Source organism: Nonomuraea sp. NPDC004186, from assembly GCF_053603495.1.
In genome coordinates, this window is the sequence record NZ_JBSGFQ010000044.1 from 1 (window position 1) to 97,496 (window position 97,496).

The window sequence follows — 97,496 nt, forward strand, 5'->3', positions numbered from 1 at the left end:
CCCCAGCGTCGACGCCCGCACCTACGGCATCCGCATGCACGTACGCTCCAACCGCTCCCGCAGCCGCCCGCCCTGCTCTACCGGATCAGTAAGGGATGCCGCTCTCGCGGGCCTTCTTGTCCACGATGTCCTCTTCAGGCCAGCCCGTGCCCGTGTCGGGGTGGTGGTTGTCGGCACTGAGGAACGGGATGCGGTGCTGCAACGTCGCCCCCACCTTCGACTTGGCCACCCCGGCCAGCCTCGACGCCTGCGCGCCCACCACCCCGGCGACCTCCTGCACCCTGGGGCTGTCGGCGACGCGCTGGGCCGTCCTCTTGATCTGTTCGTACCGCTCGCGCCCGGCCCGGCTGCCCAGCACGTAGCCGATCGCCAGACCCACAGCGAATGTCACTCGATAACGCATTTTGCACCTCCGCTGTCTCCGGGCCTACCCCGCTTACGATGCGACACGCACTCCAGGAGTGCGCTAATCTATTCCTGCGCACGACGGAGGGGCCGACAGCCCCGAGGAAATGCGCAGACGCACGATCCCGCGTAGCTCAACGGCAGAGCAGCCGGCTGTTAACCGGCAGGTTATAGGTTCGAGTCCTATCGCGGGAGCTGCGGTCAACTAAGAGGTTGGCAGTTCAGGCCCTCTCACCGGCAACAGGTGGGAGGGCCTGAGTCGTTCCGGGAGCCACTCGGGGAGCCACTACCCGGTTTGATCACCGTTGCCGAAGACGGCATCCATGGTTTCAGCTCCATGCACGATGACAGGCCTGATCTGGTGCCGGTAGACGGTCTGCGTGGTGGTGGGCGTCGAATGCCCGACGAGATCGGCGATACGTTCCACCGAGACATCCCCGTCGCTCAAGATCGAGACGAAGGAATGCCTCAGTTCCCGTACCTTCCAGCGGTTCCCGATGCCGGCCTTCTTTGTGATCACTCGCAGGCCGCGCAGTACGCGCATCGGGTCGAGCAGGGTTCCGTCATCGCGTGTGAAGACGAGATCATGCTCCTGCCACGCCTCGCCGGCGAGCAGCTTCTGAGCGGTCTGGCGTGCTCGGTGCCGTTTGAGTTCGTCGACCACGAGGGCAGGAAGAGCGAGCGCCCGACGTGACTTCTTGGTCTTGGTGTCGCCGCCGACTCGATCGGCGCGCAGGACCGAAATGGACGGTGGCTTCCCGCGCAGATTCACGGCCTCCCAGAGGAGCTTGCGAGCTTCCTCGGGCCGGATTCCGGTGAGGAGTGAGGTGATGACGTACGCGCCGAACTTTTCACCCTCACAGGCTTTGAGGACCGCGACGGCCTGGTCCAGCGTGAGGGACCTGCTCGGCCGTCCTTCTTGTCCGTGTGGTGTCTCGCACAGGGCCGAGACGTTGCGGCCGACGAGTTCACGCTTCTCCGCCATACGGATGGCCCGGGTCAGAAGGTTGTGAATCTGGATGATCGTCTTGGTGGCGAGAGTCTCGGCGAGTTCGTCGAGCCAGAGATCAACATGTTCGGCTCGAAGATCCTTGAGCCGATAGTTACCGATCTTCGGTTTGATCTGATTCTCGGCCATTGACCGAGCATGCGTGATGGTGCCGAGGCTGCGGGCTTTGAGCCCGTGCGTGAGGAAGTCCTCAACAGCGTCACTCACGCGGTAGTTCGCCTTGGTCTTGATCCCTTTCTCGGCCTCTTCGCGGAGCTTCTTGACCTTGGGAGTCAGCAGCTTGATCGCCTGTTCCCGCTGTTCGTCGACCGGACGATCTTGCCACTTGCGGGGCAGAACAACCGATGCCTTGCGACGGACGCGACGGCCGGCGCCGTCGAACCCGAGAGACACGGCCGCGATCCAGGCGTTCTTGCTCGCGTCGAAGTAGATCGAGAAATCGAGGTCCTCTGTGCTCATGCCGCCCTCCCTTCGAGGCGAGCGACGTACTCAGAGAGTGCGGCTACCGGGATACGTCGACAGCCATCGATCTTCACTGAGCGGATCTCTCTGCTCCGGAGTAATGCATAGACCTTCGTTCGACTGATCCGAAGCTGGGTTGCCGCCTCTTCGGGCTTGTAGAGCAGCGGCAGAACCGTTGAGTCGGGCATGTAGGGCTCCGTTCGCGTTCTGAGGGTTGGTCAGGCTGCGAGCGGTGTGGACGAGCTCTGTTCCCAGGCGTGGTGGGCGAGTTCTTCGCGTCCTGCTCGGGTGCGTTCGCGGGCTTGTGCCGCTGCCGTGTTGGCGAGGAGTTGGTCACCGGTGCTGTGCCAGCCGGTGCCTGCGTAGGTGAGGAAACCGATGATGAGGGTGGTTTCCTCGGTTTTGGTGTCAAGGTCTGCTTGACGCTGGAATGGCGCTGTTTGGGGGTGTCCCTCTGGCCTAGGGTGACCGTCGTTGAGGGCCTGTGCGCGTCTGTAGGCGGCTCGTTCTTCGCGGATGGAGCCGAAGGTGATCGAGTAGCGGCGGGCTTTGGTGAGGAAGTGTCCGCCGAAGCCGAGCATATGGGCCCACCTGCGTAATCCGGCCCATTCGGGTGTTTGGCCGAGGGTCCAGGCGGCGGCGATGAGGCGTTCGGGGTGGGTGCCTTGGGGGTTGGCGTACAAGTCGATGGTGTCGGGGGTGAGCCTCCGGGAGGTGTGGCCGGTGGCTTCGGTGCCTTTGGTGGAGTACTTGGCGAGGTAGGCGGCGACGGCCTGGTCGTCGAGGGCGTCGCCGGAGGCCGACAGGGTGATGGGCCGGATCTCATGTTGGTCGCCCCAGGCGATGCGCCAGCCGTCGAGGCAGGTGGGGTGGGGGTCGGTGGTGTAGGCGATGGTGGTGGCGGCCAGGGTGACGGCGGCGATGACGTCGTCGGCGGTGATGCCGTCCGGGGGCGCAAGGATGGCGTCGGGCATGTCGGGGTCGATGCCGTCCAAGCGGAGCAGGATGTGGAAGTGGACCGCGCCGCGTGCTTGGTATTCGGCGACTTTGCCGTGGGAGAGCCGGATTTTGGGCAGGCCGCGTTGCCGAGTGAGCTGGTTGAGGTGGCGTTCGGCGTGTTGCTTGGTACGGCGCCAGAGTTCTCCGGAGCTGTTGTTCCAAACCACGTGGTGGGCGTGGTCGTAACAGTCGGCGCACAGTGGCCGACCGAGCTGCCCGTCACCAGCTGCGTGACGCTGCCAGCAGGCCAGCGGGGTGCCATGGGGGCAGGTCGGCGCGTCGCGCCGGGCGTGACAGGGAGCAGGCCGGCAGGTGCAGCGGGCCTTGTCCCGGCAGGCACAGCGGCGTACGTCGCGGCTGTGGACGAGACCGAAGGAGGGGGCGGTGAGAGTGGCGAAGACGGCCGGGTGGGTGCGGACGCTGTCGGGGATGGTCTTGCCGCCGACGAGTCCGGCACGTACGAGGTGGTAGGCGTCGTGTTGGTAGGTGGTGGCGCAGGCGGGGCAGACGGTGTGGCGTCGGTTGCCGCAGGCTTTGTAGATGACGCCGTCGGGCAGGGTCGAGGTGTGCCGGTGGGTGAAGATCTCGCCGGTGCTCGCGTCGACGGTGGCTAGGTGGCCGTGCAGGCGGATCGGGTTGGTGCAGGCGGCAGCTGATTCGACGTGGCGGAGCCAGGCGGGGTAGTCGGGGCGTGCGGCGCGTTGCAGGGCGGTGCGGATCTGCTGACTGGGTTCGTGCGCGAAAGGGCTGGACAAGTGGGTTTCGGTGTTCGCCCCCACGCCCGGGGCTGGGGAAACGGTCCCGGGGGTGAGAGCCAGCGCCGAAGCGGTGTCGAGCTGGGTGGGCATGGGTTAGTGCTGTCCTTCCAGGGCGGGAGTGGGCAGTTGGAGAACCGGCAGGACCGGCAGGGCCGGGGGCTGCTCCTGGAGGGTGCGGTGATCGGTGGGCGCGTGGTCCTGGCGCTCATGGCCGAGGGGCGTTACCGCAGGTTCAGGCGTGGTTTCCGGGTCAGGTTCGGGTGCGATGGCCTCTTGGGGTGTCACCGGTTCGGTGGTGGGGGTACGTGAGAGCACCAGCTTGGTAAGGGCGAGGAATGCCAGTGCGGGGATGGCGGCGATCAGCCAGCCGGTGGGGTGGGGTTTGGCGACGGCGATCTGTGCCGCGACGGACAGGATGGCCGAGGCGATGAGAACGGCCATCGGATAGGCGATGGGTTGGCCGTTGCGCTTGCGGCGTCGGACTTCCAGGCCGGAGGCGGTGGGGGTGAGTTCGGAGATGACGGCGTTGGCCCAGCCGAACCATTCGCCGGTTCCTTCGGGGCTGTTGGCCATGGTCCAGTCGTGGACATGGGTGAAGGAGGCTGCTCCGGCCATGAGGCCGACCAGGAGCAGGATGAGGAGCTGAACGCCGGATTCGATGCGTTCGGCGCGGTTAAACGGTGAGGGCATGGTGTTCCCCCTGGGCGTCGCAAGTGAGTGGGGCGAGGGGTTGGCGGCAGTCGCCGCAGGTGAAGGAGGCTGTGGTGAGCAGGTCTGCGGCGACAGTGATGATCCGGTTGCATGCGCAGGTGGCGGCCACGAGGTTGATCGCGTAGGGCGTGGTGGTGTCGGCCGGTGCCGGATGGTCGTGGTCTGCCAGTTCCCAGCCGGTAACGCGTGGGGTGACTCCGCATAAGGGGCAGGATCGTGAGGCTCCGCCCCGGTTCTTCAGGGAGCGTTCGAGGTTGCGTCCGCCGTTCCAGACGCGGGCAACGGCGAAGTCGATGCCTGCGGCGGTGATGACTTGCAGCAGACGGGCGCCGGTGCCGTTGCGGTGCTGGCGCAGTCGCCGGGTCAGGTCTCCGGGCGTCCAGCCGATGTAGTGGCGAGCATGCTTGTAGGGCCGGTCGAAGTGCAGCAGGTAAACGGTCCCGTTGGAGCTCATGTGCTCTCACCGCCCCAGCGTTGTTGGGCGGCCTGGCGGGTGATGCCGAGGGGGCGGGCGATGTCGGCCCAGGAGTAGCCGTACTCGGCTCGCAACTGGATGACGGCCTGGGCGATGGCGTGGTCGAGCTCGGCTACGACGCCAGACAGATCGGCGAGGGCTTCGATGTCGCCGTCGGCGATGCGCTTGCTGTAGGCGCGGATGATCCGCTTGAGGAAAGCGGCGTAGTCGGGATTTTCGATCGAGCGGCTCATGATGCGCTCCGCTCGTTTCGACGGGCGCGGCGAGCGCTCAGGGCTTTGCCGAGGGCGTCGAGCTGCTTGTCGGTGGCCTTGCGCTTGGGCAGCACGCGGGCGATGTCGTAGAGGTAGGCGACGCGGCCGCCTTGGCGCCACAGGATCTGGGCGACGGGGGCTTGTCCGCCGGGCCGCAGGCCCAGGGCGGCGAGTTGCCGTCGGGTCTTGAGGTTCTTGGGAGCCCACTTCCAGGGGTAGGTGGGCAGGCCGTGTTCGCTACCGGTGGGGTCGTAGAAGACGACACGGGTACCGGGGGTAGCGTTGAGCCGGTCGAGTTGCGGTATCCGGGCAGCCAAAGCGCCGCTAGTGTGCATGGTGTGTTCTGCTCCTTTGCTTGATCGCTGGGAGTTGGAATGGGAAAGGCGGGGGCCGGAGATCTTTGGCGAGAGGTCCGGCCCTCGCTTGCGTGTTCAGTCAGTGCCGTCAGGCAGGGTGATGGGGTCGCCGCAGCAGGCGCAGTGCCAGCCGTCGGCGGCCAGGTAGGTGGAGCGGCACTCTCCGTCGCACAGGACGAATTCAGCGGTGCCGTGGCTGTCGGTGCCGAGGGTGAGCTGCGGGGAGCCGCAGGCGGGGCAGACCAGGGCCCAGGAGATCAGGCACATGGCGAGCACGTCGGCGCAGGCGGGGCAGTAGCAGCGCGAGTTCTCGCGTCTGCCGATGGACCAGCCGGACGGTGTCGCGTTCAGGATGGGGATCATGTTGGGGCATTCGTTGTCGCACTGGACCATCCAGTTGCGGAGGTCGGGGCTGCCGTTGGGGTGGTAGGCCTTGTGGATCACAGCGGCCTCCAGTGGGGGTCGTCGTAGGCGGAGGCCGGAACGGTCATCGCGGTCATGTCTTCGCCGGTGTCGATGTCGTTCTTGAGCCAGAACATGGGCAGACGCCAGGTGTAGGGGCGGCTGAGTTCGTCGTACCAGCGGATGTGACCGATGATCTGCGGGCTTTCCAGCCAGGTGATCGCGGCGATGGAGTCAGCGGTCATTGATGTACACCTCCTGGCACCAGGTGCATTCCAGGGCGCTCTCGCGGCCTCGGTCGGTGGTGATGGTGATCTCGACGAAGGTGTCATTGCTGCACTCGACGCAGCACAGGGCGAGCACCTCCAGGTCCTGGGGTGGCTGGTCGGGCCAGGGCACCTCACTCAGGGCCGGGACCGTGTCATGGTCGTGGGGCATGGTGGTTCTCCGTTCAGGCAGCCAGGGGCACGGGGGCCGGATCGCCGTTGCGGCGGATCCAGGTGACGTAGTCGACGAGCTGGTGGATCTGCTCGTCGGTGAGATAGGCGGCTTTGACCAGATGGGGGATGCCGCCTTCGGCGATGAGGTAGAAGACGCCGGGTGTGCTCGGGCTGATGGCTTGGGCGTTGAACCCGGCCGAAGCCCAGCCGTGGCCGAGGATGATGTCGGAGCTGTTGGGGGTGGTGCAGCGGAAGGCTGCCCGGTAGCCGAACAGGTCGCGTAGCGAGGTGGGGATGATGTCCACGCTGGGGCGTTGGGTGGCGGCGATGACCGGCATGGCGCAGGCACGGCCTCGTGCGACCAGGTCGCGGACGAGGGCGATGAACTCTTTCTGCTGCTCAGGTGTGCCGGTGGTGGCGGTGTAATAGGCGAGTTCGTCGATGAAGACGCCGATAACTTTGATGAGGTCGCGCGGTAGGAACTTGCGGCGGCCGTGTGCAACCAGCCAGGAGTAGCGTCGGTCCATCACCTTTTGCAGGCGTCGCAGGACGCGAAGGCCCTTGTCGATGTCAGGGCCGACGAACACGCCGCCGGCTGCTTCGGCGGCTTCCATCCACATCCCCAGTTCGACCCATTTGGGGTCCAGCAGGACCGGGGTGAAGTCGTGGCACATGAAGGCGTGCCCGACGAGGTTTTGGATCAGTACGGACTTGCCACCGCCGGGTTCTCCGGCGTCCAGCAGGTTGTGATACACGAGGTCGAGGTAGACCGGGGTGCCGAATTCATCGATCCCGATGAACACCGGGTCGAACATGGACATGGTCGGCGCTACCGGGATCGTGACCGGGAGTTCGGGAAGAGCCGCGCGCATGGCAGCGTCACCTCTTACGTGTCTGAAGGCGTGTGAGAGGTGCTACCGGGAGGAGCAAACGAGGTTCTCCCGGTAGCGGACGACGCGTCAGATCCAGTCGAGGTCGGAGTTGTCCGTGGCCGTCTTGGCGGGAGTGCCGGTGACGGCCGGGGGTCGGCCGTTCTTCTTGGCCGGACGCTCGGTGGGGTCGGTGTCGTCGATTTCCGGCACGTCAGCGAGATCGAGCTGCGCCGGAACGGTTGCGACCGGCCGGGGGATGGCCGGGACGTCGGTCGGCAGGTCCTCGGTGAGGGGGGAGCCGACCAGGCCGCCGAGGACATCGCGGCGTTTGATGTCCAGGTAGATAGCGGCGGAGTTGGAGGAACGAGCCTTGGTCACCGTGACCGAGGCGGCCCAGCAGGCGACGGCGATCTTGTCGAGCTGGGGTTCGATCTGTTCCAGCGATAGGCCGGGACGCAGCCAGACCCAGACGCGTTCCCCGACCGGGATGGGCTTGGCCATGCCGATGAAGGGCAGGTGGCCGTGCCGGTCGGCGGGGAGGAAGGAGTTGAAGCAGGTGCGCAGGCGGTGCCGGACGATGAGGCACCACAGCAGCGCCAGCATGTAGCGGCGCAGAACCGGGATGAGACCGATGGGTGCGATGATGCTCGCGTAAACGACGCCCGTGATGATCGGATTGGTCCGGTCCTGGAGGTACACCCAACCGCCGATCAGCAGCATGGTGAGGGCGATTTCCGGGAGCCACCACCAGATGGCGCGCAGGACGGGCCAGATAGCAATGATGCAGGCGGTGAGGCCGCCGACGAGGGTGCCGGCCACCAGGCCGAGGGGCACGGCGGCGAGCGGGTGCAGGTATTTGGTGGAGATCACGGCGGTGAAGGGGCCGACGATGGCCATCACGACGTAGAAGGTGATCTTTGCTGTGCGCAGGTAGCTGTACTGCACGTTGGTCTGAATCACCGTGACGGCGCTACCGCGACGGCCGATGCCGCCGCTGTTGTTGTGACGCGTCCCGAAGGTACGCTTGGACATGGCTCTCCTCCTCATGGCGAGGGTGGGGGATTGAGAGCGGGGCCGGATCTGGGCAGATTGGCGGCCCCGCCTCGTAATTTCCGAAGCTGATGATGTAGAGCTGCGGTTAGCCGAGCAGCTCAATCAGCAGGGCTGTGTGTGCGGCGAATACCGTGCCGCCGTAGCACCCGTCGAGATCGTCGGTCAGTTCGGTGTAGGTGTCGGCCGAAATCCAGGCCGCTCTACGGGCGTCGTCAGCGCCGACGACGCGGGGAAGGTCCGTTGGGTCCGCGACGCTCAATCGAGCGATGGCGGGCACGGTGACCATCCATGCCTCGTCACTGGCCCGAGGGTCGGGCACATACCGTGCAGGCATGGCCTGCCAGTCCACGTCATCGAGGACGAGACCGGTTTCTTCCAGCAGTTCACGAACTGCTGCCGATGCCGAAGCCTCTCCGAGTTCTACGTAACCGCCGGGCAGGGCCCAGCCGTGTCCGTCGGAGCGCTCGACCATCACCAGCCAGCGATGGCCTTGGCTGTCCGTGGCCATCACCACAGCGTCGGCGGCGAGTTGCTCGCCCCAGTGGCCGAGTTCGTTGCGACCGTACCGGATGCCGGTACTTTCACAGGGATTGACGGGTCGACCGTTGATCACCTCGAACGGAATGGCGGCTTGCGCCTGCGTTGTCGTCCAGTCGATCTCGCTGGGGTTGGTTCGAGGGTCGGCCCATCCTTCGCGCACACCTTTGGTGAACACGTCGGGGTGTGTGTAGGTGATTGCAGGACTCTTCGTCGTCGTGGTCATCGGTCACATCTCGATGTGCAGGTCGCCGACGATGGTGTGGGCCTGGATCCCGACCCGGCCGCTGCCGGACTGGATGTTGGTGACCTGGTCAGAGTCGCTGCTCCGCTTGGGAGCCGCCTTCGCGCCCTTACCGGCGCCCTTGCTCGGGGGACTAACTTCGCCCACCTGGAGAGGGGTAAAGCCCTCGCTTGCGATGTTGATCTTGCGCTTCCGTGTCATGATCTGTTGCCTCTCTGCTGAGGGCCAGGCACGCCCTTGTGGCTTGTGGTTGGTTGGCGTGCCTGGGACATGCGCCTGAACATGCACAGCCTGTTGATTGGGCGTGACACAGCGGAATCGTCTCCGGGCGGCGTCACGTACGGGAAACTTCGGGGATTGCGGTCTACTTGCTGGCCGGAACACCAGCGGGCTTGATGTCAGCCGCGCGGAAGGCCACGCCGTTACGACCGTTGGTCGCCCAAGGCAGTGCCTCCAGCTTGGACAGGGCGACCTGAGAACCAACGGTCACCGTAGGCCTTTCCCCGGCCGTGGTGATGTTGATCATCTCGCCGCCCGTCTCGTCCAGCGCCATGACCTGCGTGACCCACATCGGTCGGCCGGTCTCCCGCTCGGACTTCTGACGCCCGTTCTGGTCGGACTTCTCGACCGCTTCCTTCGTCACCATGAACGACTTGCCGGTGACGTCGATGAAGAGCTTCACAAAGCTCACCTCCGAATCGAGGGCCGCACCCCTGTGGTGCGAACTCCCTTGCGAGCTCCATGGGACTGCCGTTACACGTAGACTGAAAGCGGTTGTCCGATGCCTAGTGTTGCCTACCCCTTGGAGACAATTGAGGCAACAGCAAAGCTGCACGTAGGGTGGTGAGTATGGCGATCTTCGGCGACAAGCTTAGGCAACTCCGCCTTGAGCGCGACCTCTCTCTATCTCGCTTTGCTGCATTGGTGAGCTATGACAAGGGATACCTTTCTCGACTGGAGACGGGCAAGAAAGCGCCGTCCGAAGAGGTAGCCCGTGCATGCGATGTCGCGCTAAACGCACGCGGAGATCTCATCGCCGCAGCTCACGCTGATATTGCGGCAAACAGAGACCTCCGCCCCTGGCAGGCGGCTGAACTGATCAGCCGAATTCAAAAGTCGGACACTGACGCTGTAACCCTCGAAGCGCTCCAATCAACAGTGTTCGAACTGGGCTGCGAGTATGCCTATCGCGATGCTGACAGCCTGCGGAACGAAGCGCATGACTGGCTTCGTCGGATCGCTAACATGCTGCGCAAGCCGCTTGGGCTGAAAGCACATACCGAGCTGCTCACTGCAACAGGCTGGCTAGCTCTCCTCGTGGGATGTCTGGAATACGACATGGGGCTTAGAACGGCTGCTGAAGTGACTCGGGCAGCTGCTCACAAGCTCGGAGAAGAGGCGGGAAACACAGAGATCATTGGCTGGTCTCACGAAATGTCGGCATGGTTCGCACTTACCCAGGGCCGCTACCGGGATGTTATCGCCCCCGCGTGTGCAGCACAGGACGCCAGCCGGAATCACTCTGTTGTCGTTCAACTCATCGCGCAAGAAGCTAAAGCCCTCGCACGTGTCGGAGACTCTCACAAGCTACGTGAGACTCTCGAACGCGGTCGTGCCGTGCTCGACGGATTCCCCATCCCCGAGCGCACCGACAATCATTTCATCGTAGATCCCGCCAAGTGGGACTTCTACGCCATGGATGCTTATCGGCTAGCAGGCGAAGACTCTCTCGCAGCCATGCATGCAAACGAAGTACTGGCCAGCTCAGTAGCACCCGATGGAACTATCCGCGCTCCAATGCGTATGGCTGAAGCCAAGCTCACTCTAGGTGTAGCAGCTGCACGAAACGGGAACCTGGAAGAAGCCATCTCGCTGGGACGGGAAGCAACGGAGTCGAGCAGAAAATCCATTCCTTCTCTTCTCATGGTTGCTGGGGAACTAGACGCTGTACTTGAGCAGCGCTTCCCGGACGAACCTGAGACCGAAGAGTTTCGTGAGCTGCTGCGTTCCCTCCGCTAAGCTCTCGCCCCAACTCTCTCATCCGGCCACAGGGCTGAAGCGTTCTCGGCTGATGAGACGCGTGTGAGCAGGAAGTCCTAACAGAATGATCTCTCAGGGTGTCACGACGATATGGTGTGCCGATGGGAGACATCTAAGCTGTCGATGACAGAAGAAGACCGGAATCCCGACGATTTCAACTCCAGTACGACTGTTTGCGCTCAATGAATGGCTACGCGGCTAGTGGCCAGATCTGGATCGCACGCTCACTCTCGATGAATTTGAGCTCGCGTTCCTCCGACTCACTCAGCGCCAATACGTCATAGATCTCACCCACAGGAAACTCTCGTATAGTCTCCGCCAGAACGTGCCCGCGCGACAATTCGCCATCGGGATAGACAAGGAGCAAATCCACATCTGAGGGGAACGCTTTATCTCCGGTCGATGACCCGAATAGGTAAAGCATAACGCCAGCGAATTCAGCGACGTGTTCCTCAACGCCGCTTAGGAGGCTCATAATTACGGAGTTGGTCTCCGTCATAGTTCAGTGCTCCCATCAGTTCGCTGATCTTGTAGATCGGCACCTGCGCATCACGAGCGTGCGAGTAAGCGGCCGTCGTTGCGCTCCCGTTGGGATTCGCATTCAGAATGATATCTGCGTCCGGGTGTCGACTGATGGCGCGCACGGCTGCTTCTTCGCTAAATTCGTACTCGTACTCGATGGCAATGACGACATCACTGAGTGCACCTTCTCGCCGAAGGCGGAGGGAGCTCTCACAAATCATGTCATACTCGACGACTCGCGAATGCTGTTCTAGGCGCTCACGGTTGTAGCTGACATTTTTATCCAAGAATGGACGTGGATCTGTCTCATGCATGAATGTGTAGAGCTCTTTGACCGTGAGGATCGTTGAACCATTTGTCATAGCGAGTTCTCGAGCGTCCCAGTCATAATGCCCAGACTTAGAAATGAGCACGATTGCTGTAGGCAGCACCTTGGCTAGCACCACTCCGACAAGGTTCTTATCGATCCGGCGATCGCCCAACGGTGCTACCGTAATCGGAGCGACCTTCTTCCGCTCAATTCTGACTAGGCCGTCAGTCAAAGTCGTTGCACTGGTCACCTCTGAGTGTTTGTTAATCGTTGAAGCGAACCACATAGATCGAAAATCAGGACTGGGCATACTCGTCCTCAGTAAACAAGTTCTCTGCAGCTGCCGGGAAACGTCGAGCCGGAGCTGTAACAGCTTGACCTCGATGCTTCTCGGCAAGGTCACGGGTATGTAGCCGCAAGAGCTCGGCGGTCCCCCGATCTCTATCGGTTGTGAGTCGTTCGTTGACTCTAACTATTGCAACGACAAGCTCGTTCCCCGGCACAATATCTTCAAGAACATGCCGACTCCATCTCTCCGCTTCTTCGACAGAGGAGATCGAACCGTCATTGACGTCTGGTCCATAATTGCTAAATATCAGATGGTTCCGTTCGAGGATTGCCTTCACTGCGCTACGCGCATCTGATCTTGTCTCGAATACTGGTGTCCCGCCGACCAGTGCGACCGCAGCAGCGCGCGACCGCTTTCTAGACAACAAAACCTCTACAGGAAAGCTGTCCGGAACCTTGTCAACCTGCGTGTGACATGTTGGGCACAACAGGACAATATTTGCAGGGTCACTTCGTTCTTCGTCAGATACCGTCTGATCTGCACGAGGTCCAGAGTCCGAGTGCGCAACCACGTGGGCCCGCTCCGCGATCGAGATCGACCGAGAACTGTCGGCTATGTCCACAAAGAGTCGAGCACTGCAGAGTAGGCACGTACCAGCAGACTCCGCGAATAGTCGACGGTCCTGGTCCTGAGTGAGTTTCGGGCGACCATTGTTACAAGCCACTCCAGCCCCGCTTTCGGCAACTGTCGATATCATACAGCCGAGATCGGGCGGGAGTGGCGTGACCGCTATGACAAGTGTTCCAGCTTGGGATGCGTCCTGTGAGAACTTTCTTCTCATACTTAAAGCGGCCCTGACCGGGCCGCACGCGCCGCCGACTCGGCGCGGGCCGGGCTCTTCCGCTTATGCTCACGCGCCCGTCCCGCAACACGCCGGTCGGCAGGCGCGGACGATAGGACAGGGCCGCACAGTCGAGGAGCGCACGGCTCAGGTCACGGGACCGAGCTCATCAGCGCAGGCGCGCGCGAGCACGGGGCCGGCCTTGCTGCATGCCTCCGGCGGGGGCGCTCCGGCTCCGGGCAGCCAAGATCGTTGCGGGCATGTCTGAACGGGTTGCCGTGGAAGCCTGCCCGCCTGCCGCCGTCCCAGGGCAAGCCCTAGCAGACCAGCCGCGGGGCCGCCTTCGCTCTATCACGGCCTTAGCACCGGGCGCGCGGCTGGGGCAGCCCCGCGGCTGGCCCGCTACCCCTTCGGGTGGGGACGACGGCAGACGGGCAGGCCCAAGAGGGGTCGTACGCTTGTAAGTGACCTTCAGTGTCAACGACGTCTTGATGTTCAGACGCTGTCCCTAAAGCAGTGAAACAACGTGAGTGTCATGCGTCAGCGGCTAACCTGCCGATCCGCTGTATCGCCTGCAACAAGCTGAAATCATCGTTCGGATCTCTCCACCGGACAATTTCAAGGCGCGCTGAACCCTCTTTTCCTATGAGTTCCACAGCTGTATCTAACAAGTTTGATCGGGGTATCTCCTGTGTGACGATGATGAGCCCTGTAAAATTATCAAGATGGCGAGTGGCATTCACGTACATGCTCTGCATATGCGCTACATTACGGGCAGAATCAAGTAAAGATATCAGTTCAACGGCAATTGCTCGATCGTTAACGGTCACAACGAAATCGTATACCCGCCGACCTGCCACGTAGCGAGCTATCAATTGCGCTCCAGGGGGGAGCACTCTTTGTAGGGCATTGGTTATTTGGCGCTCATACTCAGAATCGGGTATCCGATCCGCTACTCTTTTTTTCAGGGACTGCGTTATTTCCGGATAGCCAGCGTGATTCCAGGTAATTCTAAGATCTGGTGGCCTCTCTACTTCTCCGGAACGAGCCCATTCCCAGCCTAATCGAGCACCTTCTCGTAAAACAGCCTCGATCGCATTTCGTCGCACAGTTTCCACCATTTGGCTTTGTTTTCCTAGGTCCGAAAGAGGATAGTTCTTATCATCTCCCGAACTATCGGGCGAATCCTCGCTGGGGTGCGATTCTGACTCGTCAATGACGGCATCAGTAATGCTGCTTTCAATGGCATCAATGGTCGCGTCTGCTCGCTGCAGAACTTCTTCTGTAGGCCCAAACTCTACCTCTGCGCCCGCTGCGCCTACCCTGGAGATCCGACGCACTAACTCCTTTAGAGGTGTTCTGAATACAATGGTCATTACGGTAATCACAAAAGGCCAAATGATGACTTTTAGATATTCGAGGGTCAGCGTCCAGTTCATGTTGACCATTGTGGTTGCCATCCAGTGCGATTGGGGCTGGAACGTAAATTTATGACGGATTGTCCTTTTTGTCTCGTTTGGTCAAAGGCTGATGTGCAGTGGCAGACCGCATCCCAGCTTCCTGTGATTGGTTGAGAGACCGAAAGGGAGCCATGAAGGGAGCCACGCGAGATGAACCGATGCGATCGGAACTGAACTCCTTGAGATGCACTGCCCCGGGCCTGAATCAGCTGGAATGGATCAAAACGACAAGAGCCAGGTTCGAGTCCTATCGCGGGAGCTTCGATTGCACAACGCAGGCCCTCTTCCTTGATCAAGGACGAGGGCCTGAGTCGTTCCGGGAGCCACTCCTGGTCTGGCGTCGACAGACGGTCTACGAGGTCGGCGAGGGCTCCACCGAGCCCTCGCCGTCACTCAAGATCGAGACGAAGGAGCGTCGATGTTCCCGATGTCGTCCGAGCTCATCGACTGCATTGAGGGCGACCCTGGATCAGGTCAGGTGTCCACTCATAGCTCATAGCGGTACCAACGCCGCGGATCCCCGTTCTCGTACAGCCACAGCGTCCCATCTCTGCCGATCTTCCCCCGTGCCCAGCCGGTCGGGTGCCGGTCGTCCGGCAGCAGCAGGCGCTCACGGCCCGTCTTGGTGATGGCCCCGGCCTGTTGGCGGGCCCTGCGGATCTCCCAGCGGAAGCCGCCACCCGCTCGGCGCTGATCGAGGAAGCCGAGCTCGGTGCCTGAGACGGCCAAGCCGTGGCCCCGTGTGATGGAGTTCGGTGTGATGTTCCGGACGCCGCCAGCGTCGATCTCGATCAGTGGGAAGTCGGTGTAGGGGCACGCATGGACCAGGTCACGGCCGACGTTCAGCGCATAGCAGTCGCACCAGACAACGTCTGGAGTGTGGGACGGCGCCATCCAGGGCGGTCCGCCGTCGCTGTCCCAGCGTGCCAAACCGATCATTAAACCGTAGGAGCGGGTGCCGTCGGGGTTGGGGAACCAGTAGTTCGACTCGTCGAAGTAGCTGATCCAGATGTTGCCCTGGGCATCCGTCATGAGCTGCTCGATGCCGTCACCGGCGTAGAAGGCCGAGCAGGTCTGCCCGTTTCCGTCGATCACCCGGACGTTGTCGGTGAGGTGAAGTCGGCCCTCGGGAACCGGCTCCCAGTAGTGCTCACGGTCGATGCCCACAGGCTCACAGCGGCCGGCGGCCAGCACGATGCCATCGGCGAGGGTGTCGATGTGGGTGAACCACAGGTCGAGATCCGTCAGCGGAATCTCACTGATCTCGGCTCCGTCGCAGATGACGGCCGTCGCGTCATAGCGCGGAGGCGGCCGTAGGCCGGAGAAGCGCGGGATGGGGGTGAAGTCTTGGGCGGGGTCGGCGACCAGGGCGGCCAGTCGGCCACGATGGTCAATGGTCGAGGCCAGGACCTCATAACGGGCGTAGCGATCGGGAAGGGTCGCATGCAGCCCAAGCCGGCGGTCAGCGACCATAAGCCTTTCTCGTTGTCATCCATCGATGATCGCATACAAAAGGCAGGACGGGATGCTGCTCCGTCTCCCGGATGATGAGTATGAAGTCGCCGGCGCTCTGGGCGGCCGACATGTTCGTATTCGATCACGTTCCGGCCGCCGTGGCGGAGTTATGACCGGCTGAAGGCCGAGATCCTCGCCGAGGCGTAGGGACGGGCGATTTCCTGGCCGGGTCACGTCCAGCGGGATCCTGTCACCCGACCAGCTCAAAGGCCGTTTCCGAGGCGAAGGTGGTCAGGAGGGGCGTTTGGCGAGGATGCCGGTCAGCGCCCAGCCGAGGCCGACGATGACGCCGCCGACGATGGCGACGACGCCGACCCCGCCGGTCTGGAGCAGCGCGAGCAGGGCGATCACCAGCCCGTAGATCACGGTCAGGGCGAGCATCAGGCGGGGATATGTCTTCTGGGTCATATGCACACGATCGCGTGGCGCAGGACAGGGGTCTGTCCCCCGATCGGTGGACATGCTCCCGGTAAAATGCCGATCATGGGCAGTCCCGTGGACGCGCGGGCGGAGAACGCCTGGTTGCGTTCCTATCCCTTCTGGGACGCGTACTTCGCGATCGTGCTGATCGCGACCATCATCACCATCGTGGTGGACGACGGGGCGCCGGTCGCCATCATCCTGCTGCTCCTGATCGCCATCTCGTACGCGCTGTGGGGCCGCAAGGCCGTGCGGGCGCCGGTCGCGCCCACCAAGGAGGGCTGGTGGCACGCCGCCGCGATGCTCGTCCTGTTCACCGCGGCCAACCTGCTCGCGTCGCAGTCCGCCGTCGCGCTGTCGGCGTTGATCCCCATGACGTTCATGGCGCTGCGGCGGGCGCGGGCCGTGGCCGTGACGGTGGCCATGTTCACCGGACCCGCGATCCAGCTCATGGCGGAGAACGGCTCGCACCCGCTGCTGATCGCGGTGGCGATCGTTCTCGGACTGTCGGCCAGTACGCTGCTGGGGGTGTTCATCGACCGGCTCGGGCGGCAGAACACCGAGCGGGCCCGGCTGATCGCGGAGCTCGACCGCACCCGGGAGGAGCTGGCCGAGGTGAGCAAGGAGGCCGGGATGCTGGCCGAACGCGAGCGGCTGGCCGGTGACATCCACGACACGCTGGCCCAGGGGTTCGCGAGCATCATGATGCTGCTGCAGGCCGCGGGGGACGGGCACGACCCGTATGTGCGGCGCGCCATGGAGACGGCCAAGGAGAACCTGTCCGAGACCCGCGCGCTCATCGCCGCCCTGGCGCCGCCCGCGCTGGAGGGAGCCTCGCTGGAGGAGGCGCTGGGGCGGCTGGCCAAGGGGTTCGAGCTGCCCGTGGAGGTGAGCGTCGCCGGGACCGCCGACGCACCCGCCCTCGTGGCGGAGACGCTGGTGCGGGCCGCCCAGGAAGGGCTGGCCAACGTACGCAAGCACGCCCGCGCCCGCTCCGTACGGCTGGCCCTCGAACACGTGCCGGGCCCGGCCGTACGGATGTCGATCTCCGACGACGGGCGCGGCTTCGCCCCCTCGACCGGCGCCGACGGGTACGGCCTGCGCGCGATGCGCAACCGGGTGACCCGGCTCGGCGGCACCGTCCGGATCACCGGCTCGCCCGGCCAGGGGACCACGCTCGTGGTGGAGCTGCCATGCTCAGGGTGATGATCGTCGACGACCATCCGATCGTCCGTGAAGGGCTGCGCGGGATGCTGCAGGCCGAGCCGGACCTGGAGGTGGTCGGCGAGGCCGGGTCGGGGGACGAGGCCGTGGTCGTCGTCCCCCGGCTGCGGCCCGACGTGATCCTCATGGACCTGCGCATGCCGGGCGGTGACGGGGTCAGCGCCATCGAACGGCTGGGGCCCGGCCACCGGGTCATCGTGCTGACGACGTACGAGGACGACGGGGAGATCCTTCGGGCCGTCTCCGCGGGCGCGGCCGGATACCTGCTGAAGGACGTGTCACGGGCGGACCTGGCGTCGGCCGTGCGGGCGGCGGCGGGCGGCCGGACGGTGCTCTCGCCGTCGGTCGCCGCGCGGCTGGCCGGGCGGCGGCCCGCCGTGCCCGTGCTGTCGGAACGGGAGCGAGAGGTCCTGGAGCTGGTGGGCCAGGGGCTCACGAACGGGGAGATCGGCCGGCGGCTGTTCATCGGGGAGGCGACGGTCAAGACGTACCTGCTGCGGGTGTACGGCAAGCTGGGCGTCTCCGACCGCACCTCGGCCGTCCTGGCCGCCCTGGACCTCGGCCTCGTCCACCGCCACCCCTGAGCCCGTCCCCAGGCTGTTGGCTCCTTCCGGCCCCGACGGCCCCTCGCCTCCGGCCGGGAGGTGACTGCCTGCGCGTCGGCCTCGGGTGGGGCGTGCCTCCCCCCCCTTTCCTCGAAGGACCGCAACCATGGATGGTGGGGCGTCCGACGCTGTATTCGGTGGCCAGGTCGGCCAGGGACGCCTCGCCTGCGCCGGCCGGGTGTTCCGGTTGAGGATCGCCTCCCGTGCGAGATGCGTCCGTGGGTGCTACCGCAGTTGGTCGCGGCGGCGGGTCAGGGAGGCGGTCTCGGCGGTGTTGCCGGCCAGTTCGATGGCTTTGTCGTAGGCCGCGCGCGACTCCCGGCCGCGGCCCAGCCGGCGCAGCAGGTCGGCGCGGGTGGCGTGGTAGGCGTGATAGCCGGCCAACCTGGGCTCAAGACGGTCGACGGCCGACAGCGCCACCTCCGGCCCGTCGAGCTCGGCCACGGCGATGGCCCGGTTGAGGGCGATGATCGGCGAGGGGTCGAGGCGGACGAGCTGGTCATAGAGGGCGAGGACCTGCGACCAGTCGGTGTCGCGCATGTCGCGGGCGGAGGTGTGCACGGCGTTGATCGCCGCGAGGATCTGGTAGCGACCCGGAGCCACCCCGGCGGCGGCAGCGGCGAGGCGCTCGCGCACCAGCCGGTGACCCTCGGCGATCAGCGCCGCGTCCCAGGCCCCTCGGTCCTGCTCGCCGAGGGCCACCAGTTCGCCGCCGGACGAGACCCGGGCGGGGCGGCGGGCCTCGGTGAGGAGCATCAGCGCCAGCAGTCCGGCCACTTCACCGTCGTCCGGCAGGAGCGCACGGATCAGGCGGGTGAGCCGGATCGCCTCGGCGGTCAGCTCGTGCCGTACGGGGTCGGTGTCGGGGCTGGTGGCCAGGTAGCCCTCGTTGAAGACGAGGTAGAGGACGGCGAGGACGCCGGAGACGCGCGCCGGGAGGTCCTCCGCGGACGGCACCCGATAGGGGATGCGCGCCGCCTTGATCTTGGCCTTCGCGCGGGTGATCCGCTGCCCCATGGCGCTCTCGGCCACCAGGAAGGCGCGGGCGATCTCGGGCATGGTCAGGCCGGCGACCATGCGCAGCGTCAGCGCCACGCGGGTCTCCATCGCCAGCGCCGGGTGACAGCAGGTGAAGATCAGCCGGAGCCGGTCGTCGTCGATGACGCCGACAGGCTCGGGCCGGTCGTCGTCGTACACCATCTGAGCCTCCTTGTGCTTGTCGTCGCGTTTGTTCTCGCGCCGGATCCGGTCGATGGCCTTGCGGTTGGCGGTGGTGGTCAGCCAGGCGCCGGGGTTGGGGGGCACGCCGTCGGCCGGCCACCGCTGGACGGCGGTCGCGAACGCCTCGGCGGCCGCCTCCTCGGCGATGTCGAGGTCGCCGAAGCGCCTGGTCAGGGAGGCGACCACCCGGGCCCACTCCTCATGGTGAGCCTGGGTGATCGCCTCGCGGACGTCGATCCTGTTCACTGGAACGGCCGCACCTCGACCTTGCGGTTGCAGGCCTTCGACCCCTCGGCTGCCAGCTTGAGCGCCACGTCGAGGTCGGGGGCCTCGATGATCCAGAAGCCGGCGAGGTACTCCTTGGACTCCAGAAAGGGCCCGTCGGTGACCATCGCCTCCCCACCCCGGTTGTCGATGACGGTGGCCGTGTCGGGCGAGGCGAGGCCGCCGGCGAAGACCCAGTGGCCGTCGGTCTGGAGCCGGTCGTTGAACACGTCGATCGCAGCGTCCTCGTCCGGGGTGGCGGGGCCGGCCTGGTCGTGGATCACGGAAATCAGGTACTGCATCTGAGGATCATCTCCTGTGGTGTCAAGACAGTGCCGGTCAGGGACTTCAGACGCTTGCATACTGCGGGCGCCCGGCGGGCCGGTAGACCTGGGTCGTCACGCCCTTGGAGTCGCCCCGCGATTCGACCAGGTCGAGCGCACGATCCGGGCCGGTCTCCGGGAACAATCGCGTGGCCGCCGCGAGGTCACCGCGGAGAACGGTCGTGTCCTCCCAGCGCGGCGCGGCGAGCGTGGGCGCGCTCGAATCCGTTCCTGCGGTCCTCATCCGACGCACCGCCGTTTCCCTGCACGTCACGGTCGTCAGCTTCATGATCGCGGTTCCTTCCACCTCGGCGCCGCCCCCTTGCGGGCGGCCTCACCCCTGCTACGAACACCACCGCCCCGATCCGACACCGCCTCCCGGATTTCGTTGAAGAACTTTCAGCGATCCGACAGCGCGGCCGCGCTCCACTTCCTCGACCTCGGATGAGGCGTACCTGAAGATCACTTCGGGTGCCTTAAGCCCTCCTTCAGGTGCGCCGCGCCACCCTCGGGCTGTCTCATCGAATCGGGGAAGGAGACCCCAATGTTCAAGCGACGCGCCGCCGTCGTCCTCACCGCCGTCACCCTCGGGCTCGCCGGCATGGCCGGGTCCGCGCTGGCCGACGACGGTCCGATCGAGGTGCGCGGCGAAGGGCTGGTCAGGGTCCACGGCGAGCCGGACCTCCCGGCCGGCCCGCTCACGTGCTGGCTGACCGACGGCAAGGTCGTCAAGTTCTCCAAGGCCCGGGTGGCCGAGCTCGTGGACGAGGAGTACATCGAGCCGGCCCAGCCCGTGACCGTGGACGGCGTGACGACCCTGCCCGCGGACCGGCTGTCGATCAGCGTCCCGGCCGGGGAGCTGCCGTACAAGGTCAAGGCAGGCAAGCGCTGGCACCGCAGCCGCGTCATCCACCTCACGTGCGTGTGGAGGGACTACGCGGGCCGTTAGTCGCTGAGTGCGCCCCGGAGCCTTCCGGGGCGCACTCATTTCATGGTTTGGCGGGACAAAGCTGAGAGCGGCTGGTAAGGATGGGTTACCGGTCCTCTGGGCCGGTAGCCGCGGGCAGGTCGACGGGGGCGAGGAGAGGGCGCCGCCACCAGGACGTGTCGCCGACCCGGAATCGGCGGGGCGATCCGATGACGGAGAAGTGCTGATTGCCGCGTGCGTACCTGGATTACGAGCCTGCGCCCCTTCGATGCTCTGAGCGTGCAGGCAGTGCTTGAGCGAACCACCGACTTCCGCGAGGCGGAGCGTTTCATCAGGCTCTTCCACGCTGAGAACCCCCAGGCCGGAGGCCTGCACGCCCGGCTGCGCGACGTCTCCAGAGACGTGGCCCGCCACGGGACCTACACCCACACGTACGAGGAGCTGGAGTTCGGTGCCCGGGTGGCCTGGCGCAACAGCAACCGGTGCATCGGACGGCTCTACTGGCGTTCGCTGAAGGTGCGCGACCGCAGGCAGGTGACCACGGCCGAGGGGGTCGCCCTGGAGTGCGTCGAGCACCTGCGGGTGGCCACCGGGAACGGCAGGATCAGGCCCACGGTGACCGTCCTGCCGCCCGACACCCCGGCGCTGCCCGGCCCCCGGATCCTGAACGACCAGCTCATCCGGTACGCGGGCCACCGCACCCGGGGAGGCCGCATCGTGGGGGACCCGCACAACGCGGAGCTCACGGACCTGGCCAAGGCGCTGGGCTGGCAGGGCAGGTCCGGGCGGTTCGACGTGCTGCCGGTGATCATCCAGCCGAGCCTGGGCGATCCGTTGCTGTGCAACCTGCCGGGTGACGTCGTGCTGGAGGTGCCGCTGGTGCATCCGGAGTATCAGTGGTTCGAGGAGTTGGGCCTGCGTTGGCATGCCGTTCCGGCTATTTCCGATATGTGTCTGGAGATCGGCGGCATCTGCTACCCGTGCGCGCCCTTCAACGGCTGGTACATGGGCACCGAGATCGGCGCCCGCAACTTCGCGGACGCCGACAGGTACGACCAGCTCAAGGTCGTCGCGCAGCGGCTCGGGCTGGACACCTCGACCGAGCGGACCCTGTGGCGGGACCACGCGCTGGTGGAGCTGAACGTGGCGGTGCTGCACTCGTTCGAGCGGGAGGGGGTCACGATGACCGATCACCACACCGAGTCGCGCCGGTTCCTCACCCACCTGTCGCGCGAGGAGAAGGCCGGGCGCGTCTGCCCGGCGGACTGGTCGTGGATCGTGCCCCCGATGTCGGGCAGCGTCACCCCCGTCTTCCACCGCTACTACGACACCAGCGTCCTGAGCCCCGCCTTCGTCCATCACCGCCAGCCGCCGTCCTTGCCTTCCCGGCCTAGAACATGGTTCGGTTAGGGCATGGCAGAACTCGTGCTCTCATCCCTCGACCAGGGCGTACTCACACTGACCTTCAACCGTCCCGACACCCTCAACGCGTGGACGGACGCCCTGGGGCGGCGCTACTTCGACCTGCTGGCGGAGGCCGAGCAGGACCCGGAGGTGCGGGCCGTCGTGGTCACGGGCGCGGGCAAGGGGTTCTGCTCGGGGGCGGACTTCAAGGCATTGGCGGCGATCCAGAACGGCACCTACGACGTGGAGCCCGACCCGCGGCCCAACACGTTCCCGACCACGATCGGCAAGCCGATCGTCGCCGCCGTCAACGGGGCCTGCGCGGGGCTGGGCATGGTGCACGCGCTCGTCTGCGACCTCGTCTTCACGGCCGCGGACGCCAAGTGGACCACGGCGTTCCCGCGCCGGGGGCTGATCGCGGAGTACGGGCTGTCGTGGGTGCTGCCCAGGCTCATGGGGCAGCAGCGGGCCATGGACGTCCTGCTGTCGGGGCGGGTGTTCACCGGGGCCGAGGCGTACGAGCTCGGGCTGGTCAACCGGGTCGTGCCGGGGGAGGGCCTGCTCTCCGAGGCGCAGGCGTACGCCCGGGAGCTCGCGGCCTACAGCTCGCCGGCGTCCATGGCGGTGATCAAGCGGCAGGTGTGGCACGACTGGGACGCCACCCTGGAGGACTCCGCCAAGGCGGCCGTGCGGGAGATGATGGCCTCCTTCGACCGCCCCGACTTCGCGGAGGGCGTCGCCAGTTTCCTGGAGCGACGCCCGCCGAACTTCCCGCCCCTTTAAGGGGGCAGGGTAAGGGGGCAGGGTAGGCGGCTCAGGCCAGGCGGTGGGCGCCGCGGGCCGGGGTGGCGGGCAGGAAGCGCGGAGGCTGGAAGCCGTGCTCCGCGTACGCGGCGGTCACCGACTCCTCGACACTGGACAGGCGCTCCACCGGCACCAGGGCGATGGCGGAGCCGCCGAAGCCGCCGCCCGTCATCCGGGCGCCCCGCGCCCCGCCCTTGATGGCGGCCTCGACCGCGACGTCCAGCTCCGGCGAGGAGACCTCGTACTGGTCCCGGAGCGACAGGTGCGAGGCGTTGAGGAGGGCGCCGATCTCGGTGACGGCGCCCGCGCGCAGGAGGCCGATGAGGGCCTCGACGCGGTGGTTCTCGGTGACGATGTGCATCGTGCGCTTGCGCTCGTCACCCTGGAGCTGATCGAGGGCGGCCGCCAGGTCCGTGACGTCGCGCAGGGCCGGGACGCCGAGCTTGCGGGCCGCCGACTCGCACTCGGCGCGGCGCTTGGCGTACTCGCCGCCGGCGTGCTCGTGGTGGACCTGCGTGTCGATGATCAGCATGCTCAGCCCGTGGGCGGCCAGGTCGAGCGGGATGTTGCGGGAGCCGAGCGAGCGGCAGTCGAGGAACAGCGCGTGGCCCTCCTCGCACAGCGCCGAGGCGGCCTGGTCGAGGATGCCGCAGGGCATGCCGACGAAGTCGTTCTCGGCCTTCTGGCTGAGCAGGGCGATCTCCATGGGCGTCATGCCCAGGTCGTGCAGGTCGTTGAGCGCGGAGGCGACGGCCACCTCGAGGGCGGCGCTGGAGCTGAGGCCGGCGCCCGGCGGGACGTCGCCGTCGATCGCGATGTCCGCGCCCCGCACGCGGTCGCCCAGCATGGCGAAGACGCCGACGACGTAGCGCGTCCAGCCCGCAGACTGGTCGTGACTGGGAATCGTGACGGGCTCGCCGGGAGCCTGGAGGGAGAGGAGCCGGATGGTGCCGTCCGTACGCGGCGTGATCGCGGCCGTGACGCCCCACGGCACTGCGAAGGGGAGGACGAAGCCGTCGTTGTAGTCGGTGTGCTCGCCGATCAGGTTGACCCGGCCGGGCGCACGCCAGACGGTCTGGGGGGACGCGCCATAGGCGGCACGGAAAGCTTCAACAACGCTCATAATCGAACACTCCTCAACAAAGGCTCGACCGTAGACTAGCGCCATGGAAGAGCTCCTGGATCCCGGGCTCGGCCGGGTCCGGTTGTTCCTGATGCACGACGACAACAAACCCCGCAAACTCCGGTACAACCTGGGCCATTCCCGCCTGCTGACCTTCGGCGGCGCGTACTCCAACCACATCAGGGCCGTGGCCGAGGCGGGGCGGCGGCACGGGATCGAGACCATCGGGGTCATCCGGGGCGAGGAGCGCCTGCCGCTGAACCCCTCGCTCGCCCACGCGAGGGCGTGCGGGATGATCCTGACCTACCTCGACCGGGCCTCCTACCGGCTCAAGCACACCGAGGGCGTGCTGGCGGGGCTGCGGGCGCGCTGGGGCGACGACGTGGCGATCCTGCCCGAGGGCGGGAGCAACGCGGCCGCCGTGCGCGGGTGCGCCGAGCTGCCGGGGGAGATCTCCGCGGAGTACGACGTCATATGCTGCCCGGTCGGCACCGGCGGGACGCTGGCCGGGATCTCGGCGGGGCTGCCGGAGGGGAAGCGGGCGATCGGGTTCGCGGTGCTGAAGGGGGCGGGCTTCCTCGCGGGCGAGGTGGCCAGGCTGCAGCGGGAGGCGTACGGGCGCACCTGGGCGAACTGGGAGCTCAACCTGGACTACCACTTCGGCGGCTACGCCAAGTCGACCCCCACTTTGGACGCATTTATCGGGAAATATCGTGTTGAAGGCATCTATGTGGCGAAGATGCTCTACGGGATCCTCGACCTCGCCCGGCAGGGCGCCTTCCCCGACGGCACCCGCATCGTCGCCGTGATCACCGGTCAGCCCTCCACACCCGTCTCGGCGTGAGCCGCCCCCACCGGCTTCGACTCGGGTGACCCCCGCTGCCGGAGGTAGATCGAGAGCACCACCATCGACAGCACCGCGAGCAGCTCCGACTGCCAGTTCTGCAGGGTCCGGTCCCAGAACTCGGGCGCGGTCACGTACGACCACCACGAGACCGGGTCGCGCAGGTCGCCGAGCCGATCCGAGTTGTACGCCGCCTGCCCCGTCACCGACTGCGCCAGCCACGACAGGACGAAGATGGTCCCCATCACCAGCCCCAGCGAGTTGCTGTAGACCCACAGCCTGAGCCCGCCGGCCCTGGCCCACCGGGGAGAGCGCGGGCCGGCATGTGCCCCGATCCGCTGCTCCTCCTCGGACTCCGTCCCCACCTTCTCCATCGTCTTGGACTCGGGCGACCCCTTCTGCACGAGCCAGACGGTCAGCATGATGTACAGCAGGAACTGCAGGTACTCCGACTGCCAGTTCTCCGAGACGTCCACCGCGAACGGGGACGACGTCACGTACTGCGCGAACGAGACCGGCTCCGCCCCCTCGACCCGCTGCAGGTCGTTGTACTGCAGCATCCCGGCCACGGCCTGTCCGCCCAGCGAGAGCAGGAACATGGCGAGGAAGACCAGCGCCAGCGAGTTCTCCTTGACCCACCTCATAGCCGCGAGAGCCCCACGACGAAGAAGAACGCCAGGCCGACCACGATGATCAGCATGGTGATCGTGAACATCGCCCGCATCAGTCCTCCACCTCGCAGTCGTAGGGGAGGTCGCGCACCGGCTCGCACCCGGCGGCCGTGACCCGCCAGCCGTCGGTGAAGCGGTGCAGGAAGAGCGTGTCGCCGGCCAGCCGCACCTGGGCGGCGTCGCCCCACACGCTGACCGACGTGACGGACCCGCCCGGCCCCAGCTTCGCCTCGCGCAGCGCCTCGGCGCAGGTCTGGCCGGGATCGGGGAGCTTCTCGGCGGTCTTGCGGGTGAGCATCGCGCACGCGGCGTCCTCGTGATGCGCGGAGAGGGCCGCGTGGAAGCGCTCGGCCGCCCGCGCCGGAGCGCCCGTGTCAGGGGCGCAGCCTGCGGCGACCAGCGCGAGCGCCGGCCAGATGAGCAGGTTCCTCATGGACCTCCGCTACCCGCGGATCATCCGCGCATGCTAGCCCCCGAGCTGATCGAGGACCGGTGCGACCAGCGCGTTGAGCTCGCGGGTCAGCACCACCACCGCCCGGTGCGCGCGCTGCTCGACCTCGTCGTGCGGCCCCTCGGGCTCGGGCGGCAGGTCGTCCAGGGGCACGGGCACCTCCAGGAGCAGCGAGGTCCGCAGGAACGGGTGCCGGGCCAGGTCCTGCTGGGTCGGCTCGACGTACTGGCCGAAGGTCTCCTGCCAGCCCAGCCACCCCCGGTCGCGCCACCAGGCCCGCGAGCGGGTCAGCTCCTCGGGCAGCGGCGAGACGACCCTGACCCGCGCGTAGAGCGAGCCGTCCCAGGTGTTGCGGTGGCAGGTGGCGTCGAGCACGCGCCGGTCCCACCGTACGTAACCGGGGGTCAGCGCCGGCGGCGTGGCCAGCCGCCACGCGGCGCACGCGAACCTGACGGGGGCGATGTCACCCCATTCAAACTCTTCCAGATTCTTGCGAACGTGTACGGCATAGCGCCCGTCACGGTCTCTGTCGAACTCTTGATCGATCCAGAACGCCTTGCCCATGAGGACTACGCTACGGCCTCCCCCGCCCGGCGGGGGCTCCATAAGCACGCGCCATCTCCACAAATGGCCTGTGACGGACGTGACACATGTGTAGCTTTTTCACATTGTTGGATGACTTTGGAGTGAGCAATGGCGTCAGAACAGCTCGACGCGGCCATGGGCCACTGGAAAGCGGGAGACCTCGACCAGGCCGCCGCGCTGTTCAGGCAGATCGCGGCCACAGGGGACCCGGAAGCCTCCCACCTGCTGGCGGGCCTGCTGCAGGAGCAGGGGGACCTCGACGGCGCCGAGGCGGCGCACAGATCGGTGATCCAGTCGGGCGACCCGGTGTTCGGGCAGCGCTCGGCCATCGCCATGGGCATGATGCTGGTCGCGGCCAAGGAGTGGCCGGCGGCGCACCGGGTGCTGACGATCGCGTCCGACGGGGCCGACTTCGAGGTGGCCGCGCTCGCCGACACGGCGATGGTGCTGGTGCTCACGCAGCTGGGCGACGTGGAGGGCGCGCAGGAGGCGCTGGAGCGGGCCCGCAGGTGTGACAGCCCGGCGGTGGCCGAGCTGGCCGCGCGGCTGGAGCTGCCCGAGTTCCACTTCCAGGACCCGGCCTCGGCCCGCGAGCTGTATGAGGAGGCGGAGGACGAGGATGACTTCCGGGCGCTGCTGACCTGCGGCGACCCCGACGTGGTGTCGCTGTCGGCGTTCCGGCTGTACCAGATCTACGCCGAGGAGGAGGAGTTCGAGCAGGCCAGGCAGGTGTGCGAGCACGCCATCGCCGTCGGGCACCCCGACCACCTGGCCATGGCGCACAAGCTGCTCGGCGCGGTGCTGGTGGACCTGGGCGAGTACGCCGAGTCCGCCGCCGCCTACCGCGTGGCCGCCGAGGACCCGAGGCCCGACATCCGGCTGCCGTCGCTGATCGAGCTGGCCAAGGTGACCGCGTCGCTGGGCGACGTGGAGGAGACCAAGGCGATCTTCCGCCGCGTGATCGCCAGCGGGCAGCGCGAGTACGTCGTGCAGGCCCAGGCATGCCTGGCCCAGATGCACGTCGAGGCGGGCGAGACGGCCGAGGCGCTGGCCGCGCTGCGCGCGGTGCTGGAGGCGGGCGAGGACGAGTGGGCGTCGATCTGCGTCACGCTGCTCGGCCTGCTGCTCGACCAGCATCCCGAGGTGTACGACGAGGCCATGGAGCTGGCGCGGTTCGCGTCCGGGCACGACGACCCCGACGCCGCGTTCAAGGCCACGCTGCTCCTCGAGCACGCCGCCAGGCAGCAGCCGCTGGCCGACCCCGTCGAGGAGCAGGCGCTCCAGGACACCGACGAGGGGCTGGCCCGCCTGCAGGCCGGTGACGTGGCCGGGGCCAGGCTGCTGCTGCGCGGGGCCGCCGACTCGGGCGCGGCCACGCAGTCGCTCAGGGCCATGGCGACGCTGGCCCAGCTGGAGATCGGCGAGGGCGACCGGGAGCAGGCCGACGAGCTGCTCGCGTACGTGGCCGAGGGCGACGACGTGCTCCAGGGCTTCAGCGCGGTCTTCCTGCTGCACCTGCTGCGCGAGTCGGGCGAGGAGGCGCACCCCGTGCTGGGCGCGATGCTCGACCACCAGCGACTGGGCAGGGAGGAGGGGCTGGTCCGCTACCGCGCGGCCATGGACCATCCCGATCCCGCCGTCGCGGCGATCGGCGCCGCCGTGTTCGCCCAGGTGCTGGCCTCGATCGGGTACGACCTGTCGGACGCGGCCAAGCTGTTCGAGTCGGCGGCCGAGAGCGGGGACCCGCTGGCGCTGTCGTACACGGCGGTGATCTGCAAGGAGGTGCTGTCCGACGAGGAGGCCTCGCTCGACCTGCTGCGCCGGGCCACGGCGGAGGGGCATCCGGTGCTGGCGCCGTGGGTGGGGTACGCGCTGGGCGGGCTCGTCACGGAGCACGACCTGGGCGAGGCGCGGGCCGCGTACACGACGGCCATGGACGGCGGTAACCGCGGGCTGCGGATCGAGGCGGCCGCCTCGCTGTTCACGGTGCTGGAGCGGCAGGGCGACCTGCTGGCCGTCTGCCGGCTGCACGAGAGGCAGATCGAGGAGGAGACCTCCGCGGACGACCGCTCGCGCAGCGCCTGGCTGCTCGGGCTGCACCGGGTGCGGGTCGACGACCTTGCCGCCGCGCGGGCGGCCTTCGACCTGGCGACGGGGGAGCCGAAGGAGATGGGGCGCTTTGCCCGGTTCCTGCTCGACCGGGACCTCGACGCCGCCGCCGAGGCGCTGGCGGAGATCGACGACGAGGGCAACGCGTTCCTGGTGAGCATGCTGGCCATGGAGAGCGCGCACGCCTGGCAGCGGCGCGGCGAGATCGCCGCCGCCGACGCGGCGCTCTCGCTGGTGCTGGCCGCCGGGCACCCCAACTACCGGCAGGAGGCGGGCTGCTACCTCGGCGCGCTGCGGAACGAGGCGGGGGACAAGCGCGGGGCTCTGGAGGCGTGGGAGCAGGTCGCGGAGGGCGACAACGAGCGCCTGGCCGCCATCACGCTGCGCGACATCGGGCAGGTGCGGCAGGAGCTCGGGCTGCTGGTCGAGGCGGCCGCCGCCTACCGGGGAGCGCTCGGGGAGCTGAGCGAGGCGCGCAGGAAGGACGCGACCGTGCGGCTCGCCGAGGTGCTCGTGGCGAGCGGGGCGGCGCAGGAGGCCGGTGAGCTGATGACGGAGGAGTTCGGCGCGGCCGGGCGGCTCAAGTTCGCCGTCGTTCTCCGCGACCACGGCGACCTGAGCGCCGCCCTGTCCCTCCTGACGCCCGGCTCGGGCGATACGCTCGAGGAACAGGTGCTCGGGGAGCTGCTGGCCAGGACGGGCGACGTGCTGGGGGCGCGGGAGGCGTTCGAGCGGGCCGTGGCCGCCGACCCCGAGTCCGCGTCCGGTGCGCTGGTGTGGGCGGGCCGGACGCTGGCCGAAGCGGGCGACGACGAGTACGCCCGCTCCGCCTACGAACGGGTCGTCGCCCTGGACGACGACGAATGGTTCACGGCCGTCGCGCGCGTCCGGCTCGGCACGGCCTCGGCCAAGGAACGCGGATGGGTGCTGGCCGACGACGGCGACCGGGAGGGGGCGGTCGCGGCGCTGACCGAGTTCGCCGGGTCGGAGCTGATGGCCGAGGCGCTGCTCGCGCTCGAAGAGGACGACGCGAAGGCCGTACGCCGGCTGGTGGCCGCGGCGGACCCGCAGGATCGGCGGGAACCCCTCGCCGAGACCCTTGAGCGGGCCCGCGGGCTGGACGACGAGAACGCGGCCGCGGCGCTCTGCCGGGTGGTCGTCGAGCTGGGCGAGCCCGACCTCGCCGCGCAGGCCGCGGTGGACCTCGGCGTGGTCCTCGCCGAGCGCGGCCAGCACTGCCGGGCCGAGCTGAGCACCCTGCCCGCCACCGGACACCCGCGCACGGCCGAGATGGCCTGGCGCAACATCGCCATCCTCCGCCACCGCCGCGGCGACCTCGACGGGGCGATCGAGGCGGCCCGCGCCGCGATGCCCGCCACCGCCGTCGTGCTGGCCGACCTCCTCAACGCGCGGGGCGACGCCGAGGGCGTACGCGAGGCGCTGACCGCCGGTGCGGCGGCCGGGGACCTCGAGAGCGAGCGCCACCTGATCGCCCACCTGCTCCTCATGGAGGACCACGACGCGGTGGTGGAGGAGGCCGAGCGGGCCGTCGGCACCGGCGACCCCGAGACCGTGTCGATGGGCTACTGGGCATGGGGCGACGCGTACAAGGCGCGGGACGACCTGGAGAACGCGGCCCTCATGTACCGGCGGGGCGTGGAGACCGGCTTCCCCGGCACCTCGGCCGGCATCCGCGTGGACCTCGCCAAGGCCCTGCGCGGGCTGGGCGACACGGCCGGCGCCGTCCGGGAGGTGCGGCTGGCCATGGAGTCCGGCGCGCCCGACGCGGTGGACCGGGGCGGCGTGCAGCTCGGTATCTGGCTGTACGAGGAGGACGACCACATGGGCGCCGCCCAGGCGTTCGCCGCCGCCGCGGGCGCCGGCTCCGAGGTGGCGGCGGGCAACCTGCGGGTGCTCGCCCACCAGGCGTCCGACCGCGGCGAGCACGACCTGGCCGTGCGGATCCTCCGGCTGATGGGCGACGAGGCCGCCGCCGTGGCGCGCGAGCTCGGCGAGCGGTGTGAGGACCCGGCCGCCGTACGGGCGTACTTCGAGCTGGCCGGGCGGGGGGCGTTCACCGAGCTGGACGTCGCCGACCGGCTGGCCGAGCTGGGCGAGCACGCCGAGGCCCGGGCGATCTACGAACGGCTCAGCCGGGACGACGACGCGGACGTACGGTTCGTCGCCGGCGGCAGGCTGCTCGAACTGCTCGACGACGAGGGGGACACCGAGGCGTTCTTCGACGTCGCGCAGCGGGCGGCGGCCGACGCCGACAGCCCCATCCGCGGGGTGTTCGGGAGCCTGCTCGGCATGCTGCAGGGCAACCGCGGGGAGACCGAGGCGTCCCTGGACACGTTGCGGGCGGCCGCCGCCGGGGGCGAGCCCATCGCGCTGGCCACGCTGGCGCAGACGCTGGTCGGGGCCGGGCTGGTGGACGAGGGGCGGGAGGCGTACCTGCGGGTGCTCGACGCCGGCGACGCCGACCTCGCGGCCCGGGCGACGATCGCGCTGGGGCAGACGTACCACGAGGAGGACGAGGAGCGGGCCCGGCAGTGGTACCTGCGGGGCGTCGAGGAGGCCGAGGGGCACTTCAGCGCGCTCGCGGCGATGTACCTGGGCGCACTGGCCAAGCGGAACCGGGACTTCCCCGAGGCGCTCACCTGGTACCAGCGGGTCATCGACGCGGGGGACGCCGAGTCGGGGCTGGCCGCGGCGCACCTCGGCGAGCTGTGCTACTGGCTCGGCGACCACGACGGCGCCCTGCGCTACTACGAGCTCACGCTGGGGCTGACCGAGCAGGCCGACCTGGTGGCCGAGGCCGCCTGCCGGATGGGGGAGATCAGGTACGCGCGGGGTGACATGGAGCTGGCCCGGCGGCTGCTGCGGACGGCGGTGGAGACCGGCGACCCGTCCTTCGTCCCCACGGCTTCGTCGCTGCTGGCCAAGATCGGGTAAGCCAGGTCAGGCGTGCCCGAGGCCCGCCGGCAGCAGGGCGCGGAGCGTGGCCTGGACGGACTCCAGGTCCACCGCCTCGGGAGCGACCCGCCACTGGGCGTGGACGCCGATGACGGCCCCCACCAGCAGGACCGCGAACGCCTCCGGGTCGGTGCCCGGGGGCAGCGCGTCCGCCGGTATCCGGGCCAGCACCCCCTGCCGGAGTGCCGCGTGGAGCCGGGCGTAGTGCTCGCGGATCGGTGAGCCGACCTCCACGGCCTCGGCGAGCAGGGTGATGAACAGCCGCGTGGCGGGCCGGCGGATGAAGCCCATGACCTGGTCGAGCGGATCACCGGCGGGCGCGGGGAAGCCGCTCGGCACGGCCTGGACCTGGTCGTCGACCACCGCTTCCAGCAGGCCGAGCTTGTTGCCGAAGTGCCAGGGGATGGAGCCGCGGCTGATGCCGGCCTTGTCGGCGATGTCGATGAAGCTCGTCTGCCGGTATCCCTTCTCGGCGAAGAGCTCGGCCGCGGCCGTCACCAGCAGCCGGCGGCTCTCCTGAGCGCTCTCGATGCGTCGCGTGGCCATGCGGCCATCTAACCAGGCATGCCGGATGACAGAGCATATGCCGGGCGATATAGCCTGTGTTGGCCAACATAGAAGGGTGTCACGATGGACTCCAAGAAGCGGCTGCTCCGCTGGGCGAGCGGGATCATGCTGGTGCTGGGCGCGGGGCACCTGTCCCTGCTGGCGCTCTTCGCCTGGGGCGACGTCGCCGGCTGGGCGGATCGGGGGCTGTGGGCGGCCGTCCCGCTCGAATTCACGGGCGGCGCCCAGACGGTGGAGTCCCTGCAGAACAAGCTCGTCTTCTGGGCCGGTCCGGGGGGCTTCGCCGTCCCCTTGTTCCTCCTGGGGTGCCTGATCTGGCACCTGGCCGGACGAGGGGTGGCGGTGCCCGCCGGACTCGGCTGGGGTGTCGCGGCGTGGTGTGCGCTGGGCGGCGTCCTGCTCGTGCCGTCCCCGTTCTTCGCCGGGACGGTCTCCGGGGCGCTCATCATCGTGGCGGCCCGGGACCGCCCTGGTCCTAGTTCAGGCGGGTGACCCGGCCCAGGGCCGGGGCCTGCAGCGGGCTCTTCGCCCGGATGTAGGACTCGAACGCCTCGATGTCGCGCACCTTCTCCACCCGGTCGGTGCCCTCGGTCAGCACCGAGAAGCCGTCGCCGCCGTTCGCGATGAAGGAGTTGGCGGTCAGGCGGTACTTCGCGGCCGGGTCGACGACGGTCCCGTTGAGCTTGACGGTGGCCGGGTCGATCCGGTCGCAGGCGGGCTTGGCGTTGTCGTAGGTGTACGTGAGCCCCTGGGAGACGCCGAGCACGCGCGCGGTGCCCTGGCCGCACCACTGCTGCTCCAGCAGCCGCTCCAGCTGGGCGCCGGTGAGCGTCATGGTGACGAGCATGTTGCTGAACGGCTGCACGCGCAGCGCCTTGCCGTGCGTCACCAGGTTCGACATCTCGTTGCCGGTGGGGTTGACGATCAGGTCGCCGCCGATGCCGCCGCCGTAGGGCGGCTGGATCCCGATCTGGGCGCCGCCGTTCTCCGGGGCCGAGGTGGCGAAGAGCCGGGCGTCGGCCAGGGCGTGGCCGACGGTGGACTCACCGGCGGCGTTGCGCTGGGCGGTGAGGTCGCGGGCGAGCAGGCCGACCGGCCGGTCCAGCAGCTTCTGCCCCTGCTCGTCGGTCCTGCGGCGCAGGGCGGCGATCTGGCCGTCCGGCTTGACGTCGTGGGTGACGGTGAGGTTCTCGGCCTTGGAGGCGGTCGGGTTGCCGGTCGCCCGGTCCACGGTGAGGGAGATCCTGGTGAGCTCGCGCGTGTGGCCCGAGGTCTGGGTGACCGGGATGCCGTTGATCACGCAGTTGTACGCGTTGTGCGTGTGCCCCGAGATCACCGCGTCCACCTCGGGATCGAACCGCTGCACGATGTCCTTGATCGGCCCGGCCAGGTTGTTGCACTGGTTGGGCAGGCCGCCGCCGGTCTGGCCGCCGCCCTGGTGGATCAGGACCACGATGGTCCGCACACCCTTGGCCTTGAGCTCGGCCGCGTACGTGTTGACCGCCTCGGCCTCGTCGCGTCCCTCCAGCGGCGCGGTGGGGCCGGGGGCCTCGTTCAGCGTGTTCTTGTAGCTGACGCCGATGATGCCGACCTTGACGCCCTTGACCTCCTTCACGATGTAGGGGGTCATCGCGGGCTTGCCGGTGGTGGTGTCGACGATGTTGGCGCCCAGGTACGGGAAGTCGGCGCCCTTGAAGCCCGGGAGCGCGCACCCTTCGATCGGGTGGCAGCCGCCGTCCTCCATCCGGCGGAACTCGGTCAGGCCCTCGTCGAACTCGTGGTTGCCGACGCTGGAGGCGTCCAGGCGCATCAGGTTGAGCGCCTGGATGCCCGGCTCGTCGTGCAGGGCGGTGGCGTTCATGGTGCTGGAGGAGATGTTGTCGCCGGCCGCGAGCCGCAGCGTGCCGTGGGGGTTGTCGCGCTGGAGCCGGTCCATGTGGGCGGCCAGGTACTCGGCGCCGCCCGCCGGGACCGGGCCGGACGGCGTCATGGCGAAGCTGGTCGGGAAGCCGGAGTGGAAGTCGTTGAAGGCCAGTAACTGGATGTCCACCGCGTCGGCGCGGGTGGGCAGCAGGCCGGCGCTCCCGAGCACCAGCGCCAGGAGGAAGTTCCGCATGGCCTCGAAAGTGACATACTCCCAACAGATCACACAAGGGGGAAATTTTCTAACATCGTCTGTTGAATGTGAACTATTGACATACATGTAGGAAAGCGGGAGGGTTCCTCCCATGTCACCGATCCTGGCCAGAATCCGGGGGGTCGAGCCCACCCTCACCGCGACCCACCGGCGCATCGCCGAGACGATCCTGGCGGACCCCGCCGCCGTGGCCGCCTCGACCATCGGTGAGCTGGCGGAGCGGTGCGGCACCTCACTCACCACCGTCACCCGCTTCTGCCGCGAGCTGGGCCTGGCCGGCTACCCCGAGCTCAGGCTGGCGCTGGCGGCCGAGCTCGGCCGCAACGACGCCACCCCGCGCGAGCAGAGCCTGATCGCCTTCTCGCCGGACGACCCCGCGAGCCTGGTGCTGCGCAGCCTGCTGGCCAGCGACATGCGCGCGATGGAGGAGACGGCGGCCCAGCTCGACCTCGAGGCGGTGGACCGGGCGGCCTCCGCCCTGGTGCGCGCCAGGTTCATCGACTTCTTCGCGGTCGCCGGCAGCGCCGGCGTGGCCATGGACCTGCACCTGCGGCTGCACGCCATCGGCCGGCCGGGTGCGCTGTGGACCGACGTGCACAACGCCGTCTGCAGCGCCAACGCGCGCGACGGCCACGACGTGGCGCTCGGCATCTCCCACTCGGGCACCACGGCCGAGGTCGTCGAGCCGCTGACCATCGCCAAAGAACGTGGCGCCACCACGATCGCGGTCACCAACTTCCCCCGCAGCCCGCTGGCCGAGGCCGCCGACATCGTCCTCACCACCGCCGCGCAGGACACCCCCTTCCGCGCCGGCGGGGTGGCCGCCCGCCACACCCAGATGCTCGTCCTGGACTGCCTCTACATCGGCGTCGTCCAACGCACCCATCAGACCAGCAACCAGCTGCTGACCGCCGCCACCGACGCGGTCGCCAAGCACCGCCTGCCCCCACGCTAGGAGCCACCCATGCGCCTCGCCGCCGCTGTCGCGCTGGCGACAGCCCTCACCGCCTGTGCCCCTTCGACCACCACCAGTGCCGGCGAGGGCAAGGTCACCCTCTCGGTCTGGGGGTGGGGTCCCGAGGCCAACTACGACAAGATGTTCGCCGAGTACGAGAAGCTCAACCCCGGCGTCGACGTCGACGCGCGCTCCTTCACCACCGCCACCGAGTACGACACGATCCTGTCCACCGGCCTGGCCGGCGACAGCGGCCCCGACCTGGCCTGGCTGCGCGCCGGAGCCCAGCTGCAGCCGCTGGTCGAGGCCGGCCGGCTGCTCCCGCTCGACGCCAAGGACGTGCCCGGCCTGGCGAGCTACGACGAGGGCGTCCTGCGCGCCGCCAAGGGCGACAAGGACGGCAAGGTGTACGGCGTCCCGTTCGCCGTGCAGACCCTGCAGGTGATCTACAACAAGAAGATCTTCGCCGACAACGGCGTCACCCCGCCCAAGACGTACGACGAGATGATCTCCTCCGCCGAGAAGCTCAAGGCCAAGGGCATCATCCCGTTCGCCTTCGGCGGCAAGGACGACTGGATGCTGCCGATCGTGGCGAGCATCTTCGGCACCGCCCAGTGGGGCGGCGACGAGTTCCTCGCCGACGTCAAGGCCAAGCGGAAGAAGTTCGCCGACCCGCGCTTCGTCGAGGGCATCGAGCAGCTCGGCAAGCTCAAGCCGTACTTCCCCGAGAACGCCGCCGGCGTCTCCTACACCGACGCGCAGATCCTGTTCTCCTCCGGCAAGGCGGCCATGTTCCCCGGCGGCCTGTGGGAGCTGAACTTCTTCAACGAGAACGCCAAGGACGTCGATCTCGGCGTCTTCACGCCGCCCTCGCCGGAGGGCCAGGGCCTCATGCCCGGGTTCACCGACGGCTCCTACGGCATCAACGTCAAGACCAGGCACAAGGCCGAGGCGCTGAAGTTCGCCGCCTGGCTGGCCTCCAAGGACTACGGCCAGCTCTACACCGACACCCTGCGCATCTTCTCCGCCGTCCCCGGCGTCACGCCCAAGGACCCCCTGCTCGGCGAGGTCGCCACCACCTTCAAGCAGCACGGCGCGGCCTACTTCATGAACGAGTTCGCCTACGGCAACCCCTCCTCGGCCGCCGTGTTCTCCAAGGCGCTGCAGGAGATGCTGCTGGGCCGGATCACCGCCAAGGAAGCGGCGGAGCGGCTCGACAAGAGCGTGTCCACATGGCTCTAGGCACGCGGCGGGGGCGGGGATCGTCGTACCTGTTCCTGATCCCCGCCTTCCTCCTCTACTCGGCCTTCGTGGTCTACCCGCTGTTCACCGGCCTGACCTACAGCTTCTTCTCCTGGAAGGGCACGCTGCGCGGCGGCTTCGCCGGGGTGGACAACTACGCCGGCCTGCTGTCGGGCACCTTCCTCGACCAGCTGCTGCCGGCGCTGGGGCACAACTTCCTGCTCTTCGCGGGCACCATGCTGGTGCAGAACACGCTGGGCCTGGCCTTCGCGCTCGCGCTGTCCCGAGTACGGCGCGGCAAGCGGGCCCTGCAGACCATGTTCGCCCTGCCGTACCTGGTCAACCCCCTGGTCATCGGCTACCTGTGGACCCTGCTGCTCAGCCCCGCCTTCGGCCCGGTCAACGCGTTCCTCAAGCCGCTCGGCCTGGCGATGCCGTGGCTGGGCGACCCGGACACCGCGTTGCCGACCGTCATCATGATCACCACCTGGCAGTGGGTGGGCTTTCCGATGCTGCTGTTCAGCGCCGCCCTCGGCGGCATCCCCCAGGAGTACGGCGAGGCCGCCAGGACCGACGGCGCGGGCTCCTGGCAGGTGTTCTGGCGCATCACGCTGCCGCTGCTCAAGCCGGCCATGGCCACCGTCACGATCCTCAGCTTCATCGGCAGCATGGGCACCTTCGCCCTGGTCTACGCGCTCGGCGGCTCCAACGGCGCCCCGGCGGGCGCGACGGACGTGCTCGGACTGCTGTTCTACCGGACCGCCTTCGCCTCGGGCGACGTCAACGCGCTGGGCACCTCCTCGGCGCTGGCGGTCTTCATGTTCACCTTCATCTTCGGCTCGACGCTGCTGCTCGAGCGGGTCCTGAGGAGGAAGGCATGAGGGCGCTGGCGATCAAGATCCTGCTCTGGGGCTACGCCGCCTTCTCCATGGCGCCCCTGCTCGTCATGGTGCTCAGCTCGTTCCGGCCCACCAGCGAGATCTTCGACCAGCCGCTCGGCCGGCCCACCGGGTTCGGCAACTACGTCAAGGCGTGGACGGAGGCGTCCTTCTCCACGTACGTGGTCAACTCGGCGGTCGTCGTGGTCTGCGCGGTGCTGCTGGGCGCCGGGGTCTCGCTGCTGGCCGCGTACCCGCTGGGCCGCAGGGAGTTCCGCGGCCGCGGCATGTTCGCCGCCTATTTCATCTCCGGCATGACGCTGCCCGCCCACCTGGGCGTGCTGCCGCTGTTCTACCTGCTGGAGAGCATGGGGCTGGTGGACTCGCTGGCCGGGCTGGTGCTGGTCTACGCGGCCGGGTCGGTCCCGTTCAACGTCTTCGTGCTGACCGCCTTCTTCCGCCAGCTGCCGTACGAGCTGGACGAGGCCGCGTCCCTGGACGGCGCCGGCCCGTTCGCGACCTTCTGGCACGTGATGCTGCCGCTGGTCCGGCCCGCGCTCGCGACGGTGGTGGTCTTCCAGTTCGTGCCGATCTGGAATGACTTCTTCTACCCCCTGGTCCTGATGCGGGACGAGAGCAAGCTGACCCTGCCGGTCGGCCTCACCCACTTCTTCGGCCAGTTCCAGAACGACTGGGGGACGCTCTTCGCCGGCCTGGTGATGACGACGATCCCGCTGGTCGTGCTCTTCGTCCTGGCCACGCGCCAGATCGTCGCCGGGCTGACCGCCGGCATGAACCGTTGAGGAAACAATCCATGGATCTTGTGATGGCCTTCGCCGACGAGGCGCGCTCCCGCCTGGACCGGCTGCTGACCGGCCAGCTGCCCGCCATCCGGCGGTCGGGGGCGCTGATCGCCGAGGCCGTGCGCGCCGGCGGCGTCGTGCACGCGTACGGGACGGGCCACTCGGAGGCGGTGGCGCTGGAGGTGGCGGGCCGGGCGGGCGGTCTCATCCCGACCAACCGGCTCACCCTGCGCGACCCGGTGGTGCTGGGCTCGGCAGACCCCGGCGAGTTCGACCCGCTGGCCGAGCGCGATCCGCGCACCGCGCACCAGGTGCTGGCCCTGCACACGATCGAGAAGTCCGACGTCTTCGTCATCGCCTCGAACTCGGGCGGCAACGGCTCGACCGTGGAGATGGCCCGGCTGGTCAAGGAGCGCGGCCTGCCGCTGATCGCGATCACCTCCCTGGCCCACTCCGGCGCCATCACCTCGCGCCACCCGTCGGGGGAGCGGCTGTTCGAGCTGGCGGACATCGTGATCGACAACCTGGCGCCGTACGGCGACGCCGTCCTGCCGACCGAGCACGGCCCGGTCTGCGGCATCTCCTCGATCACCTCGGCGCTGGTCGTGCAGCTGATGATCGCCGAGGCGATCGGCCTGCTCCAGGCGGATGGAACGGTCCCGCCGGTCTACCTGTCGGCCAACATCCCCGGCGCCGACGCGCACAACGACGCCCTCGTGGCCCGCTACGCCGGGCGGATCAGGACGGGAGCGCTGTGAACCTGACGATCGCCGCCTTCTGGCCGCCGCCGCCCCACGAGACGACGGCCGCCCGCTACCGGGAGATCGCCGACGCCGGCATCGACCTGGTCATCACCGGCAACTACCTCAACGACCGCGTCATCCTGCGGCACGCGCTGGCCTGCGCCGAGGAGGCGGGGCTCGGCGTGCTGGTCGCCTCGGACCCGCGCGTGGACGTGCTCATGCGCGACCTGGACGTGGACCCCGCGCCGCTGATCGGCCGGGTGGTCGAGGACTACCGCCCGTTCCGCTCCTTCCGAGGCGTCAGCCTCATGGACGAGCCGCACGCCGAGCAGTTCGCCAGGGTGGCGGCCGGGGTCGCCGCCGTGCGCGCGGCCGGCGCCTTCGCCTACGCCAACCTCCTCCCGAGCCACGCCACCGGCCCCTACGACGCGTACGTGGGGGAGTTCGCCAGGATCGTCCGCCCCGACGTGCTCTCCTTCGACCGCTACCCGTTCCTGGCCGACGGCTTCGACGAGGGCTACCTCGCTGACCTGGCGACCGTGCGCGAGCACGCGCGCCGGGCAGGGCTGCCCGCCTGGATGTACGTGCAGACGCTGGCCTACGACGGGCACCGCGAGCCGACGGCCGCCGAGCTGGCCTGGCAGGTCAACACCGCGCTCGCCTACGGCTACACCGGCATCCAGTACTTCACCTACTGGACGCCCGACCCGGCGCGCGGCGAGGGCTTCCGGCCGGCGCTCATCGACGGGGACGGCGTGCCGACCGAGCGCTACGGCACGGTGCGCGACCTCAACACCCGCTGGCTGCGCCCGGTGGCGGCGGAGCTGTCCGGCTGGACGTCGGCCGACCACGACCACGACGGCGACGTCCTGGTGGGCCACTACGGCGAGGGCCTGCGGTTCGTCTGCAACGCCCGTCACGACGAGCCGGCCGAGGTCACGCTCGACGGGATCACCGAGGCCTTCGACCCGGCGACCGGCGCCTACGAGGCGTGCGGCACGGCCTTCACCCTCGCGCCCGGCGCGGCGAGACTGGTCCGATGATGGTCTTCGCCGGCGTCGACGCCGGCGGCACCACCACCCGGGCCGCCCTCCACGCGGCGGACGGGACCAGGCTCGGATACGGCACCGCCGGCCCCGGCAACCCGGCCGCGCACGGCGGCCCGGCGGCCGGGGCGGCGATCGAGCAGGCCCTGCGCCGCGCGCTCGACGGCCTGGACCCGTCGCTGGTGGCCGCCTCGGTGGCGGGGGTGGCGGGCGCGGACGACGGCTTCACCGAGGTGCTGCGGCGCGTCTGGACCGCGTGCGGCATCGCCTCCCCGCCCAGACCGGCGAGTGACGTGGACGTCGCCTACGCGGCAGGCACCCCGGCGCCGTCCGGCACGCTGCTGCTGGCCGGGACGGGGGCGGCGGCCGCCCGCTTCTCCGGTCGCGCGGTGGCGGCCGTCGCCGACGGGCTCGGGTGGCTGCTCGGCGACGAGGGCGGAGGCTTCTGGATCGGCCGGGCCGGGGTGCGCGCGGCCGTCCGCGCGCTCGATCGCGGCCTGCCGGGCGGGCCGCTGGTGGAGCTGGTCGGCGCGCACTTCGGCGCGACGGGGGAGCCGCGGCGGCGCGCCGACCGCATCGTGCGGCTGGCGCAGGCCGACCGCATGCTGGTGGGGGCCGCGGCGCCGCTCGTGGCCGAGGCGGCGGCGGCCGGGGACGAGCGCGCGGCGCAGATCGTCGGCGAGGCCGCGCGGCGGCTGGCGGCGACGGCGGGCCGCGTGCACGGGGAGGGTCCGATCGTGCTGGCGGGCGGCGTGCTGGCCGCCGACGGCCCGGTACGCACGGCGGTCATGGCGCTGCTGGCCGGGCGGGAGGTGGTCACCGCGCGGGACGGCGCGGCGGGGGCGAGCTGGCTGGCCGCGCTCGACCGGCTGGGCGACCTCGGCGCGCACGCGCGCTTCACCACTCTCGACCACCCTTGAGTGAACTTGTCATTAATTTAATGACCGATTAGTCTCATCTGGTCAAACAAATGAGGTGAGACGGATGGTCAAGGTAGGGCGGCCACCGCAGGACCCGGCCCGGCAGATGGAGCGGGCCCACCGGATCCTCGACGCCGCCGCCGATCTGGTCCTGCGCTGGGGCTACGGCAAGACCACGATCGACGACGTGGCCAAGCGGGCAGGCGTCGCCAAGGGCACCATTTACCTGCACTGGAAGACGCGCGACGAGCTCTTCGCCGCGTTGCTGCGCCGCGAGCGGGTGCTCATGCTGGCCGAGGTCCGCCAGGGCACGCCGGCCACGCTGGGCGAGCTGTACGGCGGGTACGCCCGCGTGCTGCTGCGCAGGCCGCTGCTCCAGGCGCTCATGCGGGGCGACTCGGACCTGCTGGGCAAGTTCACCCGCCAGAAGCAGCAGGCGGGCCAGTCGCCGACGATGGGCCTGCCCCTGGAGGCGTACGTGGCGGAGCTGGTCAAGCTGGGCGCGGTGCGCGAGGAGCCGGGCGACCACGCCATGGTGGCCAACGCCGTCCTGTACGGGTTCCTGTTCGTGCCGGACGGCCTGCGCATGGAGGCGGAGGAGTCCGCCGACCGGATCGCGTTCCTGGTGGCCGACACCATCGACCGGGCCATGAGCACGGGCCGCACCCTGTCCGGCGACGACGCGGACGCCGTCGCGCGGGCCACCCTCGACTTCCTCGCCGCCGCGCAGGAGATCGCCGAGCAGCGGCTGGCAGCCTCCATGGGCGGGTCGCAAAAGGCGCAAAGGAGCGTGTGACGTGAAGACCGTACTCCCTCTCGACGACGCGGCGGCCGACCTCGCGACCGTCGGCGGCAAAGGCGCGTCGCTGGCCAGGCTGACCAGGGCGGGGCTGCCCGTTCCCGCCGGATTCCACATCACGACCGAGGCCTACCGGGCGTTCGTGTCGGCCTTCCGCGACGAGATCCCGCACGCGGAGGACCCGCGGACGCTGTTCGCCGAGCACGACATGCCCGCCGGGCTTGCCGCGGAGATCCGCCGGGCGTACGAGGCGCTCGGCGACGACGTGCCGGTGGCCGTGCGCTCGTCCGCCACCGCCGAAGACCTGCCGGACATGTCGTTCGCCGGCCAGCAGGACACCTACCTCAACATCAGGGGCGACGCCCTGCTCGACGCTGTCAGGCGCTGCTGGGCCTCGCTGTGGAATCCGCGCGCCGTCGCCTACCGCGACCAGAACGGCGTCCCCCACGACGACGTGGCGCTGGCCGTGGTGGTCCAGGAGCTGGTGGACGCGGACGCGGCCGGCATCATGTTCACCGCGAACCCGGTCAGCGGCGCCCGCGACGAGACCGTCGTCAACGCCTCCTGGGGGCTCGGCGAGGCGGTCGTCGGCGGCCAGGTCACCCCTGACACGGTCGTCGTGTCCGGCGGCGCCGTGACGCAGGAGCAGGTGAGCGACAAGACGGTCATGACCGTCCGCACCCCCGACGGCACCCGCGAGCAGCCCGTCCCGGAGGACCTGCGGCGCGCGGCCGTGCTCGACGCCGCGCAGGCCGTGGAGCTGGCCGCGATCGGCGCGCGCATCCAGAGCCTGTACGGCACGCCGATGGACGTCGAGTGGGCCAGGCGCGACGGGAGGTTCGCCATCGTCCAGGCCCGCCCGATCACCGGCCTCAAGCCGCAGGTCGAGGAGTGGAACGACAGTCTCAAGGGCGAATACCTGTGGACCGGCGGCAACCTGGGCGAGGCCATCCCCGACGTGATGACGCCCATGACGTGGTCGTTCGTGCGGCTGTTCATCCACGAGGCCATGTCGGCCTCGGCCCTGCCGGGCTTCGACATGGTCGGCAACATCGGCGGCCGCTTCTACATGAACCTGAGCGTCGTCCACTCCATCGCCGGAGCCCTGGGCATGCGCGGCAGGCTGAGCACGGTCGACCAGATCTTCGGCAAGCTGCCGCCGGGGCTCGGCGTGCCGATGGTGCCGGTGTCGCGCTGGGAGATCATCAAGCGGGTCCTGCCCATGGCGGTCGGCGTCCGGCGCCGCGTGCGTACCAACCTCAAGGGCATGCGCGCGTTCCTGGACACCTCGCAGCGGCGCTGCGAGGAGCTGCGTGCCACGATCGCCGCCACCGGGTCGGGCCCCGAGCTGGCCGAGCTGTGGGAACGCGAGATCAAGCCTCACATGGTCACCTCCTGCCGCATGCTGGAGGCCGCCGGCCGCCAGGGCGGCGCCACCCTGGTCTGGACCCGCGACCGGCTGCGCAAGATGATGGGCGAGGTCGACGCCGAGGCCATGCTGACCGGCGTCAACACCGATGGCGAGCTGGCCAGCCTGGGGCCGGTGATGGGCCTGTCCAGGCTGGCGCGCGGGGAGATCACCAGGGACGAGTTCGCCCGCGGGTACGGGCATCGCGGCCCCCACGAGTTCGAGGTGTCGATCCCGCGGCCCGGCGAGGACGACGCCTGGATCGACGCCCAGCTCGCGGGCCTGCGCGACCTGCGGGCCGACACCGAGGCGCTGCTCGCGCGGCAGCGGAAGGCCAGGGAGGAGGCGTGGGCGCGCTTCGCCGGGCGCTATCCGCGCCAGGAGGCCAGGATGCGCGCCAGGGTCCAGCGGTGGAACGCCGTCGTGCGGGACCGCGAGTCCGCGCGCTCGGAGAACATGCGGGCGTTCTGGGTGCTGCGGGCCTTCGCCGTACGGGCCGGGGAGCTGTCGGGCCGGGGCGACGACGTGTTCTTCCTCTACCTCGACGAGCTGCTGGCCCTGCTTCGGGGTGACCCGGCCGCGCTGGAGCGGGTGCCGGTGCGGCGGGCCACCTACGAGCGGTACGCGGCCCTGCCGCTCTACCCCGCGCTGATCGTCGGCCACTTCGACCCCGTGCGCTGGGCCGCCGACCCCGCCCGGCGGGTCGACGTCTACGACGCGCGCGGCACGGTCGTGCCGGTGAGCGACACCGTGCAGGGCTTCCCCGGCGCTCCCGGCATCGTCGAGGGCGTCGCCCGGGTGATCTCGGGGCCCGAGGAGGGCGACCGGCTCAAGCCGGGCGAGATCCTCGTCACGACGCTCACGAACGTGGGCTGGACCCCGATGTTCCCCCGCGCGGCGGCCGTGGTGACCGACATGGGCGCGCCGCTGTCGCACGCCTCGATCGTGGCGCGCGAGCTGGGCATCCCCGCCGTGGTCGGCACCGGCAACGCCACCATGCGGGTGCGCGACGGCGACCGGATCAGGGTGGACGGCGAGCGGGGCACGGTCGAGTTGCTGGCGTGAAAAGTCTCCGCCAAGTCGATCGCTTCAACGGGTGGCATGGGATGACCTTGGTGCCCATGATCGAATGGTGGACTCCGCAGGACGTGTACGAGCTCGAGGCGCGCTGCGCCCGATTCCGCATTGCCAAGCTGGCGCTCGATCGGGGCCCCATGGAAGTGGGCAGGGCGGAAATGGACAGGGAGGATGAGGCCGATCCGGCGGCGTGACTTCGCCGAGCTGCCCCCGTCGCTCGTGGCCGAGGTGGAGCGCAGGCTGGGCGCCGTGCGCGGCTTCGAGGAGCGGCGGGGCGGCTTCTCGGACGGCGTGCTCGGCGTGGCCGCGCTCGCCGGCGGGGAACGCGTGTTCGTCAAGGCCGTCCCGGCGGACGGCGGGGACGCGGCCGGCTACCGGGAGGAGGCCGCCGTCAGCGCGGCGCTGCCTCCCGGGGTGCCCGCGCCGCGCCTGCTGTTCGCGGACGAAAGGGACGGCTGGCTGCTGATCTGCTCCGAACTGGCGCCCGGGCGGGTGCCGCACGAGCCGTGGCGCCCCGAGGAGCTGGCGGCGGCGCTGGACCTGCTCACGGTCTGCGCCAGGGAGCTGACCCCGGCGCCGGTGGACGGCCTCCCGACCGTCGCCGCGCGCATGAAGGGCCGCTGCGAGCTGTGGCAGGACCCGGGCACCGCCCGGCTCGGCGCGTGGGAACGCGGCCACCTGGTCAGGCTGGCGGAGGTCGAGCGGGAATGGGAGTCGCTGGTCACCGGCGACACGATGCTCCACTTCGATCCGCGGTTCGACAACATCCTCATCGACGAGCGCGGCACGGCCCGGCTCGTGGACTGGGGGCGGGCGTGCGTGGGCCCGGACTGGGTGGACCTCGTCTGCCTGCTGCTGGAGTCCGAGCTCGGGGATCCCGACCCGGAGGAGGTCTTCGCCGGGCACCCGCTCGGGCGGCGGGCGGCACCAGAGGGCGTGGACGCCCTGCTGGTGACGCTCCTGGGCTACTGGACGCGTACCGCGGTGCTTCCCGGACCGGCGCACGCGCCGCACCTGCGGGAGCGGCGCGAGCACTCCCGCCGCGCCACCCTCGCCTGGCTCGGCGCCCGCTGGGCGTGAAGGGGCCCGCTGCGCGTGAAGGGGCCCGCTGCGCGTGAAGGGGCCCGCTAGCCGCCGACGTGGATGCCGGGCCGGTTGGCGGGCTCGGGCTCGCTCTTGCGCAGGATCTCGCGTACGACCGGCGCCGTGTCGCCGCGGCCGAGGATGAGATAGCGGAACAGGTGCACCAGCGGCGAGCCCTCCGCCCACGCGAAGTAGCAGTGCGGCCGCACGCCCCCGGCGTCGCGGAGCGCGAGCAGGACGGCGGCGATGGCGTTGGGCGCGGCCGGGCTCTCCGCGCGCAGGATGCGGTACTTGTCCACCTCCACGCCGCGCACGTGGAGCACGTCGCTGAAGCCGGACGGGTCGATGACGTCGATCTCCAGGAACATGATGTCCGCCCGGCCCGGGACCGGGTTGACCCCGCGCTGCTCGGCCTCCTTCTCGGCGTACTCGGCCGCGTCACCCGCCTGGCGGCGGTTGGCGATGATGTTGAGCGCGCCGTCGTAGTCGAGCGAGTCGGCGATGAACCGCCGCGCCGCCTCGTCGAACTCGATCCGGTCGGCCCGCAGCTCGGTCGTCCGCGAGACGCGCGAGACCAGCGAGATGGCGATGATGCCCAGGATGAACAGCGCGGAGATGGCGATGCCGTCGGGCTTCTCCCGGATGTTCTCCACCAGCGCGTACACCAGCACCAGGGTGAGCACCGAGAAGCCGGCCGTGGCGGCCCGCTGGCGGCGGCGGATGGCCGAGATCGTCACGGCGACCGCGCCGGAGACCATCATGGCCAGGATGCCCGTGGCGTACGCGCCGGCCTGGGCGTCCACGTCGGCGTCGAAGGCGATGGTGAGCACCACGCAGATGCCCGTGTAGACCAGCACCACGGGCCGCACGGCGCGGCCCCAGTCCGGCGCCATGCCGTACGAGGGCAGGTAGCGCGGCACGATGTTGATCAGGCCGGCCATCGCGGAGGCGCCGGCGAACCACAGGATGAGGATCGTGCTGATGTCGTAGACCGTGCCGAACATCTCGCCGAGCCGCTCGTGCGCCAGGTACGCCAGCGCCCTGCCGTTGGCCTCGCCGCCGGGCCGGAACTTCTCGGCCGGGATGAGCACCGTCGTCACGAAGCTGGTCGCGATCAGGTAGACGCTCATGATGAGCGCGGCGCAGGTGAGCAGCTTGCGCGTGTTGGCGACGCGGGACTCCAGCTGCTCCTCGGCGGTCTTGCCGGCGGCGGCCACCAGCGGCATCATGCTGACGCCCGTCTCGAACCCCGAAAGGCCCAGCACGAGCAGCGGGAAGGCCAGGACGGCCGGTCCGATGAGGCCGCCGAAGCCGCCCGTGCCGCTGGTCAGCGCGTCGGTCCAGCGGGAGAGCGCGTCCGGCGAGGTGAAGACGTCGCCCAGGCCGACGGCGACGACGACCGCGTTCAGCACCAGGAAGATCGCGACCAGCGGGATGGCCACGCCGACCGCCTCGCTGAACCCGAGCAGGAACACCCCGCCCAGCACCAGCAGCAGCACCGAGGTCAGCAGGACCTCGTGGCCGTGCAGGAAGCTCGGGAAGAACGGGTTCTCCACGACGTGCACGGACGCGTCGGCCGCGGACAGCGTGATCGTGATGATCCACGACGTGGCCACGAACCCCAGCAGCACCAGCACGAACAGCTTGCCCCGCCAGAACGGCAGCAGCCGCTCCAGCATCGCCACCGAGCCCTGCCCGTGCGGGCTCTCCCGGGCCACCCGCCGGTACATCGGCAGCATGCCGAGCAGCGTCAGCGCCACGATGAGCAGCGTGGCCAGCGGCGATAAGGCGCCGGCCGCCAGCGCGGCGATGGCGGGCAGGTAGGCCAGCGTGGAGAAGTAGTCGACGCCGGTCAGGCACATGACCTTCCACCAGGCCTGCGGCTCGGCGTGCGCCTCGGTCGTCTCCGGGCCGGTCGGCTGCACGCGAAGCTGCAGCACCCAGCGCGCCAGACCGTTGGACGGGGGCGCTGGAGGGGTCGGGCTGTCGACGACCGCGGGGATCGTACGCCCACCGGTACCGCTCACCGGATCTTCCTCTCATCGAGAACGGAAACCACCCTAGGGGGTCCGGCACGCTACCACGCGGCTGGTCCGGCGAATCTCCCCGCACCCTCCCGATCGCCACCTACCCGGACAACCGGCCCGGCGGGTCTAGGCGCCGTCCTTGTCGGAGTCGGCGGAGAAGACGATGGCCCCGAGGTAGCCGTCGTCCTCCTGAGTGATCTTCATGAGCATGCTGTCGTCGTAGATGTTGTCGTTGCCGTTGAACGTGTCGCGCCCCGTGTGCTCCGAGTACGGCGACTTCGCCATGACCGCGCTGTTGAGCTTCTCGTCGAACATCATCTGCGTGGTCAGCACGCGCTGGTTGCTGAAGTGGACCATGGCGTGGATGTGGATCGTGCGTCCCCGGTACCAGCCCGGCCAGATCGTGGTGAACTCCACGATGCCGTCGGCGTTGGTGACCTGCGCGCCGCGGAGGTAGCGCTTGTCGTCGGTGGGCGTCAGATCCGCCATGTCGCCCCCACCGTTACCGGACCCGCCACCGGGACCGCCACTGGGACCGCCACTCGGCGGGGCGCCGGTGGGCGCGCCGCTCGGGGGATTGCCTCCGCCGGGCGGGTTGCCGCCGCCCCCGCCGGTCGAGGCCGCCTCGGCCCCCGAGTAGAGCCCGGCCGCGTCGCAGTGCCAGATCTCCACGACCGCGTTGCCCAGCGGCTTGCACGTCTCGCTGTCCTGCACCTTGACGGCCACCCGCAGCCGCACGCCCTGCTTGTCCTCGCGGATGTCGCTGCGGATCTTGTCGGCGTCGAAGTAGTAGGGGCCCTGCGTCGTCGTGCTGGTCAGCTTGCAGGTGCCGGCCCCGTCGAACAGCGAGGTGAGGTCCTTGGCCGTGGTGGCGGCCGGCGTCACGCTCGCGCCCGTGGACGTCGTGACGGTCGCCGTGCCCTCGGCGCTCGAACAGGCCGCCAGCAGGCTGCCGAGCCCGAGCGAGCTGATGCCGGCGAACAGCCGCCTCCGGCTGACGCGCTGACCTTCGTGATCGTGTCCCACTATGGTGTCCTTGTCCGGGATGCTGTGGTGTTCCGGACCTCACCGTAGGACGGGACCTCTTGGGACCTCCTTTACCGCGGATGAAGTTCTCATGAGTCGGGAACGGGGTCAGCCGCCGTCCGTATCGGAGTCGGCGGACAGGATGATCGTGCCCAGGTAGCCGTCGCCGTCCTCGATGACCTGCAGCATCATGCCGTCCCGGAAGATGTTGTCGGCGCTGTTGAAGGTGTCGCGCCCGGTGTGCGCCGCGTAGGGCGGCATCGCCAGCACCTTGGCGTTGAGCGCGTCGTCGAACATGATCTGCGTGTTCAGCACGCGCCGGTCGCTGAAGTGGACCATGGTGTGGATGTGGACCGTCCGGCCCGGGTACCAGCCCGGCCAGATGGTCGTGAACTCCACGATGCCGTCGGCGTTGGTGACCTGCGCGCCCCGCAGGTAGCGGTAGTCGTCCGAGGGCTTCATGTCGCTCATGAAGGCCACGTCGGTGAAGCCGCCCGGGGGAGGGCCGCTGGCGGCGTCGTCCTTCGACTCCTTCTCCGCCCCCGAGTAGACCCCCGCGGCGTCGCAGTGCCAGATCTCCACGACGGCGTTGCCCATGGCCGAGCACGTCTCGCTGTCCTGCACCCTGATGCCCATCCGCAGCCGCACGCCCGGCTTGTTCTCCCGGATGTCGCTGCGGATCTTGTCGGCGTCGAAGTAGTAGGGGCCCTGCGTCGCCGTCGGGGTCAGCTTGCACACCCGCGAGCCGGCGAGCAGCGAGGCGAGATCCCCGGTCGCCGTCCTCGACGCCGCCCCGGCCCGGGCGCCGGGCGCCGACAGTACGGCGCCGAGCCCGAGCGAGCTGATGCCGGTGATCAGCCGCCGCCGGCTGACCCGCTGACCTTCGTGATCGTGTCCCACTGGAGTTCCTTCTGGCGTTCCTGCACTCAGACGAACTTCTCACGGGAGGGCGGTCTTTCAGCGGAGGCGCGTCCTGCGCTCGATGACAGTCGAGTCGAAAACCTTTTCTGTGTTATGAAACTGTAACCAGGCGGCTCGCGAGCTGATCAGCGACCGTCGGGCCAGATAGGACCAGTTGGAAGGCCATGCACACAGTTGCAGTGGCCGATTGACAGCCCCCGTCGGGTCGTTCTACTTTCCCGAAAACCTTTTAGGTTCACCGCTTCGATCCCTGTCCGTGATGTTAGCGCTAACAAAAGCAATCGCTAGATTGTAAGGGGCGAACACATGAGACGACGCTGGGCAGCGGCCCTCACCGCGGCACTCGTGCTCATCCTCGGCAACGCGACGCCCGCGTACGCGGGCGCGCCGATCACCACCTCGATCTACACGGCCGACCCGGCCGCGCTGGTCGTGGGCGACACCCTGTACCTCTACACCGGCCACGACGAGGCCCCCGCGGGCGGCACGAACTTCGTCATGCGCGACTGGCACGTCTTCACCTCGACCGACGCCGCCAACTTCACCGACCAGGGCGCCAAGCTCTCGATCTCGAACTTCTCCTGGGCGGGCGCCGACGCCTGGGCGGGCGAGGTCGAGCGCGGCGCCGACGGCAAGTACTACTGGTACGTCCCCGTCAACGGCAACGGCGCCGGCTGGATGGACATCGGTGTGGCCGTCGGCGACAGCCCGCTCGGCCCGTTCCGCGACGCCAAGGGCGGCCCGCTGATCAGCGACAGCACCCCCAACTCCTCGCCGCTCAACATCGACCCCACCGTCTTCACCGACGACGACGGCCAGGTCTACATGTACTGGGGCTCCTACTACGGCCTGCGCGCCGCCAAGCTCAACGCCAACATGACCTCGCTCAACGGCTCGGTCGTCACCCCGAGCGGCGTGTCGAACTTCTGGGAGGCCCCCTGGATGTTCAAGCGCAACGGCGTCTACTACCTCGCCTACGCGGCCAACGACTCGGCCTGCTCCGCGCCGGGTTACGCCTGCATCAGGTACGCCACCGCCGGCAACCCGCTCGGCCCCTGGACGCACCGCGGCGTCGTGCTCGACCAGGTCAGCTCGACCACCAACCACCCGGCGATCATCGAGTACAAGGGCCAGTGGTACATGGTCTACCACAACGCCGCCGCCCCGGGCGGAGGCAACTTCCGCCGCTCGGTGACCATCGACAAGCTCTACTTCAACGCCGACGGCACCATGCAGAAGGTCGTCCAGACCAGCGGCGGCCCCACCACCCCGGGCAACCTGGCGACCAGCGCCACCCCGTACACCTCGTACGTCTCGTCCTGGGAGACGCTCGGGGCGATCAATGACGGCTACACCCCGGCGAACTCGGCCGACCACAGCCACGGCGCCTACGGCAACTGGGACCACCAGGGCACCGAGTGGATCGAGTACCGCTGGCCCAGCGCCCAGAACATCTCCAAGATCCAGACCTACTGGTTCGACGACGACCTGGGCATCGACCTGCCGGCCTCCTGCCAGGTGCAGTACTGGAACGGCAGCGCCTACGTCAACGTGCCCGGCCAGTCGTCCTGCGGCGTGGCGGGCAACACCTTCAACACCACGACGTTCACCTCGGTCAACACAACCCGGTTGCGGCTGAACATCACCTCCAAGTCCGGCTTCTCGACCGGTGTGCTCGAATGGAGGGCCTTCTCATGAGGCGCGCCCTATTAGCCCTGCTGCTGGTGGCGGGATTGGTCGTCGCCGGTGCGCCGGCGCACGCGGACCAGACCATCGGCTATCCGACCTTCAGCGGCCCGGCCGTCCCCGCTCCGCCGGGGTCGTACACGACCGGCAACACGATGCAGGCCATCTACGACGCCGAGAGCTCCGGCACCGACTTCTGGATGGACCGGCTGCTGGCACGCTCGGGCAACGACCCGGCCGGCACGTGGCTCATGACGCGCGGCCGGGCGCTGTTCATGAAGACCCACACGCCCGGCACGCTCGGCTTCGCCGGGCAGGTGGCGTACTGGGAGAGCATCAACAACAACAACGCCTTCACCGTCGCCGTCACCCCCGGCACGTTCACCGAGCAGGTGAACTCGCGCTGGCAGGCGCCCAGCTACTGGAAGAGCCGGCACACCAGCGGCTCGATCACGATCGACCAGACGAAGTTCATCACCGACAACAACGTGGCGGTGGCCAACCTGGCCATCACCAACGGCGGCTCCGCCTCGACGACGCTGCAGCTGCGGGCCACCTCGCCGTATGCCACCTCCGGCAGCGGCAGCGAGCTGACCGGCCAGGTGAACGCCTACAACAACCTCACCACCCTCTATCCGAGGCTGACCGGTGACGGGTTCACCGTCTCCAGCGGCGGGCTGAACAGGTCCGTCACGATCGCCGCCGGGGCGACGACGACCGTCAAGGTCGTCATGGGCTTCGTCACCAACGAGATCCCGGCCTCGCGCACCGACTACGACGCCTACGCCGGCTACACGCCCGCCACCGCGTTCGCCACGCACGTGCGCGCCTACAACAAGTGGTGGGCCGACAACATCCCCTACATCGACGTCCCCGAGCCCGGCATCAAGAAGAACATCTACTACCGCTGGTGGCTGATGCGCTTCAACAACCTGGACGCGGACATCCCCGGACAGACCTTCCAGTTCCCCACCTCCGTCGAGGGCGCGCTGGGCTACAACAACGCGATCGCGCTGACCCAGCCCATGCACATCGACGACCTCAAGTACCTGCGTAACCCGATCTACTCGTACGGCGACTGGCTGAGCGTCGGGCAGATCTCCAAGAACGGCCGCTTCCTGGACAACCCCGGCGACCCGGAGAACTGGTCGAACAGCTACACGCAGTACATCGGCGAGGCGGCCTGGAAGAGCTACCAGATCCACGGCGGCCAGCCCGCCATCGCCGCGAACCTGGCCCGCTACGCCGAGCAGGACGTCAAGGGCCAGCTCTCCTACTACGACCACGACAACAACAAGCTCATCGAGTACGACTGGGGCGCCCTGACCGGCAACGACGCCGACGCCGTGTCCTTCCACTGGAAGCCGGGCAACATGGACCGCGCCGAGTCCGCCTACCAGTACAGCGGGGCGCTGGCCGCCGCGCAGGCGTACGACGCGATCGGCAACACGGCCAAGGCCAACGAGATGCGCACGCTGGCCACGCAGATCCAGAACGCCATCGTCAACGTGCTGTGGAACCCGAGCAGGCAGCTCTTCGAGCACCGGCTGAAGTCCACCAACGAATGGGTGCCGTGGAAGGAGATCAACAACTACTACCCGTTCGCCGTCGGCGCGATCCCCAACACCTCCACCTACAAGCAGGCCCTGCGCCTGTTCGACGACCCGGCGCAGTACCCGATCTTCCCCTTCTACACCGCCAACCAGGCTGACAAGGCGGCCTCGGGCACCGGCAGCAACAACTTCTCCACGATCAACTCCACGGTGCAGTTCCGCCTGCTCTCCTCGGTGCTGCGGAACTACCCCAACGAGTGGATCGACCCGACCTGGTACAAGAAGCTGCTCTACTGGAACGCCTGGGCGCAGTACATCAACGGCAACACCCAGTGGCCGGACGCCAACGAGTTCTGGGCCGACTGGAACGGCTCGTCCATCACCTACCGCTCGTGGATCCACCACAACATCCTGGGCAGCAGCAACTGGACCGTGGTCGAGGACGTCGCCGGCCTGCGGCCGCGCAACGACGCCAAGGTGGAGCTCTCGCCGATCAACATCGGCTGGACCCACTTCACCGTCAACAACCTGCGCTACCGCAACGCCGACCTGACCATCGTCTGGGACGACCCGTCCGACGGCGTCGTGCGCTACCCCGGCGTGCCCGAGGGCTACTCGATCTACATCAACGGCAACCGGGCGGCCACGGTGTCGTCGCTGGTGCCGTTCACGTGGGACCCGGCCACCGGTGACGTCACCACCAGCGGGTCCGTCACCTACCACGTGGCGGTGCCCGGGCTGCAGGCGCCCGCGCAGGTCACCCAGAACAGCGCCCGCATGGTCGACATGCTGGCCAAGGCCGGCGTCGACCTGACCGCCAACCTCACCAACCTCGCCGCCGGCGCCACCGCCACGGCCTCCACCACGGCCTCGGGCAGCACCACCGCGGGCGCGGTGGACGGCTTCCCGATCAACGAGCCGTTCTGGGGCGGCACGACCGCCGGGCAGGACTGGTACGAGCTGAACTTCGGCTCCGCCAAGACGGTCAACGAGGTGCGGCTCTACTTCAAGGACAGCCGCCCGGCCAGCGCCACCTACCGGGCGCCGGCGTCGTACGACATCCAGTATTACAACGGCAGCGCCTGGGTGAGCGTGCCCGGCCAGGCCAAGACACCGTCCGCGCCGCGGGCCAACTACAACGTGGTGCAGTTCTCCGCGGTCAGCACGCAGCGCCTGCGGGTGCTGGCCACGGCCGCCTCCGGGGCCAGGACGGGGCTCACCGAGATCAAGGTGTTCAACCGGGGCGGGACGCAGCAGCCGAATCCCACCAACCTGGCGTCGTCGGCCACGCCGTCGGCGTCGAACACCTCGTCGTGGGAGAGCGTGGCCGCGATCAACGACGGGATCGACCCGCCGTCGTCCAACGACACCGTCAACCCGCGCTGGGGCTGCTGGCCGGAGACCGGCCAGCAGTGGGTGGACCTGACCTGGGGCTCGGCCCAGAACCTGAACCGGGCCGAGGTGTACTTCTTCGACGACGACGAGGGGATCGACATGCCCGCGTCGTGGAAGCTGCAGTACTGGAACGGCAGCGCGTACGTGGACGTGCCGGGCGCCTCGGCGTACACGCTGACCAAGAACGCCTACAACAGCGTCACCTTCAACGCCACGAGCACGACCCGCCTGCGGGTCCTGCTCACCGGTAACGGCAGTAACTCCGTGGGCCTCCTGGAGGTCAAGGCCTACGGTCCGTGACGTCGCGGTGGGGGCGCGCCTCCGCGCGCCCCCACCTGGTCAGCGCTGCCTGGCCGGGCGGATGATCATCTCGTTCACGTCCACCTCCGCAGGCTGGCCGATCGCGTACGCGATGGCGTCGGCGATGGCCTCCGGCGGGATCGAAGCCGCCCTGTATGCGCGCATCGCCTCTTGCGCGCCCGGCTCGGTGATCGTGTCGGCCAGCTCCGACTCCACGACGCCCGGGGAGACCGTGGTGACCCGGATGCTCGGGTCCAGCTCCTGGCGCAGCCCCTCGGTGATCGCCCAGGCGGCGTACTTGGTGGCGCAGTAGACCGCGGCCGTCGGCACCACCCCGTGCGCGCCGATCGAGGCGACGGTGACGAAGTGACCGCCGCCCTGCCGCTGGAAGTGGGGCAGCGCCGCGGCGATGCCGTGCAGCAGGCCGCGCACGTTCACGTCGATCATGCGCTCCCACTCGTCCACCAGGAGCGAGTCCAGCCGGGACAGCGGCATTACCCCCGCGTTGTTGACGATCACGTCCACCCGGCCGTGCTGCTTCGCGGCCGTGTCGACGAACCTCGTGACGTCCGCGCGGTCCGTCACGTCGAGACGGCGCACCTCCACGCTGCCGCCCTCGTTCCTGATGCTCTCGGCGACGGCGGCCAGCCGGTCCTCGCGGCGGGCGCCGATGACCAGGTGGTGGCCCTCGCGGGCGAGGCGCATCGCGGTGGCCTGGCCGATGCCGCTGCTGGCGCCGGTGACCAGGACGATCTTCGTCATATCAGTCAGTTCCCTTGGTAGTCGGTGCTGAGCGTGACGTGACGCCACGCCTCGAATCCGGTCCTGAGCGTGTCGAGCCGCGCGGAGGCGATCTCGTACGCGGCCCGGCCGAGCAGCAGGCGCAGCGGCGGCTCGGCCGCCCCGACCGCGGTGATGATCGCCTCGGCCGCGCGCACCGGATCGCCGGGCTGGTGGCCGTAGGTGGCCAGGGTGGAGGCGCGGCGCGTGCCCGCGGTCTCCGCGTAGTCGTCGATGCGGACGGGAGACTGCCGCATGGAGGGGCCGGACCAGTTCGTACGGAACGCCGCGGGCTCGACGATCGTGACCTTGATGCCCAGCGGCGCGACCTCCGCCGCCAGCGACTCCGACAGGCCTTCCACGGCGAACTTCGTCGCGTGGTAGTAACCGGTCGCCCCGAACGCGGCCAGCCCGCCGAGCGAGGAGACGTTGACGACGTGGCCGCTCCCGCGGGCGCGCATGCCCGGCAGGACGGCCTTGGTGACGTCGACCAGCCCGAACACGTTCGCGTCGAACAGCGCCCGGACCTCGTCGTCCCGGCCCTCCTCGACGGCGGCCAGGTAACCGTACCCGGCGTTGTTGACCAGGACGTCGATGCGGCCGAAGGCGGACTCCGCCCGCTCGACCGCCGCCGCGATCTGGGCCTTGTCGGTGACGTCGAGCGGCAGGGCCACGGCCCGGTCGCCGTGCTCGGCGACGAGGTCGGCCACCTGCCGGGGGTCGCGGGCGGTGACGGCCGCGCGGCCGCCGCTTTCCAATACGGCGGTGGCCAGCGCGCGGCCCAGGCCGGTGGAACAGCCGGTGATGAACCAGACGGACATGGTGGTATATCTCCAGGTAAATAGGCATGGCGAAATAGCGCCCCGGCCGGGGCGCGGTCGGTGAAGGGTTGTTCAGCCGGCGGTCAGGGAGCCCAGCAGGGACAGCGACTCTTCCGACGGGCTGCCCGGGTCGGCCTGATAGACGACGAGCTGCTGCCCGGGAGCGCTGTTCACGGTCAGCGACTCGTAGTGCAGGGTCAGTTCGCCCACCAAGGGGTGGCGGAAGCGCTTGGTTTCGTGGGTCTTCTGGCGGATGTCGTGGCGGGCCCACAGCCTGCGGAAGGCCTCGCTCTTGACCGACAGCTCGCCGACCACCTCGATCAGCAGCGGGTCGTCCTGGTCGGCGCCCGCGCCGGCGCGGAGCCCGGCGACCGTGTTGACCGCCACCCGGTCCCAGCCGGGATAGAACTCCCGCGCGTCCGGGTCGAGGAACACCAGCCGGACCAGGTCCCCGCTGTAGGCGTGGCCGTCGAACAAGGCTCTGCCGAGCGCGTTGGCGGCCAGCACGTTCAGGCAGCGGCCCAGGACCACCGCGGGGGTGTGCGGCCAGCCCTCCATCATGCGCAGCAGGTTCGGGCTGACCCGCTCCCGCCTGGCCGACGCCCGCCTGCGCCGGACCGGTTGGGCCAGCCGGTGCAGGTGCGCGACGGCGTCCTCCTCCAGGGCCAGCGCGTGGGCGAGCGCGTCGACCACCTGGGCGGAGGGGTGGCGCTCGCGGCCCTGCTCCAGCCGTACGTAGTAGTCGGTGCTCACGCCCGCGAGCCGGGCGACCTCCTCGCGGCGCAGCCCCGCCACGCGGCGCCGGGTCGTGACCGGCACGCCGGCCTCCTCCGGGTGGAGCAGCTCGCGGCGGGCCCGCAGGAACTGGCCGAGTGGGTTCTCCCTGTCCATGTCTTCGAGGCTAGGCGAGGCCCGGGGGTGCCAGGGGGGCTGAAGGTGGCCGCGCCACTCCCACCTTCGGCCCCGTCACCTGATCGGGCTCGGGCCGCCTCAGCGCAGGCGGCCCGCTCCGGCCCTGGCCGGGACGAGGGCGCGCAGCGCCTGCGGCGGGTGGACGCGGGTGAACAGCGCCGGGGTCCAGCCGGCGTCCGAGCCGATGGCCGTGCCGTGCGCGGCGTTGAACGCGGCCACCACGTCGGCCGGTGCGCCGTCCACCAGGCTGCCCTTCGCGGTGATCGCGGTGCCGTTGACCACCGACAGGGAGCCGCCGGTGGTGCCGGTGGTGGCCGCCCAGCCGTCGTCGCGGGGGAGCACTTCGCGGCCGGGCTCGCGCGGGACGGGGCGGTGGCGGCGGACCGGGTTCCAGCCGTCGGCGCCCGCCAGGTACCGCTCCGGGGTGAAGGCGGCGGCCTGGTCGGACGTGAGCTGCGGCCGGTCGTCGTTGACGGTGGCGCCGGGCCCGTGGTTGCGGTACTCGGACAGGCGGGCGTCCCGCCAGCTCAAGCCGGACATGTCGGTCCAGGGGGCGTCCTTGATCCGCTGGCCCAGCCACGACTCGCGCACCAGCACCTGGCCCCGGGCCGTGGTGGAGCCGCCGGCCGGCCACGGGCGGCCCAGATGGAAGGTGCGGGCGGGCGCGTCGCTGGTGAGGTGGCTGCGGTAGATCAGGAAGCCGTACGGGTTGCTCAGCTCGGTGCTGGCGGCGGTGACGTAGCCGTTGTTGTCCGCGCTGCCGCGCGTCCTGCCCTTGATCAGGCAGCGGTCGAAGACGGCGGTGGCGCGGCCGAAGACGAAGTCGACGTCGCCCTCGACGCTGCCGGTAGGTGCCCTTGCGGACCAGGATGGTGACCGGACGGGTGTTGCCGGCGGGGACGGCGTCGACCGCGGCCTGCACGGTCCTGTGGTCGCCCGAGCCGTCCGCCGCGACCACGATGGCGGCGGGCGCCGGGGCCGCTGTCACAGGAGGCAGGGCGAGCAGGGGGAGAAGTAACAGGAAGCGCATGAGGCGACCTCGCCGATAGGGCGCGGCAAGCGGTTGCATGAAACGCTGACCCAGCCGCCTCACTCCGTCAATGCCCTGCAGTGAAACTGCACCACGCTGCAACAAGCGATTGCAAGATTATGGGTGATCTTGACCATGGGAGCGCGCCGATCTACAGTCCGCCTGATATTTATCGGCGCTTCGCTGAAACTTTCATCGGGAGCATCGTGCGCACCCTTCGAGCCCTGGTGGCCGCCGCCCTGTTATGCCTCGTTCCCGCGCTCTCCGCGCACGCGGCGGCGGACCTCGCCTACGACTTCGAGAACGGCACCACCCAGGGATGGGGGCCACGGGGCGATGGCGTCTCCGTCACGGTGACGCCGGACGCCGCCCACGGGGGCACGAGCAGCCTCCTGACCGCCGGCCGGATCGCCACGTGGCACGGCGCGTCCATCGCCGCGCCGTTCGTCCGGGGTGTCGGCTACACCGTGACCGCGTACGCGCGGCAGGTGAGCGGCCGGCCCGCCGCCACGATCGCGCTGACCGTCCAGCGCACCCCGACCGGGGGCAGCACCACGTACGAGCGGGTCGCGGCGGCCACCGTGACCGACGGCGGGTGGACGCGGCTGTCGGGCAACTACCTGTTCACCGCCGAGTCCGCCGACGTGCAGCTCTACGCCGAGAGCTCCGACGCCACCGGCGAGTTCTACCTGGACGACATCGTCGTCACCCCGCTGGGCGACCCCACGCGCGAGCCCGTCAGCAGCGACTTCGAGGACGGCACCGCGCAGGACTGGGCGCCCAGGGCCGCCGCCACCCTCCTGCCGAGCGCGGAGGCCGCCCACGCGGGCAGCCGCTCGCTGGCCGTGAGCGGCCGCTCTGCCTCCTGGGACGGTCCCGCCCTCAACGTGTTCGGCCGGATGGCCAAGGGCGACAAATACGCCCTGTCGGTGTGGGTGCGGCTCGGACCGGAGGCCACGGCGGGCCGGCTCGGCCTGTCGATCGAGCGCAGGACCGGCGGCACCCCCAGCTACGAGCGCGTCGTCTCGCCGAAGGACGTGCCGGCGGGGGAGTGGGTGCAGCTGTCCGGCACGTACACGCTCGCGTACGACGTCGACTTCCTCAGCGTCTATGTCGAGTCCGACACCGGCACGTTCCCCTTCTACCTGGACGACTTCTCCATGAAGTACATCCAGCCCAAGCCGATCCAGACCGACATCCCCGCGCTCAAGGACAAGGTGCCGTTCGTCATGGGCTCGGCGCTCACCAGGCCCGACGCGCTCGGCGTACACGGCGAGCTGCTGTCCAGGCACTTCAGCGGCGTCACCCCCGGCAACGAGCTCAAATGGGACGCCACCGAGCCCCGTGAGGGTGAGTTCACCTTCGCCGACGGCGACTTCCTGGTGGACTTCGCCACCCGGCACGGCATGACGATCCGCGGCCACACGCTCGCCTGGCACAGCCAGACCCCCGACTGGGTCTTCCAGAACGCCGACAAGGAGCTGCTGCTCAAGCGCCTGGAGACGCACGTGCGCACGCTCGTGACCAGGTACAAGGGCAAGATCGCGGCCTGGGACGTGGTCAACGAGGTCGTGGACGAGAACCAGCCCGACGGCCTGCGCCGCTCCAAGTGGTACGAGATCGCCGGCCTCGACTTCATCCGCACCGCCTTCCGCATCGCCCACGAGGCCGACCCGGACGCCAAGCTCTTCATCAACGACTACAACACCGAGTTCCCGCGCAAACGCGAGGCCCTGTACGCGCTGGTCAAGCGGCTCAAGGCGGAAGGGGTGCCGATCGACGGCGTCGGCCACCAGCTCCACCTGAACATCGAGCACCCGCCCGCCTCCTCCGTCGAGGCCACGATCGAGCGCTTCGCCACGCTGGGGGTGGACCAGCAGATCACCGAGCTGGACGTCAGCGTCTACACGGACTTCGTGTCGTCGTACGACACGATCCCGCCCGAGCTGCTCGTCCAGCAGGGCCACCGCTACAAGGAGCTGTTCGACGTCTTCCGGCGGCAGGCCGCCAAGCTCAGCTCCGTGACCGTCTGGGGCGAGTCCGACGACGTGAGCTGGCTGCGGTCGTGGCCGATCCCGCGGCTGAACGCGCCGCTGCTGTTCGACGACGACCTGCAGGCCAAGCCCGCCTACTGGGGCGTCGTGGACCCGTCGCGGCTGGCCCCGCCGGTGCGCCGGCTGGAGGCGCCCGCCGGGACGCCCAAGGTGGACGGCAGGCGGGACCTCGAGTGGGACCTGCTGCCGGACTCGCCGATCGCGCGGGTGGGCGACGTGTCGGCCGGGTTCCAGGCGCGCTCGTCGGGCAAGGGGCTGTACGTGCTCGCCGAGGTCACGGATCCGACGGCGGGCAAGGACGATCGGGTGACGTTCACGGTCGACGGCACCTCGTACGTCGTCAAACGAACCGGGGGCTCGTACGTCGCGAAGGGGACCGGCACCCCGCACGTCGTCCAGGGGACCGACACCCCGCACGCCGTCGAGCGGACCGGCACCTCGTACGCCGTCGGATGGACCGGCGGCCCCGAGGCGGCGGTGCGGCCGACCCCGACCGGCTACCGCGTCGAGGCCCTGATCGCGACCGGCACCAACACGGACGTGACCGTGAGCGACTCCGCCGGCGCGAGCACCTCCTGGACGGGGAAGGTGACCGCCGCACCTGCGGTCAAGCTCACCTCCGCCGCCCACCGCACGCCCGTGCTCGACGGCGCCGTGGACCGGGCCTGGTCGGCCGCGCCGGAGATCCGCACCGCGACCTGGATCCAGGGCACGTCCGGCGCGACCGCCAAGGTGCGCTCGCTGTGGAGCGGATCCACGCTGTACGTGCTCGCCCAGGTCGCCGATCCGACACTGAGCGAAGAGTCCCCGAACTCGTGGGAGCAGGACTCCGTCGAGATCTTCGTGGACCCGGGCAACGGCAAGACCAAGGGCTACGAGGACGACGACGGCCAGTACCGGATCAGCTTCTCGGGCCGGATCACGGTCGGCGGGACGTTCGACGCGGGCGGGGTGAAGGACCACGTGAAGGCGGTGACCAGGACGGTGCCCGGCGGGTACGTCGTCGAGGCGGCCATCGAGCTGCCCACGATCACACTCGCACCGGGGACGCTGCTGGGCTTCGACGCCCAGGTCAACGACGCCACGGGCACCGCCCGTACCAGCGCCGTGACCTGGAACGACAACACCGGCCGAAGCTACCTGGACACCAGCCACTGGGGCGTCCTCCGGCTCACCCAGGGGTAGGTGGCGCCACCCTCCCGTCGCCTGGTTACCGGGGTGGGCCTGCCGATGCCCACCCCGGACTGTGAAATAACCCCAGAGTTGACCGTTGCGTAGTCGAGAGGGGCCATATTCGTCTGGCGCAGATGGCGAAAACGAGCAGGCCGGAGCCGGCGCCAATGGTGGCGCGGAATCTTCGCGTGGCGCGGGCCCCGGGTCAGAAGCCAGGCTTTCTCCGGACGGAATGCTTTCCGCCCGGAGAACAGCGCACGCTACGCCTAAGGAATGCGTACGCCTAGGAAATTCATCCGCGAACCGTGACGCGGTCCCCCTTGGGAGCGCTGATCGGCGAGTGGTCGGCGAAGTACGACGCCAGCGCACCCCGGTCGTCAGGCCCGCTGTGCGCCACGCTGTTGTTGGGCCACTTCCACTGCGGGAACCCCTCCCAGCCGCCGGCCAGGATGTAGTTCGCGGCGACCTTGATCACCTGAGTATCGGTCACCGGCGCGCCGTTCAGCGTGATCTCCGTGATCTCTCCGTTCGCCAGGCTGTAGCGCAGCCCGGCGGACGGGGTCAGCACACCCCGCTCCTTGCTCGCGTGCCCCAGCAGCCACTTGAGCTGGGAGCCGCTCATGGACCAGGTGTCGACGTGGAGCCCGTTCGGCTGCGTGGCGTACAGCTGCCCGTACGTGACGGGACCCTTCTTGATCTCGGCGTTCGGCGAGCGGACCGCGTACTTGCTGACCAGGGCGATCTGCGCGCCGGACACGGGCTGGACCGATTCGAGCATGGCGTCGGCCACCAGCTCGGCCAGTGGGCCGCTGCCCCAGCTGTCGCGCTTGATGTCGCCGGCGGCGTCGCCGATCTGAGTGCTCGCCTTCGGCCCGGCGCACTCGAAGTAGTAGATGATGTTGGTCTTGAGCCTGCTGGCCTGGTTGAACTCGATCTGCACCGAGTACGTGGTCGACTCCTGGTCCCAGTTCAGCGTCTCAAGCACGGCGTTGTAGACGGGGCCGTGTTCGGCCGGCACGTTGAGCGTCTTCCAGTCCTTGGCGCCGACGAGGCGGTACTGAATCGACTGCGCACCCGCGGGGATCCCTTCAAGCCGACCGTGGAGCTTGAAGGTCAACGGACACTTCGACGCGGTGGTGCGCTCGAAGGCGATGCGGGCCTTCTGCACCAGGTTCGGGAGCGGGGTTTCGGTCCCGGTCGGAGTCGGAGTCGGAGCCGGGCTCGAGGTCGGGCTCGGGCTCGACGTGGGGGTCGGCGTGGCGTTGGCATTGACGTACTCGACGGAGGTGTTCACGCTGTCGAAGACGTCGCCGGTGTTCTCGTCGCCATCGTTACAGGTGACGGCGAACGACGCCTTCTTGGAGGTCTTCGTCGCCGGGCTGATCACACGGACGGCACCCCAGCCGGTGACATCGCCACCGACCTTGAGCGACGTGGACAGGCGGATGGTTTTGACGCCCTTGCCACCGATCCGGTACGTCTTGATCTTGCTCTTGTCGCCGTCGCTGAAGGTCCACTGGTACTTCAGCGCAACAGGCGCCTTCACCTTCACCGTGGTGGACAGCGTCACGCTCACCGGGCAGGTGCCCGTGTGTCTTTTCGGCGCCGCGGAAGCGGCCCCGAAAACTATCGATTCCGGGGCGGCCTGTGCACCCGAGGCGAACGCACCGGAAGCCAGGGCGACAACGGCCACCAGTGCACTGATCCGGTGCCCGGCCCTAGTTAACAGTCTCACAGGATTCCTCTCATTGATCTTGGCCGAAGAATCCTGGCAGAGTTTTATCACCGCAGAATAACAATATGGTGCGATACAAAAGGGAAATGGGCGTTCCCGCAATGCCCCCGTAAAGGCATGCCATCGACGGACGGATGGCCGCGCCGAAGACCAGGACCCCGCGAGTCGCCACGAACCCAAGCGCTCATACGGCCTATGAAGGCCGAACACTGATGGGTTCATCCTGATGAAGCCTTCAGCTCGAATCCGGGCCCTCTACTCGGGTTCGTGCGACGAGCTCCAAAGTAGCTGCACCTGGTGCGGGGTTGAGGAACCGGCAGACAGACTCAGCGGTCGCACATGGCGGCGACGAAGGCGTCGATCAGGTGCTGCCGCTTCTCGGGGACGCCCGTGACGTAGACGGTGGCCGCGCGCCCGGCCCGGTCCCGGCCGCTGAACACCGCGGCCCCCGGCATGTCGCCGGCGCCGAAGTAGGCATGGCCGCAGCCCGACTCCATCCGGGCCACCCCGTAGCCGTAGCGGGCGCCTTCGGGCCAGCCTTCCTGCTCGACCGGCACCGTTCTGGCCGTCATTTTGCCCAGCGGGGCCTTGCGCCAGAACCGGTTGAGGTCGTCCGGGGTGGAGACCAGACCGCCGCTGGGCCCGAACTCGTACGTGGGCAGCCGGTCGGTCAGATCCACCTCGCCGTCCTGCGGGCGGCCGGGGTGCACCCCGTAGGTGTGGGCGTGCGGGCCGCGGATGCCGTAGTCGCCCTTGGCCGGCCAGTACGTGTCCCGCATCCCGTACGGCTTCAAGATCAGCTCTCGGCTCGCCTGCCGGAAGTCCTTGCCGGTCACCTCGGTCACGATCATGCCGAGGACCAGGTAGTTGGTGTTGGCGTAGGCGAACGAGCCGCGGGGCGTGGGCTTGAGCGCGAGCGCCACCCGCAGGAAGTCCGGGAGCGGCTCCTTCCACTCGATCGCGTCGAGGAACTCGGGCAGGCCACTGGTCTGCTGCAGCAGCATCCGCACGGTGATCTTCCGCCCGTCGATCGCCGCACCGTCGCCCCTGCCGCGCAGCACGCCGGGCAGATAGTGCTCCACCGGCGCGTCCAGGTCGATCTTCTTCTGATCGGCCAGTCGCAGCACGGTGGCGGCGATGATCGGCTTGCTCGCGCTGGCGATCCGGAACCGGCCCTCCGGGCCGATCATCGGCTGGCCGGTGCCCCGCTCCGCGGTGCCGGAATGCAGGGTCACGGTCGTGCCGCCCACGGTCCGCACCTGGCTCAACGCGCCCGCCATGCCGTCGTCGGTGGTGAGCAGGTCAAGGCGGGACTGCGGCGAGGGCGTTGCGGCGGCAGCGAAGGCGGGAGCCACAGGGGCGATGACCAGACAGCCGGCGACAGCGGCGGCGAGCAATCTCTTCATGCCTCCAATGTGGCGGGAAGATCACTCATGTTCAGTCATGCCTACCTGCCTGTTGGGGCGGAGGTCTTCCCTACCTTGTCCACCCCGAGCCGAGGCCAAGCACCCGCTGATATTGATCATCACGCTCGGCTCCGCAGCCGCCGACAGGCTGATGCTCCTGGCCTCGTCCATACTGACGCCTACCGAGCCGACCGGCCTGACCCGCTTGCAAGAAGGCCGGGATCCGGCTGCCCGGCGTCGGTGACCTCAACCCGCCGGCTGAGGTCACCTGCGGGAGGAGCCCCTTTCACCGCAGGCGCAGGTTGGGGCTCCGCTTGAGCCCGAGGAGGCCGAGCAGGTCGTCGATCATGTGCTCGAACAGCGGCTGCAGGTCGTCGAAGGCGAACTTGTGGTGCCCGTACACGGCCATGCAGAGCAGCCCGTAGATCTGCCGCCAGCAGACGACCATGAGGAACACCACGCCGATGGGGAACTCCAGGCCGACTTCCGAGCGGTAGGTGCGCAACTGGGCTGCCAGGACGGGGTCGATCTCCTCGTCCGCCGGGCAGGTCAGCCGCCCCTCGTTCCACAGGCGGGCGAACAGCTTCCCAAACAGGCCGCCCAGCTCGCGCGCGATGACCACCGGGATGCCCTCCTCCGACTCGGCGATCTTGGCGAACCCGGCGCCCATGAGCAGGTCGAACTCGACCTTGTTGGCCAGCGACCAGTCGAGCACGGCCTGGGTGGCGGCGTGCAGCTGGGCGCTGATGTCGTCAGGGTCCTGGCGCCGCGCGGCCCGGTCCACGGTGTCGATGAACTCCGCGGTGATGTCGTCGTAGATGGCGCGGATGAGGCCCGCCCTGCCGTTGAAGTAGCGGTAGAGGGCCGGGGGCGTCACGCCGACGCCGCGGGCCACGGCGGCGAGGGTGAGGCCCTCGATGCCCTCCTCCGCGGCAATCCTGCGGGCGGCGGCCTTGGCGTCGCGTTCGAGCTCGGCCCGCAGTCGTTCCCGTCGCGTCAACGCTGTCACCCGACCATCTTGTCTGGTCTCGCCTGCCGCGGCCACTTGCGGTGAATGGGCGACACATGGTTAATGGTATTCACTCTTTTAAGGATCATCATTGAAGGCGTGAAGGAGATCTTGGATGAGTTCCCGTAGCGGTGGCTGGCCGGCGACGGCGGTCGCGCTCCTCCTGGCGGCAACCGGCTGTTCGGCGGCCTCCGGCCCCGTCGCCCTGTCCCAGCCGAGCCCGCGCGCCTCCACCCCCACTCCGGACGCCAGGAAGACGGCACTGGCCGAGGCGGCGAAGAGCCTTCCGGCCGTGCTCGCCGCCCAGGGGCCGGTCGCCTGCTCGTGGAATGACGACGGGTGGCGGGCCACGGCCTACGACGACGCCTTCCGTACCGGTGTCGCGAGCTTCTCCAGCGTGACGCTCGCGCCGCTCCTGACCGAGATCGCCGCAACGGCGGGCGGAGAGAAGGCCGTCGTGCGCAGCCTGTGCGGTGAGGAGGGAGATCCCGGCGTCAGCCCGGTCTCGCCGGACGGCCGCCGGGTCGCCATCCAGGTGGACTTCCGGTCCAGCGGCGACCCGACGCACGTCGGCTGGCTCGACCTCGGCACCGGGACGTTCACGGACCTCACCGACAGATCGAACAAGAAGGGATACGTCAAGGAGACGTTCTCCGACAAGTACCCCGGATTCGCGCCTGACGGGTCGTTCTGGTTCCTGCGCGACTCCCAGCAGTACTTCTCGGCGGACCCGAACGGCCGGCTGACTCCGCGCAAGATCAGTCTGGCCTGTTTCACCAACAGCAACGACGACACCTTCTACCGCGTCGTGGGATCGGTCGCCGTCATGTGCCCGGGCACCGTCCATCCCTCCGGGAGGTTCGCGGCGAACCCCAGCCGGGCGGCCGTGGGGATCAACCTGGTCCAAGGGGCCGAACTGGACATCCTCGGGAACACGGTGGACCGCTATGAGGACGCTCCGCTCCAACTGCCGTTCGGCATGAAGATCGTCGTACGCGACGGCGGCCTTCGCCACTGCGACCCGCTCGCCTGGATCAACGCCACCGACCTGCTCTGCGCCGGCGGGAGCAACGACTTCTACACCGCGCGGATCAACCCTCGGCTCGCCCGGAACGACATCGATTACGTGCAGCACACCGAGGTGAAGGTGAAGAACGAGATCGCCCCGGCGACCGAGTCGTCGGTCATCACGGCGGCCGTCTCCCGGGACCGCCGCTCCCTGATCATCGCGGCCAACGAGAACGACGACCCCGCCACGGCCAAGCTCTACCGCGCCGACCTGATCTCCCCCTCCGCTCCCGTGGAGATCGGCCCGATCCCGGCGGAGTCGAGGGAGCACTTCACCCTCCTGAACAACTACCAGCAGCCCGTACGAGCCGACTGACCGGCACTTCCGGGGGACCTGGAGCCTCCCGACCTCCGCTCTTGGGCCCGACTACCATGTGACCGTGACCACGAGCCCCCGACATGTCCGTAAAGGGGCCGTCCCGAGCATCCGCGACGTCGCCGCCGCGGCCGGCGTCTCGCATCAGACCGTCTCCCGCGTGCTGAACGACTCACCCCGGGTGCGGCCCGACACCCGGGCCGCGGTGCTGGCCGCGATCGACCGGCTGGGGTTCCGCCCCAACCGGGCCGCCCGGGCGCTCGGCCTCGGCCGCGCCAGCGGCGTCACCGTCGTGACCTCCAACACCATGCTGTACGGGTACGCCGCCACCCTGCAGGGCATCGAGGAGGCCGCCAGGACCGAGGGCGTGGCGCTGGGGATCAGGGTCGTGGAGTCGGCCGAGGTCCGGCAGACGGTCGACTATGTCAGCGATCCGAGCGCGGGCGGCCTGGTGGTGATCGCGTTCGACCCGCTGGGTACGGCGGTGGCGCAGGCGCTGCCGCCGCACATCCCGGCCGTGGTGGCCGCCGAGCCGGTCGCACCCGATCTGGGGCGGGTGGCGATCGCGCTGGACGAGCGCAGGGCCGCCGCCGACGCCACCCAGCACCTGCTCGACCTGGGGCACCGTACCGTCCACCACGTGGCCATCCCGTCCGAGGGCCGGGCCGGCGGGCGGCACGCGGGGTGGCGCGACGCGCTGCGGCAGGCGGGAGCGGAGATCCCCTCGGTGCTGGGGTGCGGGTGGGACATCGAGTCGGCGTACGCGGCGGGGGAGCGGCTGGCCCGCTCGCCCGGGGTGACGGCGATCCTGTGCGGCAACGACGACATCGCGCAGGGGGTACGGCGGGCGCTCTACGACGCGGGCAAGGACGTTCCCGGGGACGTCAGCATCGTGGGCTTCGACGACATCCCCGGCTCGGCCTTCTGGACCCCGGCGCTGACGACCGTACGCATGGACTTCGTGGGGCTGGGCCGGGCATGCTTCCACGCGGCACTCGCCGAACTGAGCGGCCAGCCGCAACCGGACATCTCCCTGGTCCCACCCCGCCTGATCATCCGCGAGTCCACCGCCCCACCACGGCAGTAGGTGGGCCATGACTCACTTTTGGTGATCAGTTACTGCGAGTGAGTCTCGCGCGGTGTTGTTCGTCATGCGATGGCAGCGGGAAACGACACCCTCGTAGCCTTCGCCGGCGTAATCAAGGTCGCGCCTGCGCAAGTGCAGCTCCACCTCGAACTCATCGACGAAGCTCCGGCGATGGCTGTCGCTGCGCGTGACGCCGTCGACGGTGTGTTCTTCGATGACCTCCGTTCCGGAGGCCGTGATGGTGATGACGTCGATGCCCCAGGCCGGGTTGGCGTTCTCGCGGGTGTAAGTGAAGCTCTTCACGATGAGGGAAGGCAGGTAGTCCTGCACCGCGTCGCCAAGCTCGTGCCGGTGGACCTGGAGTGTCACGCCATGGACTGCATCCCACGTTGCTATGACCGTGAGGTCGTCGAGGTCGTCGACGCTCGCGGGATGCCAACCGTCGGTCTCGTTCGGCTCCCAATCGCCTCTGGTCCAAGCCTCGGCGTGTTCGGCGAATCGGCCCATCAGGTTCGTCCGGTCTGCGATCTGAAGGGACCATGCCACCTCGTCCCAGCGCTCGAGGATGAGCAGGCCGCTGGAGGTCTCGTAGAGGGTGACTGCCATGGCCTTCTCCTGAGGGACGAGGAATGTTGGGCCGAGAACGGAGACGTGGCCGGCATGGCGTGGCACACGCCGGCGTGATCCCCGCATCATCGCGATCCTGTAGATGAGTAACGAAGACGCCGTGGCCGCAGCGTCTCACTGTGTTGCGCGCAGATCTGGCGAATTCTCAGGTGGCGGCCTAGCTGACGGCCTGATCATGACCATGCACGTCGCACGCACATGCCGAGTTCAGGGTGTTTGCGGGAGCGTGGACGCGATTTCGGTCGTGCCGATGAGTTTTGTGCGGACCCGTGGTCGATACGGCTGGACACACCGACAGAAGCATATGGAGGCAGTGATGAGCGTCGACGACTCCAAGCAGGAGCACACCATCCGGACCGGCGGGCAGGGGACGCGGGTGAGCGGTCCCAGGGTGTTGGTGGCGGGGGCGAGCATCGCGGGACCCGCGCTGGCCCATTGGCTGCGCCGGTGGGGGGCCGAGGTGACCGTGGTGGAGCGGGCTCCTGAGCTGCGTCCCGGCGGGCAGGGGGTGGACGCGCGCGGGGTCGCCAGGGAGGTCATCGGGCGCATGGGGCTGGACGCGGCGGTGCGCGCGGCGTGCACCGACACCGCCGGCGCGCACACCGTGGACGCGGACGGGCAAGTGCTGGAGGCCTTCCGTGCCGACGACGACGGTGGCGACGGGTTCATCGCGGACATCGAGATCCTGCGCGGGGACCTGGCCCAGGTGCTCTACGACGACACCCGCGACGGCGTCGAGTACGTCTTCGGCGACCGAATCGCGGGGCTCGCCCAGGACGCGGACGGGGTCGACGTGGTCTTCGCGGGCGGCGACCGGCGGCGCTTCGACCTGGTGGTCGGGGCCGACGGGTTGCACTCGGAGCTGCGAGCGATGGTCTTCGGGCCGCATGAGCGGTTCCTCCGCCACCTCGGGCACGTGCTGGCCTTCTACAGTGTGCCCAACGAGTTCGGGCTGGACCGCTGGCTGCTCGAGTACCAGGATCAGGAGTCCGGGCGCTCTGCCCTCCTGCGGCCCATCCAGGACGCCACCCGGGCGATGGCCATGTTCTACTTCGCCTCGGCCGACGTCGACGTCGACTACCGTGACGTCGCGGCCCAGAAGGTCCTGCTGCGTGAGCGGATGGCGGGTCTGGGCTGGTTGACCCCGGACATTCTCGCGCACCTGGACGACACCCCGGACTTCTACCTCGACCAGGTTGCCCAGGTGGTGATGGAGCGCTGGTCGAGTGGACGGGTGGGGCTGCTCGGGGATGCGGCGTTCAGCTCCTCGCCGATGTCGGGGCAGGGCACCGGGCTGGCGCTGGTCGGCGCCTACGTGCTGGCCGGAGAGCTGGCCGCCGCCGGATGGGACCCCGATGCCGGGTTCGCCCGCTACGAGGCGCGGATGCGCTCGTTCGTCGAGGCCAACCAGGAGATCGGCCGGTTGAACGCCCGCAGCCGCGACGTCCCCGGGGTAGACGCCGAGCCGCGCCCCGATTTCGCCGGCGAATGGTTCACCGAGCTGGTCGGGCGCGCGATCAACGGCATCGAGCTGCCGGACTACGCGGGGGTGCCGGACTCCGCAGCCCCGGCCGGATCGTCGATCACCTCGTCGGCCAAGCGGTAGGTGTCACTAACGTGTCGAGAGGGACCACGCTTTGGTGGGACACCGCCGGACGACCTCCGCTCATGCGGGACTCACCTGCGGAGGGCCTTGCCACCGGATGGCCGTGAATACGCGCGACATGATCAAGAGGTGATCCGGATCGCACCAAAGCCTGCAAGGATCTCGCCGTGCCGATCTTCCGTTTACTCCTGGTCGCACTCGCGGCGCTGACCGCGACCGTCATCGCCTTCCCCCGATCCGTGCCGAATGCGATCGGTCACCTCGGCAGCCTGGCCGAGACGTTCCTACCGTGGCTCGCGCTGGCCGTCCCGGTGCTGCTCGGACTGGCCTGGTGGCGGCGCTCCATGGTGGGCGCGCTGGCCGCGCTGGTGCCGACCGCCGCCTGGCTTGCCCAGTTCGGCGGGCACCTGTTGCCCCGCGGGGACCAGCCGCATCACCTGGTCGCGGTACAGCACAACGTCAGTGACGAGAACGCCGACCCGGCCGGCACCGCGCGCAAGCTGATCGCGGCCCGGCCGGACGTCATCGGCCTGGAGGAGCTCGTGCCGGCGGCGCGCCCGGCCTGGGCCGCCGCGTTGGGCGTCGAGTACCCGTATTGGACGGTGCAAGGCACGGTCGGACTCTGGTCCCGCTACCCCCTCGCCGAGGCGGCTCTGGTGGACATCCGTCCGCACGGCGTCGGCCCAGACTGGAACCGCGGCCTGCGCGCGGTAGCCCGCACCCCGCAGGGTGACATCGCGATCTACGTCGCTCACCTGCCCTCGGTGCGAATCGGTCTGGGGGGTTTCGATTCCGTACGCCGAGACGAGAGCGCCTCCCGGCTCGGCGCCGTGCTGGCAGCCGAGCCGGTCGATCGCATCCTTCTGCTCGGCGACCTCAACAGCACCGTGGACGACCGGGGGTTGCGCCCGGTCGCCTCGCTGATGGCAGCCCCACCTCGCGATTTCGCCTTCAGCTGGCCGGCGCGCGTCCCGCTGGCGCGCATCGACCAAATCCTGACCCGCGGAATGACCGTGACCAAGATCCGATCGCTGCCCAGGACGGGCAGCGATCACCTACCGATCGCCGCCGACATCCGCCTCTGATCCAGGACGCGGCGCGTTACCCAAAGATCAGGTGGCACGCGCGGCTTCGCCCGCGAGCGTCCCGTGCCGGACGCCGGCTTCGATCCGGCAGAACCGATCGTGGTCCTCACGCGTGGGCCGGGGCCCCGGCCGGATAACAGGTCACCGGGCACTGAGGCTGATCAACTGCACCAGCCCCCAGTTCTCGCGGTGGTCGGGGGCGTCGAACAAGCGGTCCTGCCAGTCTTCGGCGTATTCGCGCAGCCGGCCCACCTACTGCCCTCGCAGCGGGGGACGGACGGAGTTGCGGACGACGATGTGGGTGCCGAGGACCACGTGCTGGCGTTCCTCGCGATTCAGCGCGAGCCGGACCGCCGTGCGCCCCAGCTCCTCCGTCGGGATGTGCACCGTCGTCAGCCCCGGCTCCAGGTCGGCGGCGAACGGGATGTCGTCGTAACCGACGAGCGACACGTCGTCGGGCACCCGCAGCCCCGCCTCCCGCAGTGCCGCCAGCACCCCGATGGCCACCATGTCGGTGGCCGCGAACACCGCGGTGAACCGCGTCCCGAGCGCGATCAGCCGGCGCGTGCCCTCGTAGCCGTCGGCCCGGCCGAACCCCGCCGGGATGACCAGGTCGGAGTCATAGGGCACCCCGAAGGACTCGTGCGCCCGCACGAACCCGCGTTCCCGGTCGACCTTCGTGGTGCTGCGGTCGGCGGGGGACGAGGCGCCGAGCAGGGCGATGTGCCGGTGGCCCTGCGACAGCAGGTGGCTGGTCATGGCGTAGGCGCCGCCCTCGTTGTCGTACTCGACGACGGTCGTGGGCACGTCGTCCCCGAGCGGCGGCCGCCCGCACAGCACCAGCCGGGAGCCCGCCTTGTCGAGGGCGTGGGCGAAGTGGGACATGCGCTCGCGGTACGTGTCGTCCAGCGAGCCGCCCCCCACCAGGATCACCGCGTCGGCCCGCTGCTCGCGCATCGCCTCCACGACGGCCAGCTCCCTGGCCGGGTCGCCGTGGGTGGTGCACACCATGCACAGCCGACCCTCGGCGGTGGCCTGCTGCTCGACGCCCTTGGCCACGTACGCGAAGGACGGCCCCGTGACGTCGTCCAGCACGAACGCCACCGTCTTCGTGCTCGCCCCCGACAGGGCGCGGGCGTGCACGTTGAGCACGTAGTCGAGGTCGCGCATCGCCCGCAGCACCCGCGTCCTGGTGGCCTGGGCGACCGGGTAGTCACCCTTGATCACCCTGGAGACCGTGGTGGCCGACACGCCTGCCCGGGCGGCCACGTCGCGGATCGTGACACGCTCGTCGTCGGTGAGCACGCCTTTTGTGCTTACTTTTCGCGACAAGGTCGGCCCTTCACGGTTTTCGGCAGACGGAGCAGTGCGGGTGGATCATGGGAGATTACGCCATCTCACCGAAGTCTATGGCCAGGGAGATCCGCGGGCGCAAGACGCGCGATCTCCACGGCCGGCGTCACCCGGCCTGGCAGGGCGGGCTGTACGGGAGCCCGGGCACGTACTGGGCCCACTCGCTCCGGGTGATGGTCATTCCGGACACCTCGCAGACGTGCTGCCGCGCCTGCTCCACGTCCATGCTCCAGAGCTGCGCCGTTCCGTTGCCCGACGCGCTGGCCAGCACGTTCCCGTCCGGCGTGAACGCCACTCCGTTGACCCAGTTGGACCCGGCGAGCACCGCCCACGTGACCGGCCGGGTCCGGTCGGCGAGGTTCCAGATCCGGATGGTGCCGTCGCGCGCCCCCGTGGCCAGCCTGCGCCCGTCGGCGGCGAAGGCCACGCTGCCCACCGCGCCCGTGTGCCCCAGCAGGACCGCGACCTGCGCCGGCCGCTCGGGGTGGGTGAGGTCCCAGAGCCGGGCCGTCCCGTCGGAGCCCACTGACGCCAGCGTCCTCCCGTCCCGGCTGTACGTCAGCCCCAGCACGCTGTTGGTGTGCGCGGGGTAGTTGGCCAGCAGCCGCGGAGCGGCGGGCTTGGACACCTCCCAGAGCCGGATGGCCCCGGTCCCCGAGCCGATCGCGAGCATGCGGCCGTCGGGGCTGAACATGGCGGCGTTCAGCCAGTTGTCGGCGTCGCCCGGTGAGGAGACCAGCTTGGGAGCCCGGGGATCGGCCAGGTCCCACAGGTAGGTGCGGCCGTCCCGCGACGTCGTCACCACCGTCCGCCCGTCCGGGCTGAACGCGCCGGACTCCACGACGTTCACGTGCCTCCTGATCGTCGCCAGCAGCTTCGGGGCGGCCGGCCGGGAGACGTCCCACAGCTTGGCCGTGTTGTCGGAGGAGCCGCTGACGAGCATGCGGCCGTCCGCGCTGAAACGGACCGTCTGGACGATGTCCGTGTGACCGGACAGCGTGGACAGCGACCTGGCCAGGCCCGGGTCGGAGACGTCCCAGAGCTTGACGGTCTTGTCGCCGGACGCGGTGGCCATGATGCGGCCGTCCGGGGAGATCGAGAGCGCGTTGACGGGGCCGGTGTGCTCGCCGAGGCCGGCGCGGTAGGAGACGCGGGCGGGGTCGGAGACGTTCCACAGCCTGGTCATGGTGTCCGCCGACGACGTGGCGAGCGTCCGGCCGTCCGGGCTGAACGCGGCGGCGGTCACCGTGTTCGCGAACCCGGTCAGGGCGGTCGTGCGCCGCGGCTCGGCCGGGTTCGAGACGTCCCACAGGGTGACGGTGGCGTCGGTGGCGGCGCTGGCCAGCAGCTTGCCGTCGGGGCTGAACGTGACGTCGTACACGAAGGAGCCCTGGCCCCGCGCGGTGCCCACGCGCTTGGCCGCGGTGACGTCCCAGAGGTACAGCGTGCCGGTGGTGGAGGCGGTGGCGAGCCGGCGGCCGGCGGGGTCGAAGGTCACGCTCCAGGTGCTGCCGCCGTCCGGCGCGCTCAGCACCGTCGGGTCGCCGGGCCGCGCCGGGTCCAGCACGTCCCAGATCGTGGTGCTTCCGTCGCCCGCCGCAGTCGCCAGGAGCCGCCCGTCGGGGCTGAAGGCGACGTCGTTGAGCACGTACTTCTGCCGCAGGAGGGCGATCTGGACGGGCCGGGCGGGGTCGGCGATGTTCCACAGCCGGGTGGTGCCGTCGAAGGAGACGGTGGCCAGGACGCCTCCTTTGGGGCTGAACGCGACCGAGCTCACCTTGTTCGTGTGGCCCTTGAGCGTGGCGAGGACCCGTGGTCCGGCCGGGTCGGAGACGTCCCAGAGCCGGGCGGTCCGGTCCACGGACGCGGTCGCGAGCATCCGCCCGTCCGGGCTGAACACCGCTCTCACCACGCTCGCGGCGTGGCCCTTGAGCTCGCTCACGGCCTTGGGGCGGGCGAGGTCGGAGACGTTCCAGAGCCGGGCGGTGGCGTCGCTGGAGGCGGTGGCGATCATGCGGCCGTCGGGGCGGTAGGACACCCACTCGACCGGGCCCCGGTGCCCGATCAGGCGGGCGCCGACCGGGTGCGCCAGCGTGCCGAGCAGCGCGCCGCGGGCTTCCGGGGTGTCGGCGATGCGGTAGGAGACCAGGGAGAGCTGGGCGCCGAGCGAGGCGTCGGCGGCGCCGTTGGCGGAGTCGGCGACCTGCGTGGAGACGGCCTGGTCACGTTGTCTGGTCACCTCGGCGGTCTGCCGCAGGGCCAGGACGCCGGCGGTCACGGCAGCGAGGAGGAGGACCGTGAGCGCGGCGATCACCTGGCGGACGATCCAGGTCCGCCGTCTGCGCCGCCGCAGCGCCGCGTCGAGGAACGCCCGCTCGGTCGCCGATCGCGCGCCCTGCGCAACAGCCTGTGCCGCCGCCAGGCGGCTGTCCGCGTACAGGTACGCCGGGTCCCGGCCCTGCCGCTGCCACGTCTCCGCGTCCTCGGTCAGGCGCTGGCGGACGAGCAGGTCGACCCGGTTGGTCTCGATCCAGTTCCGGAGCCTGGGCCAGGCGCGGATGAGGGCCTCGTGGGCGATCTCCGCCTCGTCCTCGTTCACCGTGAGGAGCCGCGTGCGCACGAACTCGTCCAGGACCCGCCGCGGGACGCCCGCGGGAGCCAGGTCGGCCAGGGCCACCCGCTTCCTCGTGTCGTCGGTCTGCTCGTCGAGGTGCACCAGCCGTACCAGCAGGTCCCGTGCGATCGGCTCCACGTCCGCGCCGAGGTGCCGCAGCGTCTCCTCGGCGCTCGTGGCCAGCGCCCGCGCGATGCCGCCCGAGGCCCGGTACGCGGCCATCGTCAGCGTTCGCTCCGTACGGCGCTGCCAGGTGGCCAGCAGCGCGTGGGACAGCAGCGGCAGCACGCCGCCGGAGCGCTCCACGTCACCGGCTCCGACGTCTTCGAGCAGCAGGTCGGTGAGCCCCGGCTCCAGCGAGAGCCCCGCCCGCGCGGCCGGGCCCTCGATCGCGGCGCGCAACTGCGTCACGGTCATGGGCCCGACGATCGCGGGCCGCTGCATCGCCTCCAGCAGCCCCGGGTACGACGCGCAGTGCCCGAAGAAGTCGGCCCGGACGGAGGCCACCACGGCCGCAGTCCTGGAGAGCGCGACCAGCTCCTCGACGAAGCGCCGCCTGGCCGGCTCGTCCGCGCACGCGGTGAAGACCTCCTCGAACTGGTCCACCACCAGCAGTAACCGCCGGTCGCCCGGAGTCACCCTGCGGGCCAGCTCCGCCGGCGGATCCGCGCCCGGGGCCAGTACGACGCACGACAGCTCCTCCGCCATCTGGTGCCGCAGCGCCGGGATCAGCCCGGCCCGCAGCACCGACGACTTCCCCGCCCCCGAAGGACCCGTCACGATCAGCGGGCGTCCGCTCCCGAACGCCTCCCGCACCCGCGCCACCAGCGACCTGGTCAGCTCCTGCCGCCCGAAGAACACCTCCGCGTCCTCGGGCCCATACACGGCCAGTCCCCGGTACGGGCCGGCCTCGTCTCCGGGCTCCGCGACCGGCGGGACCGGCCGGGAGCGCGGGGCCAGGTAGGCCGGGTTGACCGCGAACGCGCGGCGATCGCCCAGGTCGGTGGCCTGGCGGCGGGGCCGGGGGAAACCGGCGTCGGGGAGCCTGCGGGCGAGGCTGTGGTAGACGTGATCCAGGGTGAACACCGAGGGCCCCGCCGGATCGCCCGCGTTCAGCAGCCGCAGCAGCGCGCCGCTGAAGGCCGTGTGCCGGACGCCGGGCAGCGCCCAGGAGTTCTCGTCCCTGCTCGACGACGTGAGCAGGTACGCCCCCTGCCACATCGAGTCGAACACCCGCTCCACCGCCTGCGACGACGCCCCGCGGGCGCGGCCGGCGAAGCAGCAGTCCAGGACCACGACGACGAGCTCGGCCCGCGACGCGGACAGGATCTGGCGCACGACCCCGTACGGCAGCGCCTGGTACCCGGGCGCGCCGCGGCCGAGGTCCACGGTGGCGCGGGTGGCCAGGTGCAGCTCGTTGTCCGGGCCGATGAGGCCGTGGCCGACGTAGTAGAACAGCAGGACGGACGTCGCCTCCTGGGCCAGCCGGTCCAGCGCCTGCCCCAGGTCGGCGGGGGTCGCCGGGTCCAGCCGTACCGTCAGGTGGGCCTGCGCCAGCCCGCCGCGCTCGACCAGGCAGCGCCCGACGTCCGCGACCGTAGCCGGCACGGCGGGCACCGCCGGCAGCGGCGACCCGGGCCGATGCGTCCCCGTGCCCGCCACCAGGACACGGGCGCCGCCGGACGACAGCAGAAGAGGTGGACCGTTCCAGCGCGGTCTAGGCCTCTCGACGGTCGCGAATTCGTCGTCGGTCATCCGGCGCTCCACGGCGAGGAAGGTCGGCGGGCGGCACGAACTAGGAGGCGCCACTCCGAGCGCGCCTCGTGATCCCCCGACAACTCCCGGTTGCCAGAGTACGCACCCTTCCGACCTTCCGTCGAGATCCCGTGCCGGGGATCACCAGTTGGCGGGCAGCCCCGGCGTCGTGGCGGGCAGAGCGTGGCCGGGCGGGTGGATGATGTACGTGACCCCGCCGCTGCTGGAGCTCCGCAGCCACACGTTCTCGAAGTCCGCCCGGGGATAGACGTGCCGCACGGCGGCGTTGCCGGACGACGCCGGGTCGTTGGCGATCACGTCACCCGACGAGGTGAAGCCCACGATCGCCATGAGGTGCCCGTTGGTGCCGTAGCCGGCGCCGGGCAGCTCGCCCTTCTTGAACGACTGCGAGGTGATGACCGGGATGCCCGCCTTGATCAGCTGCTCCAGCTCGGTCAGCGACCGCAGCCGCGTGACGAACCCGTCCATTCCGTAGCGTCCGGCGTAGGCGGTGTTGAACGGCCAGTTGCCGGCGCCCTGGTAGGCGTGGTCGTAGGTGTAGCGGGCGGCGTAGTCGACCTCGGGGTTCGGGTCGGAGGGGTCGACCCAGGAGGTGTCCTGCGCGCTCGGCCACCTGTCCCAGTAGCCGAGGACCATGGTGGTCGAGGTCGGGCTGCACCAGGCCTCGCCGCCGCCGTCCCATTCGGGGTAGTGGCCCTGGTGCACGTTCTGGGAGCGGCGCGGCACGGCGAGCTCCGTCCCCCAGGCGCCCCCGCCCGGGCTGACCGGCACGGTCTTGCGGTCGGGCACGTTGGAGGCCATGACGCCGGAGGTGCGCACGCGCGGCGTGACCGCGGAGCCGGGCGCGCGGTAGAGGGTGAGGCGCAGCTGGTAGGCGGTGATGGGCTTGCCCGCCGCCGCGACCAGCGTGTCAACCGAGACGTTCGCGTCAGCGTCGCCCTGCCCCGGCACGGAGGTGCGGCGGATGTCGCCCTCCGCGTACGCCCAGCGGCCGAGCGAGAACCACTTGGTCAGCCCCTCGGCGTTCCTGGCCCGGGCCTCGACCTGCATCCAGCTGCCCGGGGGCACGTCCGCGGTCCAGGAGGCGATCAGCTCGGTGGCGTCGAACCCGATGGTCCGCTCGGGGCCGGTCCAGCGGGCGTACTCCCAGCTCTTGGTGCCGAGCGCGTCGGTGTAGGAGACGGTGCCGGCGGCCGTGCCGAACGACAGGCCGTCGCCGGCCGTGGTGCCCTCGTACGTGCCGGTGGCGAAGTCGGCCCGCTGGAAGACGACCTCGGACGTCAGGGCGAGCGGTTTCGCCCCGGCGGGTGCGGAGAGCGTCGTGGCGAGGAGCAGGCTGGACAGGAACACGGTCAGCGCGCGCATGAACCCACCTTCCGGCACAACCGCTGTGTGAAGCATCCGGAAATCTACGTATCAACTCACGCTGCGCAAGTTTCACGAGTGTCGAAATATTTCGGCGAGAGTTTCCCCAAGTTATGGCTGATTATTACGGTTGGCATCGGCCTCCAGGGCCGATAGCTTTCTATGATTCATTGACACATTTCGGAAATATCCGCAAACTGGCAGTTCACCCCTCGGTGATGGACGTGTGTGGTGTGGTGTGCTCCGGGTGCCGCCACACCACACACCTTCCCGACCATGATCCCGCTGGGTCGGTTGTGGGAACGTGGGGCATATGCGCAAATACGTGATCCTCGGCGTCCAGGGCAGCGGCAAGGGCACCCAGAGCGCCATGCTCGCCGGCGACCTCGACCTCGTGCACATCAGCGTCGGCGACATCTTCCGCTGGCACGTCAAGAACCACACCAAGCTGGGCGCCCAGGTCCGCCGCCTGGTCGCGGCCGGCGAACTGGTGGGGGACGACCTGGTGGAGGCCGTGGTCAGGGACCGGCTCCAGCAGCACGACTGGAACTACGGCTTCATCATCGACGGTTTCCCCCGCAACCGCCGCCAGGCGGAGTTCTTCCTGGAGAGCTACGACATCGACGGGGTGATCCACCTGGACCTGCCGGACGAGGAGGTGCGCCGCCGCGTCCTGGCCCGCCGCCTGTGCTCGCGCTGCGGCATGGACTACAACCTGATCGCCCACCGGCCGGCGGAGGAGGGCCGCTGCGACGTGTGCGGCGGCGAGCTGGTCTCCCGCGCCGACGACACCCCGGACGCCCTGGCCAGACGCCTGCGCGAGTACCACAGCAAGATCGACCCCGTGGTGGAGCTGTTCAGGGGCAAGGAGTACGTGATGACCGTCGACGCCCGGTCGGACAAGGCGACGGTCCAGCGGACCATCCGCACCCGCTTCAACCTCCCGCCCTACACGCCGCCTCAGTGAGTGATCAGCATGGTGAACCGGTAGAGGTCGACGGCGAGGAGGAGGGAGAAGACGACGAACGCCGACGTGCTCCGCCACACGAAGCCCATCGCCGCCAGGGTCAGGAGGACGGCGGAACCCGACGCCGCGGTCGCCAGCGTCATCATGTCCGGATCGCTGTAATCCGGCATCTCGGGGTCCCAGTCGTAATTGGTCGGCATGAAGCTCGCGAGCATCGCGAACGCTCCGAGGGTGCCGGTGAAGGCGCTCATGCTGATCCACGCGACCCTGTACGTCCCGTGCGCCGCCAACTGAGCCGCGGTCTCCGGATTTCTCACGACAACGCCCCCGTTTCCCGTAATTCCTTGACGCACTTTATGACGAGGAACACGGGGAAGTGGGCCGCTTCCGGTCGATTCGCCGCCCATTCGGGAGCCGGCTCGGGCTCGGCGAACTCGTCCACCCACAGGCCGTGGCGGCGGAAGGTGTTGACGTACGTCGAGAGCGTACGGTGGTTGGCGCCCACCTGGCGGCGCAGCGCGGAAAGCTCCCCGTCGGCGCGCCACCAACCCTCGGCGTGGTAGCGCGCGTCCCCCGGCCAGGAGCCGGACACCCCCGGGCCGCCGGGAAAGCACGGGTGCAGGATCGAGCAGGCGAAGACCCCTCCGGGCCGCAACGCGCCGGCGGCGGCCGTGACGGCGCCTTCGAGGTCGTCGATGTCGGAGAGGCCGAAGTTGCAGACCACCGCGTCGAACGCATCCGGCAGGCCGGGCCGGGAGGCGTCCGCGTGGAGGTAGCGGATGCCCAGCGGCGCGTCGCGCTCGGCGGCCCTCGCCTTCGCGATCAGGGCCTGTGAGACGTCCACGCCCACGACGGCGGCGCCCCGGCGGGCCAGCTCGCGGCTGACCCGGCCGTGGCCGCAGGCGATCTCCAGCACCCGCGTGCCCCCGACCGGCCCCAGCAGGTCGAGCAGGCGCGCGGAGGCCGGGTCGTCGATGACGTCGGTCCAGCCGGCGGCGTAGAAGTCGGCGATCTCGTCGTAGCGCGCGACATCGGGCATGACCCCGACGGTACGCGTCCTCGATCCGCGGCGGGCGGGTGTTCGTCGAGCGCGGAACGCCTGCCGGGCGGGCAAAGGGTTCGCCATGGCGGCGCATGGTTCCGGTCGGGCCGCCCCGTGGGCGGGGCGGGTGAGAGGAGGATCGTCCCCGGTCGAGCGGCACGGCGCGGTCAGGCGGGGGGACGACATGGGCATGCCCGGGATCGCGGCGGTCATCGCGCTCCTCGCCGTAGGCGGGTGGACCGGAGTGTACGGCTCCGCCCCGCCACCGCTGTCCGGCGCGGTTCCGGCCGCGTTCCACGTGCCCGGGAGCCCGGACCTGCGGATCATCGGGACCGTCAGCCCGGAGCCGATGGTCATCGGCGGGGAGTCGGTCTACTCGGTCACCGTCACGAACGCGGGGGACCGGGCCGCCCAGAACGTGACGGTCATCGACACGCTGGACCGCAACGCGATCCCGGGCCCGATCCCCGACGACTGCGCCCTCATCAGGCACGGCGGCGCCGTCGCCTGCGGCGGGCCCGGGCTGACGCTCCCCGCGGGGCAGAGCGTGAGCTACGAGATCCCGGTCATGATCGACCCGGGAGTCCCGGAGGGCGCGCACGTCCTCAACCGCGCCGAGGTCACGGCCTGGGGGATGGGCAGCGGCACGACGCGGATGGTCAGCCCGACCCGGGCGCGGGTCGGGGGCCGTCCGGAGGCCGCAGGCCCGGACGGCGGCGCCGTCGACGACTGCGCCCCCGGCAACACGGGCGGTTCCGAGGACGCGCCGGTGGAGGGCCCCGCCGGGGGTGGCGGCTGCGCGTCCGCCGTACCCGATCCGGCCCCGGCTCCGCGACCGACGCCGAGCCCCGACACCCCCAAGGAACCGGACCCCGCGCCCACGGCCGATCCGGTGCCGTCCGCCACGGCGGAGCCGGGCCCCGTTCCGGGCCCCACTTCGGGTGACGACGCCGGGCCTCCGCAGCCCGTCCCCGGTGAGGGTTACGTTCCGCCCCTGCCCGGCCAGGATCCGCTTCAGCCCGTCCCCGGCCAGGGGCCCGTCCAGCCGGGTCCCGGTCAGCCGGGCCCCGGGGAGAAGGCCGGGCCCGGCCAGGTGCCGTACCCGGAAGGTCTCCATGAGGGTGGATATCAGGTGGGGGTCGGCGGGGGACCCGCCCATCGCGGGTCCCGGCCGGAGTCCGGCGGCGAGGAACCGGAGTCGGAGGCCGACGACCTCCCCCTGGCCGGCGTGTCGGGCTGGGGGCTCGGCCTGGGCTTCGCCGTCCTCCTGGCGATCAGCCTGCTCGTATGGCACTTCTCCCGCCGCGAGCAGGCCCGGGACCGTACCCGCAACCGGGCTCCCGCCGAAGCGGGCAAGAAGCGGTGAGGCTCAGCGGGCGCGAGGGGACAGCGCCTCGCGGGTCCACGAGCCGAGCACCAGCAGCGTCTTGGTCCCGGTCACGTCCCCGGCCCGCCGCAGCCGGTCGATGACCTGCTGCAGGTGCCCGAGGTCGCGTACCCGCACGTGGATCAGGGCGTCCGGGTCGCCCGCGATCGTGAACACCGCCTGCACCTCGGGCACGTCCGTGGCGGTGCGGACGATCTCGCTCACGGGAGTCGTGCCCGGATAACGTAGCTCCGTGAACGCCTCGATCCCCCACCCCAGCTTGCCGTAGTCGATCTGCACCGTGAACCCCGTGATCACGCCGAGATCCCTGAGCCGGTCGACCCGCCGCTTCACCGCCGCGACCGACAGCCCCACCAGGTCCGCCATCTCCGAGAACGTCCTGCGCCCGTCCTCCCGCAGCAGCCGGAGGATGCGGTGGTCGACGTCGTCCACATCAGGCATGCGAGAACCCCTTCGTCCGGCGCAAAGAACCTCAGCCGCCAAGCCCAAGTGTTCACATAGTTTGCGTCTTCCGGGCACTTTCTCATCTAATACTTGCGCATATCATCCCGCGTTGCTGTGCTTGGCACACAAGTACGAGGCCAGGAGGTTCGAGCGTGAGCGAGCCAACAGTGTCGCTCGACGACAAGTACACGGCACATGACGGCCGGGTCCTCATCTCCGGCATCCAGGCCCTGGTGCGCCTGACGCTGGAGCAGCGCCGGCTGGACGAGGAACACGGGCTGGACACGCGCGTGTTCGTCACCGGCTACCAGGGTTCGCCGCTGGGAGGCGTGGACCTGGAGATGAAACGGGCGGCGCGGTTCCTGGAGCCGGCCGGCGTGGTCTTCCAGGCGGGCCTGAACGAGGAGCTGGCCGCCACGGCGGTGGCCGGCACCCAGCTGCTCGACCAGGTGCCGGGCCGCCGGCACGACGGCGTCACCGGATTCTGGTACGGCAAGAACCCCGGCCTCGACCGCGCCGCCGACGCCATCCGGCACGCCAACACGGCCGGCACGGCGCCCCTGGGCGGCGCGGTGGCCTGGATCGGCGACGACCCCGGCTGCAAGTCCTCCACGCTGCCCAGCACGTGCGAGCCCATGTGCCAGAGCCTGTCCATGCCGCTGCTCGCGCCCGGCTCGATCGCGGAGATCGTCGAGTTCGGGCTGCACGCGGTGGCCCTGTCGCGCGCCACCGGGCTCTGGGCGGGGCTGAAGATCGTCGCGGACATCGCCGACGCGTCCGCCACGGTGGACCTCGGCCGGCTCCGCGCCGGCATCCCGATGCCCGACAAGAGAGATCGCGGCGCGGCCCCTCTCCTGCTCGGCGCCGCCGCGCTGGACGCCGAGCACGACATGCTCACCCGCCGCCTCGACCTGGCCCGCGAGTACGCCCGCGAGCACGGCCTGAACCGGGTGACGGCGGGAGCGGGCAACACCGCCCTGGGCATCCTGGCCTCCGGCACCACGTACGCGGTGGTCCTGCGCGCCCTGGCCGACCTCGGCCTGGACGAGGCGACGCTGGACGAGCGCGGGATCCGGCTGATCAAGCTCGGGATGCCGTTCCCGCTCGCCTACGACGACCTGGCCGCCATGACCGCCGACCTGGACAAGGTGCTGGTGGTCGAGGACAAGGTGCCGTTCCTGGAGGGGCAGCTCAAGCAGGCCCTGTACGGGCGGGAGCGCATGCCGGCGGTCGTGGGCCGGGACCTGCTGACCGCCCGCGGCACCCTGGGCGCCGAGGACGTGGCCAAGGCCGTCGCCGCCTGCCTGGGCATCGACCTGGCCCCGCGCGCGAAGGTCCGGCCGAGGCGCATGCTGCCCCTGGTGGCCGCGCGCACCCCGTACTTCTGCTCCGGTTGCCCCCACAACACCTCCACCCGCACCTCCGACGGCACGCTGGTCGGTGTCGGCATCGGCTGCCACGCCATGATCGCCCTGGACGGCCACGGGCGCGGCACCCAGGTGGGCCTCACGCAGATGGGCGGCGAGGGGGCGCAGTGGTTCGGGCTGGCGCCGTTCACCGAGGACCGGCACTTCGTGCAGAACCTCGGCGACGGCACCTTCCACCACTCCGGCTCCCTGGCGATCAGGGCCGCCGTCGCCGCCGGGGTGACGATGACGTACAAGCTGCTCTACAACGACGCCGTGGCCATGACCGGCGGCCAGCGCGCCGAGGGCCGGCTGGACGTGCCGGCGCTGACGCACGAGCTGGCCATCGAGGGTGTGCGCCGGATCGTGGTCACCTCGCCGGAGCCGGAGACGTACCGGGGGGTGCGGCTGGCGGGGATCGCGTCGGTGCGGCACCGCGACGACCTGCCCGAGGTGGAGAAGGAGCTGGCCGCCCTCGACGGCGTGACCGTGCTGATCCACGACGACCGGTGCGCGGCCGAGGAGCGGCGGCTGCGCAAGCGCGGCAAGCTGCCCACGCCCACGGAGAAGGTCGTGATCAACGAGCGGGTCTGCGAGGGCTGCGGCGACTGCGGAGAGGTGTCGACCTGCCTGTCCGTGCAGCCGGTCGAGACCGAGTACGGCCGCAAGACCCGCATCCACCAGGCCTCCTGCAACTCCGACCTGAGCTGCCTCAAGGGCGACTGCCCGTCGTTCCTCCTGGTGGAGCCGGGCACCGTACGCCGTCGCCAGGCCCCGCCGCCGCCCGCCGAGGTGCCGGAGCCCGCGAGCCGGCCCGTCGAGGCCCTGATCCGGATGCCCGGCATCGGCGGCACCGGCGTCGTCACCGTCTCGCAGATCCTGCAGATGGCGGCCCACCTCGACGGCCTGTACGCGTCCGGGCTCGACCAGACCGGGCTGGCGCAGAAGGGCGGCCCCGTGGTCAGCGACGTGCGGATCTCGGCGCGGCCCCTGGAGGGCTCCGTGCGGGCCACGCCGGGGAGCGCGGACGTGCTGATCGGGTTCGACCTGCTGGGCGCGGCGGCCGAGGCGAACCTGGCCACGGCCTCGCCCGAACGCACCGTCGCCATCCTGAACACCGCCGTCGTCCCGACCGCCGCCATGGTGACCGGGCGCGCGGTCGTGCCGGGGCACGCGGACGCGGTCGCCCGCGTCGAGTCCGCCGCCAGGCGCGTCGAGTGCCTGGACGCCCAGGGGCTGTCGGAGAGCCTGTTCGGCGACCACATGCCGGTGAACCTGCTCCTCCTCGGCGCCGCCTACCAGCACGGCTGCCTGCCGGTCTCCGCCGCCGCCGTCGAGCGGGCCATCACGCTCAACGGGGCCGCCGTCGAGCAGAACCTCGCCGCCTTCCGCTGGGGCCGCGCCACCGTGGTCGCTGCGGAGCCCGCTCCGTCGCCGGCCGCCGAGGGGCTGGACGAGGTGGTGGCCACCCGCGTCGCCGACCTGACCGGCTACCAGAACGCCGCCTACGCCCGTTCGTACGAGGAGGACGTGCGGCAGGTGGCGGACACCGCGGTCAAGCTGGCGGGCGAGGAGGCGGGCGCCCGGATCGGGCTCGCGTACGCCCGGGCCCTGCACAAGCTCATGGCCTACAAGGACGAGTACGAGGTCGCCCGCCTGCACCTCGACCCCGTGGAGAAGGAGCGGAGGGAGCGCGAGTACGGCCCGGACGCGGTCGTGTCGGTGCTGCTGCACCCGCCGCTGCTGCGGGCGATGGGGCTCAAGCGTAAGATCAAGGTACGCCGTTCCGCCGGGGTCCTGTTCCGCGGGCTGCGGGCCGCCAGGGTGCTGCGCGGCACGACGTTCGACGTCTTCGGCCACGCCCGCGTACGGCGCGTCGAACGCGAGCTGGTCGTCGAATACCGCGACCTGGTGCGGACCGCGCTGGACAAGCTCACGCCCGGCAGCGCCGAGACGGTCGCGGAGATCGCGGGCCTGCCCGACCTGATCCGGGGGTACGAGGACATCAAGCTCGCCCGGGTCGCCGAGTTCCGCGACCGCGCCAAGGCCGCGCTCGCGCGGCTGGACGAGCCCGTTACGAGCCAGGAGAGATCGTGACCGTTGACCGGCTGCTGCCCGACCAGGACGCCCGGGATCTCATCGAGCTGACCCGCGACATCGCCGACAAGGAGCTCGCGCGCCGGGTCGACGAGCACGAGCGCTCCGAGACGTACCCGGAGGGGCTGTTCGCCACGCTGGGCGCGGCGGGGCTGCTCGGGCTGCCGTACCCGGAGGAGCTCGGCGGCGGCGGGCAGCCGTACGAGGTCTACCTGCAGGTGATCGAGGAGCTGGCGATGCGGTGGGCGGCCGTCGCGGTCGCCACCAGCGTGCACACCCTGGCCTGCTTCCCCGTCTCCGCCTTCGGCACCCCCGAGCAGCGCGAGCGGTGGCTGCCCGACATGCTGGCCGGACGCCTGATCGGCGGCTACAGCCTGTCGGAGCCCCAGGCCGGCTCCGACGCCGGGGCGCTGACCTGCAAGGCGGAGCGGGTGGAGACCGGCTACCGGATCACCGGCAACAAGGCGTGGATCACCCACGGCGGCCTCGCCGACTTCTACGCGCTCTTCGTCCGGACCGGGGAGGGGTCGCGGGGCATCTCCTGCTTCCTCGCGCCGGGGGCCGCCGACGGGCTGACGTTCGGGCGGCCCGAGGAGAAGATGGGGCTGCACGCCGTACCGACCACCAGCGCCCACTGGGACGGGGCGCTCCTGGAGGAGGAGCGGCTGATCGGCGAGGAGGGTCAGGGGCTGCAGATCGCCTTCAGCGCGCTCGACTCGGGGCGGCTCGGCATCGCCGCCTGCGCCACCGGCCTCGCACAGGCCGCGCTCGACGAGGCCGTGGCCTACGCCAAGGAACGCCAGACGTTCGGCAAGCGGATCATCGACCACCAGGGGCTCGGGTTCCTGCTGGCGGACATGGCGGCGGGGGTGGAGAGCGCGCGGGCCACCTACCTCGACGCTGCCCGGCGCCGCGACGCGGGCCTGCCGTACAGCAGGCAGGCGAGCATCGCCAAGCTGGTCGCGACGGACGCGGCGATGAAGGTCACGACGGATGCGGTGCAGGTGTTCGGCGGGTATGGGTATACGCGCGAGTTCCGCGTCGAGCGCTACATGCGCGAGGCCAAGATCATGCAGATCTTCGAGGGCACCAACCAGATCCAGCGCCTGGTGATCAGCCGCCACCTGGCCAAGTAGACCCTGACATGCGGAAACCCCGCTTCCCTGTGCTGGGAGGCGGGGTTCTTCGGCTTGGGAGTGGGCCCTAGATGATCACTGTTCCGTCCCTGTTCCGTGAGAGACCTCGCGCGGTCGGAATAGGCGGTCGTCGATGGCCTTGCGGGCGCGATCGTGGGAGCCGGGCATTATGTGGGCGTAGACGCGGAGGGTGAAGCCTGGGTCGGCGTGGCCGAGGTGCTCCGCGAGTTCCCTCACCGAGACGCCGCTGGCCAGCATGACGCTGGCGTAGTAGTGCCGGAGCTGGTGCAGCCCTTCTTTACGGGAGTGACGTAGCGCTTCCGTTGACGAGGGTCCTTGCCGGGCGGTGGGATGACGCCCGCTTGGACGAGTGCGGGCTTCCAGACGATCTCACTGTAGGTCCTGGATCTGCCGACGTAGGCGGAGCACACGCTCCTCGAAGTCGATGTTCTCCAGAGCGAGGCCGAGCAGTTCGCCCTGCCGCAGCCCGCAGGCGGCCCCGATCATGGGGAGCAGGAAGTATCAGGACCAGCTCTGGTTCACCGGCGAGGTCGAGGACATCTTCGACCTCGCCTTGCCCGGCGCTGCGGGCAGCCCGTACTCGAGGACTTGCTCGTGGGTGAGCGCGATCTGTTCCACGGCCAACCAGCAGCCGCTGGTTCGGGCGAGCCAGTCGGTCAGGATTGCCTCGCCGCTGGCGTCGTAATCGCCGACGTAGGCCAGCACCGCCGGGCGCGGATCGGCGGCCAAGCGCTCGCGGACCCGCCGCACATAGGTCTCGCTGGAAAAGCCGCGTAGCACCAGGACGGGCAGGCCGTACTCGAAGGTCCAGGTGCAGTGCCACCGGCTGGTTCTCCGTCCGGTCGCGCCGGTACAAGTCGGGGACTTGGGCGAGGATTTCGCCGGGATCGGTGTGTTCGCGGACACTCAACTTGGTGATGAACGCGTCATTCAGGATGGGGGCGGGCAGGCGTCAAAAGACCCCGACAGGGCGAAGCTGTCGGGGTCTTGGTGTGTAGACTGACGGCCTGGTGTGCATCATGCCCGGCAGGGTTCGGGTCTTCATCGGCTCCGGGCTGCGCGTAAGAAGACGTCCTGAGACCCGGTAGGGCCTTGGGGAAGTTGAGCTGGATCAGACCGGGCCTTGGGGTGCGTTGCGTCAGTTCCCGTACTGCTTGGTGTCCGGGTGCTCGATGAGCAGGACATGGGCGGTCTTGTCGGCAACGGGACGGTGCCGCATTCCTCTGGGAACGACGAACAGTTCGCCCGCCTTCAGCACCACCGGGTTTTGCCCCTCCAACTGGATCTCAAAGCTGCCGTCCCAGCACAAGAAGAGCTCGTCCTCATCGTGGTGATGCCACGGGAACTCGCCTTCCAATCGAGCCAGGCGAACAACGGTGGTGTCGTTCACCGCCGCCAGATTGTGCTGCTGGAAGGGCCCTGGGAGCGCGGTGATGGCCTCGGCCACCGAGACCGCAGCAAGGTGACGCGAAGCTTCATGCTGTGTGGTCATGCCACAATCCTTGCCTTTCAGAGTGGCCCGATAACAGAGCCAATCTCCGAAAATTGGTCCTTATAGCGGACCAATCGTCTGAAATCATGCTGATCCGAGGCAGGGCTATTGGACGATCCTCTTCGTGGCGGGTTGGCGTCACTCTGATGCGATGACTTCGTTGACGGCGGCCCGGGCGGCGGACTCGTCGACGATGGTCTTGTCGGCGATGAAAGTCGCCAGTAGAGCTTGGATGGCCAGGTTGTTGATCGCGCGGGGGTAGCCGCGGCTGGCAGTGTGGATGAGCGTGGCGGCGTCCTCGGTGAACAGGGGATCGGTGCGGCCGGCCAGGGCGAGGTGGTGACGTAGGTAGTCGACGGTCTCCTCGCAGGCCATGCCGTTCATGTGGTAGCGGACGGCGATGAGCTGATCGAGCACGGCCAGCACGCCTAGCTTGATCTTGCGGCGCAGGGTCGGCTGGCCGATCAGCAGGCACGCGAACGGGCTGGAGGAGTCCATCTCGTGGTTGGTCAACATGCGTACCGACTCCAACTGGTCGTGGCCCAGCAGGTGGGCCTCATCCAGGATGAGCACCGGGGTGCGACCGCTTCGGCCAGTTCGGTCGCCAGCGCGTCGTTGGCCTGTGGGATCAGGGTGGCCTTGTGCGGTTTGGGGACGCCGCCCAGCGCGGTGACGATGGCGGTGTGGATGCCGCGGACGCCGACGTCGGGATTGCCGATGTAGATGGGGATGTGCCGGGCGGGATCCAGGGAGGCGATCGCGGCCCGGGTGGCGACGGTCTTGCCGACGCCAACTTCACCGGTGATGACGCCCAGGGCGCGTTCGGTGACGCACCAGGTGATGCGGGCGGTGGCTTCGCCGTGGGCGCCATGCCAGTGCATCATGCTGGGGGCCAGGTCCCGGCCGAACGGCATCTTGGTGAAGCCGAAGAAGCCTTGCAGGCGATCGATCACAGCTGGTCCTCTCCGGTCAGTGCCGGGTCCTGCTCGGTCGGCGCTGCTTCTTCATCTTCACCTTGCCGGTCGATGTTCTTGCTGGTCAGCGCGGTGTAGTTGATGCGGGCGGCCAGGGCGGCGGTGTGACTGTCATCCAACAGGCGCAGGTAGTCGATCCCGGTGCCCGGCTCCGGCGCAGCGGGCGCCGCCTGTTCGGGTTTGGCCTTGGGGTGCGTGTGCCGGCCGATGACCTGCGGGGTGGCCATCACCATCGGCTCGCCCCGGAAGCGGACCTCCAGCATGGTCAGGTCGAAGGGATCGAAGACCAGTTCGACCTTCCGCCCCACCAAGCTCGGGTCGACGCAGTAGGAGTTGGCGAACAGCCGGACTGTGGCGGTCCCTGGTGATAGACGCGCTCGACCCAGGCAGTGAACAGCCGGTTCAGCTCGGCCAAGTCGTTCACCTTGGTGCCGGCGGTCTGCCCGTCGGCAGCGATCTCGACCAGGAATTGCTGGCGGACGGTCTTGAAGAACCTTTCGATCTTCCCGCGGCGATGCAGTCGAGGACGCGCTGGAGCCCGTACCGGAACTGGTCGTCGCAGCTCAGGTGCAGTCGGCGCTCGCACTGGTTGGATCGTCCGGCTCCAGCGGGTCGAGGTTCTCGTCAAAGGCGAACGCCGCGCTGCCAGGCTGATCGGCCAACTCCGCGCCTTGCAGGTTCAGCACCAAGAGTTGCTTCTTGACGATTGGCGTATGGGTCGAGGTGACTTAACCAATGCGGAGTGGGAGCGACTCGAGTCGCTGCTGCCCGAGGGGGTCGGCGGGGCGGGCGGCGGAACGACGGCGCCTTGGTGGGCGGCAAGCCCGGAGTGCCTCACGTGCTACGGCATGAGATGCTCCCTGGGTCAACGTCTCACGAGTGGCGGAATCCGCAGGCCGTCGCAACAAGGTGGGACGGCCTGCGCGTCAGCCGCGCCGGACGCCGTGCTGGTGGGCCGTGGTTGATGTATTCGTAGCGAAGCCTCTTGTCATCAACCACACGGCGAAGACAAAGCTCTGCAGGCCCAGTGGCGCATTCATGGCCAGGTAGAGCGGCGTGACCACGTCAGTTAGGCGAAGTAGCACCAAGAAGCTCGCCGATATAGCTGCTCCGATTCCCAGAAATCCCCACCCGGATAGCCATCGAGGGACAGATCTCGACCGCCACAGAATGCGGAACAACAGGAGATCTCCGAGGCTCAGCGAGATGATCAATGCGACGTGATTGACCAGGTCGCGCGCCGTCCGCAGCAGCTCGCCCAAGACCTCGAGGTGGGATGCTTCCGAAGCGCTGGCCTGGGTGAATCCATCGCCCAGCACAAGAAACAAGGGCAGGATGATCACGCCTATGAAGTGGAACGTCGCTGCGATCAGTCTGAACCCAAGGAAACCCTGACTGAGCGCTTCGTTCTCCGCCCTCAATGTCGGATAAAGGTACAGCGCGAACCCGACATAGGCGGGGATCATGATGGACTGAGCAACTGCGCCGACGATGACCTGGCTCTCGTGTGCGGAAATGAGAGCGAGATAGCGTGGCTCCTCGAGAGCGGGAACGATGCTCAGCGCACCGGCGATCATGCCTACGATGACCAGTGTGCCCGCAATTGCGATTGCCCGCCTGTTTGTATGCACGATGCTTGTCCTGTAATTGTCGTGGTGGTGGAGTGTGCCGGCGCCGGATCGGCGAGCCGGTTCAGGCTCCCCGACGCGCAAGCCGGGGACTGCCGGGGCGGCGGCCAGGGTCAGCCTGTGAGCAGGTCCATGCGGAGGAACTCGGTGATGCGGAGCAGCTTCGGTGGGCGTGCCACCTCATGGGGGAGGGCCTGGAACGCCTCGTCCTTCCCGACAAGGCGTGGGGCGGTGAGTTCCATCGCTCTCCCGTCGACCCGGAGCCGCGCACCTCTGGCCGCCAGGACGTTCTGCACCCAATCGGAGCGCGATCCATACACCAGAACGAACAGGTAGCCGCCGTCGACGGGATGCGCATCGAGCGGCGTGCGGTACGTAGCGCCAGAAATGCGACCGATGTGAATCAGCACCGGCCATCTCCCGCCGGTTATCGCGCGGGGGTTGAACACCCTCTTGTTCACGTGCCCCCACCACCTTGGCATCGGCATCGAAATCTCCTTCTCTCGCCCCGGCGGGGCGCGTCATAGGTCAGGTGTTGGCTGAGCCCTGGCTGACGCCAATCCGGAGAGCCTTACACCCGTAAGGCTACTTACGGGTGTAAGGTTGGCTTACGCTCGTAAGCCTGTCAACCCGCCCACACCCGGAGCCGTCGTGCCACCACCGCAACAACCGCTCAGCAGAGGTCTCGTGCTGGAAGCCGCGATCCGGGTCGCGGATCGCGGCGGCGTGGAGGCGATCACGATGCGCCGGGTGGCGCAGGAACTGGGCGTGGAGGCGATGTCGCTCTACCACCACGTGCCGAACAAAGACGCGATCCTCGACGGCGTGGTCGACATGGTGTTCGCGGCGATCAAGCTACCCGGTGTTGAATGCGACGATTGGCGCGATGCGATCCGTACGCGTGCCTCCTCCGCACGTGTGATCCTCTCGCAGCACAGCTGGGCTCTCGGCCTCATGGACTCCCGTCGCCATCCGGGACCGGCGACGCTGCGCCACCACGACGCCGTCCTGGGCGTCCTCCGGGAGGCGGGGTTCACGCTGCCGATGGCCGCGCACGCCGTCTCGCTCATCGACAGCTACATCGGCGGGTTCGTCCTCCAGGAGGCGAACCTACCGATGACGACGCCGGACGATGTCGAGGAAGTGGCCAGCGGCATCCTCCGGCATCTGCCGGCAGAGGAGTTGCCGTACCTCACCGAGATGATCCGCGACCACGCCCTGCGGCCGGGCTACGACTACACCAGCGAGTTCAGCTACGGCCTGGACCTGATCTTGGATGCGCTCGAAGCTCGCCGAAGGGCCCCCCGCTCGGGTTCGTGCGATGAGTCCCAAAGTGGCTTTGTGCAACGACAGCGACAGTTCGTGTTCTCAGAAATGAGAGGAAATCCACAGGCATGAGCAGGCACGCTAGGGCGCTCAACCAGGGCAAACAGCCGTCGTCACCGAATCGTCGTCAAGATCGACTCTCTGGCGCCAAAATCCGGTCCGATCCTCCCCGGAGGCCGATCGGGGAAGTTGGCGCGCCGGCGCGCCTCGGCGAGATGGGCGGAAAGCTTGCGGTAGGCTGCCGCGGTGTTCGGGATGACGCCGGTCACGGCCAGGCGGTAGAAGCACTGCCGCAACGTCACTCCGCCCTTGTAGGCGTCGCCTGCGACTTGCACATCGCCAACGCCGACCTCTGATCACCAGCCGCATCCCACCAGTCAGAAGTCAACCCCGGGAAACTTCCAGCGCGCACCACTTAACCTAGATCGAGTGCACCCGCTCCGGCCTCGAAGCTAAACTAACGGCGACCGCGTACCGGCTCGCCACCGTGTCAACGCTCGGAACCCGCGGCTCATGAAGCATCCAGCAGGGTTGGCTTTCGTCTGACGGCACGTCGGGGTGGAACGCATTGTCAGAGCTTGGACGGTTAGGCCCTTACCATCTCATCCGGGTGCTAGGCGAAGGTGGTCAGGGCAAGGTCTACCTGGCCGTGGCCCCCCAAGGATCACGAGTCGCCGTCAAGGTCCTCCATCCGGGCACGGTCTTGGACGAGCAGTCACGGCGGCGGTTTATGCGCGAAGCCGACCTGGCGCAGCGAGTGGCGCCCTTCTGCACGGCCAGGGTGCTCGATGCCGGTGTTCTCGATGGTCGTGCCTACCTCGTCAGTGAATACGTGCCCGGCGTGTCGCTTGAGACACTGGTCAACACTGAAGGGCCGCGCAGCGGGAGCAGCCTGGACCGGCTGGCCGTCACGACGCTGACCGCGCTCGCCGCGATTCATCGCGCAGGCATCGTGCACCGCGATTTCAAGCCCAGCAACGTGCTCCTTGGGCCAGAAGGCCCAGTTGTGATCGACTTCGGCATCGCCCGTATGGCTGAGCAGTCCACCACCGGCTCCGGCCTGGTAGGCACCCCGGCCTACATGGCGCCGGAGCAGTTGAACGGCGTTCCTGCCAGCGCTGCCTCGGACGTCTTCGCTTGGGCCGCTACCATGGTGTTTGCCGCGACAGGGGGCCGCGCTTTCCGCGGTGACACACCCGCAGCCGTGATGCACGCCATCTTCAACAAGCAACCCGATCTGTCCGGTGTGCCACAAGAGTTCGCCGGCCTTCTCGACGCGTGTTTGGCTAAGCAGCCAGAGCACCGCCCAACCGCTGCCGACGTACTGCGCCACCTCACCGGCGAATCGGCCGACTCGGGCCGCTCCAACATGGCGCCAGCCATGCCCCCACGAAATCAACACCTGGACCGCCCTCGGCCCTTCATAGTCGCCAGCTTCACCCAGTTCGCTGTGGGGATCGCGACACTGATCACGCTCAACGCCAGCACCGGTCCCAAAGCGCCAGGCCTATGGGAGACACCCATATTCTGGGCCTTGACAGCACTACTGGTGGTGGTAACCGCCGTGACCGTCGGGCTCCGAATCACGCAGCCGCGCACGCCGTCGTCAGCCGAGCGAACCCTGGATCACCTACCCGGAGAACCCCATGGCCATTAACGCACTCTGGCCGGTGCCCATCGTCATGCTGATGTGGTTCACGCTCATGGCACTGCGCCCGGTCCGAAGCTTCCTCAGCCGCCGCCGCGTCCTCGTCGCCGTGTTCATCCTGCCGCTCCAGCCGTTCGCCCTCATCGGCCTTAGCGTGGCTGTCTGGACTGCCTTCACCGAGCCCTCTAGGGTCAACTGGCCCGTCGGGCTCATGTTCGGTCTGGCCTACCTCAATGGTCTAGCAGCGTTCGCCCTGGTCACGAGCCTACAGGATCGCTTTATCCGCCGCCGCGCACGATATCCTCGTGGTTGACCTCCTCGGGTGCAGATCCGAGACGAAAGCAAGGCCGCAAGGCTACCCACGCCCGGGGCCAGGGCCGCTGCTCATCTACATGATCGGTCTATATCCACAGGTGACTGCATCGTGGGTCGGAGATTAGATCTTCGAGGGCACCAACCAGATTCAGTGCCTCATCATCAACCGCCATCTAGCCAGGTAGCCCCTGACATGCGGAAACCCCGCTTCCCTGTGCTGGGAGGCGGGGTTCTTTGGCTTGGGAGCGGGCCCTAGATGATCACTGTTCCGTCCCTGTTCCGTGAGACGCGGCACAGAGACCAGCCTGTTCCTGAACAGAGTCCTGGTTGGGGCTCTCGAGACCAGCCGACTCGTGTCGTCCTCGGCGGATAAGGTGCAGGCCTTTGCTGGTTGGAGATTCTGGAGGGGCGGGATGGGCGCGAAGACAGCATTGCTGGCGTTCGCTGAGGGCGACATTCGACCCGCGTTGTTGGGCGCGACGCGCTCGGAACGGGCTGATACCGAGGCATTGGTCCGTCAGGTTCACCCAGGTTATGCGGTCGCACCCGCCGAGGACGGCACGTTGTGGGACTGTGCCTACCCGCCTGACGACGTCACCTACGCCACCGCACTGGCCGGGGCCGAGCTGTTCTGTGATCGCAGGCTCGTGCTCGATCGTCCGTCTGAGTTGCCTGAGCATCTGCTCAAGGCCGGTGCGGGCAGGCGGATCATCATGCATGCGATGCACTCGGTGGTGGACTGGCTTGCTTTCGCGGTCTGGGAGGACGGGGCGCTGGTACGCTCGCTGAGCCTGTCGCCCGATGGCGGTATCCAGGAGAACATCGGCGAGCCGTACGACTTCGAGCTGCCTTACTGGGCGGGCGAGCATCCTGTCGAGCACGCGCCGGGCTGGCCAAATCAGGATCCCTACCCACTGCCGTTCCATCCCCTTGAGCTGGGCGAGGATGCGTTGCACGCGTTGTTTGGCTTCGTGATAGAGGGAGCTCCCGACCCCGGCCACGTCGATACGGCCGGTGTTCACCTGCACGGGTTCCGGGTGACCGACCCGTCGGGCAGGGAACAGGCCGAACGGGAAGCCATGTACGCCGAGGCGCGGCGGACCATGGGTCCACCGAGGATATTCCGGATGGGTCCGGACGGGACGATGCAAGAGGTTAGCTTCGACAGCCTCTGACCATCTGTGCCTGGCCGGCGCTCTGCTCTCTTCGGCAGGACAACACGCCGCAGGTGAACGCCCACACACATACAAACGCGACCCCTGCCTGGTTGATCGGCAATGGGGTCGCGTTTCTGTGATCAAGGCCGCACGCGCCGCCGTCTTGGCGCGACTCCTCCACGTCCACGAAACCGACCTTTGGCCGCAGCTCGCCCAGCAACACCGCTCACTCGTAGACGGCGTACAAACGATCTACCCTCACCGCTGGGCCATCCCCCAAATCGTGTGGCGAGCTCTCTTCCAAGGCGCAGCCGAGGAGATCGACATCCTCACGTACAGCGGCCTGTTCCTCCTCGAAGACCGCAGAACCCTCGATGCGCTCGTCGACCGAGCCCGCGCAGGCGTCAAGGTTCGCGTGCTCCTCGGAGACCCAACAGTCCCCAGGTTGCTGTGCGAGGAACCGACGAGGGAATTGGCGCCGACGTCATGGCCGCCCGCATCAAGAACGCACTCGCCCTCTACCGTCCCCTACTGGCCATTCCGAACGTCGAAGTCCGGCTACACCGCACGGTGCTCTACAACTCCATCTACCGAGCAGACACCGAACTCCTGGTCAACATCCACGCCTACGCCACCCCAGCAGCCGACGCCCCAGTCATGTATCTCCACCACGCCGACGGGCGAGGGACATCAACGGTCTACCTCGCCAGCTTCGAACGAATCTGGACCACCGCCACGCCCCACAACAACCAGCCGCGACCAGACCCCGGACAGCCCTGAAAGCAAACTATCTACACGTCATCAAGGGCAGTCCGCCTGCGGCGGCCTGCCGCGCGTGGGGCGGTCGCCGGCCGCGCTGCGGCTCTTCGGCCGGTCACGGCCAGCACCGCCCACGCGCTTCCTGGCAGATCTCAGTCTAATGAAGGCGGTTGCCGAGCCCGCTGAACTTGGGTTGAGTGGGCTGGTGACAGCCGTCGAGCCTCGAACACCCTGGAAAGCCGGTGTGTTGAGTGCCGTTGGCATGGCCATCCTCGCCTCAGCGACAAACGTATTTATCAATTATGCGACCACCGAGGCGACAGCGCTGCGATGGGCAGCCGTAGGACTCCTAACCCTTGTGAGCGGCGTAGGGGCAGCCCTAACTCAAGGACGCCGCCAACGGGCCCAGGCGCGGGCATTGGATAAACCCGCAGTCCAGGTGAGGATTGATCGCGCCAAGAAGATCATAGATCTCAAAATTTACAGCGATGAAGTCGCACTTCAGCCCGGCTACATAGCTCAGTTAATCCAGACTGCTCACGGGACAATCGAGGCAGTTCAAGAAGAAGGAGCGCCGGGCGATGAATGACCACATGCTAGATGGGGCAGTACGCCACTACCGAAAGCTGGCGGAGTTGAACCGTGACGCTTACTTGCCCGATCTGGCCACTGCCCTGAACAACTATGCGATTCGGTTGGCTGACGTGGGTCGCCGTGCGGAAGCCGTCCCCATCAGCGAAGAGGCTGTTGCGCTGCGGCGTGAGTTGGCTGAGCAGGATCGTGACGCTTACTTGCCCGATCTCGCCGCCGCCTTCAATAATCACGCAAGCTATTTGGCTGACGTGGGTCGCCGTGCGGAAGCCGTCTCCGTCAGCGAACAGGCCGTCAGGCTCTACAGAGAGCTGGCGGAGTTGAACCGTGACGCTTACTTGCCCGATCTGGCCACTGCCCTGAACAACTATGCGATTCGGTTGGCTGACGTGGGTCGCCGTGCGGAAGCCGTCCCCATCAGCGAAGAGGCTGTTGCGCTGCGGCGTGAGTTGGCTGAGCAGGATCGTGACGCTTACTTGCCCGATCTCGCCGCCGCCTTCAATAATCACGCAAGCTATTTGGCTGACGTGGGTCGCCGTGCGGAAGCCGTCTCCGTCAGCGAACAGGCCGTCAGGCTCTACAGAGAGCTGGCGGAGTTGAACCGTGACGCATACCTCCCTAACCTCGCTTCAGCAATGAACAACTATGCAGTTCGGCTGGCTGAATTGGGTCGCCCCGCGGAAGCTATCTCTATCAGCGAACAGGCCGTCAGGCTCTACAGCGAGCTGGCGGAGTTGAACCGTGACGCATACCTCCCTAACCTCGCTTCAGCAATGAACAACTATGCAGTTCGGCTGGCTGAATTGGGTCGCCCCGC

General features: G+C 69.1%; 95 protein-coding genes, 1 tRNA gene and 1 pseudogene. 39 read left to right on the forward strand and 58 right to left on the reverse strand.

Going from position 1 to position 97,496, the window contains the following annotated elements; genetic code table 11:
- Nucleotides 1–85: 85 nt before the first annotated feature.
- Nucleotides 86–403, reverse strand: coding sequence for a YtxH domain-containing protein (locus ACWEPL_RS31580; protein WP_350725184.1), 318 nt, complete (start codon nt 401–403; stop codon nt 86–88).
- 125 nt (nt 404–528) lie between these two features.
- On the opposite strand from ACWEPL_RS31580, the gene ACWEPL_RS31585 reads away from it, so the two are divergent.
- A tRNA-Asn gene (locus tag ACWEPL_RS31585) sits at nt 529–600 on the forward strand.
- A 91-nt stretch (nt 601–691) separates the two neighbouring features.
- Here the strand turns inward: ACWEPL_RS31585 and ACWEPL_RS31590 are convergent.
- From ACWEPL_RS31590 to ACWEPL_RS31660, 15 genes are all read right to left on the reverse strand, one after another.
- Nucleotides 692–1,873, reverse strand: coding sequence for a tyrosine-type recombinase/integrase (locus ACWEPL_RS31590; protein ID WP_452438325.1), 1,182 nt, complete (start codon nt 1,871–1,873; stop codon nt 692–694).
- A complete protein-coding gene (locus tag ACWEPL_RS31595; RefSeq protein WP_185072056.1) occupies nt 1,870–2,064 on the reverse strand; it encodes a helix-turn-helix domain-containing protein in 195 nt (64 codons plus the stop codon). The genes ACWEPL_RS31590 and ACWEPL_RS31595 overlap by 4 nt, the downstream gene beginning before the upstream one ends.
- Before the next feature lie 30 nt (nt 2,065–2,094).
- Complete coding sequence (locus ACWEPL_RS31600; RefSeq protein ID WP_452438326.1) at nt 2,095–3,723, reverse strand: replication initiator; 1,629 nt, start codon at nt 3,721–3,723, stop codon at nt 2,095–2,097.
- 3 nt (nt 3,724–3,726) lie between these two features.
- Nucleotides 3,727–4,323: a hypothetical protein gene (locus tag ACWEPL_RS31605; protein WP_452438327.1), complete on the reverse strand. Its 597-nt coding sequence runs from the start codon at nt 4,321–4,323 to the stop codon at nt 3,727–3,729.
- Nucleotides 4,307–4,798: a hypothetical protein gene (locus ACWEPL_RS31610; RefSeq protein ID WP_452438328.1), complete on the reverse strand. Its 492-nt coding sequence runs from the start codon at nt 4,796–4,798 to the stop codon at nt 4,307–4,309. Before ACWEPL_RS31610 ends, ACWEPL_RS31605 begins: the two co-directional genes overlap by 17 nt.
- Nucleotides 4,795–5,052, reverse strand: coding sequence for a hypothetical protein (locus tag ACWEPL_RS31615; RefSeq protein WP_452438329.1), 258 nt, complete (start codon nt 5,050–5,052; stop codon nt 4,795–4,797). The genes ACWEPL_RS31610 and ACWEPL_RS31615 overlap by 4 nt, the downstream gene beginning before the upstream one ends.
- Nucleotides 5,049–5,408 carry an RRQRL motif-containing zinc-binding protein gene (locus ACWEPL_RS31620; RefSeq protein ID WP_452438330.1) on the reverse strand — a complete coding sequence of 120 codons (360 nt, stop codon included), beginning with the start codon at nt 5,406–5,408 and terminating at the stop codon, nt 5,049–5,051. The genes ACWEPL_RS31615 and ACWEPL_RS31620 overlap by 4 nt, the downstream gene beginning before the upstream one ends.
- A 96-nt stretch (nt 5,409–5,504) precedes the next feature.
- A complete protein-coding gene (locus ACWEPL_RS31625; protein ID WP_452438331.1) occupies nt 5,505–5,873 on the reverse strand; it encodes a hypothetical protein in 369 nt (122 codons plus the stop codon).
- A complete protein-coding gene (locus ACWEPL_RS31630) occupies nt 5,870–6,076 on the reverse strand; it encodes a hypothetical protein (RefSeq protein ID WP_452438332.1) in 207 nt (68 codons plus the stop codon). Before ACWEPL_RS31630 ends, ACWEPL_RS31625 begins: the two co-directional genes overlap by 4 nt.
- The gene (locus ACWEPL_RS31635) at nt 6,066–6,269 is read right to left on the reverse strand and encodes a hypothetical protein (RefSeq protein WP_452438333.1); all 204 of its coding nucleotides are present in this window, start codon (nt 6,267–6,269) and stop codon (nt 6,066–6,068) included. The genes ACWEPL_RS31630 and ACWEPL_RS31635 overlap by 11 nt, the downstream gene beginning before the upstream one ends.
- A gap of 13 nt (nt 6,270–6,282) precedes the next feature.
- Complete coding sequence (locus ACWEPL_RS31640; protein WP_452438334.1) at nt 6,283–7,143, reverse strand: FtsK/SpoIIIE domain-containing protein; 861 nt, start codon at nt 7,141–7,143, stop codon at nt 6,283–6,285.
- 87 nt (nt 7,144–7,230) lie between these two features.
- Nucleotides 7,231–8,175 carry a hypothetical protein gene (locus tag ACWEPL_RS31645; protein WP_452438335.1) on the reverse strand — a complete coding sequence of 315 codons (945 nt, stop codon included), beginning with the start codon at nt 8,173–8,175 and terminating at the stop codon, nt 7,231–7,233.
- 106 nt (nt 8,176–8,281) lie between these two features.
- The gene (locus ACWEPL_RS31650; RefSeq protein ID WP_452438336.1) at nt 8,282–8,959 is read right to left on the reverse strand and encodes an NUDIX domain-containing protein; all 678 of its coding nucleotides are present in this window, start codon (nt 8,957–8,959) and stop codon (nt 8,282–8,284) included.
- A 3-nt stretch (nt 8,960–8,962) separates the two neighbouring features.
- Nucleotides 8,963–9,124 (reverse strand): hypothetical protein, encoded by a 162-nt coding sequence (locus ACWEPL_RS31655; protein WP_452438337.1) that lies wholly within the window; start codon nt 9,122–9,124, stop codon nt 8,963–8,965.
- 217 nt (nt 9,125–9,341) lie between these two features.
- Nucleotides 9,342–9,659, reverse strand: a complete 318-nt coding sequence (locus ACWEPL_RS31660) for a hypothetical protein (RefSeq protein WP_452438338.1) — start codon at nt 9,657–9,659, stop codon at nt 9,342–9,344.
- A gap of 167 nt (nt 9,660–9,826) precedes the next feature.
- Between ACWEPL_RS31660 and ACWEPL_RS31665 the strand changes: the two genes are divergently transcribed.
- Entirely contained in the window at nt 9,827–10,996 is a 1,170-nt protein-coding gene (locus ACWEPL_RS31665) for a helix-turn-helix domain-containing protein (protein WP_452438339.1), read from the forward strand.
- Between the two features lie 473 nt (nt 10,997–11,469).
- Here the strand turns inward: ACWEPL_RS31665 and ACWEPL_RS31670 are convergent, their stop codons facing one another.
- The 5 genes from ACWEPL_RS31670 to ACWEPL_RS31690 form a co-directional block, all read right to left on the reverse strand.
- The gene (locus tag ACWEPL_RS31670; protein WP_452438340.1) at nt 11,470–12,099 is read right to left on the reverse strand and encodes a hypothetical protein; all 630 of its coding nucleotides are present in this window, start codon (nt 12,097–12,099) and stop codon (nt 11,470–11,472) included.
- Between the two features lie 46 nt (nt 12,100–12,145).
- A complete protein-coding gene (locus ACWEPL_RS31675; RefSeq protein WP_452438341.1) occupies nt 12,146–12,979 on the reverse strand; it encodes an HNH endonuclease in 834 nt (277 codons plus the stop codon).
- A 533-nt stretch (nt 12,980–13,512) separates the two neighbouring features.
- Nucleotides 13,513–14,418 (reverse strand): hypothetical protein, encoded by a 906-nt coding sequence (locus tag ACWEPL_RS31680; RefSeq protein ID WP_452438342.1) that lies wholly within the window; start codon nt 14,416–14,418, stop codon nt 13,513–13,515.
- A 507-nt stretch (nt 14,419–14,925) separates the two neighbouring features.
- Nucleotides 14,926–15,912, reverse strand: a complete 987-nt coding sequence (locus ACWEPL_RS31685) for a hypothetical protein (protein ID WP_452438343.1) — start codon at nt 15,910–15,912, stop codon at nt 14,926–14,928.
- A 273-nt stretch (nt 15,913–16,185) separates the two neighbouring features.
- Nucleotides 16,186–16,362 (reverse strand): hypothetical protein, encoded by a 177-nt coding sequence (locus ACWEPL_RS31690; RefSeq protein ID WP_355207971.1) that lies wholly within the window; start codon nt 16,360–16,362, stop codon nt 16,186–16,188.
- A gap of 75 nt (nt 16,363–16,437) precedes the next feature.
- Here ACWEPL_RS31690 and ACWEPL_RS31695 point away from each other — a divergent pair, with 75 nt between their 5' ends.
- Together ACWEPL_RS31695 and ACWEPL_RS31700 are read left to right on the forward strand one after the other, a co-directional pair.
- Entirely contained in the window at nt 16,438–17,580 is a 1,143-nt protein-coding gene (locus ACWEPL_RS31695) for a sensor histidine kinase (RefSeq protein ID WP_452438344.1), read from the forward strand.
- The gene (locus tag ACWEPL_RS31700; protein WP_452438345.1) at nt 17,568–18,182 is read left to right on the forward strand and encodes a response regulator; all 615 of its coding nucleotides are present in this window, start codon (nt 17,568–17,570) and stop codon (nt 18,180–18,182) included. The genes ACWEPL_RS31695 and ACWEPL_RS31700 overlap by 13 nt, the downstream gene beginning before the upstream one ends.
- Nucleotides 18,183–18,428: 246 nt before the next feature.
- On the opposite strand, the gene ACWEPL_RS31705 is transcribed toward ACWEPL_RS31700, so the two are convergent.
- The 3 genes from ACWEPL_RS31705 to ACWEPL_RS31715 are packed head-to-tail and all read right to left on the reverse strand — an operon-like array spanning nt 18,429 to nt 20,300.
- The gene (locus ACWEPL_RS31705) at nt 18,429–19,670 is read right to left on the reverse strand and encodes an RNA polymerase sigma factor (RefSeq protein WP_452438346.1); all 1,242 of its coding nucleotides are present in this window, start codon (nt 19,668–19,670) and stop codon (nt 18,429–18,431) included.
- Nucleotides 19,667–19,990 (reverse strand): YciI family protein, encoded by a 324-nt coding sequence (locus ACWEPL_RS31710; RefSeq protein ID WP_452438347.1) that lies wholly within the window; start codon nt 19,988–19,990, stop codon nt 19,667–19,669. The genes ACWEPL_RS31705 and ACWEPL_RS31710 overlap by 4 nt, the downstream gene beginning before the upstream one ends.
- Nucleotides 19,991–20,036: 46 nt before the next feature.
- Complete coding sequence (locus ACWEPL_RS31715; RefSeq protein ID WP_452438348.1) at nt 20,037–20,300, reverse strand: hypothetical protein; 264 nt, start codon at nt 20,298–20,300, stop codon at nt 20,037–20,039.
- Nucleotides 20,301–20,555: 255 nt separating this feature from the next.
- Here ACWEPL_RS31715 and ACWEPL_RS31720 point away from each other — a divergent pair, with 255 nt between their 5' ends.
- The 3 genes from ACWEPL_RS31720 to ACWEPL_RS31730 all read left to right on the forward strand — a co-directional run bounded on the left by ACWEPL_RS31720 (nt 20,556) and on the right by ACWEPL_RS31730 (nt 23,126).
- Complete coding sequence (locus ACWEPL_RS31720) at nt 20,556–20,960, forward strand: hypothetical protein (RefSeq protein WP_452438349.1); 405 nt, start codon at nt 20,556–20,558, stop codon at nt 20,958–20,960.
- Between the two features lie 267 nt (nt 20,961–21,227).
- Nucleotides 21,228–22,349: a nitric oxide synthase oxygenase gene (locus ACWEPL_RS31725; protein WP_452438350.1), complete on the forward strand. Its 1,122-nt coding sequence runs from the start codon at nt 21,228–21,230 to the stop codon at nt 22,347–22,349.
- A 3-nt stretch (nt 22,350–22,352) separates the two neighbouring features.
- A complete protein-coding gene (locus ACWEPL_RS31730; RefSeq protein WP_452438351.1) occupies nt 22,353–23,126 on the forward strand; it encodes an enoyl-CoA hydratase-related protein in 774 nt (257 codons plus the stop codon).
- Between the two features lie 31 nt (nt 23,127–23,157).
- On the opposite strand, the gene galK is transcribed toward ACWEPL_RS31730, so the two are convergent.
- A complete protein-coding gene (gene galK / locus ACWEPL_RS31735) occupies nt 23,158–24,270 on the reverse strand; it encodes a galactokinase (RefSeq protein WP_363967243.1) in 1,113 nt (370 codons plus the stop codon).
- Between the two features lie 43 nt (nt 24,271–24,313).
- Between galK and ACWEPL_RS31740 the strand changes: the two genes are divergently transcribed.
- Nucleotides 24,314–25,114: a 1-aminocyclopropane-1-carboxylate deaminase/D-cysteine desulfhydrase gene (locus ACWEPL_RS31740; RefSeq protein ID WP_452438352.1), complete on the forward strand. Its 801-nt coding sequence runs from the start codon at nt 24,314–24,316 to the stop codon at nt 25,112–25,114.
- Here the strand turns inward: ACWEPL_RS31740 and ACWEPL_RS31745 are convergent.
- From ACWEPL_RS31745 to ACWEPL_RS31755, 3 genes are all read right to left on the reverse strand, one after another.
- Nucleotides 25,087–25,758, reverse strand: coding sequence for a DUF6766 family protein (locus ACWEPL_RS31745; RefSeq protein ID WP_452438353.1), 672 nt, complete (start codon nt 25,756–25,758; stop codon nt 25,087–25,089). The genes ACWEPL_RS31740 and ACWEPL_RS31745 overlap by 28 nt on opposite strands.
- Nucleotides 25,759–25,837: 79 nt before the next feature.
- A complete protein-coding gene (locus ACWEPL_RS31750; protein ID WP_363967237.1) occupies nt 25,838–26,218 on the reverse strand; it encodes a hypothetical protein in 381 nt (126 codons plus the stop codon).
- A 33-nt stretch (nt 26,219–26,251) separates the two neighbouring features.
- Nucleotides 26,252–26,800: a hypothetical protein gene (locus ACWEPL_RS31755; protein ID WP_355207942.1), complete on the reverse strand. Its 549-nt coding sequence runs from the start codon at nt 26,798–26,800 to the stop codon at nt 26,252–26,254.
- A gap of 129 nt (nt 26,801–26,929) precedes the next feature.
- On the opposite strand from ACWEPL_RS31755, the gene ACWEPL_RS31760 reads away from it, so the two are divergent.
- Nucleotides 26,930–31,885 carry a tetratricopeptide repeat protein gene (locus ACWEPL_RS31760; RefSeq protein ID WP_452438354.1) on the forward strand — a complete coding sequence of 1,652 codons (4,956 nt, stop codon included), beginning with the start codon at nt 26,930–26,932 and terminating at the stop codon, nt 31,883–31,885.
- A gap of 6 nt (nt 31,886–31,891) precedes the next feature.
- Here the strand turns inward: ACWEPL_RS31760 and ACWEPL_RS31765 are convergent, their stop codons facing one another.
- A complete protein-coding gene (locus tag ACWEPL_RS31765; protein ID WP_363967233.1) occupies nt 31,892–32,452 on the reverse strand; it encodes a TetR family transcriptional regulator in 561 nt (186 codons plus the stop codon).
- Nucleotides 32,453–32,536: 84 nt separating this feature from the next.
- Between ACWEPL_RS31765 and ACWEPL_RS31770 the strand changes: the two genes are divergently transcribed.
- Entirely contained in the window at nt 32,537–32,965 is a 429-nt protein-coding gene (locus ACWEPL_RS31770; RefSeq protein WP_452438355.1) for a DUF6463 family protein, read from the forward strand.
- On the opposite strand, the gene ACWEPL_RS31775 is transcribed toward ACWEPL_RS31770, so the two are convergent.
- The gene (locus tag ACWEPL_RS31775) at nt 32,949–34,589 is read right to left on the reverse strand and encodes a bifunctional metallophosphatase/5'-nucleotidase (protein ID WP_452438356.1); all 1,641 of its coding nucleotides are present in this window, start codon (nt 34,587–34,589) and stop codon (nt 32,949–32,951) included. The genes ACWEPL_RS31770 and ACWEPL_RS31775 overlap by 17 nt on opposite strands.
- A 112-nt stretch (nt 34,590–34,701) precedes the next feature.
- Here ACWEPL_RS31775 and ACWEPL_RS31780 point away from each other — a divergent pair, with 112 nt between their 5' ends.
- From ACWEPL_RS31780 to ACWEPL_RS31830, 11 genes are all read left to right on the forward strand, one after another.
- Entirely contained in the window at nt 34,702–35,565 is an 864-nt protein-coding gene (locus tag ACWEPL_RS31780) for a MurR/RpiR family transcriptional regulator (RefSeq protein ID WP_350725218.1), read from the forward strand.
- 9 nt (nt 35,566–35,574) lie between these two features.
- A complete protein-coding gene (locus tag ACWEPL_RS31785; protein ID WP_452438357.1) occupies nt 35,575–36,807 on the forward strand; it encodes an ABC transporter substrate-binding protein in 1,233 nt (410 codons plus the stop codon).
- Nucleotides 36,798–37,688, forward strand: coding sequence for a carbohydrate ABC transporter permease (locus ACWEPL_RS31790; protein ID WP_350725222.1), 891 nt, complete (start codon nt 36,798–36,800; stop codon nt 37,686–37,688). The genes ACWEPL_RS31785 and ACWEPL_RS31790 overlap by 10 nt, the downstream gene beginning before the upstream one ends.
- Entirely contained in the window at nt 37,685–38,488 is an 804-nt protein-coding gene (locus ACWEPL_RS31795; protein WP_355207921.1) for a carbohydrate ABC transporter permease, read from the forward strand. The genes ACWEPL_RS31790 and ACWEPL_RS31795 overlap by 4 nt, the downstream gene beginning before the upstream one ends.
- A gap of 11 nt (nt 38,489–38,499) precedes the next feature.
- Nucleotides 38,500–39,246: an SIS domain-containing protein gene (locus ACWEPL_RS31800; RefSeq protein ID WP_350725226.1), complete on the forward strand. Its 747-nt coding sequence runs from the start codon at nt 38,500–38,502 to the stop codon at nt 39,244–39,246.
- Nucleotides 39,243–40,274, forward strand: a complete 1,032-nt coding sequence (locus ACWEPL_RS31805) for a hypothetical protein (RefSeq protein ID WP_452438358.1) — start codon at nt 39,243–39,245, stop codon at nt 40,272–40,274. Before ACWEPL_RS31800 ends, ACWEPL_RS31805 begins: the two co-directional genes overlap by 4 nt.
- Entirely contained in the window at nt 40,271–41,197 is a 927-nt protein-coding gene (locus ACWEPL_RS31810) for a BadF/BadG/BcrA/BcrD ATPase family protein (RefSeq protein WP_452438359.1), read from the forward strand. The genes ACWEPL_RS31805 and ACWEPL_RS31810 overlap by 4 nt, the downstream gene beginning before the upstream one ends.
- A gap of 64 nt (nt 41,198–41,261) precedes the next feature.
- The gene (locus ACWEPL_RS31815) at nt 41,262–41,993 is read left to right on the forward strand and encodes a TetR/AcrR family transcriptional regulator (RefSeq protein WP_363967220.1); all 732 of its coding nucleotides are present in this window, start codon (nt 41,262–41,264) and stop codon (nt 41,991–41,993) included.
- A gap of 1 nt (nt 41,994) precedes the next feature.
- Nucleotides 41,995–44,469 (forward strand): PEP/pyruvate-binding domain-containing protein, encoded by a 2,475-nt coding sequence (locus ACWEPL_RS31820; RefSeq protein WP_452438360.1) that lies wholly within the window; start codon nt 41,995–41,997, stop codon nt 44,467–44,469.
- Between the two features lie 56 nt (nt 44,470–44,525).
- Entirely contained in the window at nt 44,526–44,675 is a 150-nt protein-coding gene (locus ACWEPL_RS31825) for a hypothetical protein (RefSeq protein ID WP_355207907.1), read from the forward strand.
- Nucleotides 44,653–45,561 carry a phosphotransferase gene (locus ACWEPL_RS31830; RefSeq protein ID WP_452438361.1) on the forward strand — a complete coding sequence of 303 codons (909 nt, stop codon included), beginning with the start codon at nt 44,653–44,655 and terminating at the stop codon, nt 45,559–45,561. Before ACWEPL_RS31825 ends, ACWEPL_RS31830 begins: the two co-directional genes overlap by 23 nt.
- Nucleotides 45,562–45,608: 47 nt before the next feature.
- On the opposite strand, the gene ACWEPL_RS31835 is transcribed toward ACWEPL_RS31830, so the two are convergent.
- The 3 genes from ACWEPL_RS31835 to ACWEPL_RS31845 all read right to left on the reverse strand — a co-directional run bounded on the left by ACWEPL_RS31835 (nt 45,609) and on the right by ACWEPL_RS31845 (nt 49,517).
- Nucleotides 45,609–47,591: an amino acid transporter gene (locus tag ACWEPL_RS31835; RefSeq protein WP_452438362.1), complete on the reverse strand. Its 1,983-nt coding sequence runs from the start codon at nt 47,589–47,591 to the stop codon at nt 45,609–45,611.
- A gap of 126 nt (nt 47,592–47,717) precedes the next feature.
- The gene (locus ACWEPL_RS31840; RefSeq protein ID WP_452438363.1) at nt 47,718–48,617 is read right to left on the reverse strand and encodes an intradiol ring-cleavage dioxygenase; all 900 of its coding nucleotides are present in this window, start codon (nt 48,615–48,617) and stop codon (nt 47,718–47,720) included.
- 108 nt (nt 48,618–48,725) lie between these two features.
- Complete coding sequence (locus ACWEPL_RS31845) at nt 48,726–49,517, reverse strand: intradiol ring-cleavage dioxygenase (protein WP_452438364.1); 792 nt, start codon at nt 49,515–49,517, stop codon at nt 48,726–48,728.
- 327 nt (nt 49,518–49,844) lie between these two features.
- On the opposite strand from ACWEPL_RS31845, the gene ACWEPL_RS31850 reads away from it, so the two are divergent.
- Entirely contained in the window at nt 49,845–51,236 is a 1,392-nt protein-coding gene (locus ACWEPL_RS31850; RefSeq protein WP_363967208.1) for a glycoside hydrolase family 43 protein, read from the forward strand.
- Nucleotides 51,233–54,472, forward strand: coding sequence for a galactose-binding domain-containing protein (locus tag ACWEPL_RS31855; protein WP_452438365.1), 3,240 nt, complete (start codon nt 51,233–51,235; stop codon nt 54,470–54,472). The genes ACWEPL_RS31850 and ACWEPL_RS31855 overlap by 4 nt, the downstream gene beginning before the upstream one ends.
- Nucleotides 54,473–54,511: 39 nt before the next feature.
- Here ACWEPL_RS31855 and ACWEPL_RS31860 read toward each other — a convergent pair whose 3' ends face one another.
- From ACWEPL_RS31860 to ACWEPL_RS31880, 5 genes and pseudogenes are all read right to left on the reverse strand, one after another.
- Entirely contained in the window at nt 54,512–55,234 is a 723-nt protein-coding gene (locus tag ACWEPL_RS31860) for an SDR family oxidoreductase (RefSeq protein WP_452438366.1), read from the reverse strand.
- Between the two features lie 5 nt (nt 55,235–55,239).
- Entirely contained in the window at nt 55,240–56,073 is an 834-nt protein-coding gene (locus ACWEPL_RS31865) for an oxidoreductase (RefSeq protein ID WP_363967202.1), read from the reverse strand.
- A gap of 72 nt (nt 56,074–56,145) precedes the next feature.
- Nucleotides 56,146–56,964, reverse strand: a complete 819-nt coding sequence (locus ACWEPL_RS31870) for a helix-turn-helix transcriptional regulator (RefSeq protein ID WP_452438367.1) — start codon at nt 56,962–56,964, stop codon at nt 56,146–56,148.
- Between the two features lie 99 nt (nt 56,965–57,063).
- Entirely contained in the window at nt 57,064–57,768 is a 705-nt protein-coding gene (locus ACWEPL_RS31875) for a hypothetical protein (RefSeq protein WP_452438398.1), read from the reverse strand.
- Between the two features lie 70 nt (nt 57,769–57,838).
- Nucleotides 57,839–58,054, reverse strand: a pseudogene (locus ACWEPL_RS31880) (hypothetical protein); the annotation flags it as partial.
- A 167-nt stretch (nt 58,055–58,221) separates the two neighbouring features.
- On the opposite strand from ACWEPL_RS31880, the gene ACWEPL_RS31885 reads away from it, so the two are divergent.
- Nucleotides 58,222–61,254 carry an endo-1,4-beta-xylanase gene (locus ACWEPL_RS31885; protein WP_452438368.1) on the forward strand — a complete coding sequence of 1,011 codons (3,033 nt, stop codon included), beginning with the start codon at nt 58,222–58,224 and terminating at the stop codon, nt 61,252–61,254.
- Nucleotides 61,255–61,534: 280 nt separating this feature from the next.
- Here ACWEPL_RS31885 and ACWEPL_RS31890 read toward each other — a convergent pair whose 3' ends face one another.
- The 3 genes from ACWEPL_RS31890 to ACWEPL_RS31900 form a co-directional block, all read right to left on the reverse strand.
- Entirely contained in the window at nt 61,535–62,818 is a 1,284-nt protein-coding gene (locus tag ACWEPL_RS31890) for a 5'-nucleotidase C-terminal domain-containing protein (protein ID WP_452438369.1), read from the reverse strand.
- Between the two features lie 485 nt (nt 62,819–63,303).
- Nucleotides 63,304–64,383 (reverse strand): serine hydrolase domain-containing protein, encoded by a 1,080-nt coding sequence (locus tag ACWEPL_RS31895; RefSeq protein WP_452438370.1) that lies wholly within the window; start codon nt 64,381–64,383, stop codon nt 63,304–63,306.
- A gap of 286 nt (nt 64,384–64,669) precedes the next feature.
- Nucleotides 64,670–65,392, reverse strand: coding sequence for a TetR/AcrR family transcriptional regulator (locus tag ACWEPL_RS31900; RefSeq protein WP_452438371.1), 723 nt, complete (start codon nt 65,390–65,392; stop codon nt 64,670–64,672).
- A gap of 115 nt (nt 65,393–65,507) precedes the next feature.
- Between ACWEPL_RS31900 and ACWEPL_RS31905 the strand changes: the two genes are divergently transcribed.
- Entirely contained in the window at nt 65,508–66,776 is a 1,269-nt protein-coding gene (locus tag ACWEPL_RS31905; protein ID WP_452438372.1) for a hypothetical protein, read from the forward strand.
- 64 nt (nt 66,777–66,840) lie between these two features.
- On the forward strand, nt 66,841–67,863 hold the full coding sequence (locus tag ACWEPL_RS31910; protein WP_452438373.1) for a LacI family DNA-binding transcriptional regulator: 1,023 nt from the start codon (nt 66,841–66,843) through the stop codon (nt 67,861–67,863).
- A gap of 12 nt (nt 67,864–67,875) precedes the next feature.
- Here ACWEPL_RS31910 and ACWEPL_RS31915 read toward each other — a convergent pair whose 3' ends face one another.
- A complete protein-coding gene (locus tag ACWEPL_RS31915) occupies nt 67,876–68,469 on the reverse strand; it encodes a hypothetical protein (protein WP_452438374.1) in 594 nt (197 codons plus the stop codon).
- Nucleotides 68,470–68,806: 337 nt separating this feature from the next.
- On the opposite strand from ACWEPL_RS31915, the gene ACWEPL_RS31920 reads away from it, so the two are divergent.
- Nucleotides 68,807–70,096 (forward strand): FAD-dependent monooxygenase, encoded by a 1,290-nt coding sequence (locus ACWEPL_RS31920; RefSeq protein ID WP_452438375.1) that lies wholly within the window; start codon nt 68,807–68,809, stop codon nt 70,094–70,096.
- Between the two features lie 167 nt (nt 70,097–70,263).
- Complete coding sequence (locus tag ACWEPL_RS31925; RefSeq protein WP_452438376.1) at nt 70,264–71,181, forward strand: endonuclease/exonuclease/phosphatase family protein; 918 nt, start codon at nt 70,264–70,266, stop codon at nt 71,179–71,181.
- A 252-nt stretch (nt 71,182–71,433) separates the two neighbouring features.
- Here ACWEPL_RS31925 and ACWEPL_RS31930 read toward each other — a convergent pair whose 3' ends face one another.
- The 3 genes from ACWEPL_RS31930 to ACWEPL_RS31940 form a co-directional block, all read right to left on the reverse strand.
- Complete coding sequence (locus ACWEPL_RS31930) at nt 71,434–72,486, reverse strand: LacI family DNA-binding transcriptional regulator (protein ID WP_452438377.1); 1,053 nt, start codon at nt 72,484–72,486, stop codon at nt 71,434–71,436.
- Nucleotides 72,487–72,640: 154 nt separating this feature from the next.
- Nucleotides 72,641–76,903, reverse strand: a complete 4,263-nt coding sequence (locus ACWEPL_RS31935; RefSeq protein ID WP_452438378.1) for a caspase, EACC1-associated type — start codon at nt 76,901–76,903, stop codon at nt 72,641–72,643.
- Between the two features lie 141 nt (nt 76,904–77,044).
- Nucleotides 77,045–78,289 carry a C39 family peptidase gene (locus ACWEPL_RS31940; protein WP_363967177.1) on the reverse strand — a complete coding sequence of 415 codons (1,245 nt, stop codon included), beginning with the start codon at nt 78,287–78,289 and terminating at the stop codon, nt 77,045–77,047.
- A 313-nt stretch (nt 78,290–78,602) separates the two neighbouring features.
- Between ACWEPL_RS31940 and ACWEPL_RS31945 the strand changes: the two genes are divergently transcribed.
- On the forward strand, nt 78,603–79,256 hold the full coding sequence (locus tag ACWEPL_RS31945) for an adenylate kinase family protein (RefSeq protein ID WP_350725282.1): 654 nt from the start codon (nt 78,603–78,605) through the stop codon (nt 79,254–79,256).
- Here ACWEPL_RS31945 and ACWEPL_RS31950 read toward each other — a convergent pair.
- Nucleotides 79,250–79,507 (reverse strand): hypothetical protein, encoded by a 258-nt coding sequence (locus ACWEPL_RS31950; protein WP_452438379.1) that lies wholly within the window; start codon nt 79,505–79,507, stop codon nt 79,250–79,252. The two genes, ACWEPL_RS31945 and ACWEPL_RS31950, sit on opposite strands and share 7 nt — an antisense overlap.
- 62 nt (nt 79,508–79,569) lie before the next feature.
- The gene (locus ACWEPL_RS31955; RefSeq protein ID WP_452438380.1) at nt 79,570–80,295 is read right to left on the reverse strand and encodes a class I SAM-dependent methyltransferase; all 726 of its coding nucleotides are present in this window, start codon (nt 80,293–80,295) and stop codon (nt 79,570–79,572) included.
- Nucleotides 80,296–80,425: 130 nt separating this feature from the next.
- Here ACWEPL_RS31955 and ACWEPL_RS31960 point away from each other — a divergent pair, with 130 nt between their 5' ends.
- Entirely contained in the window at nt 80,426–81,664 is a 1,239-nt protein-coding gene (locus tag ACWEPL_RS31960; protein WP_452438381.1) for a hypothetical protein, read from the forward strand.
- Between the two features lie 3 nt (nt 81,665–81,667).
- Here the strand turns inward: ACWEPL_RS31960 and ACWEPL_RS31965 are convergent, their stop codons facing one another.
- On the reverse strand, nt 81,668–82,126 hold the full coding sequence (locus ACWEPL_RS31965; protein ID WP_363967170.1) for an Lrp/AsnC family transcriptional regulator: 459 nt from the start codon (nt 82,124–82,126) through the stop codon (nt 81,668–81,670).
- A 155-nt stretch (nt 82,127–82,281) separates the two neighbouring features.
- Between ACWEPL_RS31965 and ACWEPL_RS31970 the strand changes: the two genes are divergently transcribed.
- Both ACWEPL_RS31970 and ACWEPL_RS31975 read left to right on the forward strand, forming a co-directional pair.
- Nucleotides 82,282–85,632, forward strand: a complete 3,351-nt coding sequence (locus tag ACWEPL_RS31970) for an indolepyruvate ferredoxin oxidoreductase family protein (RefSeq protein WP_452438382.1) — start codon at nt 82,282–82,284, stop codon at nt 85,630–85,632.
- On the forward strand, nt 85,629–86,768 hold the full coding sequence (locus ACWEPL_RS31975) for an acyl-CoA dehydrogenase family protein (protein WP_452438383.1): 1,140 nt from the start codon (nt 85,629–85,631) through the stop codon (nt 86,766–86,768). Before ACWEPL_RS31970 ends, ACWEPL_RS31975 begins: the two co-directional genes overlap by 4 nt.
- 75 nt (nt 86,769–86,843) lie before the next feature.
- On the opposite strand, the gene ACWEPL_RS31980 is transcribed toward ACWEPL_RS31975, so the two are convergent.
- The 9 genes from ACWEPL_RS31980 to ACWEPL_RS32020 form a co-directional block, all read right to left on the reverse strand.
- Nucleotides 86,844–87,026 (reverse strand): hypothetical protein, encoded by a 183-nt coding sequence (locus tag ACWEPL_RS31980; protein WP_355207824.1) that lies wholly within the window; start codon nt 87,024–87,026, stop codon nt 86,844–86,846.
- 264 nt (nt 87,027–87,290) lie between these two features.
- Nucleotides 87,291–87,695, reverse strand: coding sequence for a hypothetical protein (locus tag ACWEPL_RS31985; RefSeq protein ID WP_452438384.1), 405 nt, complete (start codon nt 87,693–87,695; stop codon nt 87,291–87,293).
- A 232-nt stretch (nt 87,696–87,927) separates the two neighbouring features.
- Nucleotides 87,928–88,281, reverse strand: coding sequence for a cupin domain-containing protein (locus tag ACWEPL_RS31990; RefSeq protein ID WP_355207820.1), 354 nt, complete (start codon nt 88,279–88,281; stop codon nt 87,928–87,930).
- Nucleotides 88,282–88,419: 138 nt separating this feature from the next.
- Nucleotides 88,420–88,854, reverse strand: coding sequence for an ExeA family protein (locus tag ACWEPL_RS31995; protein WP_452438385.1), 435 nt, complete (start codon nt 88,852–88,854; stop codon nt 88,420–88,422).
- Nucleotides 88,791–89,234: an AAA family ATPase gene (locus tag ACWEPL_RS32000; RefSeq protein WP_452438386.1), complete on the reverse strand. Its 444-nt coding sequence runs from the start codon at nt 89,232–89,234 to the stop codon at nt 88,791–88,793. Before ACWEPL_RS32000 ends, ACWEPL_RS31995 begins: the two co-directional genes overlap by 64 nt.
- A complete protein-coding gene (locus ACWEPL_RS32005) occupies nt 89,231–89,563 on the reverse strand; it encodes a hypothetical protein (RefSeq protein WP_452438387.1) in 333 nt (110 codons plus the stop codon). The genes ACWEPL_RS32000 and ACWEPL_RS32005 overlap by 4 nt, the downstream gene beginning before the upstream one ends.
- Nucleotides 89,564–89,818: 255 nt before the next feature.
- Complete coding sequence (locus tag ACWEPL_RS32010; RefSeq protein WP_452438388.1) at nt 89,819–89,944, reverse strand: hypothetical protein; 126 nt, start codon at nt 89,942–89,944, stop codon at nt 89,819–89,821.
- A gap of 237 nt (nt 89,945–90,181) precedes the next feature.
- Nucleotides 90,182–90,886, reverse strand: coding sequence for a DUF4386 domain-containing protein (locus ACWEPL_RS32015; RefSeq protein ID WP_355213014.1), 705 nt, complete (start codon nt 90,884–90,886; stop codon nt 90,182–90,184).
- Between the two features lie 110 nt (nt 90,887–90,996).
- Nucleotides 90,997–91,344 (reverse strand): nitroreductase family deazaflavin-dependent oxidoreductase, encoded by a 348-nt coding sequence (locus tag ACWEPL_RS32020; protein WP_449894727.1) that lies wholly within the window; start codon nt 91,342–91,344, stop codon nt 90,997–90,999.
- A 226-nt stretch (nt 91,345–91,570) separates the two neighbouring features.
- On the opposite strand from ACWEPL_RS32020, the gene ACWEPL_RS32025 reads away from it, so the two are divergent.
- Nucleotides 91,571–92,281 (forward strand): TetR/AcrR family transcriptional regulator, encoded by a 711-nt coding sequence (locus ACWEPL_RS32025; protein WP_452438389.1) that lies wholly within the window; start codon nt 91,571–91,573, stop codon nt 92,279–92,281.
- 41 nt (nt 92,282–92,322) lie between these two features.
- Here the strand turns inward: ACWEPL_RS32025 and ACWEPL_RS32030 are convergent, their stop codons facing one another.
- Nucleotides 92,323–92,511: a hypothetical protein gene (locus ACWEPL_RS32030; RefSeq protein WP_452438390.1), complete on the reverse strand. Its 189-nt coding sequence runs from the start codon at nt 92,509–92,511 to the stop codon at nt 92,323–92,325.
- A 266-nt stretch (nt 92,512–92,777) separates the two neighbouring features.
- Here ACWEPL_RS32030 and ACWEPL_RS32035 point away from each other — a divergent pair, with 266 nt between their 5' ends.
- From ACWEPL_RS32035 to ACWEPL_RS32060, 6 genes are all read left to right on the forward strand, one after another.
- Nucleotides 92,778–93,866 carry a serine/threonine-protein kinase gene (locus ACWEPL_RS32035; RefSeq protein ID WP_452438391.1) on the forward strand — a complete coding sequence of 363 codons (1,089 nt, stop codon included), beginning with the start codon at nt 92,778–92,780 and terminating at the stop codon, nt 93,864–93,866.
- Nucleotides 93,856–94,170, forward strand: a complete 315-nt coding sequence (locus ACWEPL_RS32040; protein WP_449894718.1) for a hypothetical protein — start codon at nt 93,856–93,858, stop codon at nt 94,168–94,170. The genes ACWEPL_RS32035 and ACWEPL_RS32040 overlap by 11 nt, the downstream gene beginning before the upstream one ends.
- A 415-nt stretch (nt 94,171–94,585) precedes the next feature.
- On the forward strand, nt 94,586–95,347 hold the full coding sequence (locus ACWEPL_RS32045; protein ID WP_452438392.1) for a DUF6928 family protein: 762 nt from the start codon (nt 94,586–94,588) through the stop codon (nt 95,345–95,347).
- Nucleotides 95,348–95,815: 468 nt separating this feature from the next.
- A complete protein-coding gene (locus tag ACWEPL_RS32050; protein WP_452438393.1) occupies nt 95,816–96,109 on the forward strand; it encodes a hypothetical protein in 294 nt (97 codons plus the stop codon).
- 241 nt (nt 96,110–96,350) lie between these two features.
- A complete protein-coding gene (locus ACWEPL_RS32055) occupies nt 96,351–96,677 on the forward strand; it encodes a hypothetical protein (protein WP_452438394.1) in 327 nt (108 codons plus the stop codon).
- The coding region (locus ACWEPL_RS32060) for a tetratricopeptide repeat protein (protein WP_452438395.1) at nt 96,670–97,496 on the forward strand (827 nt) is incomplete at its 3' end. The genes ACWEPL_RS32055 and ACWEPL_RS32060, both read left to right, overlap by 8 nt.

Bases quoted from the DNA above. Each gene is read 5' to 3' on its own strand.
- ACWEPL_RS31945 (WP_350725282.1), top strand. From the start codon at position 78,603: ATGCGCAAATACGTGATCCTCGGCGTCCAGGGCAGCGGCAAGGGCACC.
- ACWEPL_RS31810 (WP_452438359.1), top strand. From the start codon at position 40,271: ATGATGGTCTTCGCCGGCGTCGACGCCGGCGGCACCACCACCCGGGCC.
- ACWEPL_RS31940 (WP_363967177.1), bottom strand. From the start codon at position 78,289: ATGCGCGCGCTGACCGTGTTCCTGTCCAGCCTGCTCCTCGCCACGACG.
- ACWEPL_RS31765 (WP_363967233.1), bottom strand. From the start codon at position 32,452: ATGGCCACGCGACGCATCGAGAGCGCTCAGGAGAGCCGCCGGCTGCTG.
- ACWEPL_RS31690 (WP_355207971.1), bottom strand. From the start codon at position 16,362: ATGACCCAGAAGACATATCCCCGCCTGATGCTCGCCCTGACCGTGATC.
- ACWEPL_RS31580 (WP_350725184.1), bottom strand. From the start codon at position 403: ATGCGTTATCGAGTGACATTCGCTGTGGGTCTGGCGATCGGCTACGTG.
- ACWEPL_RS31610 (WP_452438328.1), bottom strand. From the start codon at position 4,798: ATGAGCTCCAACGGGACCGTTTACCTGCTGCACTTCGACCGGCCCTAC.
- ACWEPL_RS31640 (WP_452438334.1), bottom strand. From the start codon at position 7,143: ATGCGCGCGGCTCTTCCCGAACTCCCGGTCACGATCCCGGTAGCGCCG.
- ACWEPL_RS31775 (WP_452438356.1), bottom strand. From the start codon at position 34,589: ATGCGGAACTTCCTCCTGGCGCTGGTGCTCGGGAGCGCCGGCCTGCTG.
- ACWEPL_RS31595 (WP_185072056.1), bottom strand. From the start codon at position 2,064: ATGCCCGACTCAACGGTTCTGCCGCTGCTCTACAAGCCCGAAGAGGCG.
- ACWEPL_RS31620 (WP_452438330.1), bottom strand. From the start codon at position 5,408: ATGCACACTAGCGGCGCTTTGGCTGCCCGGATACCGCAACTCGACCGG.
- ACWEPL_RS31665 (WP_452438339.1), top strand. From the start codon at position 9,827: ATGGCGATCTTCGGCGACAAGCTTAGGCAACTCCGCCTTGAGCGCGAC.
- ACWEPL_RS31770 (WP_452438355.1), top strand. From the start codon at position 32,537: ATGGACTCCAAGAAGCGGCTGCTCCGCTGGGCGAGCGGGATCATGCTG.
- ACWEPL_RS31850 (WP_363967208.1), top strand. From the start codon at position 49,845: ATGAGACGACGCTGGGCAGCGGCCCTCACCGCGGCACTCGTGCTCATC.
- ACWEPL_RS32050 (WP_452438393.1), top strand. From the start codon at position 95,816: ATGGCCGCCCGCATCAAGAACGCACTCGCCCTCTACCGTCCCCTACTG.
- ACWEPL_RS31700 (WP_452438345.1), top strand. From the start codon at position 17,568: ATGCTCAGGGTGATGATCGTCGACGACCATCCGATCGTCCGTGAAGGG.
- ACWEPL_RS31870 (WP_452438367.1), bottom strand. From the start codon at position 56,964: ATGGACAGGGAGAACCCACTCGGCCAGTTCCTGCGGGCCCGCCGCGAG.
- ACWEPL_RS31710 (WP_452438347.1), bottom strand. From the start codon at position 19,990: ATGCAGTACCTGATTTCCGTGATCCACGACCAGGCCGGCCCCGCCACC.
- ACWEPL_RS31650 (WP_452438336.1), bottom strand. From the start codon at position 8,959: ATGACCACGACGACGAAGAGTCCTGCAATCACCTACACACACCCCGAC.
- ACWEPL_RS32055 (WP_452438394.1), top strand. From the start codon at position 96,351: ATGGCCATCCTCGCCTCAGCGACAAACGTATTTATCAATTATGCGACC.
- ACWEPL_RS31730 (WP_452438351.1), top strand. From the start codon at position 22,353: ATGGCAGAACTCGTGCTCTCATCCCTCGACCAGGGCGTACTCACACTG.
- ACWEPL_RS31905 (WP_452438372.1), top strand. From the start codon at position 65,508: ATGAGTTCCCGTAGCGGTGGCTGGCCGGCGACGGCGGTCGCGCTCCTC.
- ACWEPL_RS31785 (WP_452438357.1), top strand. From the start codon at position 35,575: ATGCGCCTCGCCGCCGCTGTCGCGCTGGCGACAGCCCTCACCGCCTGT.
- ACWEPL_RS31860 (WP_452438366.1), bottom strand. From the start codon at position 55,234: ATGACGAAGATCGTCCTGGTCACCGGCGCCAGCAGCGGCATCGGCCAG.
- ACWEPL_RS31605 (WP_452438327.1), bottom strand. From the start codon at position 4,323: ATGCCCTCACCGTTTAACCGCGCCGAACGCATCGAATCCGGCGTTCAG.
- ACWEPL_RS31600 (WP_452438326.1), bottom strand. From the start codon at position 3,723: ATGCCCACCCAGCTCGACACCGCTTCGGCGCTGGCTCTCACCCCCGGG.
- ACWEPL_RS31980 (WP_355207824.1), bottom strand. From the start codon at position 87,026: ATGCTGGCCAGCGGCGTCTCGGTGAGGGAACTCGCGGAGCACCTCGGC.
- ACWEPL_RS31895 (WP_452438370.1), bottom strand. From the start codon at position 64,383: ATGAAGAGATTGCTCGCCGCCGCTGTCGCCGGCTGTCTGGTCATCGCC.
- ACWEPL_RS31675 (WP_452438341.1), bottom strand. From the start codon at position 12,979: ATGAGAAGAAAGTTCTCACAGGACGCATCCCAAGCTGGAACACTTGTC.
- ACWEPL_RS32040 (WP_449894718.1), top strand. From the start codon at position 93,856: ATGGCCATTAACGCACTCTGGCCGGTGCCCATCGTCATGCTGATGTGG.
- ACWEPL_RS31950 (WP_452438379.1), bottom strand. From the start codon at position 79,507: ATGAGCGCCTTCACCGGCACCCTCGGAGCGTTCGCGATGCTCGCGAGC.
- ACWEPL_RS31590 (WP_452438325.1), bottom strand. From the start codon at position 1,873: ATGAGCACAGAGGACCTCGATTTCTCGATCTACTTCGACGCGAGCAAG.
- ACWEPL_RS31630 (WP_452438332.1), bottom strand. From the start codon at position 6,076: ATGACCGCTGACTCCATCGCCGCGATCACCTGGCTGGAAAGCCCGCAG.
- ACWEPL_RS31615 (WP_452438329.1), bottom strand. From the start codon at position 5,052: ATGAGCCGCTCGATCGAAAATCCCGACTACGCCGCTTTCCTCAAGCGG.
- ACWEPL_RS31990 (WP_355207820.1), bottom strand. From the start codon at position 88,281: ATGACCACACAGCATGAAGCTTCGCGTCACCTTGCTGCGGTCTCGGTG.
- ACWEPL_RS31830 (WP_452438361.1), top strand. From the start codon at position 44,653: ATGAGGCCGATCCGGCGGCGTGACTTCGCCGAGCTGCCCCCGTCGCTC.
- ACWEPL_RS32045 (WP_452438392.1), top strand. From the start codon at position 94,586: ATGGGCGCGAAGACAGCATTGCTGGCGTTCGCTGAGGGCGACATTCGA.
- galK (WP_363967243.1), bottom strand. From the start codon at position 24,270: ATGAGCGTTGTTGAAGCTTTCCGTGCCGCCTATGGCGCGTCCCCCCAG.
- ACWEPL_RS31720 (WP_452438349.1), top strand. From the start codon at position 20,556: ATGTTCAAGCGACGCGCCGCCGTCGTCCTCACCGCCGTCACCCTCGGG.
- ACWEPL_RS31855 (WP_452438365.1), top strand. From the start codon at position 51,233: ATGAGGCGCGCCCTATTAGCCCTGCTGCTGGTGGCGGGATTGGTCGTC.
- ACWEPL_RS31965 (WP_363967170.1), bottom strand. From the start codon at position 82,126: ATGCCTGATGTGGACGACGTCGACCACCGCATCCTCCGGCTGCTGCGG.
- ACWEPL_RS31635 (WP_452438333.1), bottom strand. From the start codon at position 6,269: ATGCCCCACGACCATGACACGGTCCCGGCCCTGAGTGAGGTGCCCTGG.
- ACWEPL_RS31815 (WP_363967220.1), top strand. From the start codon at position 41,262: ATGGTCAAGGTAGGGCGGCCACCGCAGGACCCGGCCCGGCAGATGGAG.
- ACWEPL_RS31915 (WP_452438374.1), bottom strand. From the start codon at position 68,469: ATGGCAGTCACCCTCTACGAGACCTCCAGCGGCCTGCTCATCCTCGAG.
- ACWEPL_RS31715 (WP_452438348.1), bottom strand. From the start codon at position 20,300: ATGAAGCTGACGACCGTGACGTGCAGGGAAACGGCGGTGCGTCGGATG.
- ACWEPL_RS31780 (WP_350725218.1), top strand. From the start codon at position 34,702: ATGTCACCGATCCTGGCCAGAATCCGGGGGGTCGAGCCCACCCTCACC.
- ACWEPL_RS31750 (WP_363967237.1), bottom strand. From the start codon at position 26,218: ATGAGGAACCTGCTCATCTGGCCGGCGCTCGCGCTGGTCGCCGCAGGC.
- ACWEPL_RS31795 (WP_355207921.1), top strand. From the start codon at position 37,685: ATGAGGGCGCTGGCGATCAAGATCCTGCTCTGGGGCTACGCCGCCTTC.
- ACWEPL_RS31955 (WP_452438380.1), bottom strand. From the start codon at position 80,295: ATGCCCGATGTCGCGCGCTACGACGAGATCGCCGACTTCTACGCCGCC.
- ACWEPL_RS31680 (WP_452438342.1), bottom strand. From the start codon at position 14,418: ATGAACTGGACGCTGACCCTCGAATATCTAAAAGTCATCATTTGGCCT.
- ACWEPL_RS31645 (WP_452438335.1), bottom strand. From the start codon at position 8,175: ATGTCCAAGCGTACCTTCGGGACGCGTCACAACAACAGCGGCGGCATC.
- ACWEPL_RS31920 (WP_452438375.1), top strand. From the start codon at position 68,807: ATGAGCGTCGACGACTCCAAGCAGGAGCACACCATCCGGACCGGCGGG.
- ACWEPL_RS31760 (WP_452438354.1), top strand. From the start codon at position 26,930: ATGGCGTCAGAACAGCTCGACGCGGCCATGGGCCACTGGAAAGCGGGA.
- ACWEPL_RS31755 (WP_355207942.1), bottom strand. From the start codon at position 26,800: ATGGGCAAGGCGTTCTGGATCGATCAAGAGTTCGACAGAGACCGTGAC.
- ACWEPL_RS31695 (WP_452438344.1), top strand. From the start codon at position 16,438: ATGGGCAGTCCCGTGGACGCGCGGGCGGAGAACGCCTGGTTGCGTTCC.
- ACWEPL_RS31865 (WP_363967202.1), bottom strand. From the start codon at position 56,073: ATGTCCGTCTGGTTCATCACCGGCTGTTCCACCGGCCTGGGCCGCGCG.
- ACWEPL_RS31800 (WP_350725226.1), top strand. From the start codon at position 38,500: ATGGATCTTGTGATGGCCTTCGCCGACGAGGCGCGCTCCCGCCTGGAC.
- ACWEPL_RS31685 (WP_452438343.1), bottom strand. From the start codon at position 15,912: ATGGTCGCTGACCGCCGGCTTGGGCTGCATGCGACCCTTCCCGATCGC.
- ACWEPL_RS31745 (WP_452438353.1), bottom strand. From the start codon at position 25,758: ATGAGGTGGGTCAAGGAGAACTCGCTGGCGCTGGTCTTCCTCGCCATG.
- ACWEPL_RS31740 (WP_452438352.1), top strand. From the start codon at position 24,314: ATGGAAGAGCTCCTGGATCCCGGGCTCGGCCGGGTCCGGTTGTTCCTG.
- ACWEPL_RS31825 (WP_355207907.1), top strand. From the start codon at position 44,526: ATGATCGAATGGTGGACTCCGCAGGACGTGTACGAGCTCGAGGCGCGC.
- ACWEPL_RS31790 (WP_350725222.1), top strand. From the start codon at position 36,798: ATGGCTCTAGGCACGCGGCGGGGGCGGGGATCGTCGTACCTGTTCCTG.
- ACWEPL_RS31935 (WP_452438378.1), bottom strand. From the start codon at position 76,903: ATGACCGACGACGAATTCGCGACCGTCGAGAGGCCTAGACCGCGCTGG.